Source organism: Glycomyces sp. TRM65418, from assembly GCF_019710475.1.
In the GTDB taxonomy this organism is placed as follows: Bacteria; Actinomycetota; Actinomycetes; order Mycobacteriales; family Micromonosporaceae; genus Glycomyces.
On sequence record NZ_JAJFAX010000009.1, the window covers coordinates 1 to 111,673 of the forward strand.

Genomic DNA, 111,673 nt, shown 5'->3' on the forward strand with positions numbered 1-111,673 from the left:
GGACGTGCGCACTCCCTGACCCCTCACCCCCGCCGGGGCCGGAGCGCACTGCGCTCCGGCCCCGGCGCTGTGTGCGCCATCACCGGAAATGCGGCTTGCGGCTGACGTAACGTCAGCCAATACCGTCGGATTCGCACGACGAAGGAAGGAAACCGGCGATGCAGACCTGGTCGACCGCCGAGGTGGTCAAGCTGACCGGCGTCACGGCGCGCACGTTGCGCCACTACGACGCGATCGGCCTCTTGACGCCCGCCGGCCACGGCCACGGCGGCCTGCGCCGCTACGGCCGGGCGGAACTCCTGCGGCTCCAGCAGATCCTCCTGCTGAAGCGCCTCGGCCTGCGGCTGGACGTGATCGCGGAGATCCTGGACGGCGCGCTCGACGAGATCGCCGCGCTCGAACGCCACGCGATCCAGCTCGCCGAGGAACGCGAGCGCCTGGATCACCTCGCCGCCACCGTCGAAGCGACCATCCGACAACTCGAAGGGAAGCAGACCATGACACCCGAGACCTGGTTCGACGGCCTCGACGCCGACACGCAGGCACGACATGAGGCCGAGGCCCGCAGCCGCTGGGGCGACGCGGTGGTGGACGCCGGAGAAAGGGCGATCCGGGCCATGTCGGCCGAGGAGCGCAGCGCGATCCCGGCGACGTTCGAGGACTTCCACCGGCGCCTGGCCGCGCTCCGCGACGCGGGGGCCGAACCCGCCGACGCCGGCGTCCAGGAGGTGGTCGAGCACCACTACCGGTTCATCGAGAAGCTCTGGGGCACCGCCCCCACCGCCGAGGCCTACAAGGGCCTGGGCGCGCTCTACACCGACGACCCGGCCTTCAACGCGACGTTCGACGAGGTCCAGCAGGACCTCGCCGCGTACCTCCGTGAGGGCATGAACGCCTACGCCGACGCGAACCTCTGAAGGACCCGGCCCTAGCGGGCCATGCCCACCGGCGCTCCCGCACCGACGGAGGGCTTCGGCTGGCGGTAGACCATGAACACCCGACGCTCCTGCGCGCCGACGAAGGCGCGCTTGGCGTCGAGGTCGTCGGTCCAGGCCAGGCGCCCGAGACCGGCCGCCAGCTTGAAGAAGCCGTCGTCGGGCAGGCCCGTCTCGCCGTTGCGGACGAGCACCGAGATCATGAGCTTCAGACCGGTGGCCTTCGAATGGTGCGCGTTGATGTCATCGCACAACTCCCCGATCCGCCCGGGGAGATCGGCGTCCGACTCGAACGGCTCGCCGAGTTCGCGGTTCATCTCGTCGTAGGAAAGCGTCTCGCCTTCCGCGGCATAGCGCTTGAGGACTTGCAGGCCTGTTTCGATGAGAACGGAGTCGTGCGGCATGGCGCCTACTTTGTGAGAAATGGAATTCGAAATCGAAAAGGGGCGTCTTCGACCGTAACACGGATTTTTCCGGCTTCGACCGATCCGGTGGCGGGCGATCGGGATTCCGCCTCACAGCGCGGTGGGAAGCGGCACGGTGCCGCTTCCCACCGCACGATCGATCGGTCATGAAGGCGTGGCGCCGGTGATGGTGAGTTCGTACGGGAACGGGTCGCCGACGCCGGTCTGCCACATCGGGTAGTTGCGGTGCTGCGACGGGGTCGGGGTGACCACGAGCATCATGTGGGTCTCCCCGCTCTGCAGCGAGAAGTTCGCGGTCTGCCCGGGTGAGAGCACGCTGCTGTAGCGGACCGAGAAGTCGGCCTTGACCGCCACGAGCTGGAACCGCCAGTCCGCACCGGCGAGGTCGGAGGCCCCGGTGAGCTGGACGCCGACCGAACCACCGGTGGGGTTCAGGTGGATCATGTTGTGGCCGTACTGGTGCGGGGCGTCCGAGGACGCGATCCGGTAGCGGTTCGAACCCAGGCTCTGGAGCGGATCGGTGTGGAGCGGCCGGTAGCCGCCGCCGCGCCACAGGTCGGAGCGGATCGCCGCCCCGTCCGAGAAGTCGTACACGACCTGCCGGGCGGAGTTGTTCGCCCAGAGGGAGGCGAACTCCTGGTGGTCGAGCTGCAGGACGCGCTTGAACGTGTCGATCGGATGCTCGCCCTGGCGCGCTTCGAACCAGAGTCGGTCGACGGTCTCGGCGCCGAAGGTGTCGCGGATGGTGTTGAAGATCATCCAGTCGCCGTAGTAGGTCTCCTGCGAGAGCCAGCGTCGGTGCTGCCGGTCGAGGTAGTAACCCGAGCCGGTGACGACGTCGGGCCGCTGCATGCGGGCCAGGTAATTGGCGTGGGCCTCCCAGACCGGCCCGGCCACCGGGTTGCCCGCGCCCCAGCCGCCGCCGTTGCCGGCGTCGGCGTTGAGGTCGACGGCGTACGACTGGAGGATGTGCCCGAACTCGTGCGACTCGACCCAGTCGTCCCAGGTCTTGTTGTACGGCAAGCACATGTGGCCGACCCCGATGTCGTCCGGCCCGGCCCAGTTCGCGGGCGGCAGGAAGTCCCCGGACCAGGTTCCGCACAGGTACAGGTTGATCCGGTACCGAGATCCGGTGTCGTGGTCCGCGGGGTCCACGAAGCCGACCTCGTCGACGTAGTAGTCGTAGATCTCCTCCATGTGGTTCGCGACCCACTGGGGGTAGTCGTCGTAGCCGTGCTGGCGGCCCCAGGCGACGGCGTCGATCGCGTCCCCCCAGCGGACGGTGAAGTTCTCGGACTCGACGTAGTTGCGGGTGGAGGCACCGGCCTCGGTCATGAAGCGGGGGGTGCGCGTCTCCTTCTGCTGCCGCGGTTCACCGGTCGGGTCGGGTTCGCCGGCGGTCGGCGTCGCGGTGGGCGTGGACGTGCCGCCGCCGCAGGTCGCGCCGTTGACCTTGAACCCGGTGGGCAGGGTGCCGCTGCCGGTGACGGTCAGCCCGAAGAGCTCCTTGGTCCGCCCGGCGGGAACGGCGGCGTTCCAGCCGACGTCCTCGCCCGTGAAGCGGGCGCCGGACTGGGTGTAATCGACGTTCCAGGCGTTCTGGACCGTGGCTCCGGCCGGCAGGTCGAACTCGATCTTCCACCCGTCGATCGACTCGGAACCGGCCTTGATGGACACTGCGGCGTTGTGCCCGGTGCCCCATTGCGAACTGACGGTGTACTGGACGGCTTCGCATGCGGCGGCAGATGCCGGGACTGCCGCCACCACTGCGACGGACGCGGCCATGACCGCTCCGACCGCCAATCCGACGGCCCCGAGCCGCCGTCGTCTATGCGTGATTTCCATTGGACTCCTCCGATCAGGCGCGAAAGCGCGCCCGCGGTCCGCCCGTCGAAACGCCGACCCGAGACCGAACCGCCATTAATATTTACGGACGTAAATATTAGATCCCGAGGCGCGACGCGGGCACAAGCACAGGGGATTTCAGAAACAAACCGCGTAAACCAGGTAAGGGGAACTCTGATCGGCGGGCGGCACGTGGGTGCCGTCCTGTAACGAACGGCGGGCGCGGGCATTGCCCGCGCCCGCCGTCGGCGGTGCTCAGTGCGCCGTTCCGATGCCGTGGCAGCGGAACGGGTCCGTCATGAGCGGACTCGCCGGTGAGCGTCGATGGCCCCGGTGGTGCTTCGAACCCGCTGCAGGAAGGCTCGGTCGTCAGTGGCGTCGAGCCTCGGTGAAGGAGTCAGACGATACGTTCGGGTCGAGTGTAGAGATTCATCGTGTCGTCGCGGACGAATCCGGCGAGGGTCAGGCCGGATTCCTCGGCGAGTTCGACGGCGAGTGAGGACGGGGCCGAGACCGCGGCGAGCACCGGGACGCCCGCCATCACGGCCTTCTGCGCGAGTTCGAACGAGGCCCGGCCCGAGACGGCGAGCACGGTGCCGCGCAACGGGACCCGGCCTTCGCGGAGGGCCTGGCCGAGCACCTTGTCGACCGCGTTGTGGCGGCCCACGTCCTCCTTCACGGCGAGCAGGTCGCCCTCCGCGGTGAACAGGCCCGCGGCGTGGAGGCCGCCGGTGCGGTCGAAGATCTTCTGGGCCTCGCGGAGCCGCACCGGGAGGGAGGCGAGGACCTCGGCCTTGACGGCGGCGGCGTCCTCGGCGACGGCCCAGGCGGCCTTGGTGCGGACGTCCTCGAGACTGTCCTTGCCGCACACGCCGCACGCCGACGTGACCGTGGTGTTCCGCCTGGCCGACTTCGGCGGCGCCTCCACGCCGCGCGCCAGCGTGATGTCGAGGAGGTTGTACGTCTGCTCGCCGTTCGCGTCCACGCCCGCGCAGTAGCGCATGCTCAGGACGTCGCTCGGCTTCGTGATGACGCCCTCGGCGAGCAGGAAACCGGTGGCGAGGTCGAAGTCGTCGCCGGGCGTGCGCATCGTGACCTGCAGGGATTCGCCTCCGACCCGCAGTTCGAGGGGCTCTTCGACGACGAGGGTGTCGACGCGTTCGATGCGGCGCCCCGCGGCGAGGCGGGTGGTCTTGCGGCGGACGGTCACACGGCCCATCGGGCTTCAGGTTCCCTTCGAACGGTTTCACTTCGTCAGGTGGTACTTGCCTGTATAGCGCGGCGGGGGCGGTCGGTTCGAGGGAGGAGGTGGAAACTCACGGTCGGGTCGGCGGGACAGGACCGGCGTCACGTCGACGCTTCGACCGTCCCGCTGTCGGGTTCGAAGCGGACCACGATCGATTTGGACGTGGGCGTGTTGCTGAACTCGGCCACCGAGTCGAGCGGGACCAGCACGTTCGTCTCGGGGAAGTAGGCGGCGGCGCAGCCTCGGGCGGTCGGGTAGTGCACGATCTTGAAATGCGGGGCGCGGCGGTCTCCGTCGGTCCACTCGCTCACGAGGTCGCAGTAGTCGCCGTCGCGCAGGCCCAGTTCGGCGGCGTCCTCGGGGTTGACGAGCACGACGCGGCGGCCCTCGTGGATGCCGCGGTAGCGGTCGTCGAGGCCGTAGACGGTGGTGTTGAACTGGTCGTGACTGCGCAGCGTCTGCAGGAGCAGTCGGCCGGGCCCGGCCTCGGGCGAGGTCACCGGGTTGACCGTGAAGTTGGCCTTGCCGGTGGCCGTGGGGAAGACGCGGGCGTCGCGCGGCGCGTGCGGGAGCGCGAAGCCGCCGGGGACGCGGGTGCGGGCGTTGTAGTCGGCGAAGCCGGGCACGACGCGTTCGATCCGCTCGCGGATGCGGTCGTAGTCGGCGGCGAAGTCCTCCCAGGGCACGGGGTCGTCGGGGCCGAAGACCGCGCGGGCGAGGCCGGTGACGATGGCGATCTCGGAGCGCATGTGCGGGCTCAGCGGCGGGACGCTGCCTCGGGAGGCGTGCACGATGCCCATGGAGTCTTCGACCGTGACGAACTGGGCGTCACCGCGGCGGCCGCGGCCCGAGGCGACCGCGGGCATGTCGATGTCCGTGCGGCCCAACGCCGGGAGGATGAGCGCCCGGGAGCCGGTCACGACGTGCGAGCGGTTGAGCTTGGTCGAGACGTGGACGGTGAGGCGGCAGCGGCGCATGGCCGTCTCGGTGGCGGCGGTGTCGGGGGTCGCGGCGACGAAGTTGCCGCCCATCGCGAAGAAGACCCGCACGCGGCCGTCCCGCATGGCGCGGATGGCGCCGACGGTGTCGAGGCCGTGGTCACGGGGCGGCGCGAAGTCGAATTCGGCGCCGAGGGCGTCGAGGAACCGGTCGGGCATCCGTTCCCAGACGCCCATGGTGCGGTCGCCTTGGACGTTGGAGTGACCGCGCACCGGGCAGACGCCCGCGCCCGGCCGGCCGATGTTGCCGCGCAGGAGCAGGAAGGCGACGATCTCGCGGATGGTGGGGACGGCGTGGCGGTGCTGGGTCAGGCCCATGGCCCAGCAGACGACGATCCTGTCGGCGTCGAGGACCATCGCGAGGAGGCGTTGGACGTCGGCCTCGGGCAGGCCGGTGCGGCGGACCGCCTCGGCCAGCGCCTCGGCGTCGTCTCCGGCCACGTGGTGGGCGGCGAAGGCCTCGAAGCCGTGGGTGTGCTCGTCGATGAATTCTCGGTCGATCGCGTCGGCGCGCAGGAGCATCCGGTTGAGGACGCTGAAGAGCGCGAGGTCGCCGCCGACCTTGATCTGGAGGAAGAGGTCGGTGAGGTCGGTGCCGCGTCCGGCGAGGCCGCGGGCGGTCTGCGGGTTGTCGAAGCGCTGCATGCCGGCTTCGGGCAGCGGGTTGACGGCGACGATGCGCGCCCCGGCGCGTTTGGCCTTCTCGAGGGCGGTGAGCATGCGCGGATGGTTCGTTCCGGGGTTCTGCCCGGCGACGATGATGAGGTCGGCTCGGTGGAGGTCGTCGAGGGTGACGCTGCCTTTGCCGATGCCGATGGTCTCGGCCAGGGCCGCGCCCGAGGACTCATGGCACATGTTGGAGCAGTCCGGGAGGTTGTTCGTGCCGAGTTTGCGGGCGAAGAGCTGGTAGAGGAACGCGGCCTCGTTGCTGGTGCGCCCGGAGGTGTAGAAGGCCGCGGCGTCGGGGTGGGCGAGGTCGGCGAGTTCGGCGGCGATGAGCGCGAAGGCGTCGTCCCAGCCGATCGGGGTGTAGTGGGTCGCGCCTTCGGCGAGGTGGACGGGTTCGGTGATGCGGCCCTGCTGGCCGAGCCAGTAACCGGATTTCTCGGCGAGATCGGCGACGGCGTGGGCGGCGAAGAACTCGGGGTCGACGCGTCGGCGCGTGGCCTCCTCGGCGACGGCCTTCGCGCCGTTCTCGCAGAACTCGGCGGGGTGGCGGTGGGTCGGTTCGGGCCAGGCGCAGCCGGGGCAGTCGAAGCCGTCCGTCTGGTTGACGTCGCGCAGCAGGGGCAGTCCGCGCTTGATCCCGGTCTGGGAGCCGACGAACCGGAGCGAGCTGGCGACGGCGGCCAGGCCCGCGGCGTGCCGCTTCGGGCGGCGGACGTCGGGGGCGTCCTGGGCGGGATCGAGGTCGGGCGCCTTGCTCATCCGCAAAGTGTAGGTCGCGCGCGGGCCGGGCGGCGGGGAGCGCCGGGAGGCGGCGTGTGCCGAACCCGCAGGCAGAGCGTGCACGGAGCGAAGTCGGGATTCAGCGCGAATCGGCACGATATCGGCCTGAAATCCCAGTACACCGGGTATCGGGGCGAATCAGCGCGGACCGCGCGGGCACCGGCCCACCGGTACGCTGAACGACGCGGACGAGCGGGTCCTTCGTCCTGGACCCGCGTTGCAGTCCTCAATGGAAGGCGGTGGGGATGGACGAGCACGATGACGCTTCGACCGGGCGCGGTCGCCTGCACGGCCGCGCGCTCCAGATCCTGGGGGTCGTCTCCACGGCGGCGGTCCTGATCGCGCTGTGGCAGTTCGGCGTCTTCGGCGAGGAGCCCGACCGCGATCCGGTGGGCGCCGTCGAAGGGCCCGTGGCGCCGTCGATCTCGGATGCTGCGGACGACCCGAGCACGACGCAGGTGACGCCGACCATCAGCGCGACGAGTGAGTCCCTCGCGGAGTCGTCGGCGGCCGAGACCTCCACCGCGCCTTCGGATGCGGCGTCGAGCTCGCGGCCTCCGGTGACCACGACGGCGGCCGAACCGCCTGAGGAGGACGCGGCGGCGACGGCGTGTTCGGCGAGCCTGACGCTCAACCAGTCGTGGGACGACATGATCGAGGTGACCGTCGTGGTGGTGAACAGCGGCGCGGAGGAGATCGAGTCGTGGGAGATCGATCTGTCCATGGACGGCGCGGACATCGAGCATTCCTGGAACATGCGGCATCTGGGCGACGGCCGGTACGGCAGCGAAGGCTGGAACGGCCGGCTCGATCCGGACGAGGACGCCGTCACCGGGTTTCAGGCCGAGGTCGACCGCGGGTTCGAGCTGCCCGACTCGGTGCCGTGCACGGCCGTCGCTTAAGCGGCCCCGGCGAGCAGGCGTGTCGCGGCCGCGGCCGCGCCGTCGGTGCGGATCGCGGCGGCGACTTCGGAGGCGCGGGCTCGGATCGGCGGGGCGAGGGCCGTCCCGAGTGCGGCCGACAGGGAGCGGATGCTGAGGGCGGGGCGTTCGTGGGCGGTGCCGATGCCGAGGTCGGCGACGCGGCGGGCCCAGTAGGGCTGGTCGGCGATCTGCGGGGCGACGACCTGCGGCGCGCCCGCCAGAGCCGCGGCGGTGGTCGTGCCCGCGCCGCCGTGGTGGACGACGGCGGCCACGCGCCGGAACAGCGCCCGGTGGTCGACGTCGCCGACGGCGATGCAGTCGCCGCGGTCGTCGAACGCGTCGAGGTCGGCCCAGCCGCTGGAGAGGACGGCGCGGCGGCCTTGGGCGCGTATGGCGCCGACGGCCACGCGGGCGGCGATCGCGGCGGGACGGATCGGGATGCTGCCGAATCCGATGTAGACCGGTGGGGGCCCGGCGTCGAGGAACGCCTCCAGGTCGGCCGGGAGCGGCCGTTCCCCCGGGAGGAGCCACGCACCGGTCTGGACGACGTCGAGGCCGGTCGGCCGCCACGGGCTCAGGGTCGGATCGCTGGCGAGCCACGGCCGTGCGGTGAAGACGTGGTCGCGGACGTTGCCGACCGGAGGCAGGCCGACCGATGCGCGATGGGCGTTGATCGCGGCGCTGAACAGGGCGTTCATGCTCGCGGCGTCGTGGTCCCACAGCGTCTGGTTGTCGGCGGGCCCGGCGGGCAGCGGCCGTCCGGGGCGCTCGGGCGGCGGGTGGTGCGCGGACGGCAGGAACGTCGGCTGGAGGCTCACGTAGCGGTAACCGAGGCCGAGGCGGTCGGCGGCCGAGCGCGCGGCGGCGGCGACGGAGAACATGCCGGTCGCCACGATGGCGTCGCACCCGGCGGCGGCGGCCGTGATCGCCGTGAACTGGTCGGCGATGATGGCGGCGGTGCGCCCCGCCGGATCCGCGGTGGACGGTTCGGCGGTGCCGGTGACCAAGGGGCGCACGGCGTCGCCCGCGGGGACCATCGGGATGTCGAGACGCGCCAGCAGGTCCGCGAATTCCGCGTCGGGCGGCGCGCAGACCCGCGCTTCCGCTCCGAGCGCCCGCAGCGCCGCGGCGAGCGCGGCCATCGGCTCGACGTCGCCGCGCGATCCGTACGTCGACAACAGCACCCGCATGACGCTCCCCGTTCGGTGGACTCCCGTCGATACTGCGATACCGGTGCTCGTGCGTGCCGGGGGGCCGCAGGTCTCGACCGGCCGTGGCGGGGCCCGGTCCTCCGCAGTCGGCCGGGCGGTGCCCGCACCGCTTCGCTCTGACGGGCGGGCCGCCTTCCTCGATGTCCTCCCCCGTGCGGCCGGATCAGGCCGCTTCCGGCCGCCGCCCGCAGACGGTGGCCGGCGGGCCGCCCGGGACCCGTCCCGTTACGGCCGCTGGTCGAACTCGGCGGTCGAGCCGTCAGCCGGTCGCTTCCGTCCGGAGGCCCAGGCCGAACGGGAACAGCGGGTCGTAGTCGGGGTCGCCGACGTTGAGCGGCTCGTCTTCGAGGACGCGGGGCCAGGAGACCGGGAGCCTGCCGTCGTAGGCGGTCCGGCCGAACAGCGGATCGGCGACGCCCGCGCCCTCGCTGCCGGGGAGCCAGGCCGCGACGAGCGCGTCGACGCCGTCGAGGTGTGACTCGATCTCGATGGGGCGGCCCGAGACCACGATGACGGCGCAGTCGACGGCGCCGCAGACGTGGTCGATCGCGGCGGCGTCCGCTTCGGACACCCGCATGTCGTGCTTCCCCGCCCCGGCGTCGCCGACGCCTTCGGCGTAGGGGTCTTCGGCCACGACGACGATGCCGACGTCCGCGCCCTCCAGCGGCTCGGTCGCCTTCTCGCTGTAGGTGACCGAGGCGGCGGTCTCCTGGATGCCGGCGAGGAGGGTCGTGCCGTCGTGGACCGATTCGACGGTGCCCTGCCAAGAGCCGGACCAGCCGCCCATCTGGCGGCCGAGCGAGTCGGCGCCGGAGCCGGCGACGTAGAGCCGCTCGTCCCCGGTGAGCGGGAGCAGGTCGTTCTCGTTGCGCAGCAAGACCTGCGAGGCGGCGACGGCTTCGCGGGCGACGGCGCGGTGCGCTTCGGAGCCGACGTCGGCGGCGCCGGTCGTGTCGGCGAGCGGTCGCTCGAACAGGCCGAGGGCGAACTTCTGGGTGAGGATGCGGGCGACCGCGTCGTCGATGCGGTCCTCGCTCACGGCCCCGGACTCGATTTCGGCGAGGAGCGTGGTGATGAACCGCTCGTATTCGAAGGGGACCATGACCATGTCGATCCCGGCGTTGATCGCGGTGCGCACGGCTTCGGCGTAGTCGTCGCCGATCTGGTCGACGCCCTGCCAGTCGGAGACCACGAAGCCGTCGAAGCCCAGCTCGCCCTTGAGGACGTCGTTGAGGAGGTAGCCGTCGGCGTGGGCCTTCACCGGGCCGTCGCCGAGGTCGGTCGAGGAGTAGGAGACCATGACCGATCCGACTCCGGCGTCCACGGCGGACTGGAACGGGGCGAGGTGGAGTTGGCGCAGCTCGTCTTCGGTGAGGGTGGTCACGCCCTGGTCGAGGAGGTAGTCCTCGGTGGTGGAGGTGCCGTAGGCGGTGCCGCCGTCGCCGACGTAGTGCTTGGCGGTCGCCAGGACGCTGGTGTTCGCGGCGAGGTCCTCGCCTTGGAAGCCGCGGACGACGGGCCCGGCGTACTCGATGGCGAGGCCGGGGTCTTCGCCGTAGGACTCATAAGTGCGGCCCCAGCGGCTGTCGCGTGCGACGCACACGCACGGCGCGAAGGTCCAGTGGACGCCCGTGGCGCGGGTCTCGGCGGCGGTGATCGCGGCGGTCCGGCCGGCGAGCTCGGGGTCGTGGGCGGCGCCGAGGCCGATGTTGTGCGGGAAGATGACCGCTCCGGGGAGGGCGCCGTTGCCGTGGACGGCGTCGATGCCGTAGACGAGGGGGATGCCCAGGCGCGAGTCGAGCGCTCGGCGCTGGAAGCCGTCGATCATCGCGGCCCAGTCTTCGGGCGTGTCGTGCAGCGCGTCGGAGCCGCCGTTGAGGAGCGAGCCGATGCCGAGTTCGGCGATGTCGGCAGGCGTGTCCTCGACGGCGGGGACGGCGGCCTGGGTCATCTGGCCGACCTTCTCCTCGATCGTCATGCGGCCGAGGAGATCTTCGACGCGTTCGGCGACCGGGAGGGCGGGGTCGCGATAGGACGCTTCATCGGCGTCGCTGCGCGGCACGACGAGGAGGGCGATGACCGACGCGGCGACGAGTGCCGCGGCCAGGGCGATCCAGAGGATCGCCGGGCGGCGCAGGAGTGCGGGCAGGCTTGCGCCCATGGCATGAGCTCCTCGAGGGGCGGGCGGACGACTACGGTCCCAACCTGAGCACAGCGTAATTGAAGGGGCGCTGCCGTGTCCATGGAGGCGGAGGACGGATCCGTGCTCATGGGGTGGGGTGCGTCGGAGCGTGAAGCCGCTCCGGCTCGAGAGTGCCGCAGGGGTATGGCGAACGAACGCTCGCCGAGCGCACGGCCCGCGCGTCCATCGGTCCGGCGGGGTCCACGCGGTTCGCGGGGCTCGCGCCAGGCGGACGCCGTCGCGCACGGGCCGGGCCCGTCTCGCGGCCCGTACGCGGCGACCGGCCGGGTTCGGGCGCCCGTCGGTGCGGGCGAGCGGTGCCGCCGGTGCGGCTCGGTCCGCGCGCGTACCGTCCAGCGCGCCGGGCTCGTGCATGGCCTTCCTTTCGCGTGGGCGGCGCGGTGCGGACAGCGCGCACGACCACCCGTTCCCCGTCTCGATGGAACACCTGGTTGCCACGGTGAGCCGAGGCTGTTATGTTGGGCCTCCAAACTAACCCTTCGGTGGTCTCCCCCGTTCGAGCCCTCACCGTCCCTCTGCCCTCTAGGAGCACACGTGCGACGACGCACTCTCGCCGCTTCGCTCGGCGCCGCCGCTGTCGCGGCCGCGGCCGTCCCCGCCCCCGCCTTCGCCAAGACCAGCGGCCGCTGCGAGGACGCCTACGCCTGGCGCAACGCCGTGGTCAACGGCGGCGGCTACGTCCCCGGCATCGTCTTCAACGAGACCGAAGCCGACCTCATCTACGCCCGCACCGACATCGGCGGCCTCTACCGCTGGCAGGAGCCCACCCAGACGTGGAAGCCGCTCCTCGACTGGGTCGGCTGGGACGACTGGGGCTGGACCGGCGTCGTCTCCGTCGCCACCGACCCGGTCGAGCCCAACCGGGTCTACGCGGCCGTCGGCACCTACACCAACGACTGGGACCCGATCAACGGCGCGGTCCTCTACTCCGACGACTACGGCGACACGTGGGGCGCGGCCGAGCTGCCGTTCAAGCAGGGCGGCAACATGCCCGGCCGCGGCATGGGCGAGCGCCTCGCCGTCGACCCGGCCGACAACGCGGTCGTCTACCTCGGCACCCCGAACGGCAACGGCCTCTGGCGGTCCGAGGACCACGGCCGCACCTGGGCGCGCGTGGAGGAGTTCCCGAACGCCGGGAACTTCGTGCAGGACCCCGGCAGCGACTACTCCGACGACAACCAGGGCGTCATCTGGACCGAGTTCGACCAGACCGGCCGGATCTTCGTCGGCGTCGCCGACCCGGCCGACCCCCTTTACGTCTCCGAGGACCGCGGCCAGACCTGGCAGCCCGTTCCCGGGGCCACCGCCATCGGCGCCGTGGACGGCAACAAGGCCATCCCGAAGCAGGCCGCGATCGACCACGAGAACGGCCACCTGTTCATCGTCACCAGCTGGGACCCGGGCCCCTACAACGGCGGACCGGCCTCCGGCAAGGGCGGCGCGATCTGGCGGCTGGACCTCGCCTCGGGCGAATGGACCGACGTCACCCCGTCGTACAACCCGGTCGGCGCCATCCCCGGCTTCGGCGGGGTCACCGTCGACCGCCGGAACCCCGGCACCCTCATGGCCGCGACGCAGAACAACTGGTGGCCCGACGAGATCATCTACCGGTCCAGGGACTCCGGCGCGACCTGGGAGACGAGCTGGGACTACGCGTGGGACGCGGACTTCTCGTGGCCGCCGCAGCGCACCGACCGGTTCACCATGGACCCCGGCGGCAGCGAGTGGCTGTCGTTCGGCGGCGTCGACGACGGCCCGTCCTACGCGGTCAAGCACGGCTGGATGATCGACGCGCTCGCGATCGACCCGCACGACTCGAACCGGATCATGTGGGGCACCGGCGCGACCATCTGGGGCACCGAGCAGCTGACGGCCTGGGACGCGCAGGGCCCGCTCGTGGGCTGGGACGACGAGGCCGGCCGGCAGGTGGCGCTGCCGGTCGACCCGTTCACCGTCGCCGTCCGGGTCGAGGGCCTGGAGGAGACCGCGGTGCAGGACATCGCGGCGCTCGGCGGCACCGTGGTGACGGCGATGGGCGACCTCGGCGGGTTCGTCCAGAGCGACCTCGGCCGCGCCGGGACGCAGATCCGCAACCCCGACTGGTCCTCGGGCCGGAGCGTGGACTTCGCGGCGCTGAAGCCCGATGTGGTGGTCGGCTCCGGTGACGTGGAAGGCGACGTCGACGGGCACGTCGGCGTCTCGATCGACCGCGGCGCGACCTGGCTGACCACGAAGCGCCTGGAAGGCGTCGCGGGCGGCGCGAACGGCGGCACGGTCGCGGTGAGCGCGGACGGCGAGGTGATCGTGTGGACGCCCGGCGACGGGACGACCGCGCCGGTGCTCAGCACCGACCTCGGTCAGAGCTGGACGCCGGTGGAGGGCCTGCCCGGGGGCGCGAAGGTGCGCGCGGACCGAGTGAACCCGAACTGGCTGTACGCCTTCGCCGCCGGCGCGTTCTACGCGAGCCGCGACGGCGGCCTGAGCTTCGCCAAGACGAACGCGTCGGGCCTGCCCGCGGAGGGCGATGTGGACTTCCGCGCCGTCCCGGGCAAGCGCGGGCACCTGTGGCTGGCCGGCGGCAACACGCCCGCCGAGGTCGACGCGGTGTACGGGATGTGGCGCAGCACCGACGGCGGCCGGTCCTGGAAGCGCATCCGCGACTTCGAGGAGGCGGACGCGGTGGGCTTCGGCAAGGCCCGTCGGCGCGGCTACCCGACGATCTACGCCTCGGCGAAGGCCGGCGGGAAGCGCGGCATCTGGCGGTCGACCGACGAGGGCCGCAGCTGGGCGCGGATCAACGACGACGCGCATCAGTGGGGTTGGACCGGCAAGGCGATCTCGGGCGACCCGGAGGTGTACGGCCGGGTCTACATCGCGACGAACGGTCGCGGCCTGATCTACGGCGACATCGCCGATTAAGTCCTCATCGGACCCACCCCTCGCCTGAACGCTCAGGGGAGCGACCGCGCCGGTCGCGGGGCCACCGTTCGGCCCCGCGGCCGGCGCATTGCCGTCATCAGTCGGGCAGTACCGTCGACAGGGCGGCACTGCTCGACCGCATCACGGTTGCAGAGGCCGGAATGCGCACTCGCGGCCCACGGTGACCGCGGGTCTCACCCCTCAGAAAGGTCGGCGTGTTGATACGCGATGAAGCGCCGCCGCTCGTGCGGCGAGGAGGCGTCGGCGACGCCGATCGGCTGACCGCGGTCTTCTGGGCCGCACGCGGCCGGATGGCGTATCTGCCCGCGCTCTACACGTACGAGCAGACCGCTTGGTGGGTCGAGCACGTGATGGCTCCGCAGTCGGAACTGTGGGTCGCCGAGCGACACGGGGCAGCGGTCGGATTCGCCGCGCTGCAGGGCGATCGGCTCGATCACCTCTACGTCGAACCCGCGGCGCAAGGGCAGGGAGTCGGAGAGGCGCTGCTGGCCGAGGCGAAGCGGCGGCGTTCCGAGCTGCATCTGCGCGTGTTCGAGCAGAACGCGGGCGCACGGGCCTTCTATGAACGGCACGGGTTCGCAGTGGTCGACGTCGGCGACGGCTCGGACAACGAGGAGCGCCTCCCGGACCTCCATCTGCGCTGGCACCGCTGAACGCGACGGCGTCGTCGCGTTCGGTACGCGCCTGAATCGGATGGCGCAGCGGCCGAGACGGAACCATACTTGCTCGATGCTCGGAGAGACCGCCTATCACGGCGCCCTCGGCGGCGCGTTCGCCGCCCTGTCCGAGACCGGCGCCTACAACGCCTACATCGACCGACCCGCAATGCGCGCACTCGCCGGAGACATCGCCGGGCTCCGCGTCCTCGATGTCGGCTGCGGTCCCGGGCATGATGCGGCGGCCCTGGCCGAACGGGGCGCCACGGTGCTCGGCGTCGACGGCAGCGCCGATCTCCTCGAACACGCCCGCGTCCGGACCGGGGGCGCGCTCGAAACGCTGCGGGAGCCCCGCGCCGTCCCCGAGCTGGAGGCGGTGGACGCGGGGTCCTACGAGCGGCTCGATCGCAACCCGTCGCTCCTGGCGGCCCTGTTGCGCCGCCCCTGACGCGTCCGAGGTCGCGGTGAAGCATCGAGGTGGCCGGATTGGTGGCCGAATGTCCGACTCTCACGCCTTCGGCCATCCCGTGGAAACTTGCAAATGGACCGACATCGCAAGGTTCAATGCACCGGTGCAGATCCCATTTGGAACGATGTCCGGGGCCTGAGCCAGCTGCTCCCTCTCTCCTCGTTCGAGGGGGGCCATGCGATCGGAGTCGTCAGTTCACGTGGCCGTCAAGTGATCGGGTGTGTGAAATCGCCGCGAGCGGGTAACTAGAGAGAACCTCAGTTCAACGACTACGGAGGTTCCACAATGATTGGTTTCATCGTCGCAGGCCTTATCATCGGCGCGCTGGCCCGTCTCATCAAGCCGGGTAAGCAGCGCCTCGGTATTCTCGCCACCCTGATCCTGGGCTTGGTCGGCTCGGTGATCGGCGGGACGATCGCCAACCTGCTCGGCACCGGCGACATCTGGGAGCTGAACGTCCTCGGCTTCGTGGTCGCCGTGATCGCCTCGGTGCTGCTCATCGGCATCGCCGAAGGCATCGCCTCGAGCCGCCACAAGACCGCTCACTAGTCACTAGCACTTGCAGCTTCCGGGGCCCGCGCGCATCGCGCGCGGGCCCCGTTCGCTGTGTGCGGCGTCGCGCCGCCCCCGGGAGACCGCCTCCCGTCGAGATGTATAGAACTCTTGACATGATGTCAACTCAGGTATACATTCAATGATGTCAAGGATTCTTGACATCATTCGCAGCGTCTGCCTCATGAGCACTGCTCAGCGCAGTTCCACGGGCCTGCCCGCTCGAAGCGGGCCGACGCCGTCCACCTCTCTGGAGTGACACCGTGAAAGACGACCCCGTTCGCACCGCGCGCCTCACCGGCGTGCTCTACCTGGCGCTGGCGCTGTTCGGCATGTTCGGCTTCCTGATCGCGCGCGGCAACCTCTACGTCGAAGGCGATGCCGTCGCCACCGCCGCGAACCTCGCCGACAAGGAATCCCTCGCTCGCCTGGGTCTGGCCGCTGAAATGGGGGCCGCGGTCGCCCAGGTCCTCGTCGCCCTCTGGTTCTACCGCCTGCTCCGCGGCGTGAACGCCTTCGCCGCGGGCGCGCTCGCCCTCTTCGGCTCCTTCAACGCCGCCGCGATCCTGGTGGCGGCCGGGTTCACCGCCGCCGCGGCCAACATGTCCACAGGAGACATGACAGGGCTCGCAGGCGGGCAGCCCGGCACGGCGCTGCTCATGATGGAGCTGAACGGCGTGCTCTGGGGCGTAGGCCAGCTCTTCTTCGGGCTGTGGCTCATCCCGATGGGCCGCCTCGTGGCGACCTCGGGACACATGCCCCGCCTCCTCGGACACCTCCTCCTCGCCGGAGGCTTCGTCTACCTCGCGATCGCGTTCCAGACCTACCTGTGGCCCGACGCCCCGACCGCCCTGATCGACGGCCTCGTCCTCGTTCCCACCGCGGGAGAACTCTGGATGATCGGTTACCTGCTGACGAGGGGCCTGCGCCGCAACGCCCTCGAACGCGGACTCGTTCCGGCATGACCGCCGGCCCGCCGCCTCGAACCGGAGACGGTTCGACCGCGAAGGCCGGGCCGTGTTCGAGCATTGCGGCAGCCTCCCATTGCATCTGTTGTCCCGCAACAGCACGCAATAGGAGGCTGCTTCGCCGAGTGCCGCAGGACTCGGACAATACGACCTAGGTCGTGGTGAGGAATGCGGGGTCCGGCCGAGGAGGATCGCCACCTGGACGGTGGCTTCGCAACGGACGGCGGGCAGCGCGGTGAGCACGTCGTTCGCGAACGCGTCCTCACACGGCCGGCGGGTCAGACCTTTCGGTACTTGGCCTGGAAGAAGCAGTAGACGCCGAAGCACGCGATGCCGAGGGCGATCAGGACGAGGAGCCATGTGCCCCAAGCGGTCCCTGCCAGCGTATTGAGGGCGGCGTCGAGGCCGCCGGCCTTCTCCGGGTCGTAGTTGATCGCCGCGGAGACGATCAGCGCGCCGGCGATGCCGTACGCGACGCCCTTGCTCGTGTATCCCGCCATGCCGAGCCGCTGCACCGTCCGGCGCACCGTCGGGTTCATCTGCCCGGTGTTCAGGTGCTTCTGGAACTTCTTCTTCAGCCCGTAGACCACCAGGCCGACGCCGACGCCGACCACGACGAGACCGGCCAGGCCGACCAGGAAGCGGCCACCGCTTGAGTCCATCATGGATGATGCTGAGGACTGCTGGCTCTGCGACTGCGACGCGTTCGCGCCGCTGACCACCTTATAGCCGAGGTAGGCGAAGTAGAGGTAGAGGACCGCGCGGCAGCCGGAGACGACGCGCTCGGCCATCGCGCTCCGGTCCCGCGAGCCGCGATGGCTGAGCGCCGCCTCGAAGGCCTGCCAGACGGCCAGCGCGACCATGCCGATGATGATGCCGATGACCAGGAACTCGCCGGCCGGCTGCCGAGCGAGGGTCTTCAAGGCGCCGGACTGATCGGTCTCACCGGACGAGTCACCGAAGGCGACCTGCAGCGCCAGCCACGCGAACAGCAGGTGGATGACGCCGTATGCGATGAAGCCGCCGCGCGCGAGGAGCTCCAGCGGTTTGCTGTTGGCCGCGCGCGAGGCGGTGCTGCGCACGTTAGGGGTGGAGGACATGCCGCCATGGGTTACCGATGGCGACCGGTCTCAAACGCGTCCCGGGTGCCGAAGCCGCTGAACGAGCGACGACACCGCGCCGTCGTCGACGCTGTCCAGGGAGACCGCAGGCCGCCGACGCGCCACGGCGATCTTCTCCGGGCCGGCTTCGTTCTCGGCCGACCTGTACGGCACACGGCGCGAAGGTCGCGATCCCCCTCGACCGCACCCCGCATTCCTGAACACGCCCTAGCCCTCGAGCTGTCGAGCGAGGTCCCCGGCGGTGGCGAGCGCGGACGAGGCGCCCTCTCGGTCCTCTTCGGAGAGATCGGTCTCCTCGACGCGTTCGAGGAGTTCGGCCGCCTTGGTCTCGTCGCCCTCGCGCATCGCGAGTTCGGCCCGGTAGACCAGAGCGTCGAGGAGTTCGCGCCTCGGGGCATCGTCGCCGCTTCGCTCCAGCGTCGCGTCGAGGATGCGGGCCGCCTGCGCGGCGTCGCCTTTCGACTCCCCCAGGATGATCGCCTTCACGAGGGTCCGGCCGAGCCTGCTCTGCGGCGCTTCGGCCTTCTCGGAGTCCTCCTGCTGCGGGAAGATCCGGAGGATGTTGCCGCTGGGGTCGGTGACGGAGAAGCCGGCCCGGTTGCCGGTGTTGCCGCGTTTGCGCGGCCGGGTCATGCGCGGGATTCCCGAGACCAGGAGCTTGCCGTGGGCCTCGCGCATGCCGGCGGCGAAGGCCTCCCACAGCGCGCCCGTGTCGGGGACGAAGACGAGGCAGGTGCCGTAGGTGTTCTCGGGGTCGAGCACGTCGACGCCGAAGAAGTGCAGCTCCCAGTCGTCGCGGGCCATGACGATGTACGGGTTCGGCCGGGTCTGGTGATGGGTCCGCTCGAAGCCGAGCATCCGGTAGAACTCGCTCGTCTCGTCGATGGACCTGCACGGCAGCAGAGGGACGGTGGTCTCGCCGCTCATCGGCTTCCTTCCGGTTCGAGTGCGGTGGTGAGGGCGCGCAGGGCCGCGGTCGCGGCCGCGACCGCGGCCGGATCGAGCGCGGCGGCGAGCCGGTCGGCCCATTCGGCATGGGCGCGTTCGACTTCGGCAAGGGCGCGCCGCCCGGCGTCGGTCGGTGCGAGGAGTCGGGCGCGGCGGTGGCAGGGGTTGTCGTGGAAGGTCGCGAGGCCGTCGGCCACCAGGGCGTCGGCGGTCTGCCGGACGCTCTGGCGGCGCAGCCCCATGGTCCGGGCGACGTCGGCGACGGTGGCCGGCCCGTGGTCGATGACGCCGAGGACCTGCCAGCGGGCACTGGTGAGCCCCGCGGGCGCGGTGAGGGCGTCCCCGGCGGCGAGGAGGGCGCCGTTGGCGCGGAAGACCTCGATGGCGAGGTCGGAGACGGCGAGGGCGCGGGGACTGAGTGCCACGCCCTCGACCCTAGATTATTGACAGGTACCTGTCAATCAGGTTCGGACGGAGGCCATGCGTTCGACGGCCTCGGTGAGGATCTCCGGCGAGGTCGCGTAGTTGAGGCGCACGTGTCCCGCGCCGCCGGTGCCGAACGGCAGCCCCGAGTTGAGCGCGACCTTGCCGCGTTCGAGGAAGACCGCGGCGGGGTCGTCGCCGAGCCCGAGGTCGCGGCAGTCCAGCCAGGCCAGGTAGGCGCCCGGCTGAGGGCGGTAGCGCACGCGCGGCAGGCGCTCGGCGAGCGCGTCCGCGAGCAGGCGGCGGTTCGATTGGAGGCCCGCGAGGAGCGCGTCGAGCCAGGGGCCGCCTTCGGCGAAGGCGGCGGCGTGCGCGATGGCGCCGACGTGGCTGACGCTGGAGCTCATCTCCTCGGGCATCCGGGCCAGGTCGGCCGCCGAGTCCGGCCCGGCGATCGCGACGGCGGCCTTCAGGCCCGGCAGGTTCCAGGCCTTGGCGGCGGAGGTCACCGCAAGGCCCGACCCACCGCCGGGGACCGTGAGGTACGGCGTGAAGTCGGTGCCGGGGGCGACGATCGGCGCGTGGGCCTCGTCGGCGATCACGCGCACGCCGTAGTCGGCGGCGAGGCGGGCGACGCGGGCGAGTTCGGCGGCGGTGTGGACGGTCCCGGTGGGGTTGTGGGGGCTGCACAGGAGGTAGGCGGCGCGGCCGCCGCGGCCGAGCGCGAGTTCGAAGGCGGCGGCGAGGGCGGCGAAGTCGATGCGGTGGTCGTCGCCAAGGGGCGCTTCGATCACCTTGCGGCCGTTCAATGCGCTGAAGGCGTAGAACGGCGGGTAGACGGGGCTGTTGATCACGACCGCGTCGTCGCGCCGCGTGACGAGCTTGAGCATCTCGACGACGCCGAGCATCATGTCGGGCACGGTCCTGATGAGACCCGGGTCGAGGCGCCAGTTCCAGCGTTCGGCGGCGAAGGCGGCCATGGCCTCGGCGTAGGCCGTCCCGGACGGGTATCCGGTGTCGCCGATCACCATGGCGTCGGTGACGGCCTTGACGACGGGTGCGGCCGGGAGGACGTCCATCTCGGCGACCCACAGGGGCAGGACGTCGGCGGGGTGGGCTCGCCATTTGACGCCGGTGCGCTGGCGGAGCCGGTCGGGAGTGAGTTGCCGCAGCGGGTCGCCGGGCAGGTCGTTCGAGGCATTCGTAGTGGCGCTCATGGCAAGACGGTAGCGAAGATTCACCGCTGTGTCACGAGTCGGATGCTGTGAGTTCGCTCCTCGAGGCCAGGCGGGGGAATCCGGTCCAGAACGGCCGCAGAGGGCCGACGACCGCCCTATGTAAACAAGAGCGAAGCCGGCCGCCCGGAGGCCTGTGGACGGTCTTCGACCACGCCTTGCGGTGCGAGAACGGCGAATCCGCAGCCCGCGGACGGTGCGGTAACCGCTCGTGCAGGCGTGCGTCGATTCCGGTGAGCCCTCGACATGGGCTAGGCTGGAGCGACGTCCCGCACCGGCGGCGGGACCGGCCGCGATCCCCGTCCCCGCGGGCCGGGCCGGGCCGCAACTATCCGAAGCGACGCCCCGATCCCCCTGTCACCTGCCCATTCAGCGCCGATTGGAATGCCGTGAACGAAGCAGTCCCCGAATGGTCGCCGGCCGGGATCGATCCCGCCGTCCCCACCACCGCGCGCGTCTACGACGCCATCCTCGGCGGCCGGGACAACTTCAAGGCCGACCGCGAGGCCGCCGACGTCTTCACGCGGAGGGTCCCCCAAGCCCGCGAGGCCGCCCGGCTCAACCGGGCCGCGCTCATCCGGGGCGTCCGGTACATGGTGCGGTGGGCCGGGATCGACCAGATCCTCGACATCGGATGCGGACTGCCGACCGAGCAGAACACCCACGAGGCGGCCCAGGAGATCAACCCCGGCGCGCGGGTCGTCTACGTCGACAACGATCCGATGGTGCTCTCCCACGGCCGGGCGCTCCTGGTCGACAACCGCACCACCACCGTGGTGACGGCCGACATGCGCGACCCCGCCGGGATCCTCGCGAATCCCGAAGTGCGCGCCAATCTCGACTTCGACCGGCCCATCGGCCTCATGCTCGTGGGGATGATCATGCACATCGCCGGAGACGAGTCCCCCGACGAGATCATCGGCGCCCTCATGGAGCCGCTCGCCTCCGGCTCGCACCTGTTCCTCACCGCGTGGCCCGACACGGGCGACCCGGCCCAGCACGCGCTCTCGCAGGCGAGCCTGGAGACGCTCGGCACCGGCTGGGCCCGTCCGGTCGAGCGCATCCGAGGGCACTTCCTGGGCATGCCGCTGGTGCCGCCGGGTCTGGAGTACGTCCCGCGCTGGTACCCCGAGGAACCGGACCGGAAGGTTCCCGCATTCGACGACTTCGAGCCGTACGAGCGCACGTACATGGCCGGGATCGCCGTCAAGCCCTGAGGCGAGGCGAGTGCGGCCGAGCCGTACATTAGTACCGCGCAGCGTGTTCGAGAAGAGAAGAGACCGCCAATGCCCATGCTCGAAATCCGTCGGCACAGCAAGCGCAACGGAGACGAGGCCGTCCACCTCTCCCAAGAAGGCGTCGAACTCGCCCGATGGTCCGGGACCCTCATGGGTCCCTTCGAAGTCGTCGCCACGAGCGTCGCCCCGAGGGCGCGGGAGACGGCCATCGCGATGGGCTTCGCCGTGACCCTCGAACTGCCCACGCTCCCGAACGTCAACGCGTTCCTCCAGGAGTCCCAGTCCGCCAGCTATGACGTCGGCGCGCCGTTCACACGGCTCGCACGGCTGGTCAACCGGCGCGGCAGCGCCGCCAGCGACTACGCGCACGCGCTCGCCCGGCAGTGGACGGACCTCATGGCCCCGCTCGGTCCCGGCGACGCCGGGCTCGTCATCGGGCACGGCGGTCACATCGAATGCGGGCTCGTCGCCCTGTTCCCGGAGGCGAACCACGACGAGTGGGGAGCGCTGTTCGGGTACATGGAGGGCGCGCGGCTGCACTTCGACGCGGTCGCGAAGCGGTTCCACGACATCGAGTTCGTGCGCACCTGAGCGAGCGGCCCCGAACAGGGCGGCCGCCGGGCACGGCGCTCGCGAGGCCGAACCGGAACGGGCTTGCCCGGAGACGAGGGCCGTGCTTTGATCAGGCCATGCCGAGCACCGCGCAGTACCTGGCGTTCATCGCCGCGTCCCTCGTCCTGATCCTCATTCCCGGGCCGTCGGTCATGTTCGTCGTCGGCCGGGCGCTCGCCTACGGCCGCAGGCAAGCCGTCTTCACCGCCTGGGGGAACGCCACCGGCACGTTCACCGCCGCCGCGCTCGCGGCCGTGGGCCTCGGCGCCCTCATCCAGGAGTCGGCGATCGCCTTCGCCGTGGTGAAGTACGCGGGCGCGGCGTACCTGGTGTACCTGGGCGTCAAGGCGCTGCGCGACCGCAAGGGCCTCATGCCGTCGGCCGAGGACGAGGCCGCGACGCCGAAGCGCGCCCTCGCGACCATGGCGGAGGGCTTCGTCGTCGGCTTCCTCAACCCGAAGAGCATCCTGTTCTTCCTCGCGATCCTCCCCCAGTTCGTCGATCCCGGCGCCGGTTCGGCGACCGTGCAGATGCTGCTACTGGGCGGGACGTTCGCGGTGCTCGCGGCGGCCTGCGACACCGTCTGGGGCGTGGTGGCCTCGGCGGCCCGCGACGTGCTGCGCCGGCCGCGCGCGAAGCTCGTCATCGGCCGCGCCGGAGGCGCCTCGCTGATCGGCCTGGGCGTCGCCGCGGCGGCCGGGGAGCGCGCCTGAGCACACCGATGCCCTTGGGAGCGATTGCATATCGAGGTACATGGATATATAGTGTGGAGAACCTCACGCGATCCCGTTCCTTCTTCCGGCTCGCGCGGCCCCTCAGGGCCGCCCCGACGCCCCGGCAGCGTCCAGAGAGGACCCCATGTCAGCCAACACCCTCCCCCGTCTGCGGCGGGGCCTGGTCGCCGCGGCGGCGGCGGTCTTCGTCGCGGCGGCGGCGCTCATCGCGGTCATGGTCCCCCGACCGGCCGACGCGGCCCAGCTGACCCAGATCACGGACTTCGGGAACAACCCGAGCGGCATCGAGATGTACCTGTACGTGCCCGACAACGTGGCGCCCGAACCGGCCATGGTGCTCGGCATCCACTGGTGCACCGGCTCGGCCCAGGACTTCTACAGCGGCACCGAGTGGGCGCGGCTCGCGGACCGATACGGGTTCGTCGTGGTGTACCCGTCGGTGACGCGGTCGAGCAAGTGCTGGGACGTCGCGTCGCCGGCCTCGTTGAACGGCACCGGCTCCGACTCGGTCGGCATCAAGTCCATGGTGGACTGGACGATCAACCGGTACCACGTCGACACCGACCGGATCTACTCGACCGGGATCTCCTCGGGCGCGATGATGACGAACGTGATGCTCGGCGTCTACCCGGAGGTGTTCGCCGCCGGCGCGGCGTTCTCGGGCGTGCCGTACACGTGCTTCGCGACCGACGACGGCTCGGAGTGGAACTCGCAGTGCTCCCAGGGCCAGATCGACCGCACCCCGCAGCAGTGGGGCGACGCCGTCCGGACCGCGAATCCGGGATACTCGGGACCGTGGCCGAGGATGCAGATCTGGCACGGCACCGATGACGACACGCTCGCGTACCCGAACTTCCAGGAGCAGATCGACCAGTGGACGAACGTCCACGGCACGGACCAGACGCCGGAGCTGTCGGACACGCCGCAGACGAACTGGAACCGGACCCGGTACGGCGGCACCGGCGCGCAGGCGCCGGTCGAGGCGATCAGCCTGCAAGGAGTCGGCCACAACCTGATGGCGAACGGCATGGCGGCCAAGGCGCTCGAGTTCTTCGGCCTGACGGCGCCGGTGGACCCGACGACGTCCCCGACCACCGTGCCGACCGACCCGACGACAGGCCCCACGAGCGGCCCGACGGGCGGATGCTCGGCGGCCATCAAGGTGGTGAGCACGTGGAACTCCGGCTGGCAGGCCAATGTGGACGTGACGGCGGGCGATGCGGCGATCTCCGGCTGGACGCTGCAGTGGACCTGGCCGAGCGGCCAGACGATCTCCAGCTCGTGGAACGCAGCGGTGACCAGTAGCGGCTCGGCGGTGACCGCCGAGGACGTGGGCTGGAACGGCGCAGTGGCCGCAGGTCAGACCCGGACATCGAGCTGGGGCTTCATCGGAACCGGTGCATCGGCGACCCCGCAGGTGGCGTGCACGCCGGCCTGACCGGAGACCGGCGGAACGGCCGGGGCCGCAGGCGCGAAAGGGTCTGCGGCTCCGGCCGTTCCGCCGCCGGGACACGGGCGCTCTCAAACCGCTGAGCGCCGATGCCCTTCCGACCGCACGGGTTCGCCATCGAATCGGACCGCAGCCGACCGAACGGCGAATGTCGTTGCGGTCGGGAACGGGCGTCTATAGCGTTGCCGGATGGCCTCTTCCGAAGCGCTCGCTGCGCTAGCGCGGCGCTACCGCGTCGATCCCCGCGCGGTCGCCGCCGCGCCGTTTCAAGGGGTGGCGAACCGGGTCTACTTGCTCGGCGACCACCTCGTCCTGCGGATCGCTCGGCCCGGGTCCGCCGACGACCTGCGCAAGGAGGCGAGCGTGATCCCGGCCGCGGTGCGGGCCGGGGTGCTCACGCCGGCGATGGTGGCCTTCGACGACGGCGACGAACTCTTCGGAAGCCCGTACATGGTGGTCAGACGGGCCAACGGCATCGCCCCCGGCCTCCCGGACGGGCCGGACGACGAGCGCTGGCGGACGCTCTACCGGGAACTCGGCGGCCAACTGGCCGCGCTGCACGAGGGCGTCCCCGCGCTGCCCGAGGTTCCGGCGGACACGGCCTCGGATCCCCGTCCGGACGTGGCCGCGCTCGCCGAGGCCGGATACCTCAGCGCCGACGTCGCGGCCTGGGTCGTCGGCTGGTTCGACCGGCTCGAACCGCGAATCCCCGCAACGCCGCGAGCCCGGCTGATCCACGGCGACGCCAGCCCCACGAACCTCCTGGCCGATCCCGAATCGGGACGGCTCACGGCGATCCTGGACTGGGGCGACGCGGCGTGGGCCGATCCGGCGGTCGAGTTCGCCAAACTCCCGCTGCGTGCACTGCCGACCGTTCTCGAGGGCTATCTGGGCGGGCAGGACGAGTCCTGGGCCGCGCGCGTCCTCTGGCACCACCTGCACTGGGCGATCGGCCGGCTCGCCACGCCGCCCGACCGGCAGGGCGGGCACTGGAGCGCGCAACCCGGCAACCGGCTGCTGGAGGTCATGCGGTTTCTGCTCGCCGATCCACCGCCCCCATGGCCCGCCCTGCGTTGAACGCCGAGGCCGGGGCCGGATCGCAGGGAAGCAGGCGACGGTGTGGCGGATTCACCGGACCGCCCTAGACTGTGCTGATCGCACGGATGCCGCTGGGGCGCGTGCTGATCCAAGAGACTCGAATATCGGACGTCGACGTGTCCGACCGGGAACCTCGATGCCGGACGCCGACGTGCCGGACAGGGAATGGAGCCGCCAGACATGACCGTGTTTCCCGCTGAGGTCCGCGACCGCTTCGCCGGCGCGGGGATGGACCTCGACAAGCTGTTCTCCGCAGGTGAACTGGGCGATCGCATGGGCATCGAGGTGCTGGAGGCCGCGCCCGAGCGGGTGGTCGCGCGGATGGAGGTCGAGGGGAACCGCCAGCCGTACGGGCTGCTCCACGGCGGGGCTTCGGCGGTCCTGGCCGAGACGCTCGGGTCGATCGGCTCGATGCTGCACGCCGGGCCGGGCAAGATCTCGGTCGGCGTGGACCTCAACGTGACCCATCACCGTGCGGTCAGGTCGGGCACGGTCACCGGAGTCGCGACCCCGATCCACCGTGGACGCTCGACGGCGACCTACGAGATCGTCGTCGGCGACGAGGAAGGCCGACGCATCTGCACCGGCCGCCTCACCTGCATGATCCGAGACGCTCCCGCGAGCTGAAGCGACCGCTTCGGCAGGAGGCGCCGAGCGCTTCGCCCGAGCAGAACCGAGATGCCGGCGGGCGCACGCCGCGCATCATCGCAACGGCTCATCGGCGTCCATTCGCAATGGCGGGCTTGCGGCCTCGCGAGGCCGCCATTGCGAACGGCCTCGGTCAGTCGCGACCGACCGCCGACAGGATCGCGTCGGCGAGTTCGGCGGGCTTGGTGAACTGGGGCCAGTGGCCCGTCGGCAGATCGATGTACGAGACGTCCTTGATCGCCACGAGTTCCTTCACGAACGGCAGGTTCTGCTCGACCCACGCCTTGACCATGGCGCTGCTGAACTCGCAGCAGATGACGGTGATCGGCACGTCGAAGCGGCGCTCGTCGCCGAGCTGCTGCTCGTCGAACGCGACGCCCTTCGGCGTCGGGATCGACCTGGCGCGGAACGACGCTCTGAGGCCGTCGTCGAGATCGACCAGATCCTCGTCCTCGAACACGTTCCAGTCAGGCAGCGGGATCTCGCCGTCGACGACCGGCAGCTCGTCGTTGATCACGCCGCCCGCGCCCAGCGGCGCGGAGTCCACATAGATCACTCGGGCGATCCGGTCGGGACGCTTGTCGGCGACCGCGTGCGCGATCGCGCCGCCGCCCGAGTGGCCCACGAGCACCACGGGGGCGTCGATCGCGTCGACGGCGGCGACCACGGCGTCGATGTGGTCGCGCAGGCCGATGCCGCTGCGGTCGGCCTCGCGAGACTCCATGCCGGGCAGGGTGAGCGGGTGGGCGCGGTGCCCGGCCCGCTCCAGCGCGGGAGTGATCTCGCTCCACGAGGAGGCGTCGAGCCAGAAGCCGGGGATGAGGATGATGTCCATCCACCGACCTTAACGGCCCGCACCGACACTCCCTCTGCGTTCGGCTTGAGCCGACGATGACGGTGGCCGGGGTTCCGTGCCCGGCCGCGCGGTCGCGACGGTGATCGAGGGGTGGGCGCCGGGCCGCCTGGGAGGACGTGGGGAGTCGGCCGTCCGTAGGGTCGCGCGGGGCCAGTCCCGTCCTCTTACCGCGCCGTTCTCCGGCACGCGGCTGTGGCGTACATCGCAGGAGCCGCTCCGGGTGCGGCGATGAGTCGGACCGGCTCGGGGCGTCCTATTTTTGTCGGCACGATGACCACTCATGCAGGAGAACACCATGAGCCAGCTTCTCAGGGTCCAGAACTTCAACGTCTCGCTCGACGGCATCGGCGCCGGTGACGACCAGAGCCTCGAGCGGCCGTTCGGCCACGTCGATCCGGGCGACCTGTTCGCGTGGGCCGGCGCGACGGCGAGCTGGCCCAACCGCACCGATCCCGGCGGGAGTCGCGGTCTCGACGATTACTTCACGCGGGACTTCGCCCACAACATCGGCGCGGAGATCATGGGCCGCAACAAGTTCGGGCCCCAGCGCGGTCCCTGGAAGGACTACGAATGGAAGGGCTGGTGGGGCGAGGAGCCGCCGTTCCACACGCCGGTGTTCGTCATGACCCACCATCTGCGTCCTTCGTTCACGCTGTCGGACACCACGTTCCACTTCACCGACGCCGACCCGGCCACCGTCCTGGAGCAAGCGCGCGAGGCGGCGCAGGGCAAGGACGTCCGGCTCGGCGGCGGGGCCACCGTGATCCGGGAGTTCCTGGACGCCGACCTGGTCGACACCATGCACATCGCGGTCTCGCCGATCGAACTCGGCTCCGGGGTGCGGCTCTGGGAGTCGCCGAAGGAGCTGACCGACCGGTTCCACCTCGAGATCGTGCCCAGCCCGAGCGGCGTGACGCACCACCTCTTCTGGCGGAAGTGACCCCGAATCGATCCGAACGGTGGCCTCCTCTGTCGGGGGAGGCCACCGCTTCGACGCTCGGCTGCCGCGCGGGCGGAGCAGGGCCCTTCGGGCCGCAGGATCACGCGTCCTGGGTTCGGAGCGTCATGACCGTGATGTCCGCGTCGGCTCCCACTCGGATCGGGGGGCCGTTCGTGCCGGCGCCGTTCGTGACGTACACCGGGGTCCCCTCGTGCATTTCGAGGCCGGACAGTTGGCCGCTGCGCAGTTCCGAGAGGTAGTGGACGGGCCACATCTGGCCGCCGTGGGTGTGGCCCGACAGCTGGAGGTCGATGCCGTACCCGAGGGCCCGGCCGATCATGCTCGGCTGGTGCGCCATGAGGATCACCGGCCGGTCGGGGTCACGGTCGCCGAGGGCCGCTTCGAGGTCGGGGCCGGTCTCGTCCTCGATGCCCCGCTGTTCCACGATGAGGTCGTTGACGCCCGCGAGGTCGAAGCCGGGAAGCTCGACCCGTGTGTTCGGCAGGCCGGTCATGCCGAGTTCGGCCACGCGGTCGTACCACTCGTCGGCGCCCACGTAGTGCTCGGCGTTCCCGGCCACGAAGAAGGCCCCGTCGCGGGCGCGGAGGTTCGCGAGCGGGTCGGTCGCGTCGCGGATCTGGTCGGCCTCGTTGCTCGCGAGGTCGCCGACGAACGCGATGAGGTCGGCCTGCGCGCGGTTGATCTGCTCGACCACGCGCTCGCAGTAGCCGCGACCGCGGATCGCCGAGAAGTGGGTGTCGCCGACGATCGCGATCCGGTAGCCGTCGAACCGCCGAGGCAGTCGCGCGAGCGGCACGGTCACGGACTTGAGCGGCGGCGTCCGGTAGCCCTCGTACAGGCCGTGGCCGACCGTGGCCAGCGCGAGCGCCGCCGCGCCGACGCCGATCGCGCGCGAGACCACGAGGCGTCGTGTATGCCCGGTGGCATGTGACGGGTGACCGTCGTCGATGCCGGTGTCGGCGGTCGACGGGTCGGCACCGCCGGTTCGTGGGCTCGGAGCGTCCGAGTCGGTCTCGCCGGGGTCGGTCGCGTGCTCAGGGAGGTCGTCCGGGTCGGTCGCCGCAGGATCGGGAGCTTCGGCTGTCTGCTCGGTCCGTTTGCGGCGCAACAGGTACCAACGGATCGGTTCGGCCGCCACCAGGAGTCCGAACAGGTACATGAAGACGCCGAACCAGATCCATCCCGGCCACCCGACGAACTGCTGGAACCGCATCGGGGCGTCCGAAGGGGCGTAGGTCCTCGCCAGCAGGCCGAAGACCGCCAGCGCGCCCAGCACCACGGCCCCTATGGGCCGCCACTTCGAGCCGGGTCTCGTGGTGTTCCGGCACAGCCGCCACCACACGTAGCCGTGCAGCGCGGCGAAGCCGACCGTGACCGCGAGGAGGCGGACGATGAACCAGGCGAACGACATCCTTAGCGCCCGGCCAACGCGCCGCCGTTGGCCTGGATGATCTGGGCGGTCACGTGCCCGGCCTCGGGCGAGGCGAGCCATCCGGCGAGGGCCGCGATGTCGTCGGGCGTGCCGGCGCGGTGGTTGTCGGCCTGGCCGACGAGCATGGCGCGGCGGTCCTCGGTCATGGCGTTGCCGAAGAACTCGGTGTCCTCGACGTAGCCGGGCGCGATGACGTTCGCGGTGATGCCGCGGGCGCCGAGTTCGGCGGACAGGTCGATCGCGTACGGGTGCAGGGCGGCCTTGGAGCCGCCGTAGCTGCCGCTGCCGGAGCCGCGGTAGGCGGCGATGGAGCTGAACAGGAGGATGCGGCCCTCGTCGTTGAGGATCGGTTTGAGGCCTTCGACGAGGTGGACGGCGGTCATGACGTTGCGCCGCAGGTTCGCGTTCCAGGCCCAGGAGGCGCGTTCGAGACCGTGGTCGAGGCCGGCGGGGGGCCTGCTCGCGGGGTTGCCGCCGGCGACGGCGGCGATGACGTCGATGCGGCCGGCGTGTTCGGAGGCGTGCTGGAGGACCTGCAGGGCGCCTTCGACGGTCTCGAGGTCGGCGGCCGCATAGGAGGCGTGCTCGCCGAGTTCCTTCGCGGCGTCGGCGAGGACGTCGTCGCGGCGGCCGACGAGGACGACGTGGTCGCCGTTCGAGGCGAGTCGCCGTGCCACGGCGAGGCCGATGCCGGTGCCTCCGCCGCTGACCACTGCGGTGCGTGCCATGTGCTGCTCCCTCTGTCGTGCGGTCCGGTCGTCCACGGTGTCACGGGCGGCATGGCACCGGTTCCGCGCCGATGCTAGCGCGTGGCCGCCCGGGCGCGGTCGCCCTTTCGTGGGGGCGGTGGTCCGCCGTTCCACCTCTCGGTCAAGGGATCAACCGATCGGTTGATCGGACGGATCAACCGGCCGCTCAGTCCCGCGGTCGATGCCGGTGCGCGCCGATCCTGCGAGTGTTGGCCTCACACGGAACAAGGAGGCCGCCATGGCGTTCATCGAGGTCAAAGACCTGGTCAAGCATTACGGGAACTTCCGGGCCGTCGACGGCGTCTCGTTCGAGGTCGAGGAAGGCGAGATCTTCGGGATCCTCGGCCCCAACGGCGGTGTGGTCGCCGCGTCCGGGCTAGGCGCGGCGCGCGCCGGGCGGGAGCAGGCGCATCCAGTACGCGTCGCGGCCGGTGTCGAGCGGAAGCGGGTCGTCGCGGAAGCCGTGGAGGCGGTTGAGCATGAGTTCCATCGCGGGGGTGTGCGCAGCCTGCCGGTAGAACTCCACGGCCCACAGGCCGTTGACGATGACCAGGCAGCGCAGCCGCTCGCTGAGGTTCGGCTCGGCGGACAGGCGGTCGAGGTCGTATTCGGCCTGGATGCGGGCGATGGGCATGACCGGCGCCCACAGCAGGTTTCGGGCCGCCTCCCACAGCGGATCGCCGATGACGGCGGCCTCCCAGTCAAAGACGCCGACCACGGCGCCGTCGGCGACCGTGAAGTTGCCGGCGTTGAGGTCGCCGTGGACGAGCCGGCGGACTTCCGGCAGTGAGAGCGCGATGTCGTCGGCGATCGAGGCCAGGTCTTCGGTGAGGGCGGTGTCGGCCGGGTCGTCGAGGTCCCAGGGGTCCGGGAGCAGCGAGCGGAGGTGGGCCGCCCAAGTCGGGTGCGGTCCCTGTTCGGTCTCGGGGTCGAATGAGCCGAAGCCGGTCGATCCGGAGAGGTCGACCTCGGCGATGGCGTCGGCGACCGCCCGTACGGCCGGGGCCGTCCGCCGCTGCTCGGCTTCGTCGCAGCCGGTGAGGTGGACGCCGCCGAGGCGTTCGGAGACGCAGCAGTAGACGCCGGCGCCGAGTCCGCCGACCTCCAGGACTTCAGGGACGGGAACGGCGGTGTCACGGAATCGCCTTGCGGCCCAAGCGTCCTTGTCGAAGCCCTCGCGGCGCGGCCCGACGCGGACGACCAGGTCGCGGCCGTCGGCACGGAAGGCGAACGCCTGCGACATCTCGCCGCCGGGCAGTCGTTCCCAACGGCTGACCGGGCCGAGGCGAGCGCGCATCGCCTCCGCCACTTCCTCGTCCGTGAGTGCGGTCTTCATCGGCCCGACGCTAGGCGTCGGAGCCGGACCGGTCAATCGGTTTGCCGTTCCGACTCGCAGGCCTCGGTGAAGACCGCGGCGTTGCCGCGGATCCAGTCGAACATGCCGCCGAGATGGTCGGCGGCGCCCTCGCCGAACTCGGTGAGGCCGTAGGTGACCTGGGGCGGGACGGTGGATTCGACCTTCCGCCACACGAGGCGGTCGGCGACGAGGGTGCGCAGCGTCTGGGAGAGCATCTTCTCGCTGATGCCCTCGATGCGGTCGCGCACTTCGAAGAACCGCAGCGGCCGCTCGCGCAGGCCGAGCAGGACCCAGATGCCCCAGCGGTTGGTGATGTGGTCGATGACCTGCCGTGCGGGGCAATTGGTGTGAAAGACCTCACGCCCGTCCGGCGGGGCCCATGCGGTGAGCGGTTTTCCTTCCGGCATGACAGGAGCTTACCTTCAGGTAGGCCCTTCCCGAAAGTAAGTCCGCTGCCTACCTTGGGTTCCACACCGCAATCGAGAGGAATCCGAGATGATCGTCGTAACCGGGGCTACGGGGAACGTGGGCCGTCCGCTGGTCGAGACACTCGCCGCCGCAGGCAAGCCCGTGACCGCCGTGTCCAGAGGGGAGGCCGTGTTCCCGCCCGGCGTGGCGCACCGCCGGGCGGACCTGGCCGAACCGAGTTCGCTGAAGCCCGCCTTCGAAGGCGCCGAGGCGCTTTTCCTGCTCATCCGCGATCAGGAGCTCGAGGTGCGCCCCGTGGTCGACGCCGCCGTGGACGCGGGCATCGGTCGAATCGTGCTGCTCTCATCCGAGCTGGCCGCCACTCGGTCGGACGAATCGCAGCGGGCCTTCGAGGCCGTCGTGGTCGATTCGGGCCTGGCATGGACGATCCTGCGGCCGGGCGGGTTCGCGTCCAATGCGCTCCTGTGGGCCGAATCGGTGCGCCTGCACCGCACGGTCACCGCGCCGTTCGGCGATGTGGGCCTGCCGGTGATCGACCCGCTCGACATCGCCGAGGTCGCCGCGGCGGCGCTCACCGGGGACGACCACGCCGGGCGCGCGTATTTGCTGAGCGGCCCGGCGCTGGTCACGCCGCGAGAGCAGACCGCGGCGATCGCGGCGGCGATCGGCGAGCCGGTGTCGTTCGTCGAGCAGAGCCGAGCCGAGGCACGAGAGCAGTTCCTCCAGTTCTGGCCGGCCGAGGTCGTGGACGCTTCGCTTGCGGTGATCGGCACGCCCAACGAGGCCGAGCAGGAAGTCACCGGCGAGGTCGAGCGCGTGCTCGGGCGGCCCGCGACCCCGTTCAAGGAGTGGGCGAAGCGCAACGCGGACGCGTTCCGCTGAGCAGAGAGGGGCCGGGCCCGGGTTCCGCGGCGCTCGGCGCTCGGCGCTCGGCGCTCGGCGCTCGGCGCTCGGCGCTCGGCGCTCGGCGCTCGGCGCTCGAACAACGACTACCATCCCTAACCCCCACCCACCCAGGGGAACGGTAGTGGCAATCGTTCCGCGGAGGTACGACAGAAATCGGATGCCCCGGCTCCCTTGTCACCCGAACTAGTGGGGCCACGGTCGGCCGTCACCCGAGCCGCCGTGGCCCCGATCCCCAGGTTCGCCGCATACCGCCCGGGGCTCCTGGCGCTCGTGCACGAGACGCCGATGACGCATTTCCTGTCCCCTTCTCGCATGCGCCCGATGAGGAAGCGCTGCAAGCCGTCGCGGTCGAGCCGATCCCGATCGGCACAGTGTTCGGGCCGCTCGCGGCGGCCTGCGAGAATCGGGGTCCCGACCCGCCTCGCCCGAGGAGCGCACCCGCCATGACGCCGCCCGCCCACGCCGCCGAGGTCACCGTGTCCGAACGGGTGCGGCCGCAGGATCTGATTCTCTTCGCGATCACGGCCGTCGCCGTCGTCGCGACGCCGTGGATGCTGATGAGCGCCGGTTCCGAGCCGGTCTTCTATCGGGACTCCCGGGGCGTCGACACCGAGGCTCCCGCGTGGATGGGCGTGCTGGTCTACCTCGTTCCGCTGCTGGGCTGGTCCGGCATCAAGGCGTTCTACCTGCTGAAGAGCCCTACCGCGGCCGTCATCGGCCCCGACGGCGTCCGGTTGTTCGACGAGGGCGTCGGCGGACTGTACCTGCGGCACGACGAACCGAACGTGAACCTGCCGTGGGACGAGGTCTCCCGGGTGGTGCTGTGGCGACGCCGCCGGAAGTGGCTCGGGTTCATTCCGGTCTGGGAATCGCGGGTGGGCGTCGAGAAGACCACCGACTGGTACGGGGTCACGCAGCGGGAGCCGAGTGCGAAGCAACGGCAGAGCCGCGAGACGCGACCCGACGGTTCGCCGGTCCGCTTGGGCGCGATGCTCTACGCGCGGAGCATCCGACTGGGTTCCCACGGCGCGAGGGCGATCGCCACAGCGACGGCCCGGTTCGCCCCAGGTGTGGAGGTCGTCGACGAACGGTTCTTCGGCAAGCCGCAAGTCATCGAACCGGAGCCGAAGCGCGGCCGGAAGTCGTATTGAACCGGCCGCCCGTGCTCGCCTCGATCCGAAGTCTCAGGCGCGGTGCGAATCCTTTCGGCGGGCTCGGGCCTCTCATACCCGTACCGGTGAGCGCCGGTGCGGAATCCGGAGGTTCTCATGATCGTCGGCATCGCCATCGCCGTCGGGGTCGCACTCGTCGGCCTGTGCTCGTTCCACCTGGCCCGCAAGTGGAGGCGCGCCCGTGGCTGACTGGACCTGGCCCGGTGAGCGGTTGATCGCCGGAGCCCAGCGCGGCGACGTCGACGCGCTCACCGCGCTGGTGTCGGGCTCGCACCCGAACGTGCAGCGCTTCGCACGCACTCTCTGCGCCACCCCGGAGGACGCCGAGGACGCGGCGCAGGAGGCGCTGATCATCCTGTACCGCAAGATCGGGACGCTGCGGGCGTCGGGGGCGCTGGCCTCGTGGATGTTCCGCATCGTCCGCAACGAGTGCCTCCGGCGGATCCGGAAGCCGCGGACCGACGAGCCCGTCCCGGACGCTGCAGTGCGTTCGGCCGAGGACGAGGCGCTGCAACGCCTTGAGGCGAGCCGAGTGGCGGCGGCGATCGCCGCGCTCCCGCCGGAGCAGCGCCGGGCGCTGATCCTGCGCGACGTCCAGGGCTACAGCGGGCCCATGGCCGCCGATGCGCTCGGCATCAGCACGGCCGCCCTGAAGTCGCGCCTGCATCGCGCCCGCAGGGCCGTGCAGGAATCCCTCAGAACGGCGGACGAACCCGCGAACGGAGGCGCCCATGCAGGCGAAGGCTGAAGACCCGGTGACGCCGCCCGAAGGCCCGCAGTTCGCGAGCGCCTCCCTGCCACGGCACCTCGTCCGAGGCGTGATCGGCTTCGGCGGGCTGATCGGCTCGCTCGCGTTGCTGCCCGTGGTCGGGTGGATGAGCCTGCTGCTCTTGCCGATGGGTGTGCTCGCGCTGCGGGGGTGCCCGATGTGCTGGACGATCGGCCTGATCGAGACGGTCTCACGCGGCCGCCTGCGGCGCGAATGCGAGGACGGCCGGTGCAAGCTGGTCGCCTAGCGGGCCTTCGCGTCAGCCTTCGGGATAGAAGAGGAACAGGCGGCAGCCCGTCGTGGACTGGGGCACGTGGCTGGAGCCGGCCGGGCAGTGGATGAACGAGCCGGCCGGGTAGTCGCGCACGCCGTCGTTGAACACGCCCGAGACGACGAAGACCTCCTCCGGGCCGGGGTCGTGGACGTCCAGGTTCGGCCAGACCGCGCCCGGGGCGAGGTCGACCACGTAGGCCTTCCGGTCGGCCGGGCCCTTCCACAGCGGGCGCAGGGTGATGTCGTCGGTGTACCGCTGGGCCGGGACGTCGTCGACGTGCGACCAGACCATGTCGGTCATGGATCCTCCATATATCAGTGAGCGATGATATGAACGTAATATATCATCGACTTCTGATGGATTTCAACGACGTGGACGACCGGATGTTCGACATCGGCAAGGCCCTGAGCTGCCGACTCCGGCTGGCGCTGCTGCACACCCTCGCCGTCGGCGAGGCCTCGGTCGGCGAGCTGGTCGAGCGCACTGGCGCGAACCAGCCGAACGTCTCCAACCACCTGGGGGTGCTGCGGGAGGCCGGTCTGGTGACCGCCGAACGCTCCGGCCGCGTGATGCGGTACCGCCTGGCCTCGCCGAGCGTCCGCGAGCTGGTGAAAGCGATTGACGCGGTGACCGACGACCGGGCAGCATAGGCACCCTGCGATGACCGATCGATGGGACGCCAGTGCAACTCGGAGCCGACTACCGCAGGATCTGGCTCGGCAACGCGTCCGCGAACCTGGCCGACGGCATCACCTTCATCGCACTGCCGCTGCTGGCGACGAGGACCACTGACAGTCCCCTCGCCGTGGCCGGCCTGGCGGTCGCCTACTCGCTGTCGCGGATCGTCTCAGTGCTCGGTACCGGCGTGCTCATCGACCGGGTCGACCGGCGCCGACTGCTGTACCTCGCGAACGGCTCCCGAGCCGGGATGTTCGCCGTCCTGACGGGACTCGTGGTCCTGGACGCCGTCCCGATACGCCGGCGGGCCACGCCCGCCGCGATGATGGGACGCGTCGGATCGCTGGACGGCTTCGTCGGCCTCATCGGCCTCGCCGTCGGAGCGGGCGCGGGCGGGCTGCTCGCCTCAGAGCTCGGCTACCGGGCGCCGTTCGCGGTCGCCGCCGCCCTCTTCGCCGGTGCGGCAGTGCTGTGCCTGGTGTCGATCGGCGGTCTTCGCGAGTGGGAGGACGGCCAGGAGCGGGCGGGCTCGGCTCAGGCGATGCGGCGGTAGTCCAAGGCGAAGTCGTGCTGCCAGTCGGCGCCGTCGCGGCGCGTCTCCCACGTGCCGCTGACGGTGTCGCCGTCGTCCCCGATGGCGCCGGTGAAGCGCTGATGGAAGTCCAGGGGCGCGAAGTCGGGCGATTCACGGCGGAGCGTCCACACTCGGCCGTCGAACGTCATCGCGTACAGACGCGCGACGCCCCGCGAGTCGAAGTAGTGCTGCGTATAGCTGCCGTCGGCCGATTCGGTGCCGATGATCGCCAGGCTGTCGGGCACGTCCGAGTCCGGCACCTCAGTGCGCTGCAAGAGGAATTGGCGGTCCAGGGCCCACTCGAACCGGCTCCGCGCCGCAGGGCCGGGCTCGGGTCGGTCATCGGTGGACCGGACTTCCAGGGTCCACTCGCCGACCAGAACGTCGAGACGTTGCAGTGCCTCCGCACGGCCATCGGTCATGAGGTTCGCTCCACTTTCACCTGACGGTGGTCCTTCCGCTCGCCGACACCGGTCGCGACCGCCGGGGAGCCGTCGCCGAACCGATCCGCTCTCATCCTCCCATCCCGATCGTTGGAGGTCCAGTTCGGTACGGTGTGACAGATTCCAGTTCAGCTCGACACAGACGGAGCAAGGAGTGTTCTCGCGAGTGCCCCGAGACGGTCAGTCGGTCGCGGCCTGCTCGAACACGAGGGCCGCCCCGAGCGCGGCCTCGGCGGGCACGAACGGTCGCCCGTCGGCGGTTCGCCGGACCGGGACCCCTTGCGATCGCAGATGGCCCTCGGCGGCGGTCAGGTCCGTGACTTCGATCGTGTAAGCGCTCAAACTCGGTGTGACGTAAGGCTTCTCCCCCGGCAGGCGAGCCTCCAGCGCAGCAGCGGTGGTGAGGGCGAGACGGCTCGAACCGAGGTCGAACACCGCACTCGGACCGTCGAAGGCGGCGGCCCGGCCCAGATAACGCTCGTAACGCGAAGTGGTCGCCGTCAACTGGTCCTCGTCCACGCAGATGACGCACTCGGCGAGGCGCACGGCGCCGTTGGGGTGGTCGAGACCCGTCTGCGCGTCGAGGAGTTCGGCTGGAACGTCCTCGGCGACGCCGACGCGGCCCTCGGGGACCATGCCGGGCGGCGAGCCCGGGTCGTCGTCGTTGATCTCGAGGAACTTGATCGTGCCGAGCTTCGTGCCTTCAGCGGTGGCGACCGGCCGCTGCGCGGTGCGGGCACCGCTGCTCCCGACGCCGTTCGCCTCCAAGCGGGCAGCGGTCGTCTCGGCGTCGTCGCAGGCGAAGACGAGGATGTGAGCGCCTTCGGCGATGGCGAGGCGCGCTTCGAGGTTCGCGACGGTCTGGCCGATCACCGCTCGGGTCGCGGCGAGATGCTCGTCGGGGACCTGCAACGGGATCAGTCGCGCGACCTCGGGCAGCCGGTCGCTCTGCTGCGGCGCGAGAGCGAGCAGTTCGATGAAACCACGCGGGAAGTCCGCATGGGTGTTGCCCGCGCCGACAGGCTCGGGCTCTTCGCCCGGCGAGGGCGGGAGCGCGGGGTAGGCCGGGGCGCCGATCTGGAAGCCGAAGCGGCGGAACGCGTCCAAGGCCGCGTCCATATCGCGGACGATGAGTCCGATGTGGTGGATGCTGGTGATGTCGTCGACGGCCATGTCGAGGCCCCTTCAGGTGAGTGGTGGTTTCAGTCGGCGGCGGTGCCGTAGGCGACGCGACGGTATTCGCCGGCGACGCCGGTGAACGCCTCGATGACGTGGGGCGCGGCGGCGGCGTAGCGGTCGGGAGCGGGTGTTTCGGAGGGTTCGAAGGACCGGCGGATCACGTCGGCGAGCCGGTCGGCGCGGTGTTCGAGCGACCGGCTCGGGTCGGTCGCCTGGAGCGGATCGGAGGTGAAGAAGCCGTAGGCGACCGCCTGGATCCCGTACTCGACGTCGGCGAGGTCGGTGTGCGCACGGAGGAGTCCGTGGTCCGCGAGTGCGCTGAGATAAGCGCGCGAGCCGATCGGCTTCGACGCGCGCAGTCCGGCTCGCGCGGGGTGCCGCGCGAAGGCGTCGAGTTCGGAGACGTCGGCGCTGAAGATCGTCGTGAGGACGGGGCGCCGCATCGCCTCCAGGAAATGCCGCCGCAGGTAACGGTGGGGGGCCGCCTCGGCCGGATCCTCCCTGACGGCGGCGACGACGAGGTCGAGCATCGCGGCGGCCTCGCGGGCGCCGACCGCCAGCAGCAGGTGGTCGCGACTGCCCCAATGCAGGTAGACGGTGCCCTTGCCGACTCCGGCGCGAGCGGCGACCTCTTCGATGCGAATCCGGCGCGAACCGGTGGCGAGCAGCAGCTCGGCCGCGGCATCGAGCAGCGCGTCGGCACGCTGAGTCAAATCGGTGCGCTGGGTCCTCGCCATTCTCACCTCCAGGTCGGATCAACTCATGACCAGATGATCATTCTAGTCATGAGTTTCGCAATGCTGGTCGGGACGGGAGGGGCCGCTTCGAGGAAGCCCTGGTCGGTTTCGGCGTCGTGTCGATGCGGCCCGACCCCGCTCCTACGACCACGCCCGTACAGGAGCGCTGTGACGCATGGCTTCGCTGCGAGCGCATCGCGTCCGAACAGGACAGGATCTGCACGGCATCGGGCATCGAGGATCGAGGATCGAGATGGACGATCACCGTCCGAGAAGCCGACGAAACGGGCCCGGTGACCGAGTCACCGGGCCCGTGGTCGTTCGCGGGTAATGAAGTGCGGCGCTTACGCTGCGAGCATCAGGTCAGACCCGTGCACCGCGAACTCCTGCCCCGTCGTCGGGAAGGAGGCCGGAACCGAAGCGCCCAGCGTGAGGTTCACTTCGATCACCGAGTCGGGGACTACATCGACCTCGACCGTCGCGGAACCGGACTCGGCGTCCACCGCCTCCAACTGCGACGGCCCGGAGCCGGGTGCGAAGGTCCAGTACCGACCGTCGGCGCCCGAGACGCCGTGATGACCGGAGGCCGTGTGGGTGACGACCGCGCCCGCGACCGGCGCCCCGTTCTGGTCCGTGACCGTGCCCCGCACCAATCCGCCCGGGATCGGCACGCAGTCGGCCACGCCCCCGACGAGGACGTCGTCGATCTGCCACCAGTAACCCGATCGGTAGGCATGGTAGTAGTGGAATTTGAGCTGGGCCTCTTGCGCTCCGGCCCATGCGCTCAAGTCGACCGTCACCGTGCTGTCGCGCACCGCGGACTCGGCCGCCCAGGCCTCCTCCCAGGTCTGGCCGCCGTCGACGCTGATCGCCACGTCCGCCTGCGAATACGGCGCGATCCCGTAGAAGTCGGTGGCGAAGGACAAGACCGGTTCCGCGGCACTCGACAGGTCGAAGACCGGCGAGATGAGGTCCGTGTCCATGGTTCCGCCGCCCGGCGGCCGAGCCATGGCGAATCCGCCCGAGCCCGGCGTCTGGTTGCCGGTGTTGTGGGGGTCGTCGAAGATCCACGGCGCGGGGCCGCGGTTGACCACGGTCCAGCCCACCGGCGCAGTCCCGGATTCGAAACCAGTGCCCAGCGGGTCGAATGCGTATCCCGGAGCCGTGCAACCGGCCGCGACCGGCACCTCGATGAGCACGTCGCCCGCGTCCACATCGACATGGACGGTCTGGTACCCGGTGTATTCGGTCTTGACGACCAGTTCCACGCCGCCGGTCGGCAGCGTCAGTTCGAACCGTCCGGTGAGCGGATCGGTCGTCGTGGACACTTCACCGCCCGCTGAGGCGACCGTCGCCGCCAGCGGCCAGCCGTGGCCGGAACCGTCGACGACCGTGCCGGTGACCACCGTGGTGGCGAGCGGAGTCAGCGCCGCATCGAACACGGCCGTCTGGCCGGACGACACGTTCACCGTCCCCGTGAACGGCTCATAGCCGAACTTCGTGGCACGCACCGTGTGCTGCCCGGTCAAGGCGAACTTCACGGTGTAGGTGCCGTCGGGCCCGGTCGTGGCGCGGCGGTCGAACGCTCCGTCGAAGACCAGTTCCACGCCCTCCAGGGGTGCGCCGTCCACATCGGTGATAGTGCCGCTGATGGAACCGGATTCGCCTTCGGGGAGCGCATCAATGGCCGCGAGCGCGTCGATGCGCCCGTGCCCGTGCACGTTGTTCGCTTCCTCGGTGCCGCCGCACTGGTCGTCCTCGGCGAAGCGGGCCGACTCGGTGAGCATTTCGTAGACCAGGTCGTAGTCGCCCCGGAAGGCCGGTTCGGCCTCCATCATCAAGGCTATGGCGCCGGCGACGTGCGGTGCTGCCATCGAGGTGCCGCTCAGCCGGGTGTAATTGTTGCCGGGCACTGAGGAGTAGACGAGGACGCCGGGCGCGGACACGTCGGGCTTGACCCGCCCGTCGCTGGTGGGCCCGCGGGAGGAGAAGTCGGCGATCGCACCGCTGGTGCCGTACGCGCCCACGGCGATCACGTTGGGGTAGCCGCCGGGCGAATTGGTGGTGACGCACGCCGGCCCGCTGTTGCCCGCGGCGAACACCGGGATGATCCCGGCGGCGTGCCACAGGTTGACGATGTCCCGGTAGTACGGGTCGCTGTCCGACGACTCCCGGCCCCAGGAGTTGTTGACGATGTCGGGCGCCTTGGACGGGTCGGGGTTGTTCCCCTGCGAGTCGGTCGGCGCGGTGACCCACTGGCCGGCCTTCAGGACCGATTCCATGCTGTAGCCGTAGTAATTGGCGGCGATCCACTCGGCGCCGGGCGCGACGCCGATCTGGTTGCCGGCGCCGTCGTCGCCGACCATGGTCCCCACCGTGTGGGTGCCGTGGCCCTCGGCGCTGAAGTCGCACGGCGTGCCGCCGCAGTTGCCCTCGACGTCGTAGAAGTTGTAGTCGTGGGTGAAGGTGCCGTCGCCGTTGTTGCCCCGGTACTGCTCAACGAGCGCCGGGTGGTCGTATTGGACGCCGGAGTCGATGCTGGCGATCACGACGCCTTCGCCGGTGACGCCGAGCTGTTCCCAGACGCTGGGCGCGTTGATGTCCTCGACGCCCCAACCGGTGGAGGCCGTCCCCATGAGAGGCTCGACCGGTTCCACGGGCTTCACCACGGGGGCATCGACGACCGCCGCGACCTCGTCGAAGGCGGTGACGGTCTCGAGCAGCTCGATCCCGCCGGTCACTTTGATCGACGATGAGGCCCAAAAGGACTCGTACTCGACGCCCGCTTCCTCAAGGGCGGCGGTCAGGTCGGCCTGGGAGGACTCGGCGAACGCCATCGCCGCCTCCACAGCGGCTTTCCCCTTGTCGGCCTTGGTTTCTGCGTTGAATGCGGCCGAGTAGTCCGGGGCGCCGTGGAACTGGACCCAGAGTTCGGCTTCGCCTTCGTCTTCGATCTCGGCCAGAAGGGTGGGTTCGGCCTTCTGCTCGATCAGTGCTGTCGCGTCGGAATCGGTCTGTGCCCAGGCGGGTGCGGCAACGGCGAAGGCCGATGCGAGCGCTCCCACGAGCGAGACGGCGAGTACTCGACGCCATCGTTGCGTACGTGACAAGATGGCTCCTTGCTTGGCGGAGGCGGCACCGGGGTGGGCGGTGCCGATCGCGATCAGGATGCGAAGTGATGTGGTTCCTTGCCTCCCACCATGACAGACCAACGTCACAGTCCAAAATAGGCATTTCGGCGAAATCGCAGTGAACTATATGGAATGCCGCGATGAAGTGTCCCAACTCACAGTGAGGGATCGGCTCCGTTGCACGCAGAACGCCCCGCCTTCGAGCGAAGGCGGGGCGGGACGTCTGAGTTGGGGTTTTGGGCGCTCAGCCTCGGTCGGCGACGCGCAGCAGGCCCGTGAAGTCGGCGGCGGAGAGGTCGAACACCGGAGAATCGTGGCCGAGTTTGGAGTCCCGGACCTGGAAGCCGACGGCGGTGTTCCGAGCTTCAACGCAGTCAGTCTGTGCGGTGTTGTTGCTCCGTGAGCTCTTCCGCCAAGACTGACGGCACTCCACGCAGTCTGCGTCAGCAGTATCGCTACTGCGGGTGCTCTTCCGCCAGCCGGTGAACTCAGCCATCGAGGAACCTTCCAATCCGTTGCGCATCAGCCCGCAGAAGGCTGCACCTCTGATCATACAAGCCAAGTTTCTCGGGGTCGACGACGTGACGGCTCTGGTCGAGTGCTTCTACGTATACGAAGTCTGGTCCCGCATCTGGCCGACCTTCCGCTTTGAAGCTCTCGAACGCAAATGGCGCTAGGAACGGCGATCGCACCACTTGCACCTTGCAGCCCGGCAGCGAGTCGATCGTTACCAACCGCTCGATCTGGTCCGTCTTCTCCTTGGAGGTAAGACGGTCCAGGTAGCCGAACGCGCTCGCAGGCAGGTAGAACTCCCCCTCGAGAGGGTCACCGTCTTGGAGGCGACCAAAGAAGTCGTTACCACGACGTTCCTTTCGCTTCCAGTGCTTGACTTTCTGAGCCGGATCATCGAGCGGATCTGGCAACAACTTCATGTGGAACGCTTCGGTCTGGACCAAGCCAGGAAACAACACCGGATTCCACTTGAACACGCTGCCGTATGTACGCTCCGCCGCTTCTACGATGAACAGGTTGCGCTTGTCAAGGTCCGACACGACCTCCGATCCCTGGTTGAGTTGTTCTCTGACGTGCTCCATGTAGGCCTTGCGCGCCGGATCGGCTTCGGTCTCATCGCAGATGAACCGAATGTTGGCCACATCAGGCAGTCGCTCACCGTTCAGCCAGGATCGGACCGTGTTGACGTGCTTGCCGAGCACGCGGGCGAGTTGCGGGGCGTTCCACCCCTTCTCGTGCATAAGCGCATTGATTTCGGCCACCAGGTAGGCCTTGATCAGCTTCCTGTACCGAGTCGGAGAAGACATCGCGGCGCTCCCTACGCTGTGGAATTTACCGGTGGTAATGATGATCCCACGTTCTGCGCCAATCGCACTCATCGACACTGCACCCATTCCTGGTGCACAAGATGGGGCCACAACATTTCACTCCAAATGTTGTGGCCCCATCTTGTGACACGTTCCGCGGGCATCGGAAGTCATTGGGTTGCATACCATTTTACCAGGCAAAACATGGCTTATGTTGGAGGCGTCGCGGGCCGGTGGCTCTACCCGCGATCGGTGGATAGCCGGGGAGCCGCTGCCTTCCAATGATCCTCGGCGGCTCTCCGGCGCTACCACTGTCGGCTATCTGACACTCTCCATTGGAGGTCGTGATGCACTACCGCACCGCCCATTCGAAGCACGAGCCGAATCAGGCCGATCCGTTGGAACGGGGGCAGTTCGGCGAAGGCGGCCACGTCTTCGTCGTCTGCGCGTCGAGCCTCGACGCGCCCGACTCGTTCCAGGTCTACACCAAGGGAAACCGCGCCGATGTCGTTCTGATCGTCTCCGGCCTCAACTCGGGGAATCTGCACGCGACCTGGAGCAGCGAGTGGCGCGGGTTCGCCCCGGAATGGCGGGAATGGTTGAGGGCCAACGCCTTCCACGTCTTCTACAACGGCGACGCGCCCATGTCGATCGAGTCCGCGGCCGACCCGTGCGCGGGGAAGGTGCGTCACTGCAATGGTTGAGACCGCCTTCGACCAGTCTCCGGACGACGAGCACCGCCTCGGCAAGTTCCGCCGCGGTCCCGCCGAGTTCTCGGTGGTCTTCCTCGACTCGCCGCCGGGTGCTCCGACCCTCTACCGGGTCGACTGCGACGACGGCGTCGGACCGCGCGAAGTCTGCCGGTTCGGCGATGACGCCGACGAGCCCGCGGTCTGGCGCGGCGCGTGGAACGGGGACGAGTGGTGCGGCTGGATCATGGAGCGGGCGCGCGAGCTGGTCGCGCGCCCCAGCCAGTACGACTACTGAACGCCGCTTCGTTCCGGCCAGGACTGTTGATCTTATACCCCTATGGGGTATGGTGCGGGGAGGCGACGCCGGGTGCGCCGCCTCCCCTCCGGGTCGCAGCCCTGTACGTCGAACCGCCGTGCCGGTGCTCGGCCGCGCCACCCCGCGGAACGGACGATGCCATGACACGCAGACTCGCGCGTATCGCGCTCGTCGCAGCGCTCATGGTCGGCGTGGTCGCCATGCACTCGTCCACCCACCCGGGCCCCTCCGAGCCTGATGAAGCCGGAGTCGTGGCCGTCCATCACCACATGGGCCATGGAGCCGAGGGGCATCGCGCGGTTCCCATGCGCGGCTCGGAATCCGGCGGCCTTCACGCAGACACCCGGCACGGCTCGGATGACGAGGGCGATGCGCTCGGAGCGCTTTCCATGCTGGGCCTCGTGCTCTGCGGCGGCATCCTGCTCCGGGTCGCGTTCGAAGTGCTGCGCCAGGTCTGGCCGCGCCTGGCCGCGAGCATCACCGGGCTTCCCGTCTCGCCCGAGTTCCGGGCGCCGTCGACGCGGTTCCGCCATCCGCCCCCGCTGCTGGAACCCACGTCCCTGCTGCTCAGTCGGATCGCGCTGCTGCGGATCTAGATTCGGCCCCCGCCAGGGGATCGATCACCGAATCAACCTTCACGGCAACGTCATCTGAAAGGCAATCCCTCATGCGTGCCCTGACACGTCGTCCCACCCTGCGCGCCGGAGCCGTCGCGCCGCCCCCGGCCCCCTTCCTCGCCAAGCTCCTGGTCTCCGGCGCGGGGATCATGAGCCTCGCCAACTCGATCACCATGCCGTTCCTGGCAGTCTTCCTGCGCCGCGAACTCGGCCTGGATCCCGCCGCCATCGGGCTCCTCATCGGGTCCTCGGTGCTCTTCTCGATCACCGCCGGTTTTCTCGGCGGCACGCTGTCCGACGTCTTCGGCCGCGCGCCGGTCCTGCTGGCGGGACTGCTCGGCGTGGTCGCCTCCTTCATCGGCTTCTTCGTCGCCGAGCACGTCCTGGTGGTCTTCGCGTGCGTCGCCGCGATGGCCCTGTCCACCAGTTCCTTTGCGCCGGTGGGCAAGGCCCTGCTCAGCGATCTGCTCCCAGAAGGGGACCGGGTCCGCTGGTTCTCGTACCAGTACCTCGCCACCAACGTCGGGTACGCCGTGGGCCCGCTCCTCGGCGTCGCGCTCGGTCTGGCCGGGGGTCGGGCGGGGTTCCTCGCCGCCGCGATCGTCTACGGCGTCTACCTCGCCGTGCTCGCCGTCGCGATCAGGACCACGAGGGTCGCCCCGGCCGAGGCGTCCGCTGAGGGGGAACCGCAGCGCGGCATGGATCGGTTCCTCGGCAGCTTCCGGGCCGTGGCCGGCGACATGCGGCTCTTGTGCTTCCTCGCGGCCGGGCTGCTGCTCGAAGCCGTGCACCTCCGCGTCTCGGTGCTGCTGGCCCAGGATCTGGACATCGGCTTCGCGGACGGCACGCGGATCCTCGCGGCGGTGATGACGACGAACGCGATCACCGTGGTGGTCTTCCAGCTGTCCGCGTCGAAGCTCGTTCTGAAGCGGGACCCGGTGACGGCGATCGTCATCGGCGCGCTGCTGATGTTCGCGGGCATGGCCGGGTTCGCCGTGGCGGGCTCGCTGTGGCAGTTCGTGGCCGCGATGGTCGTGTTCAGCATCGGCGAGACGTTCATCGTGCCCTCCGAGTTCGCCGTCATCGACCGGATCGCGCCGCCCGACCGCCGCGGCGCCTACTTCGGGGCGCAGACCTTCACGCAGCTGGGCGGGTTCGTCGGCCCGTTCCTCGGCGGCGTGCTGCTGTCCACTTGGAACGGTGCGGCGATGTTCCTCGGCGTCGGCTCGCTCGCGCTCCTGAGCTCGGTGGCCTATCTGACCGCGGGACGGCGCATTCCCGGACTCATGGGGCGGGAACGCGGCGCGAGTGGTTCTGCGGCATGAACCGCGTCTCTATTCCGGCGGATACCGAGAGTAGTCTGCAAGAGCCAGCTGTCACCTTGCTAGCCTTGCGTTCCGAGAGGATCACCCCATGAGCCGGACCACCCTCACCGCCAGCATCGTGAACGCCGCGCTCGCGCCCGCCTCAGGCGGCCGCAAGCGCCCGAAGGAGGCCTGGGCGAAGGCCGTCGAGCAGGTCGAGAAGGCCACCGGATGGTCGACCAAGGGCGAGGAGCAGTTCGTCGCCGACCTGGGGTTCCACCTGCGCTGCCTCGCCGACGAGCCGAAGCTGACGCCGTTCGGCTGGCAGTCCGCCATCGGGGACGCGAAGGCGCGTCTGGAGAACCGGCTGCGCATTCGGGAGCGGATCATCGAGCACCCCGAGATCGCCGACGAGCCTATCGTCGACCCGGTGTTCGTCGTCGGTCTGCCGCGCACGGCGACGACGTTGGCCCACAAGATCCTCGCCGCTTCCGACGACCACCGGGGGCCGCTGCTGTGGGAGATGCTCCGCACGGACGTCCCGATCGATCCGGCCGAAGCCGCGAAGACGATCAAGATGATCGACAGCGGCGCCCGCATGATGGTCAGGTTCGCGCCGTCGTGGGAGGTCATCCACCCGATCCGCTCCACCGCGCCCGAAGAGTCGATGTTCATCCTGCCGCACCACACCTACCACCTCGCGTTGCGCGCGGCGCTGCCCGAGTACCGGGCCTGGCTGGGCGAGCGCGACTACACGGCCGACTATGTGTACCTGAGGCGGGCGCTCCAGGTGCTGCAGTACGGGCGCGAGCGGAAGCGATGGACGTTGAAGTATCCGGCCCACCTGAACGACCTCGAGGTGATCCGCAAGGTCTTCCCCGACGCGAAGTTCGTGTGGACGCACCGCGACCCGAGCACGGTGATGGGCTCGGTGTGCAGCCTGATGGAGACGTCCTGGTCGCTCTACCAGCGCCGTCCCGACCTGCGACAGATCGGCGAGGTCGCACTGGGACTGCTGACCGAGTCGATCGAGAGGGGCCGCCAGTCTCGGCAGCGGCTCCCGGGCGGATCGATCGTGGACGTCCCCTACCACCGGCTCAATTCCGATCCCGTGAACGAGGTCCCGAAGCTCTACGAGGCCCTGAACGCGAAGTGGACCGAGAAGGACGCCGCGAACCTGGAGAACGTGCTCGCGCGGCCGCAGGCCGACCGCCGCCACGAGTACACGCTGTCGAGGTACGGCCTGGACATCCAGAGCATCGAGGACGCCTTCGGCGACTACACCGCGCTCTGCGGGAACTTCAACACCCGCTGAACGGCGAGCCGCGCGCCCCCACGCCCTGCTCGGCACCCTCAGCGGCGGCCCGTCCGCCGGGCGCCGCCCGGCGACGCGGGCGCGGCGCACCTGCTTCGCTCGCCTCCCCCGAATCCGCGCATACGCCGACGCCTGCCGGCGGCACCGACCGGACCCGGCCCGGGTCCGTTCTCATCCGAGGAGGGGCCGGGCCGGGGCCGTCAACGGTCGGCCCGCTCGTTGCGAGGGACCGGCGGCCGGTCGCGAGTCCGGTCAGTGCCCGGCGGGGAGCCGGTCGAGGAAGCTCGCGATGAGCGGGGCGATCTCGGGCAGGTGCGTCTCGAGTGCGAAGTGGCCGGTGTCGAAGAGGTGGAGTTCGGCTTCGGGCACGTCCGCGAGATACGCGCGAGCGCCCGGTTCGGGGAAGAACGGGTCCTTCGCGCCCCAGGTGATGAGCGTCGGCGGGGTGTGCTCGCGCAGCCATGCCTGCCACGACTCGTACCGGTCCACGTTCGACCGGTAGTCGAAGGCCAGCGCGACCTGCGCGTCCTTGCGGCCGGGGAGGTCGAGGTAGTGCTGGTCGAGCAGCCAGCCATCCGGAGCGATCAGGCTCGGGTCGGCGACGCCCGCCTCGTACTGGAACCGGGTGCCGTCGAGGGTCAACAGGCCGCGGACGGTCGCCTCGGCGTCGGGCTGTTCGCGGCGGAGCGCGATGAAGTCGCGGGCGGCCTCCGACAGGCCCTCGGTGTAGGCGTTGCCGTTCTGCACCACCAGGCCGGTGATCCGGTCCGGGCGGCGTTCGGCGATGCGGAATCCGATCGGGGCGCCGAAGTCGAAGACGTACATGGTGAAGCGGTGCAGGCCGATGCGGTCGATGAATCCTTCGACGACGTCGGCGAGGCGGTCGAAGGTGTACTCGAAGCCTTCGGGGGCCCGGGTCCGGCCGAATCCGGGGTAGTCGGGGGCGATGAGGCGGTAGTCGGCGCCGAGGGCGTCGATGAGGCCCCGGAACTGGTGTGAGGCCGAGGGGAAGCCGTGCAGCAGCAGGAGGACGGGGGCATCGGCGCGGTCGGGCCGGGACTCGCGATAGGCGACCTCGACGCCGTCGATGTCGATGCTGCGGTGGTGGACGCGGGGGAGGCGGCTCATTTTTCACATGCTTTCTATCGTTGTTTATGCATTAGTATAGGCACGGCTATCTAATGGATGTGACAGTCGAAGTATGATTAGCATCATGAACACTCCGTCGCCCTTGGTCGGCGAGCCGCTGGCGATCGACCTGGTCAACACCCTCACCGGCGAAGGGGATCTGCTCGCCACGCCGGAGCAGCTGGGAACCTGGCTCGCCCTCGAAACCCCCCGGTATCCCGCGTTCGCGGGACACCGCTCGGGCCGTCCCGCGCTCGCGGCGGCGCTGGCCGTCCGCGAGCACGCCGCCGCGGCCTTCTCGGCCCTGCTCGAGGGCCGTCGCCCGCCCGAAGCGGCACTCCGCGGTCTCGCCGCCGCGGTCAACGCCGCGCCCGGTCGGGTCCGCCTCGCATGGGAGGGCACGGCCGTCACCGCGACCGTCGAACGCGACGGCACTGCCGCCGAACGCCTCGCCGCTGACCTCGCGCAGGCCGCCGTCGACGTGCTCATCAGCCCCGACGTCGCGAAGCTCAAGCGCTGCGGGGCGGACGACTGCGTGCTCATCTTCCTGGCCGCGCACCCGCGCCGCCAGTGGTGCTCGGCCGAGCGCTGCGGCAACCGCGTCCGCGTCGCCCGCCATTACCGACGCCGGAAGGCCGATCGCGCCAAGGACTGAAGCCCGGAGACCGCGACCGGCACGGGGACTCCGACCGGCGCCGCTCAAGGCCGCCTTGCGAGCACCCCGGTCGGCGCGTCTCACGACGACGCTTGAAATGGAGCACCTGAGTCGACGGCCCCGGCGGCGATCCGGGAGCGCTTGTCGTCACCGTAGTCGCGGCAGCAGGTCGCATACTTGCGGACGTCCCTGGCGCACTGCTCGGCGCTGAGGTTCAGAGGACCCCGCCGCCTCGAACCGCCGGGCCCTTTCCCCGAGCGGGGCTTCAGCACCGCAACCAGGTCGTCCATTCCGGAATCGAGTCGATCATGGTGGTCAGGGCAACGACGGAGAGCCGGACCGCCCGGGTGAACTCGGCGTGCAGTTCGGGTCCGCCGCCGCGGTGACCGCAGGCCATCCACAGCTCCCAGGCCGTGGAGGCGAGGCGGCCGGCGAGCATCCCGGTGAAGGCCCGCTCGTCGGTCGGTCCGGCGCTGCCGCCCGCTGCGAGGTAACCCGAAAGGCATTGCTCCACAGTGGTCCTGTCGGCCTCCATGGTGCGGATGTCGGTCCCGTCCAGTCCGAAGGCGGTCGCGACCAACTCCCACCACGGCACCCCCGGCGCGGCGCCGTCGAAGTCGAGCAGGGCCGGGCCGTCGGCGGTGAGCAGGAGGTTGGCGAAGCTGATGTCGCTGTGGACGACGAGCTTCTGCGGCGGCGACGCCCGGGCCGCCTCGATGATCGGTTCGATGTACCTCGCGGCGTCCCCGAGCGCCCGAGCCGCCTCCTCGTCCAGGACTCCGAGGCCGACCGCCTGGGCCAGCCAATCGTCCCAATCGGACTCGGGATGGACGTTGAAGGCGTAGTCGATCACCGGATCGGCCGGGATCGCGAGCCGTTCGAGTGCGGCGATGGTCGCGCCCGTCCACGCCGCCACCGCCGGCGCGAGGGGCGAGGCGGGATGCTCGCCGTCGAGGAACCGCAGGGCCCTGGCGTAGCGGCCCTCATCGATCGGCTGCCACAGCCCCACCGCGGCCGCCTCGGGAATGAACGGCTCGGGCATCGCGACGCCGGCCCGCCAGGCCCCGAGCTCCAGCTCCCCCGCCTGCTCGATCGCCCGGGAGTAGTCGCCCCAGTCGTCGTTGACCTTCACCACCCAGGCCCCGGAGCCGGTGTCGACCCTCCACGCCCACGCGCCCTCGACGTCCTTGAGCACCGTCGCGGGTCGCCGCGCCTTGCCGAGGCCGAGCCGCTCGGCCACCCGCGCTGGATCCATGCCGAGCATTCAACCCCGTGCCGGATTCGGGCACAACGGGTTTAGTCGCCGTCGAGGTCGGTGCGCTGACGGACGACGCGGAGGTCGTCGCCGTCCCAGGCCATCTCGTAGAGCTTGCCGCGAGCGCCGGTGAAAGGCCGGTGCAGCACGAGCATGAGTTCGCCTTCGAAGGCGGTGAACAGCATCCCGTGGCCCGAGTCGCCGCGGACCAGCGGTTCGCGCTGCTCCCACGGGCCTTCGAGGCGAGCCGAGCGCGAGGCCGCCCAGGTCTGGACGTAGTCGCCGTCGACGCCGCCTCCGCTGAGCCGGTTCTTCTCGTAGGTCGACCACAGGCAGATCAGCGCGCCGCCGGGCGCGCGGTGGAGCTGGGGCCCGTCGGTGACGTACGGGGCGAGCTGGTGCGGCACGCCCGCCGGGAGGTCGCGGGTGAGCCACGGGGCGTCGGAGCCTTTGAAGAGCATGACCGCGTCGCCCGCGACGGCGTCCAGGTCGTCGGACAGCGGGAACGCCTCGATGGTGCCGTCGATGCGTTGGAGCCATTCGTTGGCGTAGACCATCCAGGGGCGGCCGTCGTCGTCGGTGAAGAGCGTCCCGTCGAGGGTCATCAGCTCGGGCGGCAGGATCGGCGCCTCGGGCTTGAGCATGCGGAACGGGCCGGTGAGGGCGTCGGCGACAGCGACGATCGTGGAACGCCGGTAGTTCGGCAGCTGGAACGGGGTGCCGTACTCCCCCGGCTGCGGGACCGGGAGCGGCGCTTCCGCGTTGTGGAGCGTCGTGAACAGGTACCAGCGGCCGTTCCAGCGATGGACTTCCGGCGCCCAGGCGCCGTGGACCGCCCACGGCTCGTCTTCCTCGTCGACGCGGAAGACCGGGACGGGCTCGGCCCATTCGCGCAGGTTCGGGGACCGGTAGCACATCGTGCCGACCCCGGCGTCGGACAGCGGGCCGGTGGCCTCGGCGGTGAAGCCCTGGTTGGCGGTGTAGAGGTGGTACAGGCCGGTCTCGGCGTCCGCGACGATGTACGGGTCGTGCAGCGGCATCTCGGGGAGGCGCAGCGGGAAGGCGGTCGGCTCGCTCATGGAGAAAACGCTATCAAAGGCCGATCAGGGATCACGCCGCGTTCACGGACCTCCGCGGCGAAAAGCGGTGGACACGGCCGACGAGCGCGCACTAAGTTCTGCCGCGCAGGGTCCAGGTCCACTCATGGAGGCGATTTTTTGAAGGTCAAGGCGCACGCGGCCGATTACGTTCGGCCGCAATACGACACCGCCAAGTCTTCAACGAGAGCAAAGGACTCCACGAGTGGATCTCCCACAGTCAATCGTCATCGCCGAGAGCAGCCACCGCATCCACAACCCCGTCGATAGCCGCAAACTGGCCGAACTCGGGGAGGCGCTGCGCCTCACGCCCGGCTCCACCGTGCTCGACCTCGCGAGCGGATCGGGCGAGATGCTCTGCACCTGGGCTCGCGACCACGGCATCGGGGGCACCGGCGTCGACATCAGCACCGCATTCGTCGCCAACGCGAAGTCCAGGGCCGCCGAGCTGGGCGTGGCCGACCGCGTCGGCTTCGTCCACGGCGACGCGGCAGGACATGTCGCGAGCGAACCGGTCGACGTGGCCGCGTGCATCGGCGCGACCTGGATCGGCGGCGGCACCGCCGGCACGGTCGAACTGCTCCAGCGCAGCCTGCGCCCGGGCGGGCTCATGCTCATCGGCGAGTGCTACTGGAGACTCGACCCGCCCGATGACGCCACGATCGAGGGCTGCTACGCCGAGAGCAAGGACTCGTTCCGCTCGCTTCCGGGGCTCTTCGACCACTTCGACTCGCTCGGGTACGACGTGGTCGAGATGGTCCTCGCCGACCAGGACAGCTGGGACCGCTACGCGGCCCCGCACTGGCTCAACATCCGGCGCTGGCTCGACGCCAACCCCGGACACGAGATGGCCGACGAGATGAGGCACCAACTCGACGTCGAACGGCGCAACCATGTCCGCTATCAACGCGACTACCTCGGCTGGGGCATGTTCGCGCTGATGCGGCGCTGATCCCTCCCGGGCCCGGCACGGTGGTGCCGGCCCGGGACCGGCAGGACCGAATTCCACCGCCGCTGCCCTAAACTCGACGGCATGGGGAACCAAGGGGAACACGCCGACTGGCACGACGAGAACCATGCGCTGTGGGACGAGCGGGTCGCGATCCACGCCGGCAGCGCTTCGTACAACGTCGACGGGTTCCTCAAGGGCGACGACGTCCTCATGGACTTCGAACCCGGCGAGCTCGGCGACGTGACCGGCAAGCGACTCGTCCACCTGCAGTGCCACATGGGCCAGGAGACCCTCACGTGGCTGCGTCGCGGCGCGTCCCGGGTGGCCGGGGTCGACTTCTCGGAGTCGGCGATCGGCAAGGCGCGGGAACTGGCGGCGGCGCTCGGCTTCGGGCCGGACAAGGCCGCGTTCGTGGTCGCGGACGTCTATGACGCGCCGAAAGCACTGCCCGAGAACGAGTTCGACATCGTGTACGTCAGCATGGGCTCGATCAACTGGCTCCCGGACATCGGGCGGTGGGCCGAGACCGTGGCCTCGCTGCTCGTGCCGGGCGGGTGCCTCTACATGAACGAGTTCCACCCGGTGACGCACGTGCTCGACGAGGCGACGGGGACGCGGTTCGTGCGGGACTACACCACCGAGCAGGCGCTCGTGCGCGAGGCGCCCGGCACGTACACCGACTCGGACCGGGACCGGCCGACCGTGCACAACACGGCGACCGAGTGGGTCCACAGCCTCGGCGACGTGCTGTCGGCGCTCGCGGCCGCGGGCCTTCGCCTGGAGTTCCTGCGCGAGCACGACAAGACGGTGTTCCGGCACTTCCAGAACTTCGAGCGCGGCGAGGACGGCTGGTGGCGACCGCCTGCCGGGCGGCCCCGCATCCCGCTGCTGTACTCGCTCAAGGCGTCCCGAGCGTAGGGAATCGACAGGCGTCGCTTGCGGCGACTCCCTACACTGGAGGTCTGCCCCCTCTCGTGAAGGAGTCCGTTGTGAACTGGGACGCCGTCCAGTCGATCGGCGTGATCATCACCCTCGCCTTCCTCGGCTATCAGATGCGGTTGCAGGCCAAGGCGTTGAAGAGCGACAGCCGGCTCCGTCAGTTCGAGCTGTATCAGAGCCTGCTCAACCAGCACACCGAGCTGCTCAAGATGGCCGACAACGATCCGGTGCTCAACCTGATCTGGTCGCCGCTGGATCCCGATCGCAAGCGCGATCTGGACGCGGCGCAGGCGTCCCGGGACTGGGGCGCGTGGACGGTGATGACCCCGGACGAACAGCGCGGGTACCGGTACACGCGGTACGCGATCGAGCTGTTCGAGCAGGCGTACAAGGTGAACCAGTACGGGATGCTGGATGAGGAGATCTGGCGGAAGTGGGTCTCCTGGATGGAGATCTGGCCGCGGACCAGGTATTTCACCTATATGTGGCAGGACACTGCCCGGAAGTTCATGCCGTCTTTTGTGGACGACTACTGGGATCTGGTGCGGCAGAGCGCCGAATTCGACCGCGAGGCGAGGGTGGAGCGGACGCAGCTGCTCGACCCGTTGAGCGGTGGGGACCTCCTGCGGAACGGCGAAGTGCCGGACGTCGACCCGCCGAAGGCCGAGGCGGGTGTGCCGGGAGGGTCGGCGCTGGTGGCGGAGACCGAGGCGGTGCTGGAGGCGGTCGCGCCCAAGTCGTCCGAGGTGGCTTCCGTGGCGGCCGAGACCGAGGTGGAGGCAGTGACGCCGCAGTCGCCGGAGGTGGAGGCGGTCGCCCCCAAGTCGCCCCAGGTGGCGGCCATGGCGCCTGAGCCGTCGGGGGTCGAAGCCGCCGCTCCCCTTCCCACTGCGGCGGAGGCGATTCCGGAGGCCCCCGAGCCGGGGGCGCCGCGACGGGACGACTCCGCGACGAGATGACCGGCGTGCCCGGCCAGTGCCATGTCATATGGCGCCGTCGGGAGCGCTGCGGTTCCTGCGCCGCCGGCCATGCGGGCACCGATCGGCATGGGCGGCGGTTCAGGTCGGCATTCGCGCGCCCTCGATGGGAGGGCGTGCCGCTCAGGCGATGACGGTCGTGCAGGCCGCTGCTCCGCCGTCCGCGGTCTTAGGACCAGCGGTGTACTCGCAGGCGAGCCGCAAGTCCGATGCCGCCGTGCTTTCCCGTTCCTAGCCTTGGATCCGTCACCAGGGCCGTCCACTCGGCCCGGCGAACTCGAGAAGGAACAGCGATGACCATTCTGATCACCGGCGCGACGGGCAACATCGGCCGCCACATCATCCGGCTCCTCACCGCCGCCGACCACTCCGTGCGGGCGCTGACCCGCGACCCCGCCAAGGCCGACCTCCCGGCGGGCGTGGAGGTGCGGGCCGGGGACTTCACCGACTTCGCGAGTCTGGAAGCCGCCCTCGAAGGGGCCACGGCGCTGCACCTGATGACGGCGTTCGGCCCCGCGAACACGACGGTGCCGAACAGCCGCGATCTGTTCGCGGCGGCCGAGAAGGCCGGCGTTCGGCGCGTGACGCTGCTGTGGAACGGATACGCGGGCCCGGTCGAGGAAGCGGTCGAGGCGTCGGGTCTGGAATGGACGCACCTGCGGCCGGGCGAGTTCATGTCGAACGCACTCGGCTGGGCCGAGCAGATCCGCACCGAGGGCGTCGTCCGAGAGGCCTACGGCGAGATCGGGCATTCGCCGGTGCATGAGGTCGACGTCGCCGCGGTGGCGGCGGCGGCGCTCACCGAGGAGGGCCACGCCGGGAAGGCGTACATGCTCACCGGGCCCGAGGTGATCACCGTGCCCGAGCAGGTCGCCGCGATCGCCGCGGCCATCGGGAAGGACGTGCGCTACGAGGCGGAGCCGCCGGAGGGCGCGCGGGAGCGGATGCGGGCCTTGGGCTTCGAAGAGGACGCCATCGACTACGTGCTCGGCTGGCGGGCCGATCCGCCGGAGTTCGCCCGGACCGTCTCGAAGGACGTCGAAGCCGCCGCCGGCCGGCCGGCGAAGACCTTCGCGGCATGGGCCCGGGACCACGCCGACGCGTTCCGTTGAGCGAGGAGGACGCGAAACGGCCCGTGATCCGCCCGGAATCGCGGGCCGCCCGTCCAATACTGCGTGCTAAGCCTCGATCGCTTTGAGGCTCTTGGCGATCGACTCCGCGATCGGCGTCGTCGGGCGGCCGATGAGCTTCGACAGGTCGCCGGTCTGGACGGCGAGCAGGCCGCGGGAGACGGCGTCGTCGACCCCCACGAAGACCGGTGCGAGCGTCTCGGGCACCCCGGCGCCGATCAGGATCTCGCGATGAGCGTCGGCCGTGACGCGATTGACCGCGAACTCCTTGCCGAGCCGGCGCGAGACCTCCGCGGCGTACTCGTCGAAGCCCCAGGCCACGTCCCCGCTGAGCTCGTACGCCCGGTTCTCGTGACCTTCGCCGGTGAGCACGGCGACCGCGGCGGCCGCGTAGTCGGCGCGGGCGGCGGTGGCGACCTTCGCGCCTTCGACCGTGCTGGTCAGCTGCCCGCCGGCCGCGATGGCCTGACCGAGCCCCTCGGTGTAGACCTCGTTGTACCAACCGTTGCGCAGCAGCACGTACGGCAGGCCCGAGTCGATGAGATGCCGCTCGGTGAGCTGGTGCTCGCGGGCGAGCTCGAAGTCGGCGGCCGGGCCGCCCAGGATGCCGGTGTAGGCGAGGAGCGCGACGCCGGCGCGCTTCGCGGCGTCGATGACGGCCTGGTGCTGCGGCACGCGCCGGCCGATCTCGCTGCCGGAGATGAGCAGGACCTTCTCGTCCTCCTTGAAGGCGTCGGCCAGGGTGGCCGGGTCGCTGTAGTCGGCGACGCGGACTTCGATGCCGAGCTCGCCGAAGCGGGCGGCCTTGGCGGCGTCGCGCACGACGACGGCGACCTGGTCGGCGGGGACCTTGTTCATCAGGCCTTCCACGACGTGCGTGCCGAGCCGGCCGGTGGCTCCGGTGACGACGATCATTTGGTTGCTCCTTCAAGTATCGAGTGGGTCTACCATTACACTTACCAAATGAAAGTACAATCAATTCGAAAGCACTGTAGCCGAGGTAACATCACGCCATGAGCACCCGTTCCACCGAAGCCGCCGCCGATTTCCAGGTGCTGGCCAAGGGCTGCGCGTCCCGCTCCGTCCTCGATCACGTGACCGGACGCTGGGGCGCGCTCATCGTCATCGCGCTGCGCGAGGACCCCAAGCGTTTCGCCGAGATCCGCCGCGCGGTGGACGGCATCAACGAGAAGGCCCTCGCCCAGAGCCTGCGCCGGCTCGAACGCGACGGCTTCGTCGACCGCCTCGCCTCGGACGGCTACCCGTCCCGCGTGGAGTACCGCCTCACCGAGTCCGGGAGCCGGATCGCGGCCGGCCTCTGCGGCCTGGTCGAGCTGCTGTACGACGAGATGCCGCGGGTCCTCATCGCGCAGTCCGCATACGACGCCCGCCACCCCGAGGCTCCGCGCCCGTAAGGGCCTGAAGCGCGCGAAAACTGGCCGAAGCCCCAGGTGAGGAGCCCGAACAGGCCTAAACTCGGGCCATGGGCTTGCGGGTCTCGGATTCGATCCGACTGCAGCCGGCCACGGCGATCCCGCTGTGGGTCCGGCTGCTGCCGCTCGGGGCGCTGGGCGTGGCCTCCGTGTTCCAGCTCTTCACGCCGGATCCGCTCCACGCGGGGATCGCGATGACCGTCGTCCCCGTGCTCGCCGCGTTCGTGCTCGGGCCGGTGTGGACCGCGGTGATCGCCGTGCTCGCCTTGGGGGTGGTCCTCGCGCCGCTGCCGGTCCCCCAGCGGTTCGACGGCGGCGACCTCGTGATGGTCGCGATGGTGTTCGCCACGGCCGTCGGCATCTCCTGGGTCCGGCAGCGCTTCGAGGCCGGGCTGGTGACGATGCTGAGCGTGTCCGAGGCCGCCCAGCAGACGATCCTGCCGGGCCTGTCCAAGCAGGTCGGCGACTTCGCGTGCACCGGGCTGTACCACTCGGCGCAGCGGGGCGCGCTGATCGGCGGGGACCTGTTCGACGTGCGGCCCAGCCCGTACGGGCCTCGGCTGATCCTCGGCGACGTGCAGGGGCACGGACTCGACGCGGTGAGCACCGCTTCGATGCTGCTGTCGGTGTTCCACGAGGCGATCCTGGACGAGGAGGAGCTCGGCGGGATCGCGTGGCGGCTGGAGCGGCGCATCCTGGACGACGCGGAGCACGGGTACGTGCCGGAGCTGTTCGCCTCGGCACTGCTCGCGGAGTTCCCGGAGGGCTCCGACGAGGTGCAGCTGCTGTCGTGCGGGCACCCGTCGCCGCTCATACTGCGCGCCGAGCGGGCGGAGGAGATCGACCTCAAGCCCATGCCGGTGCTGGGGCTGCGGCTGGCCTCGCCGGTCCGGCCGGGCGAGGCGGTGTCGGTGCCGTTCGGGCCGGGCGAGACGCTGCTGGCGTTCTCGGACGGACTGGTCGAGGCGCGGAACAAGGAGGGGCGCTTCTACCCGCTCGCGAGCCACCTGGAGGGGCTGGTGGTGCCGTCGCCGCGGCGGCTCATCGAATTCGTGTGGGAGGACGTCGCCCGGTTCGCGGCGCGGATGGACGACGACGTGAGCATCCTGGCGGTCACTCGGGTGGCGAAGAGCGCGAGGAACCGCCCGTCGCCGGGGTAGCGGCCGGGGCGGGGCCGGCGAATGTGAACGGAGGGCCCCGGCAATTCGGACATCGACGGGCCCCCCGGTTTCAACCCTGACGTATGGGTCCGACATTTTCGCGAGCGGCCTCGATGCGGCGAACGTGAGCGGAGCGTCCGGGGCGAATCGGACATCGACGGGTCCCCCGTCTTGACCCCCGACCTATCGGTGTGGGCATTCCGGGTTCGCGGGAGCGGTACCAGGTCAGCGTTTTTCAATCCGTTAGACGAAGGGTGTTCACAAGCGTTGGATTCTGTGCGAACATCGAGATCACTCGATCGCACCCCTGAAGGAGACAACGATGTCCACTCCCTCACCCAGACGCCGGCGGCCGATCGCGGCCGCGGGCGCGCTCGGCCTGGCCGGACTGGTCACCGCGGCGGGACTGCCGCTGCTCACGGCCCAGACCGCCGGCGCCGAGGAGACCGCGGCGCGCGGCGTCACCGTCACGCTCGACCCCTCGTACCAGCATCAGGAGTTCGAAGGCTGGGGCACGAGCCTCGTCTGGGCCGCCAACGTCACCGGCGGCTACCCGGACGAGATCCGCGACCGGCTCGTGGACATGATGTTCGGCGAGGAGGGCCTCAACCTCAACATCGCCCGGTACAACATCGGCGGCGGCAACGCCCCGAACATCGACAACGACTACCTGCGCGGCGGCGCCTCGGCCGTGCCCGGGTTCTGGGCCGCCCCCGAGGGCACCACCCACGAGGACAAGGACTGGTGGGACCCCGAGAACCCCGAGCACTGGAACTGGGACGCCGACGCGAACCAGCGCTGGTGGATCGACCAGATCAAGGACGACGTCACCCACTGGGAGGCGTTCTCGAACTCGCCGCCCTACTTCCAGACCGTCTCCGGGTACGTCTCGGGCGGCTTCGACCCGAACGCCGACCAGATCCGCACCGACACCCTCGACGAGTTCGCGATCTACCTGACCGAGGTCATGGAGCACCTCGAAGACGCGCACGGCATCGAGTTCGACACGATCGACCCGCTCAACGAGCCCAACACGAACTACTGGGGCACCCAGCTCGGCCCGGACGGCGTGCAGCCCACGGGCGGCCGCCAGGAAGGCGCCCACGCCGGTCCCGAGCTCCAGCAGCTGGTCATCAACGCGCTCGCCGCGCGGCTCTCGGCGGCCGACACCGCGGCCGTGATCTCCGCGATGGACGAGACCAACCCGGGCACCTTCACCCGCAACTGGAACGCCTACACCGAGGAGTCCCGGGCGAACGTCGACCAGATGAACGTCCACACCTACGGCACCGGCGGGCGCACCGGCGTCCGCGACCTCGCCAAGGGCAGCGACAAGCCGCTGTGGATGAGCGAGGTCGAGGGCAGCTGGACCGACGGCCAGGACTACGAGTCCATGGAGAGCGGCCTGGGCATCGCCTCCCGCATCACCGACGACCTGCGTGAGCTGGAGCCGTCGGCGTGGGTCTTCTGGCAGCCCATCGAGAACGCCGACCTCGGGCACAACTGGGGCTCGATCCACGTCTCCTTCGACTGCACCGCCGAGGACACGCTCGAGACCTGCCCGATCAAGACGAACACCAAGTACGACACGATCCGCAACTTCACGCACTACATCGAGCCCGGCGACCACATGATCGGCGTGGACGACGTGTCCACCGTGGCCGCGGTCAAGGACTCCGAGGACGCGGCGGTCGCCGTGTACACCAACAACACCGAGGACGCGGTCAGCGTGACCCTCGACCTGTCGAAGTTCGGCTCGATCGACTCCGGCGCCACCGTGACCCCGGTGGTCACCAGCGCCGACGGGGCGCTCGTCGAAGGCGAGCCCGTCGTCGTCGACGGCGCCTCCGCGCAGCTCACCGTCCCGGGCAAGTCGGTGACGACGTTCCTCATCGACGGCGTCGCGGGCGTCGCCGAGGACGCGGCGATGGTCCAGGACGGCCACGTGTACCGCTTCGACGGCGTGCAGAGCGGCAAGTCGATCGCCCCGTCCGAGGACGGCGCCGGCATCGTGCTGCGCACCGACGACGCCTCCAGCGCCGAGCAGCTGTGGACGATCGACCAGCTCACCGACGGCGTCTCGAACCGCGAGCAGTACCAGATCGTCAACGCCGCCACCGGGACCCGTCTCGCGGTCGCGGAGGGCCTGGCCGTGCTCGAGTCCGCCGAGGGCGACCCGTCCGAGGCCGCGAAGTGGTACCTGTCGACCACCGGCGACGGCACCTACGTTCCCGTGAACGTGGGCACCGGTCGCGTCCTGGACGTGTGGGGCGAGGCGACCGCCGACGGCTCCCCCGTCCAGACCTACACCCCCACGGCGGCGAGCAACCAGCGCTGGACCGTGGTCGACGAGACCGTGCTGGAGACGGTGAAGGTCGAGACCTACACCGTTCCGGGCTTCGTGCCCGAGCTGCCCGCCACCGTGGCGGGCGTCCACCGCGACGGCGTGCGCGGCGCGCTGCCCGTGGAGTGGGACATGCCCGACGAGTCCGTCTGGGACAAGGCGAAGACGGTGAACGTCAAGGGCGAGGCGACCGATCCGCTCGGCAACACGTTCAAGGCCAAGGCGAAGGTCAGGATCGACACGTTCGCGGCGACCGCCCCGGCCTCGGCGACGACGTACCCGGGCTTCACGCCGGACCTGCCGGGCACGGTGATCGCGCTGGGCGACCGGGGCACCGAGGCGTCGGTGCCGGTGACGTGGGAGGAGCCGCCCGCGGGCGCGTTCGACGACTACGGCACGGTGGCGCTGCACGGCACGGCGGTCCTGGTCGACGGTACCGAGCTGCCCGCCACTGTGGACATCGAGGTCACCGACCCGATCGAGGTCAACGTGGCGGCGGGCGACGGCGTGGCCACCTCGGCGACGTTCACCGAGCCGGGCTACTCGACCGAGGGCCTGCGCAACGGGGTCCTCACCGACAAGGCCTGGTCGAACTGGAAGTCCGGCGCGTTCAACAAGGCGGACACGATCACCGTGACCCTGCCGCAGGAGCGCGACGTGACCCGGGTCGTCTCCTACTTCTGGAGCGACGGCGGCCGGGCCAGCTACGCCGACACCCTGCAGGTCCAGTACCTGGACGCGGACGGCGACTGGCAGAACGCGGGCGACCCGGTCGACGTGCCGCCGGACACGAGTGCCGCGCCGGTCATCGACGTCGCGGTGAACGCCCGGACGTCGGCGGTGCGGGTCGCGATGACCGCCGACAGCGGCGACATCGCCGGATGGATCATCCTGAGCGAGATCGAGGTCTACGCGAAGGCCCCGGCCGCTTAGGGAAGGCCTCCTCGGTTCCGATCGTCTCGGGGGGCCGAGGGGTGAGGGCCCTTACCGCCGTTCGGCGGTAAGGGCCCTTCGCCGCTCCCGGGAGCGGTTCGGCGGTCCTGCTAATCTCAGCTCCTCCGGTGAAGGGCGGCACATGGACTCGTGGGTGGCGATCGACTTCGAGACCGCGAACGGGAGCAGGGCCAGCGCCTGCTCGGTGGCGGTGGCGAGGGTCAAGGGCGGCGAGGTCACCGAGCAGTTCGCGACGCTCGTCAAGCCCCCGGCCGGGCATGACCGGTTCGAGTACCGCAACACCCAGGTCCACGGCATCCGCGCCTCCGATGTGGTGCACGCGCCCGAGTGGCGGCAGGTGTGGGGGCACCTCAGCGCGTTCATCGGGGACGATCCGCTGGTGGCCCACAACGCCTCGTTCGACACCTCGGTCATCCGGGCGGCCAACGGCGCGGCCGGTCTGCCGTGGCCCGCGATGCGCTACGCCTGCACCATGGTCATCGCCAAACAGACCTGGCCGATGCGCTCGTACCGGCTGCCCGACGTGGCCTCGGCGGTGGGCGTGGACCTCGCCCGCCACCACGAGGCCGCTTCGGACACGCTCGCCGCCGCCGGGATCCTCGTGGCGCAGCAGCGCGCGCACGGCGTCGACAGCATCGACGGACTGCTGCAGGCCGCCAGGGTCCAATGGGGCCGGATCTACGACGGCGGCTACGACACCTGCCGCCGCAGGTGACGCCGCATCGAGCACTGAGGGTCCTCAATCCCGGTCGGCGGTAAGGGCATGAGGGTCCGCTTCGGCGGACGCCGGAGGTGGAGCGTCGACGGCGAGCCCACCAGGCTGGTGTTGAACGGGTGGCAGACCGTCGTCTTCTGGATCGCCTACGCGCCGCTCGCGGCGCGGGGGCCGCCGCTGGGGGTGCTGACCGTCCACTACTACCGGCGGCGCACGGCGGCGGCCCCGGTACGGATGTCGCCGGGGGCCGCTCGGTGACAGCGGACGATCGAATCGGTGGCAAGCTGGACGCATGCACTCACTGGATTCGATGCTCACCGGTTGCGGCACTTGAACCGCGCACCGGGGTTCCCGCCCTTCGTCGATGAACACCGGGCGCTCATCGCCGCGCCGCGCGAGCGCGTCTGGGAGGCCGTTCGCGCCTACGGGGAGGCGCTCGCGCGCGATCGCGGCGGCCCGCTGCCCCTCCTGCTGGGCACCGAGCCGCGCGCCGGGTTCGCCGTGTCGCGCAGGGAGCCGCGCCGGTGCCTGGACCTGGAAGGCCGCCACCGGTTCTCGCGCTATCGGTTGACTTTCGAGCTGCGGGACGGCGCGGGCGGGGCGACCGAGGTGGTCGCGCGGACGTTCGCCGAGTTCCCCGGACGGCGCGGGCGCGCGTACCGGGCGCTGGTCATCGGCAGCGGCGGCCATGCCGTCGCGGTGCGGGGCATGCTGCGGTCCATCGGCAAGTCGAGCCGCACCACGGGAGCGTTCGCCCCAGTCGCAGACGGCAGAGCGTCCTTGCCGCCCTCCGGTGTCGAGGACTCTCGAGACCGCTTCAAGCGTCGATGAAGTCGGAGAGGGCGGTCAGTTCCTCGGACTCCTCGGCGGTCAGGTCCAGTTCGGCCGAGGCCAGGAGCGGGCCGAGCTGGTCGGCGGTGCGGGCCCCGGCGATCGGCGCGGCGATCCCGGGCCGGGTCCGCGTCCACGCCAGGGCGACCGACGCGATCGCGACGCCGCGGGAGCCGGCGATCCGGTCGAGCTTGTCGATGATCGCGAGCCCGGACGGGTTCAGGTGCTTGGCGGCCGAGTCGCCGCGGACGCTCTGCCGCAGGTCCGCTTCCGTGCGGTACTTGCCGGTGAGGAAGCCGGAGGCGAGCGCGTGGTACGGGAAGGCGCTCAGGTCCTCGGCCACGGCCAGGTCGCGCAGGCCCGGTTCGAAGGCGCCGCGGCTGACGAGGCTGTACTTGGGCTGCAGCGCGACCGGTCGGGCCGCGTCGGTGCGCTCGGCGATGTCGAGCCATTCGCGCACCCGCTCGGGCCGGTAGTTCGAGATGCCGATGTGGCGGATCTTGCCTTCGGTGACGAGGGCGTCGAACGCCGCGACGGTCTCCTCCAGCGGCGTGTCCTCGTCGTCGAAGTGGGCGTAGTAGAGGTCGATCGCCTCGACGCCGAGCCGTTTCAGGGACGCTTCGGCGGCGGCCTTGACGTTCGCGGCCGAGAGGCCCTTGAACCCGGGGTGCTGGGAGACCTTCGTGGCCACCAGCGCCCGCCTGTCGCGGCGCCTGGCGAGCCACGTGCCGATGACGGCCTCGGACTCGCCGCCCGTGTTGCCCGGGGCCCAGACGGAATAGGAGTCGGCGGTGTCGATGAGGTTCCCTCCGGCGGCGGTGAACGCGTCGAGGACCGCGTGCGCCTCGGATTCGTCCGTGGTCCAGCCGAAGGTGTTGGTGCCCAGGACGAGCGGATATATGTCGAGGTCGGTTCTGCCGAGCTTCGCCATGTCGTGCCTCCGTGGTGTCGGCGCTGCCGGTGCTTCGATCGGGGGGTTCCCCGGGACGCGCGGCGTCAAGCCGTCGCGGTTCCGACGGCGGTCGTGCCGCGCGTCACGGCGGTCCCTGCCTCGTTTCCGAGCGATCTCCCGAAACCCGCAGCGGCCCCGGGGCTAGTTGGCCTGGAAGGTCGGCATGACGGTGACCTGCTGGAAGTTGACGCGGCGCGGCTGCGCGGCGAGGAACGCGACGGTCTCGGCGATGTCGCCGGGCTCCAGGACCTCCTGGCTGGCGAACACGTCGTCGAGCCAGGCGTTGCTGTCGGCGTGGTCGACATGGCCTTGCAGCTCGGTCTTCACGATGCCGGGTTCGATCACCGAGACCCGCACGTTCTGGGCGCCGAGTTCGGTGCGCAGGTTGCGGGAGGCGTGGGAGACGAACGCCTTCGAGCCGGTGTAGACGGCGAAGTTCGGGAAGAGGTTCTGCGCCGCGATCGAGGAGGTGTTGATCAGGTCGGCGACGCCCCTGTCCGCGGCGGCCTCGACGAGCTGCGGGACGAACGCGCCGATGGCGTTCATCAGGCCGGTGATGTTGAGGTCGATCATCCGCTGCCATTCGTCGGCGCGGACCTCGGTGATCGGCGCGGCCAGCATGACGCCGGCGTTGTTGAACAGGAGGTCGGCGGTGCCGAGTTCGGCCCGGGTCCGCTCGGCGGCGCCGCGCACGGCTTCGGCGTCGGTGACGTCGACCGCGACCGCGAGGGCGGTCCCGCCGCGCCGCTCGATGCGCTCGACCAGGGCCGCGAGCCGGTCGGCGCGGCGGGCGAGCACGGCGACCTTCGCGCCGCGCTCGGCGAGCAGTTCGGCGGTGGCCTCGCCGAGGCCGCTGGAGGCCCCGGTGACGACGGCGACGCGACCGGACAGCGGCATGTGGTGCTCAGTGGACATTGCGATTCCTTCGGTGTCGTTGCTTGCCAGGACGGTTCCCCGCCCTCCAATCGAGTACAGCACCGTCGCGGCCTTGAAATCGGCGCTAAATGCGCCCTCCCGCGGCTGGTACCGCCAGTACCACCCACGAGCGCCCGGGACCGGCCCGGCACGGGCAGAATGGGGGCATGGATCGGCGCAGCGAGATCGCGGACTTCCTCCGCAGCAGACGGGCCCGCCTGAGCCCCGGCGAGGCCGGGCTCCCCGACGACGGCCGCGTCCGGCGCGTCCCGGGCCTGCGGCGCGACGAGGTGGCGCGGCTGGCGAGCATGAGCGTCGAGTACTACACGCGGCTCGAACAGGGCCGCGCCGGCAATCCGTCGCCCGAGATCATCGAGGCGCTGGCCGAGGCGCTGCGGCTCGACCGGTCCGAACGCGACCATCTGCAGGACCTGTTCGGCCGCCGCGGCACCTCCCGGCGCGCACCGATCGCCGCGCAGCGGGTGCGGCCGGGGCTGCTGCTGACGCTGCAGAGCCTCGAGAGCGTGCCGGCGTTCATCATCGGCCGGCGCACCGACGTCCTGGCCGCGAACCGCCTGGCGCGGGCGGTCCTGACCGACTTCGAGGCGCTGCCGGCGAAGCGGCGGAACCTCGCCCGGTTCTACCTGCTCGACCCTGCCGCGAAGGCGATCGCGCTCGACTGGGAGCGGATGGCGCGCGACACGGTGGCGATGCTGCGCTTCGACGCCGGACGGCATCCCGACGACCGGCAGCTCGCCGAACTCCTCGCCGAGCTGGAGGCGGCCTGCCCCGAGTTCGGCGAATGGTGGAACGACCACCAGGTGCTGCGGAGGACCAACGGCACCAAGCGGTACGCGCACCCCGTGGTCGGCGAGATGGAGTTCCAGTACGAGGCCTTCGAGATGCCCGGTGACCCGGACCAGTACCTGTGCGTCTACAACGTCGAGCCCGGCTCGGCGAGCGCCGAGGCGCTGCGCCTCCTCGACAGCTGGACCGCCCCGGCCGCGCAGCGCCGCTGACGCGGCCCGCACTCCCGGAAGGGCGGCGGGCGCCGCCGCGCAAAAACCGCTCGGCATCCAGCGGCACCGGGTCCGACAATGACGGGATGGCCGACTGCTCCCCCGCCGAGCTCCGGGCGATCCAGGAGCGCGCCGTCCGCGCCCAGCCGATCGACCACACCGAGTACGCGGGCGGCCGGCGGCTCGGCCGCACCGCGAGCGGCTCCTGGTGGCACGGCTCGGTGATCACCACGGCGAACCCGACGACCTGTTCGCGCAGGTCGAACACGCCGAAGCGGTCGGCGTGGCGCGGGCGGTCGCGGACGTCGGCTGGACCGGCGTGTTCGCCATGGCCGTGCTCCCCGAAGCGCGCGGGCGGGGCGCGGGGCGCGCGCTGATCAGCGTCCTGGCCGAATGGGCCCGGGCGCAGGGGACGCCGACCACGCACCTGCAGGTCGAGGCCGACAACGAGCCCGCGTCGGCGCTGTACGCGAAAGCCGGGTTCACCGAGGCGCTGGCGTACCGCTGCCGCTCACAGCGCTGAACCGCCGGTCTTCCTCGGCCGCACATTCATGCAACGAATGGTTGCGCATTGTCGTTCTGTCGGCTAGGCTGATGTGCAACCGATAGTTGCGAAAGGTGGTCGACATGGAATACGGCACCATCGAGCGGGAGATCCGCATCGAAGCCTCGCCGGAGGTGGTCTTCGACGTCGTGAGCAGTCCCGAGCACCTCAAGGAGTGGTGGCCCGACGAGGCGGAGTTCGAGCCGGTGGTCGGCGCGAACGGCCGGATCGGCTTCGGGAAGGACGCCGACGGCATCACCTGGGAGCAGTTCACCGTCGTGGACGCCACGCCGCCGCGGCACTTCTCGTTCCGGTGGACGCACCCCGAAGGCGAGACCGCCGCGCCCGGCAATTCGCTGCTCGTCGTCTTCGAGCTCGAACCGGCCGGCTCGGGCACCCTGCTGAAGATGACCGAGAGCGGCTTCCGCGAACGCGGCTGGGACGAGGCCAAGGTCGCGGCCCAGTACGCCGACCACTCCAACGGCTGGGACCACTACATCCCGCGGGTCGCGCCGTACGCGGAGAAGGTCGGAGCCGGCAGATGAGCACGGCGGTCGACGACGACCTCTGGTCGGCGGTCGGCGACCCGACCCGCCGCCGGATGCTCGACCTGCTGCTCGAGGAGGGCGGCGGAACGGCCACCAGCCTGAGCGAGCACCTGCCGGTGACCCGGCAGGCCGTGGCGAAGCACCTGCAGGTCCTCCACCGGGCCGGTCTGGTGCACGGGGCGACCACGGGACGCGAGCGGCGGTTCCGCGTCGACGAGGCCCAGCTGTCCCGCGCCGTCATCCAGCTCAACGAGGTCGGCACGGCCTGGGATTCACGGCTCCGGCGCATCAAGCGCCTCGCCGAGACCATCGAGCGCGACAAGCGGGCAAGCGAAGAACACGACCGAAACACGGAACAGCAGTAGAGAGGAACAAGACAATGGTGGACATTCTGCACCGCGTCGCCTTCGAGGGCGTCGCCCCCGAGCAGGCCTACGACGCCCTGACCACCCTGGACGGCCTGGCCGGCTGGTGGACCGAGAACACGACCGGCTCGACGGACGTCGGCGGCGTGATCTCCTTCAAGTTCGAGCGCGGCGAGTTCGACATGAAGGTCGTCGAACTCGAGCCCGGCGAGCGCGTCCTCTGGGAGGTCGTCGGCGGGGAGAAGGAGTGGATCGGCACCAAGGTCCACTGGGACCTGCGCCGGGAGGACGACTTCACCGTCCTCCTCTTCAAGCACGAGGGGTGGCGCGAGCCGATCGAGTTCATGCACCACTGCAGCACCAAGTGGGCCTCGTTCCTGCTGAGTCTCAAGCAGCTCCTGGAGACCGGCAAGGGAGCGCCCTGGCCGCACGACCCGCACGTCGACAACTGGGGCTGACCCGGACCGGGCCGCGGCGGCGCTGCAGCGCCGCCGCGGCCTTCCGTTCGCCCAGTAATCATCCTCACAGTTGATTCAATCATCTTGTCGGTTGATTAACTGGTAGGTTCCTGCCATGGAACCGAGGAAGTCCGGGCAGCGGACCCCCGAGCCCGCCGAGCGGGTCCGGGACGCCGAGCGCACCAAACGGCGACTGCTCGAAGCGGCGATGACCGAGTTCGCCGCCAACGGCTACGACGGCGCCCGCGTGGGCGACATCGCCGCCCGTGCCGGCGTCAACAAGCAGCTCATCAGCTACTACTTCGGCGGCAAAGAGGGCCTCTACCGCGCCATGCAGCGCGAATGGCTCGAGGCCGAGCGCGACCACGCCGACGCGGACCTGCCCGCCGAGGAGGTCCTCCGCTGGTACCTCCACCGCAGCCTGGCCGACCCGCGCATCGGACGGCTGGAGCTGTGGAAGGCGCTGTCCGACGAGGTCCCGGACGAGGAGTCCCAGACCGACGTCGACCGCGAGCAGCGGGAGATGGCCCTGCGGCAGGAACGCGGCGACATCGCGCCCGACCTGGACCCGGCGGCCGTGCAGCTCGCCATGATGGGCATGACCCTCGCCCCGGTCATGCTCCGCCGCACCGCCCGCAAGCTCTTCGGCGTCGACATCGACGACCCGGAATTCGAGACCCGATACGGCGACACCCTGTCGCGCATCCTCGCGCGACTCGCCAGGGAACCCGAACACCACCACCCGGAAGGAACCACCACCACATGACCGTTCTCGTCACCGGCGCGCGCGGCGCCATCGCCCGCAACGTCATCGCGCAGCTCCTCGCCGAAGGCGCGGCCGTCCGCGCCGCCAGCCGCGACCCGCGGGCGACCGCCCTCCCTGAGGGAGTCCATCCGGTCCGCGTCGACTTCACCGAACCCGAGACCCTCGCGCCCGCACTCGAAGGCGTCGACAAGGTCTTCCTCTACGCCGCCCCCGAGGGCGTCGACCACTTCGTCACCGCCGCACAGGCCGCCGGGGTCCAGCACGTCGTGCTCCTGTCCTCGGCCGCCGCGGCCGACCCCGACGGCGACCAGAACGAGATCGGCCTCCAGCACCTGCGGGCCGAACGGCCCCTGGCGGCCTCGGGAATCCCGTGGACCTTCGTCCGGCCCGCCATGTTCGCCACCAACTCCCTGTGGTGGCGCGACTCGATCCGCGACGAGGGCCTCGTGCGCGTCCCCTACCCCGACGCGATGGTCAACCCGATCCACGAGCGCGACATCGCCGAGGTCGCCGTCGCCGCGCTCACCCAGGACGGCCACGAAGGCCGGGCCCACCTCGTCGACGGACCCGGGCACCTGACCCAGCGCCGCCAGATCGAGCTGATCGGCGAGGCCGTCGGCCGCGAGATCGCCGTCCAGGAGCTGCCTCGCGCGGTCGCCGAGCAGTTCCTGCCGACGCCGCTGCTCGACATGCTCGCCGGCGGCGAGGTGCACCGCTACGGGCCCACCGCTGAGGCCGTCACCGGCAGGCCGGCCCGGACCTATGCGGAGTGGATCGCCGACCACGCCGACGACTTCCGCTGAGGCCCTTGGCGACGAGACCCGGCGGGCGTCCGGACACCGTTCGGTGCGCCCGGGCGAGCGGGCCTCAAGTGAGGCTCGCTCGCCTCGCCGCGTGACACGCGCTCCGTGCACGAGCACGCCTTCTTGGGGGCCGTGCGGGCAGGAGTTCGATTGCATTCCCCGCTCCGGGGGTAAACCGGCATCGTGGATAAGAACATCGGTGTAGCCTCCCGGACCGCAGGCCTTCTGGCCGACCTCTCACGACTGGCCGTCCTGCTGGGCGCGATCGTCTTCGCCGCCATGGGCCGCCTCGACGGGGTCGTGCACCTCGTGCTGGTCTTCGCCGCCCTGCTGCTGCCTCGGTTCGCCCGCATCGCGAAGCCCTTCGACCTGGCCGTCTGCGTGCTGCTGCCGCTCGCCTCGCTGGCCTCCGTGCTCGGCTGGTACCGGCAGTACGCGTGGACGGACTGGGTGATGCACTGCTTCGCCACCGGCGCGATCGCGGCCGCGACGTACCTGGTCCTCGTGCGCACGCCCCTCCTGCCGCCCCTGCGCGAACTGTCCCGCTCCGCCATCGTGACGCTGACCTTGATGATCGGCGTCACGATCGGCGTGCTGTGGGAGTTCGCGGAGTGGTTCATGCTGGACGTCATGGCGATCGCCATCAGCGTCGGATACGGCGACACCATCGCCGACCTGGCCATGGACACGCTCGGCTCCCTCCTCGCGGCCGGAGCCCTCGTCGCCTGGGCCGGCCGGGTGGGCGCGCCTGCGCCGGATCCCGAAGCCGTCGAATCGCCCGAGCCGGTCCCCCACCGCGCCGAGTCCCGGACGGATTGAACCCCGCTCCCCCGGTGGCGGTGAACCGGTCGTCGCACCGACCGGCCTCGCCCACGCCCCTATTCGGTTCCGGCCGGGTTTCGCCGGTTTCACGACGGGTATTCACGTGCCATCAAAAGGGACGTATAAGGACGGAGGGGAGCACTATGAACGACGACCCGACGACCACGCTCGTCCGGCTCGGCGACAGCGATCTGACGGTGGCCAACGAGGCCGAGGACATTCGCGGCCGCAAGGTGATCGACAAGAACGGCGACGAGACCGGCTCGGTCGACGGACTGCTCATCGACGAACCGGAGCGCAAAGTCCGGTTCCTCGAGATCGGCTCGGGCGGTTTCCTGGGCCTGGGCAAGAAGCAGGTGCTCGTCCCGGTCGACGCGGTCACCCGCATCGACGACGAGCACGTGTACATCAACCGCGACCGCGAGGAGGTCGCGTCGGGCCCCGGCTACGACCCGGAGCTCATGCCCGAGCCCGACCGCCCGTACTACGAAGGCGTCTACGGGTACTACGGCTTCATGCCGTACTGGGGCACCGGCTACCGGTACCCGGGCTACCCGTACTTCTAGCAGTGCCGCCTCGGGGACGCGCTCATCGAGCCGCGTCCCCGAGCGCGACGCTCACGGAGAGGATTCGCGCACCTCGTCCGCCACGTCCTCGAACGCGCTGAGATCCCCCGCCGCGCTCACCGGGATGACGCTGAACGTGCCGTCGGTCTCCAAGACCACCGCCGCCACCTGATCCAGGCCGCCGATGCCCTGCGCGCGCACCGCCTGCAGTACCTCTGAGCGGCTGACGCGCTGCTCCCGCAGCGACCGCTCCAACACTCGGCCCTGCCGCGCCAGCAGCGTGGGAGTCGATTTCACCGCTTTGCGGAACGGCCGCGACCGCACCGAGACCCAGGCGACGGCGAACTGCGCGCCGACCAGCACGCCCAGCCCCAGCACCCCTTCGGCGAGCGCCACGCCGGAGCTCAGGAGCACCGTCGCGAGGGTCGAACCCAGCGCCACGGTGACCACGAGGTCGAAGGCGTTCATCTTGGCCAGGGTCCGCTTGCCCGAGGCCCGCAGCAGCAGCACCAGAGCCGCGTAGGCGCACAGGCCGAGGACCACCACGCGGAGCAGTCCGCTCCAGGAGTCGAAGAACATGCCGTGGCGTACCCCGACCGGAGCGCCGCCACACCCGGTCGTCGGCCTCCCGTGGGAGACTCGCCCGCGTCACGGGCGCCCGCCCGGCCCGGGACGGGCCGGAGAGGCCGACGGCGTGCGGCGTCCGTGCAGGCCCGACCGATCGCGGCGACTGCAGGACGCGGCGAGGGATCGCGGGGCCGGAAGAGTGCGCTTCCGACCCCGTCTCCATCCGGGAAGAAATCAGTCCTCGGGGCCGCCGGGCCGGGCGGCCGGTCGCTCGCGCCGGGAAGCACGCGCCCGCTCCATCGAACGGGTTCGATGCAAGCGCAGGCACACAATAACCGCGAAACGCCGCTTTGGTCAATGCCCACTGCAAAATACGTGAATGCGCGCAAAGTGATCGATCAATGACCGATCGTCACTCCGCGCGGGAGCGGCGGACGCCCGGACCGTCCTCAAGAGATGGAGAGGACGGTCTTGCCGCGCGCCTTGCCCTGCTTCGAGCGCGCCAGCGCGTCCGCGGCCTCCTCGAGCGGGACCTGGTAGTCGATGCGGACGCGCAGCTGGCCGTGGGCGACCGAGTCGGCGAGGGACGCGAGCGTCGCGGGCTGGGCATTGGCGTACACGTTCGCGCCGCGGAGGCCTCGGGTGGCCAGGACTTCGGGGTCGACCGCACCGTTCGAGGAGACGATGACGCCGTTGCGCTTGAGCAGCGCCGCGATCGGCTCGATCTCGCCCGGCGTGGAGATGAGGTCCACAATGGCGTCGATGCCGTCGGGGTGGGCCTCGCGGACCTGGTCGGCGGTGGGGGCCTCGGTGAAGTCGACCGTCTCCGCCGCACCGAGTTCGCGCAGATAGCCGGCGGTGTCGGGGTCGACGGTGGCGATGACGCGGACGCCCTGCCCGACGGCGAGCTGCACGGCGGCCTGGCCGACGCCGCCGGAGGCGCCGTTGACGAGGAGGGTCTGGCCGGGGCCGACACCGGTCGCCTCCACGAAGTCGTGAGCGGCCGCGCCGGCGGTCGGCAGGGCGGCGGCGAGCTCGAAGTCGAGGTCGGCGCGGAGACGGGCGAGCTTGGCGGCCTTGGCGATCGCGTACTCGGCGTAGGAGCCGCGGCCCCGCTCGACGTCCATGAACTGGCCGAACACGCGGTCGCCGGGTTCAAGGACGACGTCCTCGCCGACGCGTTCGACGGTGCCGGCGCCGTCGGAGCCGAGCACGAGCGGGAAGGAGTGGTGGACCGAACCGCGCATGATGCCTTCGACGACCTTCCAGTCGAAGGGGTTGACGCCCGCGGCGGCGAGGCGGACCAGGACTTCCCCTGGGCCGGGCTCGGGGATCGGCAGGTCGGTGAGGCGGGGTTCGGTGTCGAAATCGGTGACGACGACGGCGCGCATTGATGTCCCTTTCGGATCGGTCATCGGACGTACTCCGCTCCGGGGCCGAGAGCGGCCGGGCCTCAGCCTGAATCTACACCGGTTCCGCCGGCGGTTCGGCCGGTTCGGCCAGGCGCGAAAGGTGTTCGCGGCGAGGCGCCCGGGCCGTGCCGTCGGTCGGCGACGCGGCAACGGGCGGCGTTCGAAGGCGCCTCCCCGTGCGGCGACGCGCCGCCGGCTTCCGCGGTGCCGGGCGGGCCCGACGACGCCGGGCGACCGCCGCCGCGGCGGGATTCGAGGAGCCTGAAGACGGCTCAGGCCGTTCACCCCGGACTTCGAAACCTTGTACGCTTCACCGTGGACACGATGCCCCCTCATCAGGCGCCACGCCCGGCCGCGTCCGCCCCCTGATCGCTCTGTTCACGTTGGAGGAGTTCACCATGCGCCCATGGATGAACCGCGCGACGCTGCGAGGGCGCCTCCACGGCCGACTCCTGCTGGTCCTCATCGTCGTCGCCGTCCTCGTCTCGGCCGCCGCCGTCTGGCAGTTCGTCCTGCTCTGGGACGACCACGATCCCGACCTCGCCGAGATCGACGGCCGCGAGACCCCCACCGTCGCGGCGCCGGCGGACGAGTCCGAAAGCGCCACCGAGAGCGCCTCCGCGATCCCGTCGCCGACCCTCGAGTCGAGCCCGCTCGAGGAGGGCGCCACGTCGACCCCGGCGGCGATCGTCAGCCAGTCCCCCGCCCCCACGACCGAAGCCGCCGAAGGGCCCGCGTGCACCGCGTCCCTGCGGCTGGACAACGAATGGTCCGAGTCGGTCTCGGTCACCGTCACGCTCACGAACACCGGCGTCGACCGGATCGACGGGTGGGAGGTCCTGCTCGCCCTGGAGCACCTGGACGTGACCTCGACCTGGGGACTCGATCACATCGAGGGCGACCGCTACGGCGACATCTTCTTCAACGCCGGCATCGACCCCGGCGACAGCGTCGAGCCGAGCTTCCAGGCCGACATCGAAGGCGATTTCACGCTGCCCGCCACCGTGCCCTGCACCCCGGCCTGAGGCGCCGGATCATTCGCCGATGCGGATGGCGGGGCGGTGGCGGACCGGGAAGTTCACCGAGTTCGCGATGAAGCAGGCCTTGTTGGCGTCGTGGTGGAGCTCGGCCGCGCGCTCGGCCTTCGCCGGATCGGTGATGGTCACGACCGGTGCCAGGACCACCTCGGTCATGCGGCCGCTGCTGCCGGTCTCCTCCGTCATGGTGCCCGTCGCCTCGTCCTCGTAGGCGGTGACGACGATCCGGTCGCGGGCGCACAGCGCCAGGTACGTGAGCATGTGGCATTCGGCGAGCGAGGCGACGAGGAGGTCTTCGGGGTTCCAGCGGTCGGGCCGGCCCAGGAACGCGGGGTCGGCGCTGCCGAGGATGGCCGGCTTGCCGGGCGCGGTGACGTCGTGGTCGCGCCCGTATTCGAGGTACCGGGCGGTGCCCTTGCCGGTGTTGCCGGTCCAGCGGACGGTGACTTCGTAGTGGTGCTCGCGGCCGCTCATGGCGGGCTCCCTCCGGTTCGGCGTCGGAGCCGCCAGCGTATCCGGGAGGGCCGACCTCCGGAAGGGTCGGCGAGCGGGCCGCCTCCCGGCCGGTTCCGGTCAGCGCCCCGGAAGCGTGACCGTCTCGCCTTCGGGAAGTTTGGGCCACCAGTGCTGGTAGCGGCGGTAGACGTGCGGGTCGCGGTCGGCCAGCATCGCGGTCAGCGCCTTCGCTTCGGTCGCGAGCGCACCCCAGGTCTCGTCGGGCAGGGGCCGGAACGCCGTGGCCTCGATGCCGTCCTCGGTGGTGCGCCAGAGACCGGCGGCGTACCCGTCGACCAGGAGCATCGGGAGCACGTCGCCGTTGCTGCGGATCACGGTGGTGCGCAGTTCGGGCGGGATGGTGCGGCTCCGGTCGTGGTAGGCGAGGAACACGTTGTCCCACATGGCCATGAGCCGCGGCGGGGCGGGCGTCTCGGAGTCGGGAACGGCGCGGCCGGGCAGGTCATGGAGGACTTCGCCGGTGGGCCCTGCCAAGGTCGCGAGGCGGTCGCCGAGGGCGGTCACCGCCTGTTTCACCCGGGCGCGCCGCACCATCGCGAACTGCGCGACGTCGGCGACGGTGGCCGGGCCGAAGCCGGAGAGGTAGCGGAGGACGAGGTGCTGGAGCGCGGCGTCGGCCGCGGCCCGGTCGCCGAGCGCGGGCCGGTCGGGCGGGGCGAGGTAGGCGACCTGCTCCGTGAAGCCCCAGGGCCCGCCGTTCACCGCGCGCAGGAGCGGCGCGTACTGGCGGATGCCGGGCCAGGCGGCCTTCGCGGTCTCGGGTCCGAGCCGTTCGGCGAGCCACGCCTCGCATTCGCGGGCCGTGCGGGTCTCGGCGGCGAAGTCGAGGAGTTCGGCGGCGAGGACCGCGGCATCGGCGGCGGCGAGCCCGGCGTCGGCGATGCGGCTGCCGAGTTTCGCGGCGTAGAGGGAGGGCTCGGTGGCTTCACGGAACGGCCGGTACTCGTCGGCGGCGACGGCGTGCAGGGTCATGCGGACGGGGTTGCCGCGGACGATCAGGCCGGAGGCGAAGGCGGCGTCGAGGTCGGCCGGGTCGAAGCCTTCGACGCGGTTCCACAGTCCGATGTAGGGCGAGGCGGGCGACTGGGCCTGGACGGCGACGGCGGCGCGCGCCGCCTCCACCGGGTCGGCGTCCGTTCGGTGGAGGAGGGATTGCCGGGCGAGCGTCGAACGGTTGAGCTGCCGGGAGGTGAGCTGCATGCGGAGAGGGTATCGGCCGGGTCCGACAGCTCGGCGAAGCGGATCCGCGCGCGCCGACGCACCGAGACTTCGGAGCCGTCCCGATGCGGAGCGCCCCCGGCGGGCGCTCACCTCGTCGACCGCGGGCCGATCCCGAGCCGCGGGAAGCGGAGTGGCGCTCGCCCTCCAGGGCGGGCAAGGCGTCGTCGTGGCCGTCGTCTCGGCGCACGTTCATGCGGGCGCGCGTCGGGGTCGGACCCCCGCGGTCCGGCCCCGGCGTCGCCGCGGGCGCTCAAATCTTGAGGACGTACGCCGCGCAGGACTCCAGCAGCATCTGGCTGCCCTCTTTGGCCATGTCGTGCTCTTCCTTGGTGGCGCAGTTCTGCGAGATCGTCATGCGGGATCGGCCGTCGCCCAGGTCCTCCACGTCGAGGCGCATGACCTCTTCCCCGCCGTCGGGGGTGTCCATGCCCATGACCAGCACCTCGGGCTCCGCGACCTCGATGTAGCGGCCGGTGATCGGGAACTCCTGGCCGTCGGGCGTGACCACGGTCGCGGTGTAGCGGCCGCCGGGCGTGACGTCGAGCTCGACCGAGCCGGGCTTGGAGTAGCTCCACGCCTCGTAGTGGTCGCGCTCGGTCCAGGCGCGCCAGACGGTGGCGGGCGGGACGTCGACGTCGGCGGTGAGGGTGTAGCCGTAGCCGTTCTGGTTGGCGTTCATCGTCGTGCTCCTTCATTCGTGCATTCGGTGTACGCCCATAAGGACGCCCCGGCCGCACCGGATTCATCGCGGCCCCGGAAGTTTTTTCGGCCCGGTGCCGCAGCGCCGCCGACCCGGCCGGACACCGGCTCCCGTCCGGCCGGCGGGAAGCGGGTTGCCCGCAGGCCGGACGCGGCATAGGGTCGGTCGCGGTGTCACCCTGGATCGGGAGCTGGTGTTCGACATATGGGCAAGACGTATCCTGCGATCGACGGCCGCCTGCGCGAGTTCATCGAGGCGCAGCCGGTGTACTTCGTCGCCTCCGCGCCGCTCGCCGGCGACGGCCGCATCAACCTCTCCCCGAAGGGCCACAAGGGCTCGCTCCAAGTGCTCGACGAGCAGACCGTCGCGTACCTCGACTTCGGCGGCAGCCACGCCGAGACGCACGCGCACCTGCGGGAGAACGGCCGCATCACCGTCATGTGGTGCGCCTTCGCCGGCCCGCCCACGATCGTCCGCGTCCACGGCACCGGTGAGGCCGTCTACCGCGACGACCCGCGCTTCGAGGAGCTGATCCCCCGCTTCGCCGAGGCCGACGGGCCCGGCGTGCGCGCCGTCATCGTGGTGCGCGCCGAGCTCATCACCGACACCTGCGGCTACGCGGTGCCCTTCATGGACTACCGGGAGGAGCGCCCGCTGCTGCGGCGGTTCTTCGGCCGCAAGAGCGACGACGAGTTCGCCGAGTACTGCGCGTCCAAGCCCTACAACGAGCAGAGCATCGACGGCCTCCCCGCGATGCCGCTCCCGTTGCCGCCCAGGAAGCGCTGAACGGCCGCGCCGCTCGGGCGCGCGAGGCGAAGCGGGCACCGGTCGAGGCCCCGAAGCGGAGCGGGGTTGAATAACGGTGTCGCGCAACAAGGAACCAGGAGCCCCCCATGTCCGATCTCCACGTCGTCCTCGGCGCCACCGGCGCCGTCGGTTCGGCCGTCGTCACCGAGCTCCACGCGCGGGGTCATGAGGTGCGCGCCGTCAGCCGCGGCGCCGAGGGCCTCGGGAGCCTGCGCGCCGACATCACCACGGCCGACGGGGCCGCGGCCGCCTGCGAGGGCGCCGCCGTCGTCTACCAGTGCGCCCAGCCGCCCTACGCCCAGTGGGCCACCGACTTCGTCGGGCTCACCGACACCGTCCTCACCGCCGTCGAGCAGGCCGGGGCCCGGCTCGTCATGGCCGACAACCTGTACATGTACGGGCCCGTCGAAGGCCCCATGACCGAGGAGCTGCCGTACGCGGCGGCCTTCCCCAAGGGCCGGGCCCGCGCCCAGGTCGCCGAGATGATCCTGAGCGCCCACCGGGAAGGCCGCGTCCGCGCCACGCTCGGGCGCGCCTCCGACTACTTCGGCCCCGGCGGCATGAACACCATCCTCGGGCCCAACATCTTCGCCGCCGCGGCGGCCGGGAAGACCGCGCGCTGGGTCGGCGAGCGGGACGAGCCCCACACCGTCGCCTACCTGCCCGACCTAGCCGCGGGCCTGGTGACCTTGGGCGAGGACCCGAAGGCCGACGGCTACGCCTGGCATCTGCCCGTGGGCCCGCCCGTCACCGGCGACGAGTTCCTCGCGCTCGTCTGGGGGGCCGCGGGCGGCAGGCCGCGCAGCGCCGGAATCGGCCGCGCCGCGCAGCGCTTCATCGGCATGTTCAACCCGGTCGTCAGGGAGCTCGGCGAGACGTGGTACCAGCGCGACCGTGCGTGGGTCGTCGACGACACCGCGTTCCGGGCCGCGTTCGGCGACCAGCGGGTCACGCCGTTGGAACAGGCGATCGCGGAAACGGTCGCCTGGTTCAAGCGAAAGGGCTGATTCGGGCGAAAGTCCTCGCCGGTGACCCGCCGCTTCTTACACTGCGCATTTCCGTCTCTATTGGAGGCATCATGATGCAGGAACCAATACCGTCCGGTGCGCCGGTGTACGCGGCCAGGGAGATGAACGGGCTCGCGATCGGCGCCTTCGTGGTGGCCCTCATCGGGCTCTGCAGCCCGCTCGGCATTCTCGGGCTCATCCTCGGCTACGTCGCGAAAAGCCAGATCAAGTCCCGCAACAACTCGGGGAGCGGCCTGGCCACCGCCGCGGTCGTCCTCGGCTGGATCTCGCTCCTCGCCTTCATCGGACTCCTCATCGCGCTCGTCGCGGGCGGCATGGCGAACTGGACGGAGTGGAGGGACGAGTTGAAGAGCAACCTCTAGCGCCGGTCGGCCCGGCGCGAATTCGTCGGAATCCGCTCACGTTCGCTCCGCATCGCCTAGCGTCGTTGTTCGTGAGAGCACTGCAGACACTCGCGGGTCTCGCCGCAGGCGCCGTCGCTGCGGCCGTCGTCCTCGTCGGGGCGCCGCCCGGCGCTTCGGCCGTGACGGCCGCCCCGCAGTACCGGGCGGACCAGATCGCGCAGATCGAGGCCGCCGACGTGCGGCTCGAAGCGGGCCTCGCCCACACCGTGACGCATCCCGGGGCGGCGTTCATCAAGGCCCGCTTCGACGGCGTCGTACTGGGCGCGGACGACGCCATCACCGTCGCGAGCCCGGACGGCGGCGAGTCCTACCGCTACGGGCCGGCCGACGTCGACGACGGCGGGCTGCGGGCACTGTCGATCGAGGGCGAGACCGCCGAGGTCCTCCTCCACGACGACCCCGGCGACGGGGTGGCGGCGAGCGCCCGGCTCGCCTCGTACTCGCGCGGGCTCAACGACGCCGAGCTGGCGTCGCGCGCCGGCGGGCCGGAGAGCGTCTGCGGCAGGGACGACTCCCTGAACGCCGTCTGCTACCGGGAGACCGACCCGGTGGCGTGGGGCGCGAGCCGCTCGGTCGCCCGGATCATCGTCGGCGACGACTCCTACTGCACCGCTTGGATCGCCGGCGACGCGAACCGGCTCATGACCAACAACCACTGCCTCGACACCGACGCGGAGGCGCGCGCGACCGAGGTCCAGTTCGGGTACGAGTGCATCGTGTGCGCGGGCGGTCCGGTCCGCATGCCGATCAAGGTCAGCGGCGAGACGGTGCTGGCGACGAACCGCACGCTCGACTTCACGCTGTTCACCGTCGCCGACCACGCCAGGATCGCCCACCTGCCGCACCTGGAGCTCGACCCCCGCCGCGTCGCGGAGGGCGAGAAGGTCTTCCTCGCCGGGCATCCGGGCGGCAGGCCGCTGCGCATCACCGCCGCCAGCGACGCCGAACCGAACGGGACCGGCCGGCACTGCCAGATCCTCGACAGCGCCGCCGACGGCCGCGGCTGGAACACCGACCTGGCGTACCTGTGCGACTCCCAGGGCGGCTCCTCGGGTTCGCCGGTCCTCAGCCGCACGACCGGCACCGTGGTGGGCCTGCACCACTTCGGCGGATGCCCGAACAGCGCGGTCCGGATGGACTTGATCCACCCGTTGATCGCGCCGTACCTCGAATACGACTTCTAGCGGGCCGGTCCCGTGCTCACCGGGGTCCTAGGTGAGTTCGCCGCCTCGTTCGGCCGCGGCGGCGACGGCGGCCTTGATCGCCTTGGCGGTCTCGGCCTGGTCGAGCGCGTCCAGGGCGGCGCGGGTGGCGCCGCCGGGAGCCGCGATGCCGTCGAGGAGGACGGCGGGCGGTTCGTGGGTGGCCTGGAGTTGCAGACAGGCGCCGAGCAGCATCTGGTCGATGAGGACGCGCGCGGCGGTCGGCTCCATGCCGCCGTCGACGGCCGCGCCCGTCATCGCGTCGGCGAGGTAGTAGAGGAACGCCGGACCCGAGCCGCCCACGGCGGTGACGAGGTCCATGAGGGACTCGTCGGCGGTGATGGTGATGCCGACGCGGTCGAAGAGGTCCTCGATGCCGGTGACGTCCGTGTCCTCCGGCGCCGCGATCGCGGTGGCGGCCTGGCGGGTGCGGGCGGCGGCGGTGGTCATGGCGCGGACGGCCGTGACGCCCTCGGGCAGCCGTTCGGCGAGCGCGGCGAGCGGCACTCCGGCCGCGAGGGACACGACGACCGTGCCGGGGGCGAGGACGGGGCCGATCGCGGTGAGGAGCGGCCGGACGGCGACGGGCGGGACGGCGACGAGCACGACGTCGGCGTGGTCGACCGCGCTGCGGTTGTCGGTGCCGACCTCGACGCCGTACCGGTCGGCGAGGGCGGCGGCCCGTTCGGGGGGCAGGGCCGTGGCCCCGATCCGCGCGGGCGGCAGGCCCGAGTCGAGCAGGCCGGCGAGGACGGCCTCGCCGAGGTGGCCGACGCCGAGCAGTGCGATGTCCATGTCGCCTCCTCCGATGCAGCGGTCTCTGCCGCAATCTACGGGCCGGTGGGTCGGGTTGCCAGGATTCGCCGTGAAATCCCGGTCATAGTGCGAAGGACTCACGCATCACGGCGACGAAGCGGTCCGTGGCGCGGCCCTGCAGCGACCGGGCCACCGGCCCGCCGACCCGGGCGGCGAACGTGCCGGGCCGGGAGAAGGACCGCACGGTGAAGCGGGTGCGGCCGTCGTCGAGGGCGTCGAGGACGAAGGCGGCCTCGCCGCGTTCGGGGTGGCCGGGCATGGAGCCGTAGCCGAAGCCGGCGCGCTCGGGCGTCTCCTCCGTCCACACGACCTGGCACGAGATGCGGAGGACCCCGGCGAAGCGGAGGACGACCTCGACGCCGGGGGCGGCCCGCGGGGCCGACGGCTCGGGGCGCAGGCCGCAGCGTTCATGGAGTCCCCAGGTCATGAGGACCGGGGCGGCCTCGGCGAGCGAGGCGTCCAAGACGGTCCCGCGGACGAGGTGGCGGTGACCGGCGGGAGCGGCCCGGCGCGGGTCGCGCCGACCTCGGGGTAGTTCACGGCGAGGTCCACGGTCAGTCCACCGCGGGGTTGAGGACCTGGAAGAGCAGGTGGTCCTGCCGTCTTCCGGCGATCTTGAGATAGGCGGGGGCGCGACCGATCGGCTCGAAGCCGTTGCGGCGCAGGACCTTCTGGGAGGCGTGGTTGTGCGGCAGGGTCTCGGCCTGGACGCGCGACAGCTCGAGCTCGTCGAACGCGACGCGCTTGGCGAGCCGCACCGCCTCGGTCGCGACGCCGCGCCCGGCCTCGGCGCGCGCGACCCAGTACCCGATGCTGCACGAGCGGAAGTACGGCCCGATCACGATCGAGTTGAAGACGATGCCACCGCAGATCCGGCCGTCGTCCTCGATGACGTACGACAGGCCCGTCCCGGCCTTGGCGCGCTCCAGCGATCCTTCGATGATCTCGCGCACGCCTGCCGCGGTGAACGAGGCGTCGCCCTTGTCGGGTTCCCAGGGCGCCAGGTAGTCCCGGCTGTCGCGGCGCAGCGCCGCGATCGCCTCGGCGTCGTCGAGCGTGACGGAGCGGATCGTGACCATGGCACGATTCTCGTCCCCCGCGCGGCGACGCGCAGGCCGAGTGCGGACATCGGCCGCCCCCGACGGGTACGCGATTGGGGCATACTGTTCACCATCCTTTCCGGAACGACACGCCGCCGACACTCCAAGCGACTTGGCAACGGAGCCACCCGTGCCCGACGATGAGCACCCCCGGACCGAACCGACCGACCCACCCGAGACAACTGAAGCGACCGCCGCGGGCGGGACCGGCGGACGCGAGCGCGCCGAGGACGAGGGCGACCGCATCGCCCGCAAGGTGAGCCAGGCGGTCCGACGAGGCACGCCCATCGTCAGCGGCTTCACCGCCTTCGTGGTGACGCTCGACCTGATCCTCAACGCCGCCAGCCCCCCGTGGCAGAAGCCGCTCGTCTTCACCGGAGTCGTCCTGGTGCTGATCGCGCTCCTGGTGAGCGCCCTCCGCGCCAAAAGCGGCGACGAGGCGATGGACGAGCGCAGACGCCATCGGTGGTTCGGCGCGATCGCCAGCGCCGGCGCGCTCTTCCTCGTCGTCGGCTACCTCCTCCACCCCGCCGTCGACCGGATCCAGGACTGGATGGCGGACTGCGGCGACCCGGTGGAGCTCACGGTGCTCCTGCCGGTGGACGGCGCGGCCGGATTCCAGGACGCGATCGCCGCGTTCAACCGCGCCTACGTCGACGGCGACCGCTGCCGCAGGGCGAACGTGACCGCCTACAGCGCGCCGTGGCCCGACGTCGAGCAGGCGATGCGACTGGGCTGGCTGCCGCCCGGGAAGGACGCCGCCGCAGGGGACCGGCAGCCGCTGCGCGACGTGGGGCCGCGGCCCGACTTCTGGATCGCCGAATCGCAGACGCAGGTCGACCTGGCCGCCGACGCGCTCCGCGAATCGGAGGTCAGGTACGAGGTCTTCGCCCGCAACGACGCCGAACCGATCGGCCGGACACCGCTGGTGCTGGCCGTGCCGGACGCGGTGCGCGCCGACGGGTTCCTCGACGGCGAGAGGACCACCGACCGTCCGCTGCCCGAACTGATCACCGAACTCGGTGACGTCTACGGCACGCCGGTGCTCCGCTCCGACCCCGCGGTGGCGACCTCCGGCCTGCTGTTCCTGCGGACGCTCTACGGGCAGGACGGCGACGGCGCCGGGGCCCGGATCGAGAACCGGCTCGCCGACGCGGCCGCCGAAGTCGGCATCGCCTTGTCCCCCAGCGACACCGGACTCCTGTGCGACCTCTCCCGGAGGCAGGGTCCGAACCCGACCGCGGCGGTGCTGACCACCGAGGCCGCGCTGGCCCGCTACAACAGCGGCACCGCCCTCGGCGACACGTGCCCGCTCGCCGTCGGCTCCCGCTCGGGACTGGTGCCCGTCTACGGGGAGGCACTGGGATCCCTCGACTACCAGGCGGTCGGACTCGACTGGCACGACGACCCTTGGGCCGAGCGGCGCGCGGCGGTCGGCGATGCGCTGGAGGCCTGGCTCGCCGGCGAAGAGGACGGCTGGAAGCCGACGGCCATGGGCGTCCGCGACGTCCACTACGACGGCGGCGAGATCGAGGGGGACCTCGACTTCGACAAGGACTTCACCGTCGAGGCCGATCCGATCAGCGCCGGCGAGTTCACCGATCTGCGAGCGGACTACGGCGAGAACCGGGTGCCGACCGACGTGCTGCTCGCCATCGACCATTCCGAGACGATGGACGAGCGGGTCGGCGGCGGCGCGAGCCGCTTCGACCTCGCGATCGAGGGCGTCACCACCGCGCTCGGCTACCTCGGCGCGGAGGACCGGGTCGGACTGTGGACCTTTCCCGCCGACGGCGCCGACTCGTACCGCGAACTGCTCGGCATCGGTCCCGATCCCGGTGAGGCCGCGGCGGAGCTGCTCGCGGCTTCGGAGGCGAGCCAGGGGGTGGACCTGCACCAGACCGTCGTCGACGGCATCGACGCCCTCGAAGCCGCCGGCGACGGCGAACGGATCAGCGCGATGGTGGTGCTCACGGACGGGGCCGACCGCGACACCTCGCAGACCACCGCCGCGGAGGTGCACGCCCGGCTCGACGGTTCGCACGCCAACCTGTACCTCATCGCGGTGGGCGATACCTCCTGCCGGTCGGCGGCCTTCGCCGCCCTCACCGAGAACTCCAGGGTCACCTGCCTCGACGCGGAATCGGAGCAGATCACGGTGACCTTCGACAGCCTCTTCAACCAACTGTGGAGCGGCCGATGACCGAAAAGCAGCGGCAATGGCGGCTGGACCGGCGGACCCTCCTCGAGACCGCCGGAGGATGCGCCGCGGCCGCTCTGGCGTTCGTCGCCTACCGCCTCGGAGCCCACACGCCCGCACGGGAATGGGAGGACCTCGGGAACCGACCGCTCCAAGTGCTCGCCCACCGCGACGACACCGCCAACGGCCAGCGCAGGCTCCTCATCGAACAGTGGAACGCCGCCCACCCCGGCCACCCCGCCGAGATGATCGAGCTCCCGCCCATCGCCGACCTGCAGTACAGCGCGATCCACTCGGCGCTCCAAGCCGAGAACGAGCACGTCGACGTGGTCGACCTCGACGTGGTCTGGATCGCCGAATTCGCGGCGGCGGGACACTTGGAGACCCTCGACGACCCCGACCCCGACACCCGCGGGTTCCTCGAGCGGCCCTTGGAGTCCGGCCGCATCGACGGCAGGCTGGTCGCGCTGCCGTTCAACACGAATGTGGGCATGCTCTACTACCGCAAGGGCGCCGAGTCCGACTACGCCACCGGCGCCTTGAGCGCCAAGGAAGCCGAGTCCATCAGGGACTGGGACGGGCTGCGGGGCACCGCGAGGTGGATCCTGGAGGCGAACGACGCGTTCGACGGCGGCATCGCCATGCAGCTGGCCTCCTACGAGGGGTTCACCGTCAACGTCTGGGAGTACCTGCTGGCCAACGGGGTGGCCGTCGACGGATCGACCGGGATGATCGACTTCGGCGAGGACTCGGAGGCGGTGCGCCCGCTCGAAGATCTCGCGGACGACCTGCACGGGGAGGTGCGGGAGGGCGCGACGGTGATCCTGCAGGACTCGCTGCAGTTCAACGAGGACGACGCGCTCGCGGCGTTCCAGTTGGGGAGGACGCCGTTCCTGCGGCACTGGCCGCAGGCGATCCGGGCACTCCAGGCGTGCGACCTGGACTTCGAGGTGGGCGTGGTGCCGATGCCGGGCGGCGTGCTCGGCGGCGGGAGCCTGGCGGTGAGCGCGCACTCGAAGCGCCGGAACGCCTCCCGGGCGCTGGTCGAGTTCCTCACGGGTCCGACCAGCGCGCAGCTGCTGTTCGAGCGCGGCGGCTTCGCGGCCGCCCGGGAGGAGCCGTACTTCGACGCGATCGCGCAGATGCGCCTCGGAGCGGCGCCGGAGGCCTCCTGCGAGACCGGCGGCGGCCCGAGGTTCGAGGCCGAACCGCTCCACGACGCGCTGACGGGCGAAGGCCCCGGACGCCGCCCCGCGGTGAACCGGTACACGCAGTTCAGCCGCGCGTTCCGCGATGCGCTGCATCCGCAGCTGGTGAGCAACGCGGTCCCCGATCTGCAGGGGCTCCAGGCCCGGCTCGACGCCGCGATCGAAGGGAAGTGACCCCTCGGGAAACGGTGCGGCGTCGGCCTGCGTCCAGGTGGGGAGGCGCGTTCCTCGTCCTCCTTGCCGACGATGCGGACGGACCGCTCGGCCGGGTCGTGGTCGGCCGGGCGCATCGAGGCGAGCTCGCTGCGGCGGCGCCGGTCGACGCGAGCACCGCCGCGTCCCGGGCCCCGGCGGGCCGCCGAGGGGCAGCGGCGAAGCGGGCGTCCGTTCGGCGTGCGCTCGAAGAGGCTCAGGGCGGCATCAGGGCCGCAGCGCACGGACGTGCCAGTCGAGGACCGTGCCGTCGGGTTCGCTGCGGCGCTGCGTGAACGCGAACCCGGCGCGGACGGCGACGGCGACCGACCTGACGTTCGCGGGCTCGCAGCGGATCACCGCCTCGGCGCAGCCGAGCCTCGCGGCGTACTCGGTCGCGAGGAGGACCGCGCGGGTCGCGAGGCCTTTGCCGCGCCACTGCGGGTAGAGGCCGTAGGCGAGGTTCGCCTGGCCGGGCTTGAGGTAGTACTGGCCGGTCTGGACGTCCACGGTGCCCGCGAGCACCAGGTCCTCGCCGACGCGGATGCCGAAGTTGTGGAAGGGCCCGCCCTCGGCCCACCAGCGCTCGCAGCGCTCGAGGTACTCGCGCAGGCCGTGCGGGGTGGCGCGGCCGCCGCTGAGCCACCGGGCCAGGTCCTCGTCCTCCCCCGCGAGGTGGGCGTCGAAGTCGCTCGGCCCCAGTGGCGTCAGGGTGACCGTGCCGTCCGTGAGCGGTGCGTCCATCGCACCAGCCTCGCGCACGCCGGGGGCGGGCGCAATGCGTTTCACCGGTTGCGGCGCACCGCCCACCGGCCGAGGGCGAGGACGCCGGGCAGGCCGAGGCCGAACCGGCGGGCCGTCTCGCGGATGAGCAGGGCCGCGCAGCCGTAGAGCGGGACGAAGACGATCAGGTTGCCGGCCAGTTCGAGGGGCTTGCCGGTGCTGGTGTCGTAGCCGCTGAGGCATTCGGCGCCCACGGGCGCGAGGAGGGCGAGCACGAGGACCGGCAGCAGCCGGGCCGGTCCGCTCGCCGGGGCGCGGGTCTCGGGTTCCATGCGTTCGACGCTATGGGGCCGTGGGGCTTCGGCTCATCGGCCGAGCGTCGCGGGCCGGGTCGCGGAAGCATCGAGTCCCGCCGTCGCAGCGCGACTTTCGGATCGGCCGCGTCGACTTCGGTATCGGATCGCCGGCGGCGGCTTGGCCCGCGGGTGCGGTGGGGCTAGGTTCGGGCGCATGAGCGGTGAGGCGGTGGGCCGGCGCGGGGCGCGGGGCTGGGCGGTGGACACGGCGCTGTTCGCGTTCGGCGTGTTCTCGTGGCTGTACATCGTCGGGGAGCGGGTCAAGCTCGGGATGCCTTCCCCGTCTTGGCTGTTCGAGCTCGACCAGGTCGCCGGGCTGGCGGCGCTGGGTCTGCTGTGGGTGCGGCGGCGGTGGCCGACGCAGGCGGCCGTCGCGCTCGTGATCGCCTCGTCCTTCGCGGAGACCATCGCGTTCCCGTCGCTGGTCATGCTGTTCACGGTGATCGTGCGGCGTCCGCTGCGGACGGCGGCGATCGTGTACGCGGCGGCGCTGGCGGCCGCGGCGGTGTACCTGCTCGTGCGGCCCGACGAGCTGGGCTTCGCGGGCGGCATGGCGTTCGCGGTGGCCCTGTACGCGGCGGTGGCGGGCTGGGGCCTGTTCGTGCGCTACCGGCGCCAGTTGGAGGCCCGCGCGGCCGAGGCGGCACGGGCCGAGCGCGAGCGGGCCCGGCAGCGGGCGCGCGACGAGCTGGCGCGGGAGCTGCACGATCTGCTCGGGCATCGGCTGTCGCTGCTGAGCCTGCACGCGGGCGCGATGGAGTACCGGCCGGACGCCCCGGCCGAGGAGCTGGCGCGCGCCGCCGGGGTCGTACGCGAGCAGTCGCATCTGGCGATGCGGGACCTGCGGGAGGTCATCGCGGTGCTGCGCGCCCCGATCGGGGAGCTGCCGCAACCGCGCATGTCCGACCTCAGGGCGCTCGTGGAGGAGGCGCGGCCCGGGATGCGGATCGAGCTGATCGAGCGGGTGGAGGGCGAGGCCCCGGATCGCTCGGGCCGGACCGCGTACCGGATCGTGCAGGAGGCCTTGACGAACGCCCGCAAGCACGCCGAGGGAGCGCCGGTCGCCGTCGAGGTCGCGGGCGGGCCCGACGAGGGATTGACGGTGATCGTGGAGCACGGCCCGGGCCGGGACGCGGGACCGGACGGCGAGCGCCGCGGGCACGGCCTCATCGGCCTGGAGGAGCGCACGGCGCTCGCGGGCGGGCGACTCGAGTACGGGCCGACCGACGAGGGCGGATGGCGGGTGCGGGCGTGGCTACCCTGGACGGCATGAGCGAGCGCCCCGCCACCGCGGTCCTGGTCGTCGACGACGATCCGCTGGTGCGCGCCGGCCTGCGGATGATCCTCGGCGGGGCCGGGGACCTGGACGTCGTCGGCGAGGCCGGCAGCGGCGCCGAGGTGCCCGAGCTGGTGGCGCGGCTGCGGCCCGACGTGGTGCTCATGGACCTGCACATGCCGGGCGTGGACGGCCTCACCGCCACCGAGCGGCTGCGCGCGTCCCCGGACGCGCCGGAAGTCCTGGTGCTCACCGCGTTCGAAGCCGACTGGCACGTGCGTCGGGCGCTGCGCGCCGGGGCGGGCGGGTTCCTCCTCAAGGACACCCCGCCGGCGGCGATCGTCGCGGCGGTGCGGCGGGTCGCGGCCGGGGAACCGGTCCTGTCGCCCGAGGTCACGCGGCGGCTCATCGGCATCGTCGCCGGCGGCCCGCCCGCGGACCGGCGTCGCGAGGCCCGGGACCGCCTGAGCGCGTTGCACCCCCGCGAGACCGAGGTGGCGGTCGAGGTCGGCCGCGGCTGCTCGAACGCGGAGATCGCCGCGGCCCTGCACCTGAGCGTGCCGACGGTGAAGACCCACGTGTCGGCGGCGCTCGCCAAGCTGGGCCTGAACAACCGGGTGCAGCTGGCGCTCCTGGTGCACGACGCGGGACTGGACGCTTCGTAGCGGGCGCCGGGCCGGACGGTCCGCCTCGACATCGGCCGTGTCGCGGCGGTCGAGCGCGGCCGCGTCACCGGCCTCGGCGCGCGCGGCAAGCGCACCGGCGCGATTCCCGGGCGGCACTGCGGCGCCGTCGCGGCTGACGAACGGTCCTCCACAGTGCCATCGCATGCGCATGGCACACTGCGATGGTCCGACGTCCCCTCTCACCCCAGGACAGGTCGATGACCGACACCGACTCGCTGCGGCAGGAGCTGTACCGGATCCGCTCGCAGCTCAAGGGCGAAGCCCGCACGGCAGCCCTGGAAGCGCACCTCGAGAAGGTCGAGGCGCACGGCGACCAGATGCTGGTCAACCGGACGCTCACCGAGCTCGTGGACTGCTACGAGTACTCGACGGACTCCAGTCGCCTGATCGTGCCCTTCTCCCGCCTGCTGCGGGCCTACGACGAGGCCCCCGAGCACTTCGACGCGAGCCTCGTCCGCTCGGTGTACTGGCAGTTCAAATGGGTCGTGTACGACCTCATCGACCGCCCCGAGATCCCGCTGTCCTCCATCGAGGACTGGATGGAGGACTGGCGCGTCCGCTACGCCGAGGCCGGTCACTCGCTCCATCCGCTCCACGAGGCCGAGCACTGCCTCGCGCAGCACCTCGGCGACGCCGACCGCGCCGCCCGCGCGGCCGAAGCCCTGCACGCCACCGAGCCCGACGGCATGAGCGACTGCGCGGCGTGCCGCTGCGGTTACCTCGGGCGCGTCGCCTTCGCCGAAGGCGACCACCTGCGGGCGCTCGAGCACTGGCGGCCGGTCTTCGACGGCGGGATGCGGTGCATGCACGAGCCGCACCGGACACTCTCCTTCTCGACGTTCGCGGCGGCGCGGGCCGGCCGGCTCGACCAGGCCCGATCGGACCACGTGCGGGGCTATCAGATGAGCCGCGGCAACGACGACATGGTGGCCTACATTGCTCGCCACATGCGGTTCTGCGCGTTCACCGGCAACGAGCCGAGGTCCCTGGAGATTTTGGCGGCCAACGCCTCGGCGTTCGCGGCGGCCATCGCGCCGCGCACGCGACTGGAAGTCCTGGAATCGCTCCAGTCGCTGTGCGACGCGCTCGTGGCCCGCGGCATGGGCGACGCCGACATGCCCGAGTACGAGGGCCGCATCCGGACCGCCGCCGAACTCCGCGCAGCGGTCGACCTCGAGCGGCGAGCCCTCTGCGAACGCTTCGACCGGCGCAACGGCACCAGCGCCGTATCGCGCGACTCGATGCGGCGCGTGGCACCGGCGGAGCCCTATCCGCATGTCCCGCTGGGGCTCAAGACCGCGCCGATGCCCGCGCCGCGCCCGTTCGAGCGGGAAGCGGCGGGCGGGCGAGCATCGGAGGCCGAGACGATGGAAGGGCTCCGGACGGCGCTCGAGCGCGCCCGAGCGGCCACGGCGGCCTTCGCGGCGGACCACGCCCAGCGGTGGGCCGCGGTGGACCGCCTCGCCGCGGCGCTCGATGTCGCGCTGGCGCCGGGCGACGAAGCCGAGGTGCTGCTCGCCCGCATCGAACCAAACGGCGATGGCCAAGCGGCCCTCGCGCTCGCGGCACGGGCGCAAGACCTGTTCAGCGCCGCCGGACTGCCCGATCGGGCCCTCACCAACCGCGCCGCGACGCTGCAGTGGCGTCTCGGCGTCGAACCCGACGCGGTCCCCGCGGCGGCGGCGGCGGTCCTCGCCGAGGCCGCCGCGCTCGCCGACTCCCATCCGGTGGCGGCGCTCCGGGCCCGCGCCCTCGCGCACATCGCGCTGCTCGCCCACTGCCGGGTCGCGGGAACCGAACCGAGCGGCGAACTGCTGGCGGACGCCGCCGCAATCGACGCCGAACTGGCGTCCGACCCGGAGGAGCCGCGCTACAGCCAGGCCCGGGTGCGCCTCGCGCTGACGATGACCGGCTTCGCCACCGAGGCGCGAGCGCGCCTGGAGGCGATGCGGACGGCGTTCGAACTGGCGGTCGCCGGCGATCACCACTACGAGACGTTCATCGCCTCGACCCAGTACGCGAGCCTGCTCAGCGGCTCCGGCGCGTTCGAAGCGGGCCTGGAGGCGGCCGAGACCGGCCTCGCCCGCGCCCAACCCGGCTACCCGCACTTCCCGATCGCGGCCCTGCACCTGACCGCCGCCGAATGCGCGACGAACCTGGACCGCCCCGCGAAAGCGGAGACCCACGCCGTCCAGGCCGCGCACCACTACGACCGCGCCGCGGAGCACGGCTGCGCCGGAGTGGCGAGACACCTGCTCGGGGTCGCGCTCGCCGCGCAGGACCGGCACCCCGAAGCCGTGGTGATGCTCGAGGCGGCCCTGGAAGACCTTCCGGCGATGCCCGAAGAGGAGCACTGGCGGCTGGTCGACGCGCGCGCGATGCTGGCCCGGTCCCACGAGCGCCTCGCCGAGGCGCGGCCGGGGCTGGCCCACGCCCTCGAAGCGCTGCGGCTCATGGAAGGCGGTCTCGCCCATCCGGATCCGACGCGGTACGCGCGGACGGCGCAGCTCGCCGGCCGGCTGCTGCAGTGGCTCGGCGAGCCCGGCGACGCCGCCCGCGCCTTCGGGCGTTCCGAACAGGCCTGGCGGGAACTGGGCGCACTGCCCGCGGCGGCCGACCCCGCACGCCGCGCCATATGGGCCGAACTGCGGCGCGACGCCGAGGACGAAGGCGCCGCACTCGACGTCGCGAGCGCGCGCATGCGGGCCCTCGCCGAGGAACTGCGCTCGGAGTGGCAGCACGCGCAGCGGCCGCCGGAGCACCGTGCCGAGTGCCGCTTCGAGCTGGCGACGACGCTGCTGCAGCACGCGAACCTGCAACTGCCCGACGCGTCCGAGACCGGCCGCCTGGCGCTTGCTGAGCGGCGGCGGCTCCTCGAGCAGGCATTGGCGGTCGCGGAGGACGGCGAGTACCTCCCGGGGCCGGGCGTGCAGGCCACCACGCAGCTCATGCTCTGCCTCGATGAGAGCGGCGAGCCGGAGGCGGCATCGGACGCGCTCGCGGAGGCCGCCTTCGCGCGCCTGGACCCCGAACCGCACCCGCTGCTGCGGCAGCAGTTGAAAGGCGCCCTGGCGCAAGTGCGGCGGCAGCGCGAAGGCTGAAGCGGACGCGGCGACGCCGCCTACGAGACGGCCGCCGTCAGGGTCGCCCCCGTCGACGGGCCGCGCCGTCGCCGCGGCCTCGCGGCCGGGGCGGTGCTCATTTGCGCGGCAGGGCCTCAGCGTAGGCCAGGCCGCGTTCGATCCAGGGGCGCAGCGTGTCCTCGGCGGCGCAGGTCGCCTCGTCGAGCTTGATCCAGCCGCGCATCTCGCCGCCCTTCATGACCATCGGCTCGGCGCCGGGCTCATTCAAGAGGTCCGCGTACTCGTCCTTGGGGACGCGGACCATCGCGCCGCCCCCGCCGAGCGCGGCCGCGGCCATGTTGCCGTGGGCGAGCCAGGCGAGGCCGCCGAACATCCGCTTCTCCGTCACGTAGGGGCGGTTGTCGACGACCTCGCGCACGCGCTCGGCCAGTTGCTCGTCGTATGCCATGGCGCCAGGCTCCCACACGGCACCGACAACGGCCGTCTAACGAACCGAAGGGCACTCGCGGATCCAGACGGCCATGGTGCCCTTGCCGCGGTTGCCCCACGCGTAGTACGGGACCGTGCGGATCTCGGTGGGCTTCGCGGTCGGGGCCCCTGTCCGGTAGAGACCGCCCTCGGCGGGCCGGTCGACCAGACCGGCGGCGACGACCTGGTCCCGGCCGTCGACGCGCTCGGTGTGGATCCCGCCGTCGCGCACGATCACGAGATCCGGCACCGGCGCCTCGTTGTCGACCTCTTCGACGCAGTGGACGATCGGGCCGCGCTGGATCGCGACCTTGCCGCGCGCGGACTCGACGCGCGGGTCGGCCCGGACCAGGACCGGGGCCATCGGCAGCGTGAGGACGACGCGGTCGCCCGGGGCCCAGGTGCGGGCCAGGACCGCGTAGCCCTGCGCCGTCGTGTACGGCAGCACCGTGCCGTTGACGGCGATCGTCGGCGCGCCGACGGTCCACTCGGGCAGGCGCAGCCGCAGCGTCATGGCAAGGGGCGCTTCGAGGTCGAAGTCGAAGACGATGCGCCCGTCCCACGGGTAGGCGCTCTCCTGCTCGATCTGGACGCGGTTCCCGGCGTGGTCGAACTCGGCCGTGCCGGAGACGTAGAGGTTGACCGTCAAGCCGTCGCCGTCGGCGACGTACACGTACTGCTCCAGCGAAGCCAGGAGCCGGGCGAGGTTCGGCGGGCAGCAGGCGCAGTCGAACCAGTCGCTGCGCTCGACCGTGCCGTCGCCGGCGAGCGGGTTGCCGTAGAAGAAGCGGGTGCCGTCGGCCGAGACGCCCGAGAGGACGCCGTTGTAGAGGGCCCGCTCCAGCACCTCGACGTACTTCGCCTCGCCGGTCAAGAGCATCATGCGGTGGGCCCAGAAGACCAGGCCGATCGCGGCGCAGGTCTCGGCGTAGCCGGTGCGGTCGGGCAGGTCGAACGCCGGGCCGAAGCCCTCGATGGACGGGTCCGAGCCGATCCCGCCGGTGACGTAGAGCTTGCTCGACACGAGGTCGTCCCAGAGGCGTTCGCACGCCGCCCGGAGCCCGGCGTCGCCGAGTTCGAGCGCGAGGTCGGCCATCGCGCAGTACTGGTACATGGCGCGCACCGCATGGCCCACGACCGCGTCCTGCTCGCGCACCGGCGCGTGGGTCTGGTTGTACTCGCGGGAGCGCCGGTCGTCGCGCACGAGCGCGCCGTCGCCGCTCCAGGCCTTCCCGAAGTAGCCGACGTCGCCGCGGCGCTCGGCCTCGGCGTCGAAGTAGAACGGCTCCCGGCCCCGGTTCTCGATCAGGCGCGAAGCGAGGTCGAGGTAGCGGCGCTCCCCCGTGGCGCGGAAGAGCTTCACCAGCGCCAGCTCGATCTCCTGGTGGCCGTCGTAGCCGCCCTCGCAGGAGCCGCCGGGGCCGAACTCGCGGTCGATCAGGTCGGCGTAACGGCGCACCACGTCGAGCAGCGCGGTCTTGCCGGTGGCCTCGAAGTGGGCCACGCCCGCCTCGATGAGGTGGCCGGCGCAGTACAGCTCGTGGGCGTCGCGCAGGTCGGTGAAGCGCTTCCCGGGCTTGACGGCGGTGAAGTAGCTGTTGAGGTACCCGTCCTCCTGCTGCGCCCCGGCGAGCAGGGCGATCGCCTCGTCGACGGCCGCTTCGAGTTCGGGGTCGTCCTCGCTCGCGAGCACGTAGCTCGCGGCCTCGATCCACTTGGCGACGTCGGACTCCCAGAAGATCGGGAACCGCTCGCGCTCGTCGTCGTCGTGGCTGCGGGGTTCGAGCCGCAGCGCCTCGAACTGGCCGCCCTCGCGCAGTCGCCGCTCCTGGTGCGGGATGGTCCCGGTGCGCACGATCGCGCGGCGCGGGGACCAGAACTCGTCGGCGATCGCCACGTCGGCGACGGGCAGGGCGGTCCGGTGAGGAGCGGGCATGCGGGGGTTCCTTCTGACGCGGGGACGGAAAAGGTTTTCGGTCAGGTTACCCGCCCGGAAAGTTCGCGCTTACCGGGTTCTCAGGCAGCGGAATGCCCTGATTGCCGCTTCGTGACCGGGACCTCGGGCCGAAACCTCGGGGCCCGGTTCGCGAAGGCCTCGGGCGGCCGGATCGCCGCCGCGTTCGTTCCGAGAGCGCTCGTTCGCTCCCTGTTCACTGACGGTTGGTGGAACGGGTCACTCGCGACGCATAGCCTCCGGAATCGGAACGCGTCGGTCCGCCACCCCGCTCCGCGCATCGGCGATCGTGTTCCGAACGTACTGCCATTGGAGTGCTGAATGAATCCTCGTGACGCCGCCAAGCGGCTCCGACTGCCGCTGTTGAACGACTACCAGGGCGGGCGCTCGGCCAAGACCTGCCTGTACCGCTGCGGCGACGCCTGCAGCCACCCGGTGCCCAACACCTCGGACAACCCCTACCTCGGCGACCTCATCGCACAGGCCGTCTCCCGCCGCTCCCTCTTCAAGGCCGGCGCGGTGGTCACGGTCGGCGCCGGCGCCGCGGGGGCGCTCGGCGCCCCGGCCGCCGCCTCGCAGAGCGAGCGCGAGGCCTCGGCGTTCTGGGGCTCGACCCCTCGCGGCCTGCGGTTCGACGCCGTCGAGCCGAACAGGGAAGACGCGGTCACCATCCCCGACGGATACGAGCAGCAGATCGTCATCCGCTGGGGCGACCCGATCCTCGACGACGTCGCCGAGTTCGACCCCGAGGCGCTCACCCCCGAGGACGCGGCCGGCCAGTTCGGTTACAACTGCGACTTCCTGGCCCTGCTCGACCTGCCCGGCGAGCACCGCCGCAAGGTGCTCGTCGCCAACCACGAGTACACCAGCGAAGACATGATGTTCTACGGCTACGACGCGGCCGCCCCGACCCGCGAGCAGGTCGAGATCGGATGGGCCTCGCACGGCATGTCGGTCGTGGTCCTCAAGGAGGACAAGCGCAGCGGCGCCCTCACCCCCGAGGTCGGCCACGAGCTGAACCGGCGCATCACCGCCACCAGCGAGTTCGTCATCTCCGGCCCGGCCGCCGGGAGCGACCTGCTCAAGACCGCCGCCGACCCCGAGGGCACGCTCGCGCTGGGCACCCTGAACAACTGCGCCGGCGGCGTCACCCCGTGGGGCACGGTCCTCTCGGGCGAGGAGAACTTCAACCAGTACTTCGCGAACGCCGGGCAGGTCGCCGACCCGGTCGCGAAGGCCCGCCTGGCCCGCTACGGCCTCAGCGGCAACGCCACCGGGCGCAAGTGGGAGCAGTACGACCCCCGCTTCGACGTCCTGCAGGAGCCCAACGAGCCCAACCGCTTCGGCTGGATCGTCGAGCTCGACCCGTACGACCCCGACTGGAAGCCGCGCAAGCGCACCGCCCTGGGCCGCTTCAAGCACGAGGGCGCGGGCCCGTTCGTGGACCGCACCGGCCGCGTCGTGGTCTACATGGGCGACGACGAGCGCTTCGACTACATGTACAAGTTCGTCTCCAAGCACAAGATGAAGTCGGGCAACAGCCGCCGCGCCCGCGAGCACAACCGGACGCTCCTCGACGAGGGCACCCTCTACGTCGCGAAGTTCACCGGTGACAGCGCCGACGAGATCGACGGCAGCGGCGCGCTGCCCTCCGACGGGCAGTTCGACGGCTGGGGCGAGTGGATCAAGCTCGCCAGCGGCGACCGGTCCTTCGTGGACGGCATGACCGCCGAAGAGGTGTACGTCTTCACCCGCGAGGCGGGCGACAAGGTCGGCGCGACCAAGATGGACCGCCCCGAGGACGTCGAGCCGAACCCGAGGACCGGCAAGGTCTACGCGGCCCTGACCAACAACAGCCAGCGCGGCGGCGCCGGAAGGGCCGCGGCCGACGAGGCGAACCCGCGCAACGCGAACAAGCACGGCCACGTCCTCGAACTCGAGGAGAAGCGGGGCGACGTCACCGCGACCCGGTTCGGCTGGAAGCTGCTGCTGGTCTGCGGCGACCCCGAGAACGCGGACACCTACTTCGCGGGCTTCCCGAAGGACCAGGTCAGCCCGATCTCCTGCCCGGACAACGTGGCCTTCGACCCGCAGGGCAACCTGTGGATCTCGACCGACGGCAACGCCCTGGGCACCAACGACGGCCTCTTCGGCGTCTCGCTCAGCGGCCGCACCCGCGGCATGACCAAGCAGTTCCTGACGGTGCCGATCGGCGCGGAGACCTGCGGCCCGGTCGTCCAGGAGAAGCACATCCTGGTCGCGGTGCAGCACCCGGGCGAGATCGACGGCGCGAGCGCCGAGACCCCGGCCTCGCAGTGGCCCGACGGTCCTGACGGGACGCTTCCGCGCCCGTCGGTGGTCAACGTGACGAAGGACCGCTTCGGCAGCATCGGCTGCTAGGCGTCCGGACAGGACGGGGCGACCGGATCCGGTCGCCCCGTCCTCGCGTCTACTGGGCCTGACCGTGGACCACGAGGGCCCAGGCGAGCGCGAGGAGCGAGCCGAGGGCGGCGACGCCGCGCACGGTGTTCCAGGCGATCCACTTCGCCTCGATGGAGGCGCGCAGCGCGGCCGGGTCGGCGATGGCGGACGGGTCGCCGGCCGCTTCGAGGCGGTCGTTCATCGGGACGTTCACCGCGGCGGTGCCGATGAACATCACCAGGGCCAGCACGAACGCGATGGCGATCCAGGGGGAGACCGAGCGGTCGCCGGCGAACCAGTTCAGGGCGAGCGCGGCGGCGGTGAAGACGACCGAGCCGAGGAACGCGGGCAGGAACCAGCCGTTGACGATGACCTTGTTGATGTGCTGCATGCCGGCGATCCAGTTCCGGTCGTCGAGGATCTTGAGACCGGGCATCACCGCGTAGGAGAACCCGGCGAAGAGCCCGGCCATGAGACCCACGCTCAGGACGGACGCGAGCAGCGCGAGGAGTTCGAGGAGTCGCAAGGGAGTCTAGGCCTTTCGGTAGAACTGGACCGCGTCGCCGGAGCCGAGGACGCGGTTCTCGGTGAGCGTGAAGCGGGTCGGTCGGTAAGGACCGGCGAACAGCGGGACGCCGCTCCCGAGGACGACCGGGTACCGCTTGATGATCATCGCATCGATCTCGCCGATCAGGGCGGCGGCGAGCTTGCCGCCGCCGGCGAGCCAGATGTCACGGCCCTCGCGGGCTTTGAGGCCGCGCACGAACGCGACGGGGTCGGCGTCGGTGAAGTGCACGGTCTCGTCGGTGTCGGCGGCGAGGGTCGCGGTGAAGACGTACTGCTCCATATGGGAGTAGGGGCTCGTGACGCCGGCCTCGAGGCCCGGCTCGTAGGTGCCCCGGCCCATCACGACGGTGTCCCAGCGGCGGTTCGGCGCGTCGACCAGTCCGAACGGCTCCCGAAGATGGCTCGGGACCGCCTCGGGCAGTTCGGTGGTGATGAACTCCACCAGCTCGGGTTCGACCGGGATGTCGTCGAGCTTGCCTTCGGGGCCGGCGATGTAGCCGTCGAGGGAGGCGCCGACGTAGTAGACGAGTTCGCGGTGCTGCGTGCGCATGAACACTCCAATTGAAGTACTATGAATGAAGTGGTTTGAACATACCACTACGTTTGAAGTGGTGTCAACCGGAGGAGTGACAGGATGCGCCAGAACCCCGAGCGCAGGACGGCGCTGATCGACGCCGCCATCGAGGTGCTCGCCGCTCAAGGGGCCCGCGGACTCACGTTCAGGGCCGTCGACAACGAGGCGGGTGTGCCGACCGGCACCGCCTCGAACTACTTCGCCAACCGCGATGCCCTCCTGATGCAAGCGGGACAGCGGGTCTTCCAACGGCTCGACCCGGGCTCGACCGTGATGGGCGAAGCGCTCGCACTGCCGCGCACGCGCGAGTCGGTGGAGCGGTTGATGCACGAACTGGTCGGCCGGATCACCGGCTTCCGCTCGGGCCAGCTCGCGATGCTGGAACTGCGGCTCGAAGCGACCCGCCGACCCGAGCTGCGCAAAGTGCTCACCGAGCAGATCCGCGCGAACGTGCAGGCGAACGTCGACTTCCACGTGTCGTCGGGGATGCCCGGCGACGCGGACACGGTGGTGCTGCTCTACCTGGCGTTGAGCTGGCTCATCGTGGAGCACCTGACGCTGCCGGAGGTGTTCGGCGACGAAAGGGTGGAGGAGCTGATCACGGCGGCGGTGGACCGGATCGTCCCGCCCGCATGACCCCGAGGCCGCAGCCGGAGCGGTGGTCCGGTCCGATCCCGTGTCAGGGCCGGCGGCCGCCGTCGGCTCGCACCGGGCGGCGCGACGCTTCGGCGATCGGCGGCAAGCGGCCCCGTCCCGGCGAGGCCGGGAGCGGCGACCGGGCCGTCTCAGGGAGGCCTTCTCGGCGGCGTGACCGCTGCGTTCGGGCGAGGTTCGCACGATCCCGGCCGATTCCGCACGGCCGCCGAATCCTCAGACGCACCCGACTCGCTCGATGTCGCCCTACGGTGATGGTCGAGGTGTAGCGGCGCTCCGAGACGGGCACCCGGCGGCCTCAGCAGTGCAGGACCTCTGAAAGCGGGTATAGCGGTGTTCAACGTGCTCTTGGCGACCGTCGGCCTCGTGGCGATCGTCGTGGCGGCGCTGTCCGGGCGTCTGCGCAGGCTCCCTTTGTCCGAACCGCTGCTCGGTCTCCTGCTGGGGATCGTGCTCGGCCCTGCGGTCACCGGGCTCCTCCCGCTCGAACCCCTTACCGCGCACGACCCGTTGCTGGAGGAGGCGACGCGCATACTGCTGGGGATCACGGTGATGGCCGTGGCCCTCCGGTACCCGTTCTCGGACGCGCGGTCGAGGCTGCGCCCGGTACTGCTGTTGCTGGCCGTGGCGATGCCGGCGATGGCGCTGATCACCGCGGGACTGTCGGGCTGGATCATGGGGCTCGGACTCGGCGCCGCCGCCCTCCTGGGCGCGGCGCTGTGCCCCACCGATCCGGTCCTGGCGTCCAACGTGGTGACCGGGGCCGCGGCCGAGGAGGAGGTGCCCGCACGTACCCGGCAGCTGTTGTCCCTGGAATCGGGGGCCAACGACGGACTCGCGCTGCCGCTCGTGCTCATCGCCATCGCCATTGCGGGACCGCTCTCGGGCGGCAGCGCCGCCGTGGAGATGCTGTGGCAGGTCGCCGGCGCGATCGCGATCGGGGCCGGCATGGGCTGGCTCGGCGGCCGCGCGATTCGGGTGGGGGAAGCGCACGGTGCGGCCGAGTCCGGTCCGAAGCTGCTGTTCACCGCCGTTCTCGCCATGGCGGTGCTCGGCGTGTCCGGGCTCGTCCACGTCGACGGCATCCTCGCGGTGTTCGTGAGCGGCCTGGCGTTCGGGGCGGTCAGCACCGGGAAAGAGCGGCGTGACGACGTCTCCATCGACGAAGCGGTCAACCGCTTCCTCGTCCTGCCGCTGTTCACCGGCTTCGGAGCCATGCTGCCATGGCAGACCTGGGGCGAGCTCGGCTGGCGCGTATGGGTGTTCGCAGGGGCCGTGCTGCTGCTGCGGCGCGTACCGGTGCTGTTGCTGCTGCGTCGCCCGCTGTCGCTCGGCTGGGCGGACGCGGCCTATCTCGGCTGGTTCGGGCCTATCGGCGTGTCGGCGCTGTTCTACCTGATGGTCGAGGCGGAGCGGTGGGGGTCTGATGCCAGGATCTTGGCCGCCGGGGCGCTGGCGGTGGCGGTCAGCACCGTCGTACACGGACTGACCGGCTCGCCGGGGCGCGTCGCGTACCGGTGGGCCACCGCCGAGGCCCTTCCGGCAGAGCGCGGGTGAGGGCGGGTGCTCGCCCCTCCTGAGGCGCAACCCGGTCTCGCCGCGAGTACGGAGCCACCGCAACGGACCACATGAACCGCGGCCGAACGCGACGATGACCTCGCCAGGACAACCGCGGTCGAGGCTCGGGGGCGGCGAGGCGGGTGAGGACCGCCGTGTTCGGCCGGCAATGGCCCCCCGCCGCGAGCCGATGTCACTGCTTCACGGCGCCGGAGACCAGGCCGGACTGCCAGTAGCGTTGCAGGAACAGGAATGCGATCACCAGCGGGATGATCGACAGGAGTGAACCTGTGACGACCAGCGGCACCAGGTCCCCGCTCGCGCCGCCCGCCGCCGCGGCCTGGCCCTGCCAGCGCGCCAGGCCCACGGTGATCGGGTACAGCTCCGGGTCGTTGAGCATGATGAGCGGCAGGAAGTAGTTGTTCCACGTGTGCACCAGCGCGAACAGCAGGACCGTGGCGAAGCCGGGTGCGAGGAGGCGCAGCACCACTTGGAAGAAGATCCGCAGTTCGCTCGCCCCGTCGATGCGGGCGGCCTCCAGGAGGCTGTCGGGGACGGCCGATTCGGCGTAGACGCGCATCAGGAAGAGCCCGAACGGGTTCACCAGGGACGGCAGGATGATCGCCCACGGCGTGTCCGCGAGCCCGATCTGGCTGAACACCAGGTAGGTCGGGATCGCGAGCGCGGTGGTCGGGACCATGACCGCGCCGAGCACGACCATGAACATCGTCCGGTTGCCCTTGAAGCGGTACTTCGCGAAGCCGTAACCGGCGAGGGCCGCCAGGAGCGCGCCGCCTCCCGCGGCCGCGACCGCGTACAGCAGCGTGTTCCACAGCCAGCGGAGGAAGACGCCGTCGTCGTGGGTGAGCGTGAGGCGGATGTTCTCGAACAGGTGGAAGTCGCCGGAGAACCAGAGCCCGAAGGTGGAGAACAGGTCGGCGCTGGTCTTGCTGGAGGCGACGACGAGCCAGAACAGCGGCAGCAGGAAGTACGCGGCCGCGGCGATCATCGCGATGGTGAGGATGTTGCTGCGCTTGGTCTTCGCGCGGCGCGGTGCGCGCGCGGTCGTCGGCATGGTCGCGGTCATCGCCGGCTCCTGCGGTTGGTGGCGAACATGAACGCGTACGAGCCGACCAGGATGACCAGGCCGAGCACGAACGAGACGGCGGCGGCGTAGTTGTACTCCTGGCCGATGAACGCGAGGTTGTAGGCGTAGAGGTTGGGCGTGTAGGCGTTGTCGATGACGGTGGGCGCGAGGGTCTGCATGAGCTGCGGTTCGTTGAACAGCTGGAAACTGCCGATGATCGAGAAGATCATGCAGACCACGAGCGCCGATTTCAGCGACGGGATCTTGATGCTCCAGGCGATCCGCCACTGTCCGGCTCCGTCGACCGCGGCGGCCTCGTACAGTTCGGCGGGGACGGCGCGGAGCGCGGCGAAGAGGATCACCATGTTGTAGCCGGTGAACTCCCAGACCACGATGTTGGCGAGGGAGCCGAGCATGAGGTCGGGGCCGAGGAAGTCGGGGACGCCGACGCCGACGGCCTCGGCGATCTGGGCGAAGGGCCCGAAGTCGGGTCCGTAGAGGAAGCCCCACATGAGGGTCGCGATGACGCCGGGCACGGCGTAGGGCACGAAGATGGCCAGGCGGGTGGTCCGGGCCAGGCGCGTCAGGCCGGTGTCGAGTGCCAGCGCGAAGGCGAGCGCGGCGACGAGCATGATCGGGACCTGGATGAGGAAGAACAGGCAGACGCGGCCGATGCCGGTCCACAGTGCCTCGTCGCCGAAGGCGCGGGTGTAGTTCTCGAATCCGACGAAGACGTTGCCGCCGATGATCTGCTCGCGGAAGAGGCTGAAGTAGGCGGCGTACGCGAGCGGGACCACGAACATCGCAAGGAACACGATCATGAACGGGAGCACGAACATGTACCCGGCGAGGGCGTTGCGTCGCGTCCTCTGAGGACGTCTGGTGCTCGGTGCCGCGGCGGCGGGTGCGGCGGTCTCAGTGGTCGCGGTCATGACGGCCTCACCGTGAATCCCTGGTACTCGGCGTATTCCTGGATGCGGGCCTGCCATTCCTCCATGGCCGCGACCGCGTCGGCCTTGTTCGCGACGGCCGTGCCCACGGTCGCGGTGAAGTCGGCGTAGACCTGCTCCTGGACGGGCGACCACTGGAAGTCCTCGGCGACGGTGGTGCTGATGTCGGCGAACAGGGCGTTGACCTCCTGGCCGCCGTAGAAGTCGAGCTGCTGGCCGGTGAACGCGGGGTCTTCCAGGATCGCCTTGGTGGGCGGGTAGAGGAACTGCTCGTTCGCCATGGTGTCGGTCGATTCCCGGTCGGTGTTGATGAACTGGGCGAACACCGCGGCGGCGATGGGGTTCCGGGTGGTGGCGAGGACCGCGGAGGTCGAGCCGCCCCAGTTGGAGGAGACCTGTTGGCCCGCTTCCCACTGCGGGAGGGGCGCGACTCTCCAGAGCCCGGCCGTGGAGGCCGCGGCCGAGGTGAGGAACGTCGGGGCCCAGGCGGGCGCGATCCAGGTGGCGTACTTGCCGCTGTTGAGGGCCTGGTACCACGCGTCGGTGAAGTCGGGGTCGACCGCGATGAGGTCCTGTTCGGACAGTTCGCCCCAGTAGCGGGCGACGCGTTCGGCCTCCGGGGAGGTCAGGTCGATGCGGAGCTCGGGGCCGTCGGAGCCGCCGAACGGGTTCGCGCCGGACTGCCAGAGCATCGCGGCGAAGAACGCGCCTTGCGCGGGCGCGAAGTTCGTCAGGTACACCTCGGGGTCGGCTTCGCGGAGCCGCGCGGCGGCCTCGGCGAACTCGTCCCAGGTCGCGGGGACCTCGATGCCGTGGGCGTCGAGGATGTCGGCCCGGTAGAGCATCCCCATCGGACCGGTGTCCTGCGGGATCGCCCAGATCTCGCCGCCCGTGCCGGTCACCTGGGACCAGGCGAAGTCCACGAACTGCGGGGCCAGGTCCCCGGCCCCGTAAGGGCGCAGGTCGAGCAGGTCCTCGGTGATGGCGAAGGAGGGGATCATCTGGAACTCGAGCTGGGCCACGTCGGGCGCGCCGTTGCCGGCCCGGAGGGCGGTGCGCAGCTTCGCGTAGTGCGGGTTGCCCTGGCCGGCGTTGACGATGTCCACTTTGATCTGCGGGTAGGCCTCCTCGAAGAGGGCGACCTCCTTCTCGATGCCCGGCACCCAGGTCCAGAAGTCGAGCTCGGTGGGCTGCCGCATCGCCTCGTCGATCTGGGCCCGGGTGACGTGGGCGGGCGGGTCCACGGTGTGCCTGCCGCAGGCCGCGAGCGCCAGCGGGGTCGCGAGCACGGCGGCGAGGCCTGCTCTGCGGCTGATACGCGGATGCAAAGGATCGGTCCTTCCTGTAGCGCAGTGGATCAGGCGTCGGGTGGGGTGTTCACGAAGGAGGAGGCGGTGCAGTGGAGGCGCGGACGACGAGCCGCCGGGGCGCGGCCGTCGTGTCGTCGCCCTCCGGTTCGGCGGCGCCGGGCAGGAGCCGCAGCAGGAGGTTGAGGCCGTGGATCGCGTCGGCCTCGAAGTCCTGCCGGATGGTGGTCAGCGGCGGTGAGAGGTAGGCGGCGGCGGGGATGTCGTCGAAGCCGACCACCGAGACGTCGTCGGGGACGCGGCGGCCGGTTTCGGTCAGGGCCCGGATGAGCCCGATCGCGGTGTCGTCGTTGGCGCAGAACACGGCCGTGGCCTCGCCGGGCAGTTCCCGGCCGGCGGCGTATCCGGCGGCGGGCGACCAGTCGCCCTCGAAGGGCGGTGGCGGCTCGATGCCGCGCTCGCGGTGGGCGGCGGCCCAGCCCTCGCGGCGTTCGCGGCCCTCCCACCACTCCTGTGGCCCGGCGACGTGCCAGACGCGCGCGTGACCGAGGTCGAGCAGGTGCGCCACGGCCTCTCGGCAGGATTCGGCGGTGCGTCCGTGGGCCAGCGCGATCTGTTCGGCGGGGAGGCCGGGAGCCTGGCCGAGGCTCACGATCGGCACGCCCGAGTCGAGGCGCAGGCGCTGGCCCTCGTCGATCGGCTCCGAGAGGATGATGCCGTCCACGCCTTGGGCGAGCAGCCAGTCGACGGCCTCCTGGATCGCGCCGGGCTCGCCTTCGGCGGTGTTGGCGACCATGAACGAGAGCCCGGCGGCGCGGGTGGCCCGTTCGAGCGCGACGAGCAGCGAGGCGGGGCCGTAGAGCGCGGAGCCGAGGGAGACGACGCCGATGCGGCGGAAGCGCCCGGTGATGAGCGCGCGGGCGGCGGTGTTGGGGCGGAAGCCGAGTTCGGCGGCGGCGCGGAGGACCTTCTCGCGGGCTGCTTCGCTGACGTAGCGCTCGTTGTTGACGACCCGGGAGACGGTCTTCTGCGACACCCCGGCCAGCCGGGCCACATCGGTCATGCCGGGCGGGCGACGCAGGGTGTCACCCGTGGCGGGTGCGGCGTCTTCCGGAGAGGATGCGGCGGACATGGGGCTCCAGGTACGTCTGTGACTACGTTGTCAGGCGTAACCTACGCCACTCCTTCAGGAGGTGTCAAGCCGTGCGCAGTCGCGAGGCGCCGATCAAGTCGAGCCGTGAGCCTCCCCGAGGCCCCGCAGATCGAGCCGAACGTGGACGGAGGACCGGTCGCCTTGGGGCGCAACCGAGGCGGGCACTGTGATCCTGTTGGACCCGCGGCCGATCGAGGCCGCTCCCCCGAAGCGCGGGCGACTGTCGTCCCCCGCCCCGACGGGCACTCGGCATCTGACCCGGTCCCAGGTCCGGTCGACGCCCGGGCCGAGACGGCGAACGCGCCCGCGCGTTCGACTGCCGCGCCGTCGAGTCGGCGCGGCGTCCCGCTACGACCGGGTCGCCACGCTCGACCTCCGTTCCAGGCGCGGCTCGATGAGCCGCCGCTGCGCCGGGGCCCGCGGGTCCGCCACGCGCCCGCACAGCATCGCCACCGCGGCCTCCGCGACGGCTTCCGGCCGGGACTCGACGGCCGTGAACGACAGCACGTAGAGCCGCGCCAGCTCCGCCGAATGCAGCGAGACGACGCTCAGGTCCCCGGGGACCTCCAGGCCGAGGTCGCCGAGCACGAAGGGGAGCATCGCCGCGGCGGCGTCGTTGTGGACGAGGAGGGTGCGCGGCAGCGCCGGATCCCGGAGCGCGGCGCGCAGGGTCGCGCGCACCTGCTCGGGGCCCACGGGCACCGGCACCGGCGCGAGGCGCAGCCCGCGCTCGGCCGCGCGCCGCAGCGCGGCGCGCTCGAAGCGGGTCGCGTAGGTGCCGCCCGACTCGTACAGCTCCTCGGGCCAGCGCACGAACATCGCCTCGCGGTGGCCCGCGTCCGCGAGGTGATCGACGAGGAGCCCTGCGGCGGCGGCGAAGTCGAGGTCCGCGGCGTCGATGCCGCGGGTGTCCTCGGGCATCCCGACGAGCACCGCGGGGAAGCCCGAGCGGCTGATCGGATCGAGACGCGGGTCGCCGTCGAGCACGTTGAGGAGGATGAGGCCGTCCACTTGGCGGCCCGCGATCGCACGGCGCACCGCCGCCTCGCCGTCGGGCTCGGTCAGCAGCATCACCGAGTAGCCGTGTTCGCGCGCGGCGTCGGAGAGGGCCACGAGGTAGGTCGCCAGCGCGGGGCTGAACTCGGCCTCGTGGAAGCGGACGACGACGCCGAAGGTCATGGTCCTGGAGGTGGCGAGGGCGCGGGCGCCGGTGTTGACCGAGTACTCGAGCTTGGCGATGGCCGCCTCGATGCGCGCGCGGGTCTCGGGGGTGACGAACTTGCGTCCGGTCAGGACGGATGAGACGGTGCTGCGCGAGACGCCGGCCTCGCGCGCGACGTCGCCGATCGTCGCCACGTGACTCCTCTGGTGATGTGCGTGCAGTTCAGCGGGTGCGTCGGGGCCGAGTGTACCGGTTCGCCGGGCGGCGGGGCCGGTCTCGGAGGCGGCCGGGGTTCCGGCCGCCTCCGGTCGGTCAGTCGGACAGCGGCGTGACCGCGATCCGGTCGAGGTCGGGCGCGTACTGCGAGCGGAGCAGGACCCCGGGCCAGGTGTCGGAGGCGTAGGTGGCGCCGTCGAACTGCGGCTTCTCCTCGCCGCCGATCGCGATCGCGTTCACGCCCTCGGCGAGGTCGACGACGACGGTGAGTTCCCAGAAGTTGTTCTCGTGGAACGAATGCGGGAAGATCACCCGGATCGGGTCGGCGCCGTTGACGGACACGAGCGCGTACCGGGCCACGGGGTCGGGGTTGTAGTGCGTCGCCGGCGACTGCTCCTCGTTCGAGTAGCGGAAGGTCAGCGCGTACCGCCCGGCTTCGGGGACTTCGACGGCGTCGAAGGTGAGGGTGTTGCCGTTGCCGGGTTCGCCCCCGATCCCGGTGACGGCTTCGCCGCCGGAGGCGAGGGAGCGGTCCGTCGCCGTCGCGGTCCCGGCGATGTCGGCGTCTTCGGCTTCGTAGACCGAGGCGTCGAGCGCATCGGAGGCCGCGACGGTGAGCCGGTCGACCTTGAGGCCCTTCGCGCCTTGGACGGTGATCTTGTTGACGCCGCCGAGGAGGAAGGCGTCGACGGTGCCGTCGCGGCGGGTCTTGACGGTCTCGCCGTTGACCTCCAGTGCCACCTTGCCGTCCCCGACGTCCAGGAGTGCGCCCGCGTCGGCGGGCGAGTAGATCCAGAAGGTCGCGGTGGCGCCCTTGGGGACCGACGCGCCGCTCGCGGTGCCGTAGTACGGTGCCGCGCCGCCGCCGAGTTCGGCGTACTCGGCCTCGTAGGCGTCGTGCGCGTGGTCGGGGTGCGGCAGGGCGAGGTCGATCTTGTCGATGATGACGTCGCCGGAGATCGCCCCGTTGCCGCTGGGGCTCTTCGTGGTCAGGGCGATCACGTGCTCGCCGGCCGTCAGCTCCACTGTGGTGTCGGCGTGGTCCCAGACGACCCACTTGTAGCCGAGCGGGAGGAAGACCTCCTGTTCGGCCTCGCCGTCGACGGTGAGGAAGAGGTTCGTGGGCCCTTGGGCCCCGACCTCGGGGTCGGTGTTGAGCGAACTGGCGAAGACGCTGAGGTCGTACGTGCCGTCTCGGGGGACGTCCACGGTGAACGCGAGTCCGTTGTCGGCGCCGGTGCGCATTCCGCCGACGTTGTGGCCGCCGGAGGTGTAGAACTTCGCGACGTTCGACGGCGAGCCTTCGGGGCCGTTGACGTGGAGGCCCGAGCCCTGGAACGCGGCGTCCTCGGCCTCGTAGGTCGCCTCCCAGGCGGTGCGCGGCACCGCGGGCGAGCCGGTGTCGGCGCCGGGGGTCACGATGACCTCGTAGGAGGACTCCGCGTCGAGCTCCGGCAGATCGCCCGCTCCGAAGTGGAGCGCGGCGTCGCCGCCGGAGACGGGGACGTCGAGTTCGGCGATCACGTCCGGTTGCGCCGAGTCGCCGATCTGGCCGCTCCACTCGATCTCGCGGACGGTCACGTGCACCGAATCGCCGAAGACCGACGCGGGCACGTCGCCGAGCCGGAGGGTGTGGTCGCCGCTCGCGCCGCCGAGCAGCACGCGGGTCTGTCGCAGGCCTTCGTCGAAGGTTGCCACGCCTTGGAGCGTGTAGCTCTCGCCCGGTTTGGGGGGCGTGACTTCGAGGGTCTGGCCGCTCATCCGGCTGTAGGCGTGGAGGAGCCACCACTGGCCGTTCGCGCGGTTGGCCTGCACGGCGGAGTCGGAGAGGTTGCCGTCGATGTTCCAGTAGGCGATGTCGCCGTACACCTTGGAGTCCTCGAGCGCGGCGATCCACTGGATCATCTGACCGGGCACCGAGGTGTGGTAGTTGAAGGCGTATTCGCTGATGTTGATCGGCAGCTCGGTGCCCTCGTACTCGGTGCCGGCGAAGACCTCCGCCTCCCAGGCGCGGTACTCGTCCACATTGGCGCGGATCTTGGCCGGGTCGGAGAGCTCGTGCCACACCACGGTGTCGGGGACCGTGCCGGCCTCGACGGTGTGCTCCATGAAGCCCTTGACCTGCTCGTACAGGAGGCTGGTGTTCGGGCCGCCGATGCGGGCGTCGGGCAGCACCGAGTGGATGACCTCGTAGGCGCGGTCCCAGGCGGCGAAGAAGTCACGCGGGTCGTCGAGCCAGCTCGTGCCGTTGTAGCTCCACTGGCCGGTGCCGAACATGTTGCCCTCGGGCTCGTTGTACGGCATGAACACCACATTGGACTGCTGCCCTGCGGGGAGGGTGGCGACCTGCTCGGCCTGGTGGCGGATCTTCTCCAGGTAGGTGTCGAGCTTCTCTTCGGGCGTGTCGCCGGGCCACTGGTAGGGGAAGCCGCGGTGAATGTCGGTCATGTAGATGTAGACGTCGCCGTTCGAGGCCTCCACGAGCGGGCCGAGCACTTCGAGCGCGTCGGCGCCGGGATGCTGGGGCCCGTCCTGGGCCTTGGTCGCGACCGAGGCGAGGTCGATGCCGTCGATGAGGTTCTCGGACGGCAGGCCCTCGTCGTAGAGCCCGTAGAGGGTGCCGGAGGCGCCGCCGAGGAAGTCCCCGGTGGATTCCCCGAGGTCGACGGTGAGGGCGTTCTCGACCACTTCGACCGTGGCGGTCACGGCCAGGTCGTGGCCGACGACCGTGCCGGACACGGTGAACGTGCCGGGACCGGCGTACGCGTCGGCGGGAATGTCGTCCCAGTCGAGGCCCACGTTGCGGCCGATGCCGTCGCTGAAGGCCCCCGGGGCCGAGGCGGGCAGCACGGGCGCTTCGCCGGCGATCGTGCGCGCCGCGAACGCGTCCTGGTCGAGGCCTTGGAGGACGGGGAGCTCGCCGCCGTAGAGCTCGGCGACCTGGTCGGCGTCGAGCGCGAGGTCGTAGACCTGGAACTCGTCCACGGCCCCGTCGAAGAACGGGTGCCCGCCCCAGAAGGCCTTGCCGATGAAGCCCGACGTGGTGCCGTTCGGGTCGTGCATGGCCGCGGCGAGGTCGAGCCGCGCCTCGGTGCGGCCGACTTCGACCCCGTTGAGGTAGTAGGCGATCTGCTCGCCGTCGATCGCGGTGACGGCCTGGACCCATTCGCCCGCGGGGAGGCCGCCGGTGCCGTCCACGCCCACCTCGCCGCCGCCGTTCACGGGCTTGATCGAGGAGCGGTTCGTGGCGGGGCCCTGGTAGGAGGGGGTCAGGAAGGTCGCGGAGGCATGGTCCTTGCCGAGGTTGTAGGCCCACTGGAAGTCCGGGCCGCCGTCCCAGCGCAGCCAGGTCGCGATCGTCATCTCGGCGCGGTCCGCGAAGAGGCCGTGCGGGATCTCCACATAGGGCGCGCTGGTCGACGAGGCCGATCCACCGGTCAGGTCGATCGCGCTGGAGCCGTAGGCGCGGCCGGGCACCAGGGGCGCCTGCCCGGGGTTGACGACCCGGCCGTCGAGGCCCGACGCGGACCGGTCGTCCACGACGCCGTCGGCGACCTGGCCTTCGTCGAAGGAGTAGGAGAGGATCAGGTGCTCGTCCAGCGGATTCGCGGCGGCGGGCACCGCCGCCAGCGGGAGGATCGCCAACGCGGCGATGGCGCTCGCCGCGCGAGCGGCGGGTCGGGATCGGGATTTCATGACGCCTCACTCTCGTCGTTGAGAGGTCCGCTCCGGGAGAGAATCCGCAGCGAACCGGTTCGCTGACCACCGTACCGAGCCTGTTAGCGCATGGCAAGAGGCTGGCGAATCGGTTCGCTGTCAGATGCGGAGCGCCCCGCCCGCGGCCGCGGGCGGGGCGCTCGGACAGTCGGGTCAGGTGAGGCGGAAGGTGGCGTCGGTGCGGTCCTGGGCCGTGGCGATCGTCGTGATGTTCGCCAGACCGCCCGTCGCGCGGATGAAGCGGCCCGGGAAGTTCACGGACTCGAAGGACACGTGCGCCGCGTCGGCCAGGCCGGCCCGCCGCTGGAAGCTCGCGTCGGATCGGAACACGGAGGAGCCGTCGTCGGCCTCGACCCACAGCTCGTAGTTCTTGTGCCGCAGGTACCGGCCGGGGAAGTTCGCCGACTCGAGCGAGACCGAGCCCGAACCGGCCAGGCCCGTGACGATCCGGAACTGCGAGTCGGCCAGCATCGCCACCGAGGTGCCGGCGCGGACCCGGTACTCGTAGTGGTTCAGGTAGGCGCCCGCCTGGCCGTGGAGGGCGAACCGGTACGGCGTCGCCCCGGCCGCGACCGGGATCCCGAAGTCGGGCGTGCCGTCGGCCTTCCAGTAGACCTTCTGGATCCTGGTGTGCCGGTTCGGGTCGTAGAGCGGGTCGCCGCTGATGGCCTTGTAGGGCCGCGCGTGGTACACCAGGATGTCGCTCTGCCCGTCCTCGGAGACCGTGAACGAGTTGTGCCCCGGCCCGTACTGGCTCGTCGCGTCGTCGCTGCGCAGCACCGGCTGCGCGGTCTTGGTCCACGAGGCGGGGTCGAGCAGGTTCGCGGTCTGCGCGGCGGTCAGGAGGCCGACGGCGTAGTTCGCGTCGGTGGCGCTGGCCGAGAACGTCATGAAGATCCGGCCGTTGCGGGTGATCACGGCCGGGCCCTCGTTCACCTTGTGGCCGATCGTCTCCCACGAGTGCGTGGGCTTGCTGATGCGCACGGGCGTGCCGGTGATGGCCCACGGGCTCGACATCGCCGCCAGGTACAGGCTGGTGCCGGAGCCGAGTTCGGGGTCGCTCTGCGCCCAGCAGAGGTAGCGGGTACCGCCTTGGGTGAAGGTGGTGGCGTCCAGCGAGAACGAGTCGCGCGGCGTCCAGATGCGTCCCTTCTCGACCCAGGTGCCGCTCATCGGGTTGGCGCTCGCGTTCTCCAGCACGTACATCCGGATGGCCCAGACGTCGTCGGTGCGGCCCGCGGCGAAGTAGATGTACCACTTGCCGTTGACGAAGTGGATCTCCGGCGCCCAGATGTGGGCGCCCATTTCGCCGCTGGCGTGCTTGCGCCAGATGGTCGTCTCGGTCGCGGTGGCGAGGCCCTGGAGGGTGGTGGCGCGGCGCAGCACGATGCGGTCGTACTGGGGGACGCTCGCGGTGAAGTAGTAGTACCCGTCGGTGTGCCGCCAGATGTGCGGGTCGGCGCGCTGCTGGATGAGGGGGTTGACGTACCGCACGCCGGGCGTGTCGGCGGCCTGCGCGGGTGCGGCGCTCAGCGCGACTCCGGCGGTGGCCGCGGCGGCGACGCCCGCGGCTTGGAAGAGCCGGCGACGACTCAACGGTGGGAACTGCATGAAGGACTCCTCCGGGGGCGACGATGCCTGGTGATCGGCTTGTCGATCGTGCCGGGCGACCGGCGTTGTGATCGATAACAAGCTTTCCGTCAGGGTAGACAGACGATCCCGGAAAGTCAACGATCTAGATTCGTCAATGTCCTTGCCGGTGGACGGCGGCCGGCGCCCCCGCGGCGGGGGCGCCGGGTCGCTCACCAGCGGTCGTGGACCTGCGGGCGGATCTTCTCGTCGTAGAGGTCGCGGACGGCCGCGAGGGTCGCGTCCGGCAGCGGTTCGAGGGCGGCGGCCTCGGCGTTGGCCCGGGCCTGCTCGGGGTTGCGGGCGCCCGGGATCACCGTGGAGACGCCGGGCTGCTGGATGATCCAGCGCAGCGCCGTCTGCGCGGGCGTCGCCCCTTCGGGCGCGAGCTCGGCGAATCGCACCGCGGCGTCCACGCCGGTCTCGTAGTCGACCCCGGCGAAGGTCTCGCCCTGGTCGAAGTACTCGCCGTGGCGGTTGTAGTGGCGGTGGTCGTTCTCGGCGAAGACCGTGTCCTTCGTGTACTTGCCCGAGAGGAGGCCGCTGGCGAGCGGGACGCGCGCGATGATGCCCACGCCGGCCTCGGCGGCGGCCGGGAGCACCGCTTCGAGGGGCTTGAGCCGGAACGGGTTGACGATGATCTGAACGCTCGCGGTGCCCGGGCGCGCGATCGCGGTCAGGGCCTCATCGCACGTCTCGACGCTCACGCCGTAGGCGGCGATCCGCTCCTCCTCCACCAGGGTGTCGAGGGCGTCGTAGACCGCGTCCGTGTCGTACACCGGCGTCGGCGGGCAGTGCAGCTGCACGAGGTCGAGGCGGTCGACGCCGAGGTACACCCGCGAGCGGTCGGTCCAGGCG

108 protein-coding genes and 1 pseudogene (1 of these 109 cut by a window edge) are annotated in these 111,673 nt (G+C 71.0%); 59 read left to right on the plus strand and 50 right to left on the minus strand.

The window, feature by feature from the left end; genetic code table 11:
* Positions 1 to 158: 158 nt before the first annotated feature.
* Positions 159 to 917 carry a TipAS antibiotic-recognition domain-containing protein gene (locus K3N28_RS18310; protein ID WP_228094198.1) on the plus strand — a complete coding sequence of 253 codons (759 nt, stop codon included), beginning with the start codon at positions 159 to 161 and terminating at the stop codon, positions 915 to 917.
* A gap of 11 nt (positions 918 to 928) precedes the next feature.
* Here the strand turns inward: K3N28_RS18310 and K3N28_RS18315 are convergent, their stop codons facing one another.
* From K3N28_RS18315 to K3N28_RS18330, 4 genes are all read right to left on the minus strand, one after another.
* A complete protein-coding gene (locus K3N28_RS18315; protein ID WP_228094199.1) occupies positions 929 to 1,339 on the minus strand; it encodes a hypothetical protein in 411 nt (136 codons plus the stop codon).
* A gap of 165 nt (positions 1,340 to 1,504) precedes the next feature.
* Positions 1,505 to 3,205, minus strand: a complete 1,701-nt coding sequence (locus K3N28_RS18320; protein ID WP_228094200.1) for a DUF6055 domain-containing protein — start codon at positions 3,203 to 3,205, stop codon at positions 1,505 to 1,507.
* A gap of 397 nt (positions 3,206 to 3,602) precedes the next feature.
* Complete coding sequence (gene fdhD, locus K3N28_RS18325) at positions 3,603 to 4,424, minus strand: formate dehydrogenase accessory sulfurtransferase FdhD (protein ID WP_228094201.1); 822 nt, start codon at positions 4,422 to 4,424, stop codon at positions 3,603 to 3,605.
* Positions 4,425 to 4,552: 128 nt separating this feature from the next.
* Positions 4,553 to 6,877, minus strand: a complete 2,325-nt coding sequence (locus K3N28_RS18330) for an FdhF/YdeP family oxidoreductase (protein ID WP_228094202.1) — start codon at positions 6,875 to 6,877, stop codon at positions 4,553 to 4,555.
* A gap of 266 nt (positions 6,878 to 7,143) precedes the next feature.
* On the opposite strand from K3N28_RS18330, the gene K3N28_RS18335 reads away from it, so the two are divergent.
* Entirely contained in the window at positions 7,144 to 7,800 is a 657-nt protein-coding gene (locus K3N28_RS18335) for a cellulose binding domain-containing protein (RefSeq protein ID WP_228094203.1), read from the plus strand.
* On the opposite strand, the gene K3N28_RS18340 is transcribed toward K3N28_RS18335, so the two are convergent.
* Both K3N28_RS18340 and K3N28_RS18345 read right to left on the minus strand, forming a co-directional pair.
* On the minus strand, positions 7,797 to 9,011 hold the full coding sequence (locus tag K3N28_RS18340) for a glycosyltransferase (protein ID WP_374209827.1): 1,215 nt from the start codon (positions 9,009 to 9,011) through the stop codon (positions 7,797 to 7,799). The two genes, K3N28_RS18335 and K3N28_RS18340, sit on opposite strands and share 4 nt — an antisense overlap.
* Before the next feature lie 280 nt (positions 9,012 to 9,291).
* On the minus strand, positions 9,292 to 11,193 hold the full coding sequence (locus K3N28_RS18345) for a glycoside hydrolase family 3 protein (protein ID WP_228094205.1): 1,902 nt from the start codon (positions 11,191 to 11,193) through the stop codon (positions 9,292 to 9,294).
* A gap of 576 nt (positions 11,194 to 11,769) precedes the next feature.
* Between K3N28_RS18345 and K3N28_RS23275 the strand changes: the two genes are divergently transcribed.
* From K3N28_RS23275 to K3N28_RS18370, 5 genes are all read left to right on the plus strand, one after another.
* Positions 11,770 to 14,154 carry a xyloglucanase gene (locus tag K3N28_RS23275; RefSeq protein WP_255640292.1) on the plus strand — a complete coding sequence of 795 codons (2,385 nt, stop codon included), beginning with the start codon at positions 11,770 to 11,772 and terminating at the stop codon, positions 14,152 to 14,154.
* Positions 14,155 to 14,369: 215 nt separating this feature from the next.
* The gene (locus tag K3N28_RS18355) at positions 14,370 to 14,828 is read left to right on the plus strand and encodes a GNAT family N-acetyltransferase (RefSeq protein ID WP_228094206.1); all 459 of its coding nucleotides are present in this window, start codon (positions 14,370 to 14,372) and stop codon (positions 14,826 to 14,828) included.
* A 76-nt stretch (positions 14,829 to 14,904) separates the two neighbouring features.
* Entirely contained in the window at positions 14,905 to 15,279 is a 375-nt protein-coding gene (locus K3N28_RS18360; protein ID WP_228094207.1) for a class I SAM-dependent methyltransferase, read from the plus strand.
* A gap of 306 nt (positions 15,280 to 15,585) precedes the next feature.
* The gene (locus K3N28_RS18365) at positions 15,586 to 15,849 is read left to right on the plus strand and encodes a GlsB/YeaQ/YmgE family stress response membrane protein (RefSeq protein WP_228094208.1); all 264 of its coding nucleotides are present in this window, start codon (positions 15,586 to 15,588) and stop codon (positions 15,847 to 15,849) included.
* Between the two features lie 266 nt (positions 15,850 to 16,115).
* On the plus strand, positions 16,116 to 16,817 hold the full coding sequence (locus K3N28_RS18370) for a DUF4386 domain-containing protein (protein WP_228094209.1): 702 nt from the start codon (positions 16,116 to 16,118) through the stop codon (positions 16,815 to 16,817).
* 281 nt (positions 16,818 to 17,098) lie between these two features.
* On the opposite strand, the gene K3N28_RS18375 is transcribed toward K3N28_RS18370, so the two are convergent.
* The 4 genes from K3N28_RS18375 to K3N28_RS18390 form a co-directional block, all read right to left on the minus strand.
* On the minus strand, positions 17,099 to 17,920 hold the full coding sequence (locus K3N28_RS18375; RefSeq protein ID WP_228094210.1) for a DUF1206 domain-containing protein: 822 nt from the start codon (positions 17,918 to 17,920) through the stop codon (positions 17,099 to 17,101).
* A gap of 228 nt (positions 17,921 to 18,148) precedes the next feature.
* Positions 18,149 to 18,868 (minus strand): hypothetical protein, encoded by a 720-nt coding sequence (locus tag K3N28_RS18380; protein WP_228094211.1) that lies wholly within the window; start codon positions 18,866 to 18,868, stop codon positions 18,149 to 18,151.
* The gene (locus tag K3N28_RS18385) at positions 18,865 to 19,314 is read right to left on the minus strand and encodes a MarR family winged helix-turn-helix transcriptional regulator (RefSeq protein WP_228094212.1); all 450 of its coding nucleotides are present in this window, start codon (positions 19,312 to 19,314) and stop codon (positions 18,865 to 18,867) included. The genes K3N28_RS18380 and K3N28_RS18385 overlap by 4 nt, the downstream gene beginning before the upstream one ends.
* 36 nt (positions 19,315 to 19,350) lie before the next feature.
* Entirely contained in the window at positions 19,351 to 20,529 is a 1,179-nt protein-coding gene (locus tag K3N28_RS18390) for a MalY/PatB family protein (protein ID WP_228094213.1), read from the minus strand.
* Positions 20,530 to 20,936: 407 nt separating this feature from the next.
* Between K3N28_RS18390 and K3N28_RS18395 the strand changes: the two genes are divergently transcribed.
* The 6 genes from K3N28_RS18395 to K3N28_RS18420 all read left to right on the plus strand — a co-directional run bounded on the left by K3N28_RS18395 (position 20,937) and on the right by K3N28_RS18420 (position 26,306).
* A complete protein-coding gene (locus K3N28_RS18395) occupies positions 20,937 to 21,764 on the plus strand; it encodes an SAM-dependent methyltransferase (RefSeq protein WP_228094214.1) in 828 nt (275 codons plus the stop codon).
* A 69-nt stretch (positions 21,765 to 21,833) separates the two neighbouring features.
* Positions 21,834 to 22,376: a hypothetical protein gene (locus K3N28_RS18400; protein ID WP_228094215.1), complete on the plus strand. Its 543-nt coding sequence runs from the start codon at positions 21,834 to 21,836 to the stop codon at positions 22,374 to 22,376.
* A 98-nt stretch (positions 22,377 to 22,474) separates the two neighbouring features.
* Positions 22,475 to 23,110, plus strand: a complete 636-nt coding sequence (locus tag K3N28_RS18405) for a LysE family translocator (protein WP_228094216.1) — start codon at positions 22,475 to 22,477, stop codon at positions 23,108 to 23,110.
* Between the two features lie 145 nt (positions 23,111 to 23,255).
* Positions 23,256 to 24,569 (plus strand): PHB depolymerase family esterase, encoded by a 1,314-nt coding sequence (locus K3N28_RS18410; RefSeq protein WP_228094217.1) that lies wholly within the window; start codon positions 23,256 to 23,258, stop codon positions 24,567 to 24,569.
* Between the two features lie 201 nt (positions 24,570 to 24,770).
* Positions 24,771 to 25,658, plus strand: coding sequence for a phosphotransferase family protein (locus K3N28_RS18415; RefSeq protein WP_228094218.1), 888 nt, complete (start codon positions 24,771 to 24,773; stop codon positions 25,656 to 25,658).
* A 201-nt stretch (positions 25,659 to 25,859) separates the two neighbouring features.
* Complete coding sequence (locus K3N28_RS18420; protein WP_228094219.1) at positions 25,860 to 26,306, plus strand: PaaI family thioesterase; 447 nt, start codon at positions 25,860 to 25,862, stop codon at positions 26,304 to 26,306.
* Between the two features lie 154 nt (positions 26,307 to 26,460).
* On the opposite strand, the gene K3N28_RS18425 is transcribed toward K3N28_RS18420, so the two are convergent.
* Positions 26,461 to 27,162 carry an alpha/beta fold hydrolase gene (locus tag K3N28_RS18425; protein WP_228094220.1) on the minus strand — a complete coding sequence of 234 codons (702 nt, stop codon included), beginning with the start codon at positions 27,160 to 27,162 and terminating at the stop codon, positions 26,461 to 26,463.
* A gap of 316 nt (positions 27,163 to 27,478) precedes the next feature.
* Between K3N28_RS18425 and K3N28_RS18430 the strand changes: the two genes are divergently transcribed.
* Positions 27,479 to 28,123, plus strand: a complete 645-nt coding sequence (locus tag K3N28_RS18430) for a dihydrofolate reductase family protein (protein WP_228094221.1) — start codon at positions 27,479 to 27,481, stop codon at positions 28,121 to 28,123.
* 100 nt (positions 28,124 to 28,223) lie between these two features.
* Here K3N28_RS18430 and K3N28_RS18435 read toward each other — a convergent pair whose 3' ends face one another.
* Together K3N28_RS18435 and K3N28_RS18440 are read right to left on the minus strand one after the other, a co-directional pair.
* Positions 28,224 to 29,555: a metallophosphoesterase gene (locus tag K3N28_RS18435; protein ID WP_228094222.1), complete on the minus strand. Its 1,332-nt coding sequence runs from the start codon at positions 29,553 to 29,555 to the stop codon at positions 28,224 to 28,226.
* A gap of 2 nt (positions 29,556 to 29,557) precedes the next feature.
* Positions 29,558 to 30,304 carry an SDR family NAD(P)-dependent oxidoreductase gene (locus K3N28_RS18440; RefSeq protein WP_228094223.1) on the minus strand — a complete coding sequence of 249 codons (747 nt, stop codon included), beginning with the start codon at positions 30,302 to 30,304 and terminating at the stop codon, positions 29,558 to 29,560.
* Positions 30,305 to 30,563: 259 nt separating this feature from the next.
* Here K3N28_RS18440 and K3N28_RS23610 point away from each other — a divergent pair.
* A pseudogene (locus K3N28_RS23610) lies at positions 30,564 to 30,680 on the plus strand (ABC transporter ATP-binding protein); the annotation flags it as partial.
* Positions 30,681 to 30,701: 21 nt separating this feature from the next.
* On the opposite strand, the gene K3N28_RS18445 reads toward K3N28_RS23610, so the two are convergent.
* On the minus strand, positions 30,702 to 31,661 hold the full coding sequence (locus K3N28_RS18445) for a phosphotransferase family protein (protein ID WP_228094224.1): 960 nt from the start codon (positions 31,659 to 31,661) through the stop codon (positions 30,702 to 30,704).
* Positions 31,662 to 31,693: 32 nt separating this feature from the next.
* The gene (locus K3N28_RS18450; protein ID WP_228094225.1) at positions 31,694 to 32,089 is read right to left on the minus strand and encodes a helix-turn-helix domain-containing protein; all 396 of its coding nucleotides are present in this window, start codon (positions 32,087 to 32,089) and stop codon (positions 31,694 to 31,696) included.
* An 88-nt stretch (positions 32,090 to 32,177) separates the two neighbouring features.
* Between K3N28_RS18450 and K3N28_RS18455 the strand changes: the two genes are divergently transcribed.
* From K3N28_RS18455 to K3N28_RS18470, 4 genes are all read left to right on the plus strand, one after another.
* Positions 32,178 to 32,993 carry an NAD(P)H-binding protein gene (locus K3N28_RS18455; protein ID WP_228094226.1) on the plus strand — a complete coding sequence of 272 codons (816 nt, stop codon included), beginning with the start codon at positions 32,178 to 32,180 and terminating at the stop codon, positions 32,991 to 32,993.
* Positions 32,994 to 33,460: 467 nt separating this feature from the next.
* Entirely contained in the window at positions 33,461 to 34,168 is a 708-nt protein-coding gene (locus K3N28_RS18460) for a hypothetical protein (RefSeq protein ID WP_228094227.1), read from the plus strand.
* A 202-nt stretch (positions 34,169 to 34,370) separates the two neighbouring features.
* Entirely contained in the window at positions 34,371 to 34,937 is a 567-nt protein-coding gene (locus tag K3N28_RS18465; protein WP_228094228.1) for an RNA polymerase sigma factor, read from the plus strand.
* Complete coding sequence (locus K3N28_RS18470) at positions 34,921 to 35,205, plus strand: hypothetical protein (RefSeq protein ID WP_228094229.1); 285 nt, start codon at positions 34,921 to 34,923, stop codon at positions 35,203 to 35,205. The genes K3N28_RS18465 and K3N28_RS18470 overlap by 17 nt, the downstream gene beginning before the upstream one ends.
* Positions 35,206 to 35,217: 12 nt before the next feature.
* Here K3N28_RS18470 and K3N28_RS18475 read toward each other — a convergent pair whose 3' ends face one another.
* Entirely contained in the window at positions 35,218 to 35,532 is a 315-nt protein-coding gene (locus K3N28_RS18475) for a cupin domain-containing protein (protein WP_228094230.1), read from the minus strand.
* A gap of 56 nt (positions 35,533 to 35,588) precedes the next feature.
* Between K3N28_RS18475 and K3N28_RS18480 the strand changes: the two genes are divergently transcribed.
* Positions 35,589 to 35,882, plus strand: a complete 294-nt coding sequence (locus tag K3N28_RS18480) for a helix-turn-helix transcriptional regulator (protein WP_228094231.1) — start codon at positions 35,589 to 35,591, stop codon at positions 35,880 to 35,882.
* Between the two features lie 32 nt (positions 35,883 to 35,914).
* Positions 35,915 to 36,463: an MFS transporter gene (locus K3N28_RS18485; RefSeq protein WP_228094232.1), complete on the plus strand. Its 549-nt coding sequence runs from the start codon at positions 35,915 to 35,917 to the stop codon at positions 36,461 to 36,463.
* On the opposite strand, the gene K3N28_RS18490 is transcribed toward K3N28_RS18485, so the two are convergent.
* From K3N28_RS18490 to K3N28_RS18515, 6 genes are all read right to left on the minus strand, one after another.
* Complete coding sequence (locus K3N28_RS18490; RefSeq protein ID WP_228094233.1) at positions 36,445 to 36,906, minus strand: hypothetical protein; 462 nt, start codon at positions 36,904 to 36,906, stop codon at positions 36,445 to 36,447. The two genes, K3N28_RS18485 and K3N28_RS18490, sit on opposite strands and share 19 nt — an antisense overlap.
* Positions 36,907 to 37,107: 201 nt before the next feature.
* Positions 37,108 to 38,100, minus strand: a complete 993-nt coding sequence (locus K3N28_RS18495) for a VOC family protein (protein WP_228094234.1) — start codon at positions 38,098 to 38,100, stop codon at positions 37,108 to 37,110.
* Between the two features lie 29 nt (positions 38,101 to 38,129).
* Positions 38,130 to 38,843: a TetR/AcrR family transcriptional regulator gene (locus K3N28_RS18500; RefSeq protein WP_228094235.1), complete on the minus strand. Its 714-nt coding sequence runs from the start codon at positions 38,841 to 38,843 to the stop codon at positions 38,130 to 38,132.
* A gap of 344 nt (positions 38,844 to 39,187) precedes the next feature.
* Entirely contained in the window at positions 39,188 to 41,953 is a 2,766-nt protein-coding gene (locus tag K3N28_RS18505) for a S8 family serine peptidase (RefSeq protein ID WP_228094236.1), read from the minus strand.
* Positions 41,954 to 42,218: 265 nt separating this feature from the next.
* Positions 42,219 to 42,470 (minus strand): DUF397 domain-containing protein, encoded by a 252-nt coding sequence (locus tag K3N28_RS18510; RefSeq protein ID WP_228094237.1) that lies wholly within the window; start codon positions 42,468 to 42,470, stop codon positions 42,219 to 42,221.
* A complete protein-coding gene (locus K3N28_RS18515) occupies positions 42,463 to 43,365 on the minus strand; it encodes a Scr1 family TA system antitoxin-like transcriptional regulator (protein WP_228094387.1) in 903 nt (300 codons plus the stop codon). Before K3N28_RS18515 ends, K3N28_RS18510 begins: the two co-directional genes overlap by 8 nt.
* A gap of 275 nt (positions 43,366 to 43,640) precedes the next feature.
* On the opposite strand from K3N28_RS18515, the gene K3N28_RS18520 reads away from it, so the two are divergent.
* The 5 genes from K3N28_RS18520 (at position 43,641) to K3N28_RS18540 (ending at position 47,537) form a co-directional block, all read left to right on the plus strand.
* Positions 43,641 to 43,997, plus strand: a complete 357-nt coding sequence (locus K3N28_RS18520) for a hypothetical protein (RefSeq protein WP_228094238.1) — start codon at positions 43,641 to 43,643, stop codon at positions 43,995 to 43,997.
* Complete coding sequence (locus K3N28_RS18525; RefSeq protein WP_228094239.1) at positions 43,990 to 44,280, plus strand: hypothetical protein; 291 nt, start codon at positions 43,990 to 43,992, stop codon at positions 44,278 to 44,280. Before K3N28_RS18520 ends, K3N28_RS18525 begins: the two co-directional genes overlap by 8 nt.
* A gap of 161 nt (positions 44,281 to 44,441) precedes the next feature.
* Positions 44,442 to 44,897: a hypothetical protein gene (locus K3N28_RS18530; protein ID WP_228094240.1), complete on the plus strand. Its 456-nt coding sequence runs from the start codon at positions 44,442 to 44,444 to the stop codon at positions 44,895 to 44,897.
* Between the two features lie 71 nt (positions 44,898 to 44,968).
* The gene (locus K3N28_RS18535; protein WP_228094241.1) at positions 44,969 to 46,243 is read left to right on the plus strand and encodes an MFS transporter; all 1,275 of its coding nucleotides are present in this window, start codon (positions 44,969 to 44,971) and stop codon (positions 46,241 to 46,243) included.
* Between the two features lie 88 nt (positions 46,244 to 46,331).
* Positions 46,332 to 47,537, plus strand: a complete 1,206-nt coding sequence (locus K3N28_RS18540) for a sulfotransferase (RefSeq protein WP_228094242.1) — start codon at positions 46,332 to 46,334, stop codon at positions 47,535 to 47,537.
* Positions 47,538 to 47,789: 252 nt separating this feature from the next.
* Here K3N28_RS18540 and K3N28_RS18545 read toward each other — a convergent pair whose 3' ends face one another.
* Entirely contained in the window at positions 47,790 to 48,665 is an 876-nt protein-coding gene (locus tag K3N28_RS18545) for an alpha/beta fold hydrolase (protein WP_228094243.1), read from the minus strand.
* An 85-nt stretch (positions 48,666 to 48,750) separates the two neighbouring features.
* Here K3N28_RS18545 and K3N28_RS18550 point away from each other — a divergent pair, with 85 nt between their 5' ends.
* Positions 48,751 to 49,320 carry an ABATE domain-containing protein gene (locus K3N28_RS18550; RefSeq protein ID WP_228094244.1) on the plus strand — a complete coding sequence of 190 codons (570 nt, stop codon included), beginning with the start codon at positions 48,751 to 48,753 and terminating at the stop codon, positions 49,318 to 49,320.
* Positions 49,321 to 49,585: 265 nt separating this feature from the next.
* Here the strand turns inward: K3N28_RS18550 and K3N28_RS18555 are convergent, their stop codons facing one another.
* Together K3N28_RS18555 and K3N28_RS18560 are read right to left on the minus strand one after the other, a co-directional pair.
* Positions 49,586 to 50,575 carry an aminoglycoside phosphotransferase family protein gene (locus tag K3N28_RS18555; protein ID WP_228094245.1) on the minus strand — a complete coding sequence of 330 codons (990 nt, stop codon included), beginning with the start codon at positions 50,573 to 50,575 and terminating at the stop codon, positions 49,586 to 49,588.
* Between the two features lie 41 nt (positions 50,576 to 50,616).
* A complete protein-coding gene (locus K3N28_RS18560) occupies positions 50,617 to 51,654 on the minus strand; it encodes a glycoside hydrolase family 43 protein (protein ID WP_228094246.1) in 1,038 nt (345 codons plus the stop codon).
* A gap of 223 nt (positions 51,655 to 51,877) precedes the next feature.
* On the opposite strand from K3N28_RS18560, the gene K3N28_RS18565 reads away from it, so the two are divergent.
* From K3N28_RS18565 to K3N28_RS18580, 4 genes are all read left to right on the plus strand, one after another.
* Positions 51,878 to 52,624, plus strand: coding sequence for a cyclopropane-fatty-acyl-phospholipid synthase family protein (locus K3N28_RS18565; protein ID WP_228094247.1), 747 nt, complete (start codon positions 51,878 to 51,880; stop codon positions 52,622 to 52,624).
* A gap of 81 nt (positions 52,625 to 52,705) precedes the next feature.
* Positions 52,706 to 53,542 (plus strand): bifunctional 2-polyprenyl-6-hydroxyphenol methylase/3-demethylubiquinol 3-O-methyltransferase UbiG, encoded by an 837-nt coding sequence (locus tag K3N28_RS18570; protein ID WP_228094248.1) that lies wholly within the window; start codon positions 52,706 to 52,708, stop codon positions 53,540 to 53,542.
* Positions 53,543 to 53,613: 71 nt separating this feature from the next.
* A complete protein-coding gene (locus tag K3N28_RS18575) occupies positions 53,614 to 54,522 on the plus strand; it encodes a hypothetical protein (RefSeq protein ID WP_228094249.1) in 909 nt (302 codons plus the stop codon).
* Positions 54,523 to 54,833: 311 nt separating this feature from the next.
* Entirely contained in the window at positions 54,834 to 55,652 is an 819-nt protein-coding gene (locus K3N28_RS18580; RefSeq protein ID WP_228094250.1) for an NAD(P)H-binding protein, read from the plus strand.
* 66 nt (positions 55,653 to 55,718) lie between these two features.
* On the opposite strand, the gene K3N28_RS18585 is transcribed toward K3N28_RS18580, so the two are convergent.
* Positions 55,719 to 56,585, minus strand: a complete 867-nt coding sequence (locus K3N28_RS18585; protein ID WP_228094251.1) for an NAD(P)H-binding protein — start codon at positions 56,583 to 56,585, stop codon at positions 55,719 to 55,721.
* Positions 56,586 to 56,683: 98 nt separating this feature from the next.
* Between K3N28_RS18585 and K3N28_RS18590 the strand changes: the two genes are divergently transcribed.
* The 6 genes from K3N28_RS18590 (at position 56,684) to K3N28_RS18615 (ending at position 63,107) form a co-directional block, all read left to right on the plus strand.
* Positions 56,684 to 57,085: a helix-turn-helix domain-containing protein gene (locus tag K3N28_RS18590; RefSeq protein ID WP_228094252.1), complete on the plus strand. Its 402-nt coding sequence runs from the start codon at positions 56,684 to 56,686 to the stop codon at positions 57,083 to 57,085.
* Between the two features lie 68 nt (positions 57,086 to 57,153).
* Positions 57,154 to 58,263 carry a PP2C family protein-serine/threonine phosphatase gene (locus K3N28_RS18595; RefSeq protein ID WP_228094253.1) on the plus strand — a complete coding sequence of 370 codons (1,110 nt, stop codon included), beginning with the start codon at positions 57,154 to 57,156 and terminating at the stop codon, positions 58,261 to 58,263.
* Positions 58,264 to 58,585: 322 nt separating this feature from the next.
* Complete coding sequence (locus tag K3N28_RS18600; protein WP_228094254.1) at positions 58,586 to 61,540, plus strand: glycoside hydrolase; 2,955 nt, start codon at positions 58,586 to 58,588, stop codon at positions 61,538 to 61,540.
* A gap of 142 nt (positions 61,541 to 61,682) precedes the next feature.
* A complete protein-coding gene (locus tag K3N28_RS18605) occupies positions 61,683 to 62,276 on the plus strand; it encodes a 3'-5' exonuclease (RefSeq protein ID WP_228094255.1) in 594 nt (197 codons plus the stop codon).
* 48 nt (positions 62,277 to 62,324) lie between these two features.
* Positions 62,325 to 62,534: a hypothetical protein gene (locus K3N28_RS18610; protein WP_228094256.1), complete on the plus strand. Its 210-nt coding sequence runs from the start codon at positions 62,325 to 62,327 to the stop codon at positions 62,532 to 62,534.
* 18 nt (positions 62,535 to 62,552) lie between these two features.
* The gene (locus K3N28_RS18615; protein WP_228094257.1) at positions 62,553 to 63,107 is read left to right on the plus strand and encodes a hypothetical protein; all 555 of its coding nucleotides are present in this window, start codon (positions 62,553 to 62,555) and stop codon (positions 63,105 to 63,107) included.
* Here K3N28_RS18615 and K3N28_RS18620 read toward each other — a convergent pair.
* Both K3N28_RS18620 and K3N28_RS18625 read right to left on the minus strand, forming a co-directional pair.
* The gene (locus K3N28_RS18620) at positions 63,094 to 64,038 is read right to left on the minus strand and encodes an aldo/keto reductase (RefSeq protein WP_228094258.1); all 945 of its coding nucleotides are present in this window, start codon (positions 64,036 to 64,038) and stop codon (positions 63,094 to 63,096) included. The genes K3N28_RS18615 and K3N28_RS18620 overlap by 14 nt on opposite strands.
* A gap of 162 nt (positions 64,039 to 64,200) precedes the next feature.
* Positions 64,201 to 64,974 (minus strand): SDR family oxidoreductase, encoded by a 774-nt coding sequence (locus K3N28_RS18625; RefSeq protein WP_228094259.1) that lies wholly within the window; start codon positions 64,972 to 64,974, stop codon positions 64,201 to 64,203.
* A 167-nt stretch (positions 64,975 to 65,141) separates the two neighbouring features.
* Here K3N28_RS18625 and K3N28_RS18630 point away from each other — a divergent pair, with 167 nt between their 5' ends.
* The 9 genes from K3N28_RS18630 to K3N28_RS18670 all read left to right on the plus strand — a co-directional run bounded on the left by K3N28_RS18630 (position 65,142) and on the right by K3N28_RS18670 (position 70,865).
* The gene (locus K3N28_RS18630; protein WP_228094260.1) at positions 65,142 to 65,993 is read left to right on the plus strand and encodes a helix-turn-helix transcriptional regulator; all 852 of its coding nucleotides are present in this window, start codon (positions 65,142 to 65,144) and stop codon (positions 65,991 to 65,993) included.
* Between the two features lie 208 nt (positions 65,994 to 66,201).
* Positions 66,202 to 66,516, plus strand: a complete 315-nt coding sequence (locus tag K3N28_RS18635) for a GNAT family N-acetyltransferase (RefSeq protein WP_374209828.1) — start codon at positions 66,202 to 66,204, stop codon at positions 66,514 to 66,516.
* 104 nt (positions 66,517 to 66,620) lie between these two features.
* Complete coding sequence (locus K3N28_RS18640) at positions 66,621 to 67,082, plus strand: SRPBCC family protein (RefSeq protein ID WP_228094261.1); 462 nt, start codon at positions 66,621 to 66,623, stop codon at positions 67,080 to 67,082.
* On the plus strand, positions 67,079 to 67,450 hold the full coding sequence (locus K3N28_RS18645; RefSeq protein WP_228094262.1) for a winged helix-turn-helix domain-containing protein: 372 nt from the start codon (positions 67,079 to 67,081) through the stop codon (positions 67,448 to 67,450). Before K3N28_RS18640 ends, K3N28_RS18645 begins: the two co-directional genes overlap by 4 nt.
* A 14-nt stretch (positions 67,451 to 67,464) precedes the next feature.
* Positions 67,465 to 67,908 (plus strand): SRPBCC domain-containing protein, encoded by a 444-nt coding sequence (locus K3N28_RS18650; RefSeq protein ID WP_228094263.1) that lies wholly within the window; start codon positions 67,465 to 67,467, stop codon positions 67,906 to 67,908.
* 115 nt (positions 67,909 to 68,023) lie between these two features.
* On the plus strand, positions 68,024 to 68,674 hold the full coding sequence (locus tag K3N28_RS18655; protein WP_228094264.1) for a TetR/AcrR family transcriptional regulator: 651 nt from the start codon (positions 68,024 to 68,026) through the stop codon (positions 68,672 to 68,674).
* Positions 68,671 to 69,477: an NAD(P)H-binding protein gene (locus K3N28_RS18660; RefSeq protein WP_228094265.1), complete on the plus strand. Its 807-nt coding sequence runs from the start codon at positions 68,671 to 68,673 to the stop codon at positions 69,475 to 69,477. Before K3N28_RS18655 ends, K3N28_RS18660 begins: the two co-directional genes overlap by 4 nt.
* Positions 69,478 to 69,660: 183 nt before the next feature.
* The gene (locus K3N28_RS18665; protein ID WP_228094266.1) at positions 69,661 to 70,296 is read left to right on the plus strand and encodes a hypothetical protein; all 636 of its coding nucleotides are present in this window, start codon (positions 69,661 to 69,663) and stop codon (positions 70,294 to 70,296) included.
* A 146-nt stretch (positions 70,297 to 70,442) separates the two neighbouring features.
* The gene (locus K3N28_RS18670) at positions 70,443 to 70,865 is read left to right on the plus strand and encodes a PRC-barrel domain-containing protein (protein ID WP_228094267.1); all 423 of its coding nucleotides are present in this window, start codon (positions 70,443 to 70,445) and stop codon (positions 70,863 to 70,865) included.
* A 51-nt stretch (positions 70,866 to 70,916) separates the two neighbouring features.
* Here the strand turns inward: K3N28_RS18670 and K3N28_RS18675 are convergent, their stop codons facing one another.
* Both K3N28_RS18675 and K3N28_RS18680 read right to left on the minus strand, forming a co-directional pair.
* Entirely contained in the window at positions 70,917 to 71,444 is a 528-nt protein-coding gene (locus tag K3N28_RS18675) for a DUF421 domain-containing protein (RefSeq protein ID WP_228094268.1), read from the minus strand.
* Positions 71,445 to 71,881: 437 nt separating this feature from the next.
* Positions 71,882 to 72,847 carry an NADP-dependent oxidoreductase gene (locus tag K3N28_RS18680; RefSeq protein WP_228094269.1) on the minus strand — a complete coding sequence of 322 codons (966 nt, stop codon included), beginning with the start codon at positions 72,845 to 72,847 and terminating at the stop codon, positions 71,882 to 71,884.
* A gap of 395 nt (positions 72,848 to 73,242) precedes the next feature.
* On the opposite strand from K3N28_RS18680, the gene K3N28_RS18685 reads away from it, so the two are divergent.
* Complete coding sequence (locus K3N28_RS18685) at positions 73,243 to 73,869, plus strand: cellulose binding domain-containing protein (protein WP_228094270.1); 627 nt, start codon at positions 73,243 to 73,245, stop codon at positions 73,867 to 73,869.
* Positions 73,870 to 73,878: 9 nt separating this feature from the next.
* Here the strand turns inward: K3N28_RS18685 and K3N28_RS18690 are convergent, their stop codons facing one another.
* From K3N28_RS18690 to K3N28_RS18700, 3 genes are all read right to left on the minus strand, one after another.
* Entirely contained in the window at positions 73,879 to 74,355 is a 477-nt protein-coding gene (locus K3N28_RS18690) for an OsmC family protein (protein WP_228094271.1), read from the minus strand.
* 99 nt (positions 74,356 to 74,454) lie between these two features.
* Positions 74,455 to 75,597, minus strand: coding sequence for a winged helix DNA-binding domain-containing protein (locus K3N28_RS18695; RefSeq protein ID WP_228094272.1), 1,143 nt, complete (start codon positions 75,595 to 75,597; stop codon positions 74,455 to 74,457).
* Between the two features lie 271 nt (positions 75,598 to 75,868).
* A complete protein-coding gene (locus tag K3N28_RS18700; RefSeq protein ID WP_228094273.1) occupies positions 75,869 to 76,297 on the minus strand; it encodes an SRPBCC domain-containing protein in 429 nt (142 codons plus the stop codon).
* Positions 76,298 to 76,522: 225 nt separating this feature from the next.
* On the opposite strand from K3N28_RS18700, the gene K3N28_RS18705 reads away from it, so the two are divergent.
* The 4 genes from K3N28_RS18705 (at position 76,523) to K3N28_RS18720 (ending at position 79,741) form a co-directional block, all read left to right on the plus strand.
* A complete protein-coding gene (locus tag K3N28_RS18705) occupies positions 76,523 to 77,104 on the plus strand; it encodes a pyridoxamine 5'-phosphate oxidase family protein (protein ID WP_228094274.1) in 582 nt (193 codons plus the stop codon).
* Positions 77,105 to 77,211: 107 nt separating this feature from the next.
* Complete coding sequence (locus K3N28_RS18710; RefSeq protein WP_228094275.1) at positions 77,212 to 78,132, plus strand: NAD-dependent epimerase/dehydratase family protein; 921 nt, start codon at positions 77,212 to 77,214, stop codon at positions 78,130 to 78,132.
* 71 nt (positions 78,133 to 78,203) lie between these two features.
* Complete coding sequence (locus K3N28_RS18715; protein WP_228094276.1) at positions 78,204 to 78,515, plus strand: DUF4190 domain-containing protein; 312 nt, start codon at positions 78,204 to 78,206, stop codon at positions 78,513 to 78,515.
* Between the two features lie 71 nt (positions 78,516 to 78,586).
* Complete coding sequence (locus K3N28_RS18720; RefSeq protein WP_228094277.1) at positions 78,587 to 79,741, plus strand: serine protease; 1,155 nt, start codon at positions 78,587 to 78,589, stop codon at positions 79,739 to 79,741.
* Positions 79,742 to 79,768: 27 nt separating this feature from the next.
* Here the strand turns inward: K3N28_RS18720 and K3N28_RS18725 are convergent, their stop codons facing one another.
* The 3 genes from K3N28_RS18725 to K3N28_RS18735 all read right to left on the minus strand — a co-directional run bounded on the left by K3N28_RS18725 (position 79,769) and on the right by K3N28_RS18735 (position 81,654).
* On the minus strand, positions 79,769 to 80,554 hold the full coding sequence (locus K3N28_RS18725) for a pyrroline-5-carboxylate reductase (protein WP_228094278.1): 786 nt from the start codon (positions 80,552 to 80,554) through the stop codon (positions 79,769 to 79,771).
* An 82-nt stretch (positions 80,555 to 80,636) separates the two neighbouring features.
* Positions 80,637 to 81,038, minus strand: coding sequence for a DUF1990 family protein (locus K3N28_RS18730; protein WP_374209829.1), 402 nt, complete (start codon positions 81,036 to 81,038; stop codon positions 80,637 to 80,639).
* A 91-nt stretch (positions 81,039 to 81,129) separates the two neighbouring features.
* Positions 81,130 to 81,654, minus strand: a complete 525-nt coding sequence (locus K3N28_RS18735; RefSeq protein ID WP_228094279.1) for a GNAT family N-acetyltransferase — start codon at positions 81,652 to 81,654, stop codon at positions 81,130 to 81,132.
* 151 nt (positions 81,655 to 81,805) lie between these two features.
* Between K3N28_RS18735 and K3N28_RS18740 the strand changes: the two genes are divergently transcribed.
* Positions 81,806 to 83,878: a hypothetical protein gene (locus tag K3N28_RS18740; protein ID WP_228094280.1), complete on the plus strand. Its 2,073-nt coding sequence runs from the start codon at positions 81,806 to 81,808 to the stop codon at positions 83,876 to 83,878.
* The gene (locus tag K3N28_RS18745) at positions 83,875 to 85,257 is read left to right on the plus strand and encodes an extracellular solute-binding protein (protein ID WP_228094281.1); all 1,383 of its coding nucleotides are present in this window, start codon (positions 83,875 to 83,877) and stop codon (positions 85,255 to 85,257) included. The genes K3N28_RS18740 and K3N28_RS18745 overlap by 4 nt, the downstream gene beginning before the upstream one ends.
* A 246-nt stretch (positions 85,258 to 85,503) precedes the next feature.
* On the opposite strand, the gene K3N28_RS18750 is transcribed toward K3N28_RS18745, so the two are convergent.
* Positions 85,504 to 86,019, minus strand: coding sequence for a GNAT family N-acetyltransferase (locus tag K3N28_RS18750; protein ID WP_228094282.1), 516 nt, complete (start codon positions 86,017 to 86,019; stop codon positions 85,504 to 85,506).
* A gap of 41 nt (positions 86,020 to 86,060) precedes the next feature.
* Positions 86,061 to 86,330 (minus strand): hypothetical protein, encoded by a 270-nt coding sequence (locus tag K3N28_RS18755; RefSeq protein ID WP_228094283.1) that lies wholly within the window; start codon positions 86,328 to 86,330, stop codon positions 86,061 to 86,063.
* A gap of 178 nt (positions 86,331 to 86,508) precedes the next feature.
* Between K3N28_RS18755 and K3N28_RS18760 the strand changes: the two genes are divergently transcribed.
* The 3 genes from K3N28_RS18760 (at position 86,509) to K3N28_RS18770 (ending at position 91,417) form a co-directional block, all read left to right on the plus strand.
* Positions 86,509 to 87,627, plus strand: coding sequence for a sensor histidine kinase (locus K3N28_RS18760; protein ID WP_228094284.1), 1,119 nt, complete (start codon positions 86,509 to 86,511; stop codon positions 87,625 to 87,627).
* On the plus strand, positions 87,624 to 88,295 hold the full coding sequence (locus tag K3N28_RS18765; RefSeq protein ID WP_228094285.1) for a response regulator transcription factor: 672 nt from the start codon (positions 87,624 to 87,626) through the stop codon (positions 88,293 to 88,295). Before K3N28_RS18760 ends, K3N28_RS18765 begins: the two co-directional genes overlap by 4 nt.
* A 218-nt stretch (positions 88,296 to 88,513) precedes the next feature.
* Positions 88,514 to 91,417, plus strand: coding sequence for a hypothetical protein (locus K3N28_RS18770; protein ID WP_228094286.1), 2,904 nt, complete (start codon positions 88,514 to 88,516; stop codon positions 91,415 to 91,417).
* A 97-nt stretch (positions 91,418 to 91,514) separates the two neighbouring features.
* On the opposite strand, the gene K3N28_RS18775 is transcribed toward K3N28_RS18770, so the two are convergent.
* Positions 91,515 to 91,847, minus strand: coding sequence for a TfoX/Sxy family protein (locus K3N28_RS18775; protein ID WP_228094287.1), 333 nt, complete (start codon positions 91,845 to 91,847; stop codon positions 91,515 to 91,517).
* Positions 91,848 to 91,883: 36 nt separating this feature from the next.
* The gene (locus K3N28_RS18780) at positions 91,884 to 93,803 is read right to left on the minus strand and encodes a glycoside hydrolase family 127 protein (RefSeq protein WP_228094288.1); all 1,920 of its coding nucleotides are present in this window, start codon (positions 93,801 to 93,803) and stop codon (positions 91,884 to 91,886) included.
* Between the two features lie 339 nt (positions 93,804 to 94,142).
* On the opposite strand from K3N28_RS18780, the gene K3N28_RS18785 reads away from it, so the two are divergent.
* Positions 94,143 to 96,221: a PhoX family phosphatase gene (locus K3N28_RS18785; RefSeq protein WP_228094289.1), complete on the plus strand. Its 2,079-nt coding sequence runs from the start codon at positions 94,143 to 94,145 to the stop codon at positions 96,219 to 96,221.
* Positions 96,222 to 96,270: 49 nt separating this feature from the next.
* Here K3N28_RS18785 and K3N28_RS18790 read toward each other — a convergent pair whose 3' ends face one another.
* Positions 96,271 to 96,768, minus strand: coding sequence for a DUF1772 domain-containing protein (locus K3N28_RS18790; protein ID WP_228094290.1), 498 nt, complete (start codon positions 96,766 to 96,768; stop codon positions 96,271 to 96,273).
* 6 nt (positions 96,769 to 96,774) lie between these two features.
* Entirely contained in the window at positions 96,775 to 97,359 is a 585-nt protein-coding gene (locus tag K3N28_RS18795) for a dihydrofolate reductase family protein (RefSeq protein ID WP_228094291.1), read from the minus strand.
* A gap of 84 nt (positions 97,360 to 97,443) precedes the next feature.
* Here K3N28_RS18795 and K3N28_RS18800 point away from each other — a divergent pair, with 84 nt between their 5' ends.
* Together K3N28_RS18800 and K3N28_RS18805 are read left to right on the plus strand one after the other, a co-directional pair.
* Positions 97,444 to 98,019, plus strand: a complete 576-nt coding sequence (locus K3N28_RS18800; protein WP_228094292.1) for a TetR/AcrR family transcriptional regulator — start codon at positions 97,444 to 97,446, stop codon at positions 98,017 to 98,019.
* Positions 98,020 to 98,403: 384 nt separating this feature from the next.
* Positions 98,404 to 99,594 (plus strand): cation:proton antiporter, encoded by a 1,191-nt coding sequence (locus K3N28_RS18805; protein WP_255640294.1) that lies wholly within the window; start codon positions 98,404 to 98,406, stop codon positions 99,592 to 99,594.
* A gap of 193 nt (positions 99,595 to 99,787) precedes the next feature.
* On the opposite strand, the gene K3N28_RS18810 is transcribed toward K3N28_RS18805, so the two are convergent.
* From K3N28_RS18810 to K3N28_RS18845, 8 genes are all read right to left on the minus strand, one after another.
* Positions 99,788 to 100,681, minus strand: a complete 894-nt coding sequence (locus tag K3N28_RS18810) for a carbohydrate ABC transporter permease (protein ID WP_228094293.1) — start codon at positions 100,679 to 100,681, stop codon at positions 99,788 to 99,790.
* A complete protein-coding gene (locus tag K3N28_RS18815) occupies positions 100,678 to 101,613 on the minus strand; it encodes a carbohydrate ABC transporter permease (RefSeq protein ID WP_228094294.1) in 936 nt (311 codons plus the stop codon). The genes K3N28_RS18810 and K3N28_RS18815 overlap by 4 nt, the downstream gene beginning before the upstream one ends.
* On the minus strand, positions 101,610 to 102,959 hold the full coding sequence (locus K3N28_RS18820) for an ABC transporter substrate-binding protein (protein ID WP_228094295.1): 1,350 nt from the start codon (positions 102,957 to 102,959) through the stop codon (positions 101,610 to 101,612). Before K3N28_RS18820 ends, K3N28_RS18815 begins: the two co-directional genes overlap by 4 nt.
* Before the next feature lie 49 nt (positions 102,960 to 103,008).
* On the minus strand, positions 103,009 to 104,070 hold the full coding sequence (locus K3N28_RS18825; protein WP_228094296.1) for a LacI family DNA-binding transcriptional regulator: 1,062 nt from the start codon (positions 104,068 to 104,070) through the stop codon (positions 103,009 to 103,011).
* A 369-nt stretch (positions 104,071 to 104,439) separates the two neighbouring features.
* On the minus strand, positions 104,440 to 105,447 hold the full coding sequence (locus K3N28_RS18830) for a LacI family DNA-binding transcriptional regulator (RefSeq protein WP_228094297.1): 1,008 nt from the start codon (positions 105,445 to 105,447) through the stop codon (positions 104,440 to 104,442).
* Positions 105,448 to 105,565: 118 nt separating this feature from the next.
* Entirely contained in the window at positions 105,566 to 109,165 is a 3,600-nt protein-coding gene (locus tag K3N28_RS18835) for a LamG-like jellyroll fold domain-containing protein (RefSeq protein WP_228094298.1), read from the minus strand.
* A gap of 174 nt (positions 109,166 to 109,339) precedes the next feature.
* Positions 109,340 to 110,797, minus strand: a complete 1,458-nt coding sequence (locus K3N28_RS18840; protein WP_228094299.1) for a family 43 glycosylhydrolase — start codon at positions 110,795 to 110,797, stop codon at positions 109,340 to 109,342.
* Positions 110,798 to 110,988: 191 nt separating this feature from the next.
* Positions 110,989 to 111,673, minus strand: the 3' portion of a protein-coding gene (locus tag K3N28_RS18845; RefSeq protein ID WP_228094300.1) for an aldo/keto reductase. Its footprint extends 299 nt past the window's final position; the window shows 685 of its 984 coding nt (coding positions 300–984); its start codon lies beyond the right edge, outside the window; the stop codon is at positions 110,989 to 110,991.

Coding starts and splice junctions, on each gene's coding strand:
- K3N28_RS18555 (WP_228094245.1), bottom strand. CDS start 50,575: ATGGATCCAGCGCGGGTGGCCGAGCGGCTCGGCCTCGGCAAGGCGCGG.
- K3N28_RS18375 (WP_228094210.1), bottom strand. CDS start 17,920: ATGTCCTCCACCCCTAACGTGCGCAGCACCGCCTCGCGCGCGGCCAAC.
- K3N28_RS18590 (WP_228094252.1), top strand. CDS start 56,684: ATGAGCACCCGTTCCACCGAAGCCGCCGCCGATTTCCAGGTGCTGGCC.
- K3N28_RS18715 (WP_228094276.1), top strand. CDS start 78,204: ATGATGCAGGAACCAATACCGTCCGGTGCGCCGGTGTACGCGGCCAGG.
- K3N28_RS18685 (WP_228094270.1), top strand. CDS start 73,243: ATGCGCCCATGGATGAACCGCGCGACGCTGCGAGGGCGCCTCCACGGC.
- K3N28_RS18415 (WP_228094218.1), top strand. CDS start 24,771: ATGGCCTCTTCCGAAGCGCTCGCTGCGCTAGCGCGGCGCTACCGCGTC.
- K3N28_RS18475 (WP_228094230.1), bottom strand. CDS start 35,532: ATGACCGACATGGTCTGGTCGCACGTCGACGACGTCCCGGCCCAGCGG.
- K3N28_RS18760 (WP_228094284.1), top strand. CDS start 86,509: ATGAGCGGTGAGGCGGTGGGCCGGCGCGGGGCGCGGGGCTGGGCGGTG.
- K3N28_RS18745 (WP_228094281.1), top strand. CDS start 83,875: ATGACCGAAAAGCAGCGGCAATGGCGGCTGGACCGGCGGACCCTCCTC.
- K3N28_RS18380 (WP_228094211.1), bottom strand. CDS start 18,868: ATGAGCGGCGAGACCACCGTCCCTCTGCTGCCGTGCAGGTCCATCGAC.
- K3N28_RS18630 (WP_228094260.1), top strand. CDS start 65,142: ATGGATCGGCGCAGCGAGATCGCGGACTTCCTCCGCAGCAGACGGGCC.
- K3N28_RS18660 (WP_228094265.1), top strand. CDS start 68,671: ATGACCGTTCTCGTCACCGGCGCGCGCGGCGCCATCGCCCGCAACGTC.
- K3N28_RS18755 (WP_228094283.1), bottom strand. CDS start 86,330: ATGGAACCCGAGACCCGCGCCCCGGCGAGCGGACCGGCCCGGCTGCTG.
- K3N28_RS18535 (WP_228094241.1), top strand. CDS start 44,969: ATGCGTGCCCTGACACGTCGTCCCACCCTGCGCGCCGGAGCCGTCGCG.
- K3N28_RS18540 (WP_228094242.1), top strand. CDS start 46,332: ATGAGCCGGACCACCCTCACCGCCAGCATCGTGAACGCCGCGCTCGCG.
- K3N28_RS18510 (WP_228094237.1), bottom strand. CDS start 42,470: ATGGCTGAGTTCACCGGCTGGCGGAAGAGCACCCGCAGTAGCGATACT.
- K3N28_RS18425 (WP_228094220.1), bottom strand. CDS start 27,162: ATGGACATCATCCTCATCCCCGGCTTCTGGCTCGACGCCTCCTCGTGG.
- K3N28_RS18435 (WP_228094222.1), bottom strand. CDS start 29,555: ATGTCGTTCGCCTGGTTCATCGTCCGCCTCCTCGCGGTCACGGTCGGC.
- K3N28_RS18640 (WP_228094261.1), top strand. CDS start 66,621: ATGGAATACGGCACCATCGAGCGGGAGATCCGCATCGAAGCCTCGCCG.
- K3N28_RS18815 (WP_228094294.1), bottom strand. CDS start 101,613: ATGACCGCGACCACTGAGACCGCCGCACCCGCCGCCGCGGCACCGAGC.
- K3N28_RS18835 (WP_228094298.1), bottom strand. CDS start 109,165: ATGAAATCCCGATCCCGACCCGCCGCTCGCGCGGCGAGCGCCATCGCC.
- K3N28_RS18420 (WP_228094219.1), top strand. CDS start 25,860: ATGACCGTGTTTCCCGCTGAGGTCCGCGACCGCTTCGCCGGCGCGGGG.
- K3N28_RS18580 (WP_228094250.1), top strand. CDS start 54,834: ATGACCATTCTGATCACCGGCGCGACGGGCAACATCGGCCGCCACATC.
- K3N28_RS18390 (WP_228094213.1), bottom strand. CDS start 20,529: ATGAGCGCCACTACGAATGCCTCGAACGACCTGCCCGGCGACCCGCTG.
- K3N28_RS18495 (WP_228094234.1), bottom strand. CDS start 38,100: ATGGCCGTCGACGACATCACCAGCATCCACCACATCGGACTCATCGTC.
- K3N28_RS18675 (WP_228094268.1), bottom strand. CDS start 71,444: ATGTTCTTCGACTCCTGGAGCGGACTGCTCCGCGTGGTGGTCCTCGGC.
- K3N28_RS18620 (WP_228094258.1), bottom strand. CDS start 64,038: ATGGCGAAGCTCGGCAGAACCGACCTCGACATATATCCGCTCGTCCTG.
- K3N28_RS18795 (WP_228094291.1), bottom strand. CDS start 97,359: ATGCGCACGCAGCACCGCGAACTCGTCTACTACGTCGGCGCCTCCCTC.
- K3N28_RS18700 (WP_228094273.1), bottom strand. CDS start 76,297: ATGAACGCCAACCAGAACGGCTACGGCTACACCCTCACCGCCGACGTC.
- K3N28_RS18680 (WP_228094269.1), bottom strand. CDS start 72,847: ATGACCGATCCGAAAGGGACATCAATGCGCGCCGTCGTCGTCACCGAT.
- K3N28_RS18480 (WP_228094231.1), top strand. CDS start 35,589: ATGGATTTCAACGACGTGGACGACCGGATGTTCGACATCGGCAAGGCC.
- K3N28_RS18765 (WP_228094285.1), top strand. CDS start 87,624: ATGAGCGAGCGCCCCGCCACCGCGGTCCTGGTCGTCGACGACGATCCG.
- K3N28_RS18695 (WP_228094272.1), bottom strand. CDS start 75,597: ATGCAGCTCACCTCCCGGCAGCTCAACCGTTCGACGCTCGCCCGGCAA.
- K3N28_RS18725 (WP_228094278.1), bottom strand. CDS start 80,554: ATGGACATCGCACTGCTCGGCGTCGGCCACCTCGGCGAGGCCGTCCTC.
- K3N28_RS18310 (WP_228094198.1), top strand. CDS start 159: ATGCAGACCTGGTCGACCGCCGAGGTGGTCAAGCTGACCGGCGTCACG.
- K3N28_RS18625 (WP_228094259.1), bottom strand. CDS start 64,974: ATGTCCACTGAGCACCACATGCCGCTGTCCGGTCGCGTCGCCGTCGTC.
- K3N28_RS18560 (WP_228094246.1), bottom strand. CDS start 51,654: ATGAGCGAGCCGACCGCCTTCCCGCTGCGCCTCCCCGAGATGCCGCTG.
- K3N28_RS18800 (WP_228094292.1), top strand. CDS start 97,444: ATGCGCCAGAACCCCGAGCGCAGGACGGCGCTGATCGACGCCGCCATC.
- K3N28_RS18400 (WP_228094215.1), top strand. CDS start 21,834: ATGCCCATGCTCGAAATCCGTCGGCACAGCAAGCGCAACGGAGACGAG.
- K3N28_RS18775 (WP_228094287.1), bottom strand. CDS start 91,847: ATGGCATACGACGAGCAACTGGCCGAGCGCGTGCGCGAGGTCGTCGAC.
- K3N28_RS18365 (WP_228094208.1), top strand. CDS start 15,586: ATGATTGGTTTCATCGTCGCAGGCCTTATCATCGGCGCGCTGGCCCGT.
- K3N28_RS18825 (WP_228094296.1), bottom strand. CDS start 104,070: ATGTCCGCCGCATCCTCTCCGGAAGACGCCGCACCCGCCACGGGTGAC.
- K3N28_RS18360 (WP_228094207.1), top strand. CDS start 14,905: ATGCTCGGAGAGACCGCCTATCACGGCGCCCTCGGCGGCGCGTTCGCC.
- K3N28_RS18780 (WP_228094288.1), bottom strand. CDS start 93,803: ATGCCCGCTCCTCACCGGACCGCCCTGCCCGTCGCCGACGTGGCGATC.
- K3N28_RS18315 (WP_228094199.1), bottom strand. CDS start 1,339: ATGCCGCACGACTCCGTTCTCATCGAAACAGGCCTGCAAGTCCTCAAG.
- K3N28_RS18445 (WP_228094224.1), bottom strand. CDS start 31,661: ATGAAGACCGCACTCACGGACGAGGAAGTGGCGGAGGCGATGCGCGCT.
- K3N28_RS18520 (WP_228094238.1), top strand. CDS start 43,641: ATGCACTACCGCACCGCCCATTCGAAGCACGAGCCGAATCAGGCCGAT.
- K3N28_RS18735 (WP_228094279.1), bottom strand. CDS start 81,654: ATGGTCACGATCCGCTCCGTCACGCTCGACGACGCCGAGGCGATCGCG.
- K3N28_RS18770 (WP_228094286.1), top strand. CDS start 88,514: ATGACCGACACCGACTCGCTGCGGCAGGAGCTGTACCGGATCCGCTCG.
- K3N28_RS18460 (WP_228094227.1), top strand. CDS start 33,461: ATGACGCCGCCCGCCCACGCCGCCGAGGTCACCGTGTCCGAACGGGTG.
- K3N28_RS18605 (WP_228094255.1), top strand. CDS start 61,683: ATGGACTCGTGGGTGGCGATCGACTTCGAGACCGCGAACGGGAGCAGG.
- K3N28_RS18650 (WP_228094263.1), top strand. CDS start 67,465: ATGGTGGACATTCTGCACCGCGTCGCCTTCGAGGGCGTCGCCCCCGAG.
- K3N28_RS18600 (WP_228094254.1), top strand. CDS start 58,586: ATGTCCACTCCCTCACCCAGACGCCGGCGGCCGATCGCGGCCGCGGGC.
- K3N28_RS18545 (WP_228094243.1), bottom strand. CDS start 48,665: ATGAGCCGCCTCCCCCGCGTCCACCACCGCAGCATCGACATCGACGGC.
- K3N28_RS18470 (WP_228094229.1), top strand. CDS start 34,921: ATGCAGGCGAAGGCTGAAGACCCGGTGACGCCGCCCGAAGGCCCGCAG.
- K3N28_RS18645 (WP_228094262.1), top strand. CDS start 67,079: ATGAGCACGGCGGTCGACGACGACCTCTGGTCGGCGGTCGGCGACCCG.
- K3N28_RS18810 (WP_228094293.1), bottom strand. CDS start 100,681: ATGACCGCGACCATGCCGACGACCGCGCGCGCACCGCGCCGCGCGAAG.
- K3N28_RS18595 (WP_228094253.1), top strand. CDS start 57,154: ATGGGCTTGCGGGTCTCGGATTCGATCCGACTGCAGCCGGCCACGGCG.
- K3N28_RS18840 (WP_228094299.1), bottom strand. CDS start 110,797: ATGCAGTTCCCACCGTTGAGTCGTCGCCGGCTCTTCCAAGCCGCGGGC.
- K3N28_RS18330 (WP_228094202.1), bottom strand. CDS start 6,877: ATGAGCAAGGCGCCCGACCTCGATCCCGCCCAGGACGCCCCCGACGTC.
- K3N28_RS18585 (WP_228094251.1), bottom strand. CDS start 56,585: ATGATCGTCGTCACCGGAGCCACCGGCCGGCTCGGCACGCACGTCGTG.
- K3N28_RS18500 (WP_228094235.1), bottom strand. CDS start 38,843: ATGGCGAGGACCCAGCGCACCGATTTGACTCAGCGTGCCGACGCGCTG.
- K3N28_RS18515 (WP_228094387.1), bottom strand. CDS start 43,365: ATGAGTGCGATTGGCGCAGAACGTGGGATCATCATTACCACCGGTAAA.
- K3N28_RS18525 (WP_228094239.1), top strand. CDS start 43,990: ATGGTTGAGACCGCCTTCGACCAGTCTCCGGACGACGAGCACCGCCTC.
- K3N28_RS18750 (WP_228094282.1), bottom strand. CDS start 86,019: ATGGACGCACCGCTCACGGACGGCACGGTCACCCTGACGCCACTGGGG.
- K3N28_RS18345 (WP_228094205.1), bottom strand. CDS start 11,193: ATGGGCGCAAGCCTGCCCGCACTCCTGCGCCGCCCGGCGATCCTCTGG.
- K3N28_RS18430 (WP_228094221.1), top strand. CDS start 27,479: ATGAGCCAGCTTCTCAGGGTCCAGAACTTCAACGTCTCGCTCGACGGC.
- K3N28_RS18710 (WP_228094275.1), top strand. CDS start 77,212: ATGTCCGATCTCCACGTCGTCCTCGGCGCCACCGGCGCCGTCGGTTCG.
- K3N28_RS18405 (WP_228094216.1), top strand. CDS start 22,475: ATGCCGAGCACCGCGCAGTACCTGGCGTTCATCGCCGCGTCCCTCGTC.
- K3N28_RS18455 (WP_228094226.1), top strand. CDS start 32,178: ATGATCGTCGTAACCGGGGCTACGGGGAACGTGGGCCGTCCGCTGGTC.
- K3N28_RS18340 (WP_374209827.1), bottom strand. CDS start 9,011: ATGCGGGTGCTGTTGTCGACGTACGGATCGCGCGGCGACGTCGAGCCG.
- K3N28_RS18530 (WP_228094240.1), top strand. CDS start 44,442: ATGACACGCAGACTCGCGCGTATCGCGCTCGTCGCAGCGCTCATGGTC.
- K3N28_RS18410 (WP_228094217.1), top strand. CDS start 23,256: ATGTCAGCCAACACCCTCCCCCGTCTGCGGCGGGGCCTGGTCGCCGCG.
- K3N28_RS18785 (WP_228094289.1), top strand. CDS start 94,143: ATGAATCCTCGTGACGCCGCCAAGCGGCTCCGACTGCCGCTGTTGAAC.
- K3N28_RS18450 (WP_228094225.1), bottom strand. CDS start 32,089: ATGCCGGAAGGAAAACCGCTCACCGCATGGGCCCCGCCGGACGGGCGT.
- K3N28_RS18570 (WP_228094248.1), top strand. CDS start 52,706: ATGGGGAACCAAGGGGAACACGCCGACTGGCACGACGAGAACCATGCG.
- fdhD (WP_228094201.1), bottom strand. CDS start 4,424: ATGGGCCGTGTGACCGTCCGCCGCAAGACCACCCGCCTCGCCGCGGGG.
- K3N28_RS18690 (WP_228094271.1), bottom strand. CDS start 74,355: ATGAGCGGCCGCGAGCACCACTACGAAGTCACCGTCCGCTGGACCGGC.
- K3N28_RS18335 (WP_228094203.1), top strand. CDS start 7,144: ATGGACGAGCACGATGACGCTTCGACCGGGCGCGGTCGCCTGCACGGC.
- K3N28_RS18670 (WP_228094267.1), top strand. CDS start 70,443: ATGAACGACGACCCGACGACCACGCTCGTCCGGCTCGGCGACAGCGAT.
- K3N28_RS18550 (WP_228094244.1), top strand. CDS start 48,751: ATGAACACTCCGTCGCCCTTGGTCGGCGAGCCGCTGGCGATCGACCTG.
- K3N28_RS18705 (WP_228094274.1), top strand. CDS start 76,523: ATGGGCAAGACGTATCCTGCGATCGACGGCCGCCTGCGCGAGTTCATC.
- K3N28_RS18320 (WP_228094200.1), bottom strand. CDS start 3,205: ATGGAAATCACGCATAGACGACGGCGGCTCGGGGCCGTCGGATTGGCG.
- K3N28_RS18610 (WP_228094256.1), top strand. CDS start 62,325: ATGAGGGTCCGCTTCGGCGGACGCCGGAGGTGGAGCGTCGACGGCGAG.
- K3N28_RS18490 (WP_228094233.1), bottom strand. CDS start 36,906: ATGACCGATGGCCGTGCGGAGGCACTGCAACGTCTCGACGTTCTGGTC.
- K3N28_RS18440 (WP_228094223.1), bottom strand. CDS start 30,304: ATGGCACGCACCGCAGTGGTCAGCGGCGGAGGCACCGGCATCGGCCTC.
- K3N28_RS18655 (WP_228094264.1), top strand. CDS start 68,024: ATGGAACCGAGGAAGTCCGGGCAGCGGACCCCCGAGCCCGCCGAGCGG.